General features: G+C 72.8%; 106 protein-coding genes and 2 tRNA genes (2 of these 108 only partly in view). 79 read left to right on the top strand and 29 right to left on the bottom strand.

Going from position 1 to position 114,826, the window contains the following annotated elements:
* The 4 genes from ACERMF_RS09090 to ACERMF_RS09075 all read right to left on the bottom strand — a co-directional run.
* On the bottom strand, positions 1-211 hold the beginning of the coding sequence (locus ACERMF_RS09090; protein WP_373668743.1) for an alpha/beta fold hydrolase. It extends 611 nt beyond the left edge of the window; the window shows 211 of its 822 coding nt (coding positions 1-211); the start codon lies at positions 209-211; its stop codon lies off the left edge, out of view.
* Positions 212-312: 101 nt separating this feature from the next.
* The gene (locus tag ACERMF_RS09085; protein WP_373668742.1) at positions 313-1,716 is read right to left on the bottom strand and encodes a multicopper oxidase domain-containing protein; all 1,404 of its coding nucleotides are present in this window, start codon (positions 1,714-1,716) and stop codon (positions 313-315) included.
* 121 nt (positions 1,717-1,837) lie between these two features.
* A complete protein-coding gene (locus tag ACERMF_RS09080) occupies positions 1,838-2,296 on the bottom strand; it encodes a pyridoxamine 5'-phosphate oxidase family protein (protein ID WP_373668741.1) in 459 nt (152 codons plus the stop codon).
* A 115-nt stretch (positions 2,297-2,411) separates the two neighbouring features.
* Positions 2,412-3,059 (bottom strand): response regulator, encoded by a 648-nt coding sequence (locus tag ACERMF_RS09075; RefSeq protein ID WP_373668740.1) that lies wholly within the window; start codon positions 3,057-3,059, stop codon positions 2,412-2,414.
* Positions 3,060-3,130: 71 nt separating this feature from the next.
* Between ACERMF_RS09075 and ACERMF_RS09070 the strand changes: the two genes are divergently transcribed.
* Positions 3,131-4,735 carry a GAF domain-containing protein gene (locus ACERMF_RS09070; RefSeq protein ID WP_373668739.1) on the top strand — a complete coding sequence of 535 codons (1,605 nt, stop codon included), beginning with the start codon at positions 3,131-3,133 and terminating at the stop codon, positions 4,733-4,735.
* On the opposite strand, the gene ACERMF_RS09065 is transcribed toward ACERMF_RS09070, so the two are convergent.
* Positions 4,732-5,214, bottom strand: a complete 483-nt coding sequence (locus ACERMF_RS09065) for a hypothetical protein (protein WP_373668738.1) — start codon at positions 5,212-5,214, stop codon at positions 4,732-4,734. The two genes, ACERMF_RS09070 and ACERMF_RS09065, sit on opposite strands and share 4 nt — an antisense overlap.
* A gap of 105 nt (positions 5,215-5,319) precedes the next feature.
* Positions 5,320-8,061, bottom strand: a complete 2,742-nt coding sequence (ppc, locus tag ACERMF_RS09060; RefSeq protein WP_373668737.1) for a phosphoenolpyruvate carboxylase — start codon at positions 8,059-8,061, stop codon at positions 5,320-5,322.
* 120 nt (positions 8,062-8,181) lie between these two features.
* Here ppc and ACERMF_RS09055 point away from each other — a divergent pair, with 120 nt between their 5' ends.
* The 4 genes from ACERMF_RS09055 to ACERMF_RS09040 all read left to right on the top strand — a co-directional run bounded on the left by ACERMF_RS09055 (position 8,182) and on the right by ACERMF_RS09040 (position 11,231).
* Entirely contained in the window at positions 8,182-9,027 is an 846-nt protein-coding gene (locus ACERMF_RS09055; RefSeq protein ID WP_373668736.1) for a sulfurtransferase, read from the top strand.
* A 66-nt stretch (positions 9,028-9,093) separates the two neighbouring features.
* Positions 9,094-9,651 (top strand): DsbA family protein, encoded by a 558-nt coding sequence (locus tag ACERMF_RS09050; RefSeq protein ID WP_373668735.1) that lies wholly within the window; start codon positions 9,094-9,096, stop codon positions 9,649-9,651.
* 123 nt (positions 9,652-9,774) lie between these two features.
* The gene (locus ACERMF_RS09045) at positions 9,775-10,773 is read left to right on the top strand and encodes a PD-(D/E)XK nuclease family protein (protein WP_373668734.1); all 999 of its coding nucleotides are present in this window, start codon (positions 9,775-9,777) and stop codon (positions 10,771-10,773) included.
* Positions 10,770-11,231, top strand: coding sequence for an HIRAN domain-containing protein (locus ACERMF_RS09040; RefSeq protein ID WP_373668733.1), 462 nt, complete (start codon positions 10,770-10,772; stop codon positions 11,229-11,231). The genes ACERMF_RS09045 and ACERMF_RS09040 overlap by 4 nt, the downstream gene beginning before the upstream one ends.
* A gap of 4 nt (positions 11,232-11,235) precedes the next feature.
* Here ACERMF_RS09040 and ACERMF_RS09035 read toward each other — a convergent pair whose 3' ends face one another.
* Positions 11,236-13,032, bottom strand: coding sequence for a VanW family protein (locus ACERMF_RS09035; protein WP_373668732.1), 1,797 nt, complete (start codon positions 13,030-13,032; stop codon positions 11,236-11,238).
* Positions 13,033-13,319: 287 nt separating this feature from the next.
* On the opposite strand from ACERMF_RS09035, the gene ACERMF_RS09030 reads away from it, so the two are divergent.
* Together ACERMF_RS09030 and ACERMF_RS09025 are read left to right on the top strand one after the other, a co-directional pair.
* Positions 13,320-14,546, top strand: a complete 1,227-nt coding sequence (locus ACERMF_RS09030; RefSeq protein WP_373668731.1) for a murein hydrolase activator EnvC — start codon at positions 13,320-13,322, stop codon at positions 14,544-14,546.
* Between the two features lie 71 nt (positions 14,547-14,617).
* Entirely contained in the window at positions 14,618-15,340 is a 723-nt protein-coding gene (locus ACERMF_RS09025) for a zf-HC2 domain-containing protein (protein WP_373668730.1), read from the top strand.
* Positions 15,341-15,355: 15 nt separating this feature from the next.
* On the opposite strand, the gene ACERMF_RS09020 is transcribed toward ACERMF_RS09025, so the two are convergent.
* Positions 15,356-16,027, bottom strand: a complete 672-nt coding sequence (locus tag ACERMF_RS09020; protein WP_373668729.1) for a PhoU domain-containing protein — start codon at positions 16,025-16,027, stop codon at positions 15,356-15,358.
* 30 nt (positions 16,028-16,057) lie between these two features.
* Positions 16,058-17,203: a Na/Pi symporter gene (locus ACERMF_RS09015; protein WP_373668728.1), complete on the bottom strand. Its 1,146-nt coding sequence runs from the start codon at positions 17,201-17,203 to the stop codon at positions 16,058-16,060.
* Positions 17,204-17,630: 427 nt separating this feature from the next.
* On the opposite strand from ACERMF_RS09015, the gene ACERMF_RS09010 reads away from it, so the two are divergent.
* The 3 genes from ACERMF_RS09010 to ACERMF_RS09000 all read left to right on the top strand — a co-directional run bounded on the left by ACERMF_RS09010 (position 17,631) and on the right by ACERMF_RS09000 (position 19,546).
* Positions 17,631-18,305, top strand: coding sequence for a response regulator transcription factor (locus tag ACERMF_RS09010; protein WP_373668727.1), 675 nt, complete (start codon positions 17,631-17,633; stop codon positions 18,303-18,305).
* Positions 18,305-19,441 (top strand): sensor histidine kinase, encoded by a 1,137-nt coding sequence (locus tag ACERMF_RS09005; RefSeq protein ID WP_373668726.1) that lies wholly within the window; start codon positions 18,305-18,307, stop codon positions 19,439-19,441. The genes ACERMF_RS09010 and ACERMF_RS09005 overlap by 1 nt, the downstream gene beginning before the upstream one ends.
* A gap of 33 nt (positions 19,442-19,474) precedes the next feature.
* Positions 19,475-19,546 (top strand) — tRNA-Val (locus tag ACERMF_RS09000).
* Between the two features lie 94 nt (positions 19,547-19,640).
* Here the strand turns inward: ACERMF_RS09000 and ACERMF_RS08995 are convergent.
* The gene (locus ACERMF_RS08995; protein ID WP_373668725.1) at positions 19,641-21,893 is read right to left on the bottom strand and encodes a transglycosylase domain-containing protein; all 2,253 of its coding nucleotides are present in this window, start codon (positions 21,891-21,893) and stop codon (positions 19,641-19,643) included.
* Positions 21,894-22,027: 134 nt separating this feature from the next.
* Complete coding sequence (locus tag ACERMF_RS08990; RefSeq protein ID WP_373668724.1) at positions 22,028-22,471, bottom strand: hypothetical protein; 444 nt, start codon at positions 22,469-22,471, stop codon at positions 22,028-22,030.
* 36 nt (positions 22,472-22,507) lie between these two features.
* On the opposite strand from ACERMF_RS08990, the gene thrS reads away from it, so the two are divergent.
* From thrS to ACERMF_RS08945, 9 genes are all read left to right on the top strand, one after another.
* On the top strand, positions 22,508-24,547 hold the full coding sequence (thrS, locus tag ACERMF_RS08985) for a threonine--tRNA ligase (protein WP_373668723.1): 2,040 nt from the start codon (positions 22,508-22,510) through the stop codon (positions 24,545-24,547).
* On the top strand, positions 24,544-25,305 hold the full coding sequence (locus ACERMF_RS08980; protein WP_373668722.1) for a class I SAM-dependent methyltransferase: 762 nt from the start codon (positions 24,544-24,546) through the stop codon (positions 25,303-25,305). The genes thrS and ACERMF_RS08980 overlap by 4 nt, the downstream gene beginning before the upstream one ends.
* Positions 25,306-25,352: 47 nt before the next feature.
* On the top strand, positions 25,353-25,952 hold the full coding sequence (locus ACERMF_RS08975; RefSeq protein WP_373668721.1) for an HIT domain-containing protein: 600 nt from the start codon (positions 25,353-25,355) through the stop codon (positions 25,950-25,952).
* Complete coding sequence (locus ACERMF_RS08970) at positions 25,949-26,323, top strand: hypothetical protein (protein WP_373668720.1); 375 nt, start codon at positions 25,949-25,951, stop codon at positions 26,321-26,323. Before ACERMF_RS08975 ends, ACERMF_RS08970 begins: the two co-directional genes overlap by 4 nt.
* An 84-nt stretch (positions 26,324-26,407) precedes the next feature.
* Positions 26,408-27,439 carry a 6-phosphofructokinase gene (locus ACERMF_RS08965; RefSeq protein ID WP_373668719.1) on the top strand — a complete coding sequence of 344 codons (1,032 nt, stop codon included), beginning with the start codon at positions 26,408-26,410 and terminating at the stop codon, positions 27,437-27,439.
* Positions 27,432-28,340 carry an inositol monophosphatase family protein gene (locus tag ACERMF_RS08960; RefSeq protein WP_373668718.1) on the top strand — a complete coding sequence of 303 codons (909 nt, stop codon included), beginning with the start codon at positions 27,432-27,434 and terminating at the stop codon, positions 28,338-28,340. Before ACERMF_RS08965 ends, ACERMF_RS08960 begins: the two co-directional genes overlap by 8 nt.
* Positions 28,337-29,362, top strand: a complete 1,026-nt coding sequence (locus tag ACERMF_RS08955) for a low specificity L-threonine aldolase (RefSeq protein WP_373668717.1) — start codon at positions 28,337-28,339, stop codon at positions 29,360-29,362. The genes ACERMF_RS08960 and ACERMF_RS08955 overlap by 4 nt, the downstream gene beginning before the upstream one ends.
* A 154-nt stretch (positions 29,363-29,516) precedes the next feature.
* The gene (locus tag ACERMF_RS08950) at positions 29,517-34,199 is read left to right on the top strand and encodes an HAD-IC family P-type ATPase (protein WP_373668821.1); all 4,683 of its coding nucleotides are present in this window, start codon (positions 29,517-29,519) and stop codon (positions 34,197-34,199) included.
* A gap of 56 nt (positions 34,200-34,255) precedes the next feature.
* A complete protein-coding gene (locus ACERMF_RS08945; protein WP_373668716.1) occupies positions 34,256-35,161 on the top strand; it encodes an NAD(P)H-binding protein in 906 nt (301 codons plus the stop codon).
* A 45-nt stretch (positions 35,162-35,206) separates the two neighbouring features.
* Here the strand turns inward: ACERMF_RS08945 and aroF are convergent, their stop codons facing one another.
* On the bottom strand, positions 35,207-36,274 hold the full coding sequence (aroF, locus tag ACERMF_RS08940) for a 3-deoxy-7-phosphoheptulonate synthase (RefSeq protein WP_373668820.1): 1,068 nt from the start codon (positions 36,272-36,274) through the stop codon (positions 35,207-35,209).
* 394 nt (positions 36,275-36,668) lie between these two features.
* On the opposite strand from aroF, the gene ACERMF_RS08935 reads away from it, so the two are divergent.
* Positions 36,669-37,709, top strand: coding sequence for a zinc ribbon domain-containing protein (locus ACERMF_RS08935; protein WP_373668715.1), 1,041 nt, complete (start codon positions 36,669-36,671; stop codon positions 37,707-37,709).
* Positions 37,710-37,725: 16 nt separating this feature from the next.
* Here the strand turns inward: ACERMF_RS08935 and pknB are convergent, their stop codons facing one another.
* A complete protein-coding gene (pknB, locus tag ACERMF_RS08930) occupies positions 37,726-39,684 on the bottom strand; it encodes a Stk1 family PASTA domain-containing Ser/Thr kinase (RefSeq protein WP_373668714.1) in 1,959 nt (652 codons plus the stop codon).
* A 35-nt stretch (positions 39,685-39,719) separates the two neighbouring features.
* A complete protein-coding gene (locus ACERMF_RS08925; RefSeq protein ID WP_373668713.1) occupies positions 39,720-40,184 on the bottom strand; it encodes a hypothetical protein in 465 nt (154 codons plus the stop codon).
* A gap of 74 nt (positions 40,185-40,258) precedes the next feature.
* Between ACERMF_RS08925 and ACERMF_RS08920 the strand changes: the two genes are divergently transcribed.
* From ACERMF_RS08920 to ACERMF_RS08910, 3 genes are all read left to right on the top strand, one after another.
* A complete protein-coding gene (locus tag ACERMF_RS08920) occupies positions 40,259-40,609 on the top strand; it encodes a hypothetical protein (protein ID WP_373668712.1) in 351 nt (116 codons plus the stop codon).
* A gap of 203 nt (positions 40,610-40,812) precedes the next feature.
* Entirely contained in the window at positions 40,813-41,373 is a 561-nt protein-coding gene (locus ACERMF_RS08915) for a type 1 glutamine amidotransferase domain-containing protein (protein WP_373668711.1), read from the top strand.
* A 70-nt stretch (positions 41,374-41,443) separates the two neighbouring features.
* On the top strand, positions 41,444-41,872 hold the full coding sequence (locus tag ACERMF_RS08910) for a hypothetical protein (protein WP_373668710.1): 429 nt from the start codon (positions 41,444-41,446) through the stop codon (positions 41,870-41,872).
* A 14-nt stretch (positions 41,873-41,886) separates the two neighbouring features.
* Here the strand turns inward: ACERMF_RS08910 and ACERMF_RS08905 are convergent, their stop codons facing one another.
* The gene (locus tag ACERMF_RS08905; protein ID WP_373668709.1) at positions 41,887-42,906 is read right to left on the bottom strand and encodes a hypothetical protein; all 1,020 of its coding nucleotides are present in this window, start codon (positions 42,904-42,906) and stop codon (positions 41,887-41,889) included.
* 72 nt (positions 42,907-42,978) lie between these two features.
* Here ACERMF_RS08905 and ACERMF_RS08900 point away from each other — a divergent pair, with 72 nt between their 5' ends.
* From ACERMF_RS08900 to ACERMF_RS08880, 5 genes are all read left to right on the top strand, one after another.
* Complete coding sequence (locus ACERMF_RS08900; RefSeq protein ID WP_373668708.1) at positions 42,979-43,974, top strand: glycine betaine ABC transporter substrate-binding protein; 996 nt, start codon at positions 42,979-42,981, stop codon at positions 43,972-43,974.
* Positions 43,975-44,292: 318 nt separating this feature from the next.
* Positions 44,293-44,583 (top strand): DUF6504 family protein, encoded by a 291-nt coding sequence (locus tag ACERMF_RS08895; RefSeq protein WP_373668707.1) that lies wholly within the window; start codon positions 44,293-44,295, stop codon positions 44,581-44,583.
* Positions 44,583-48,407, top strand: coding sequence for a DNA polymerase III subunit alpha (locus ACERMF_RS08890; protein ID WP_373668706.1), 3,825 nt, complete (start codon positions 44,583-44,585; stop codon positions 48,405-48,407). The genes ACERMF_RS08895 and ACERMF_RS08890 overlap by 1 nt, the downstream gene beginning before the upstream one ends.
* Before the next feature lie 116 nt (positions 48,408-48,523).
* Positions 48,524-49,009, top strand: a complete 486-nt coding sequence (locus tag ACERMF_RS08885; protein ID WP_373668705.1) for a thermonuclease family protein — start codon at positions 48,524-48,526, stop codon at positions 49,007-49,009.
* Between the two features lie 11 nt (positions 49,010-49,020).
* The gene (locus ACERMF_RS08880; protein ID WP_373668704.1) at positions 49,021-49,695 is read left to right on the top strand and encodes an HAD family hydrolase; all 675 of its coding nucleotides are present in this window, start codon (positions 49,021-49,023) and stop codon (positions 49,693-49,695) included.
* 48 nt (positions 49,696-49,743) lie between these two features.
* On the opposite strand, the gene ACERMF_RS08875 is transcribed toward ACERMF_RS08880, so the two are convergent.
* Entirely contained in the window at positions 49,744-50,490 is a 747-nt protein-coding gene (locus tag ACERMF_RS08875; protein ID WP_373668703.1) for a VOC family protein, read from the bottom strand.
* A gap of 176 nt (positions 50,491-50,666) precedes the next feature.
* Between ACERMF_RS08875 and ACERMF_RS08870 the strand changes: the two genes are divergently transcribed.
* From ACERMF_RS08870 to ACERMF_RS08860, 3 genes are all read left to right on the top strand, one after another.
* Positions 50,667-51,935 (top strand): DNA polymerase IV, encoded by a 1,269-nt coding sequence (locus ACERMF_RS08870; protein WP_373668702.1) that lies wholly within the window; start codon positions 50,667-50,669, stop codon positions 51,933-51,935.
* Positions 51,936-52,031: 96 nt separating this feature from the next.
* A complete protein-coding gene (locus ACERMF_RS08865; protein ID WP_373668701.1) occupies positions 52,032-52,796 on the top strand; it encodes an enoyl-CoA hydratase/isomerase family protein in 765 nt (254 codons plus the stop codon).
* 179 nt (positions 52,797-52,975) lie between these two features.
* A complete protein-coding gene (locus ACERMF_RS08860; protein ID WP_373668700.1) occupies positions 52,976-53,284 on the top strand; it encodes a DUF3040 domain-containing protein in 309 nt (102 codons plus the stop codon).
* Between the two features lie 55 nt (positions 53,285-53,339).
* Here the strand turns inward: ACERMF_RS08860 and ACERMF_RS08855 are convergent, their stop codons facing one another.
* From ACERMF_RS08855 to ACERMF_RS08840, 4 genes are all read right to left on the bottom strand, one after another.
* Complete coding sequence (locus tag ACERMF_RS08855; protein WP_373668699.1) at positions 53,340-55,658, bottom strand: transglutaminaseTgpA domain-containing protein; 2,319 nt, start codon at positions 55,656-55,658, stop codon at positions 53,340-53,342.
* A complete protein-coding gene (locus tag ACERMF_RS08850) occupies positions 55,655-56,923 on the bottom strand; it encodes a DUF58 domain-containing protein (protein ID WP_373668698.1) in 1,269 nt (422 codons plus the stop codon). The genes ACERMF_RS08855 and ACERMF_RS08850 overlap by 4 nt, the downstream gene beginning before the upstream one ends.
* Positions 56,924-56,928: 5 nt before the next feature.
* Entirely contained in the window at positions 56,929-57,906 is a 978-nt protein-coding gene (locus ACERMF_RS08845) for an AAA family ATPase (protein ID WP_373668697.1), read from the bottom strand.
* Positions 57,907-58,032: 126 nt separating this feature from the next.
* On the bottom strand, positions 58,033-58,272 hold the full coding sequence (locus tag ACERMF_RS08840) for a hypothetical protein (RefSeq protein ID WP_373668696.1): 240 nt from the start codon (positions 58,270-58,272) through the stop codon (positions 58,033-58,035).
* 130 nt (positions 58,273-58,402) lie between these two features.
* Between ACERMF_RS08840 and ACERMF_RS08835 the strand changes: the two genes are divergently transcribed.
* The 21 genes from ACERMF_RS08835 (at position 58,403) to ACERMF_RS08735 (ending at position 79,224) form a co-directional block, all read left to right on the top strand.
* Positions 58,403-59,011: a TetR/AcrR family transcriptional regulator gene (locus tag ACERMF_RS08835; protein WP_373668695.1), complete on the top strand. Its 609-nt coding sequence runs from the start codon at positions 58,403-58,405 to the stop codon at positions 59,009-59,011.
* Between the two features lie 314 nt (positions 59,012-59,325).
* Positions 59,326-59,751: a division/cell wall cluster transcriptional repressor MraZ gene (gene mraZ / locus ACERMF_RS08830; RefSeq protein WP_373668694.1), complete on the top strand. Its 426-nt coding sequence runs from the start codon at positions 59,326-59,328 to the stop codon at positions 59,749-59,751.
* 11 nt (positions 59,752-59,762) lie between these two features.
* On the top strand, positions 59,763-60,746 hold the full coding sequence (gene rsmH, locus ACERMF_RS08825) for a 16S rRNA (cytosine(1402)-N(4))-methyltransferase RsmH (RefSeq protein ID WP_373668693.1): 984 nt from the start codon (positions 59,763-59,765) through the stop codon (positions 60,744-60,746).
* A gap of 3 nt (positions 60,747-60,749) precedes the next feature.
* Positions 60,750-61,187, top strand: a complete 438-nt coding sequence (locus tag ACERMF_RS08820; RefSeq protein ID WP_373668692.1) for a hypothetical protein — start codon at positions 60,750-60,752, stop codon at positions 61,185-61,187.
* Positions 61,188-63,104, top strand: a complete 1,917-nt coding sequence (locus tag ACERMF_RS08815; RefSeq protein ID WP_373668691.1) for a peptidoglycan D,D-transpeptidase FtsI family protein — start codon at positions 61,188-61,190, stop codon at positions 63,102-63,104.
* 138 nt (positions 63,105-63,242) lie between these two features.
* On the top strand, positions 63,243-64,715 hold the full coding sequence (locus tag ACERMF_RS08810) for a UDP-N-acetylmuramoyl-L-alanyl-D-glutamate--2,6-diaminopimelate ligase (RefSeq protein ID WP_373668690.1): 1,473 nt from the start codon (positions 63,243-63,245) through the stop codon (positions 64,713-64,715).
* Positions 64,712-66,130, top strand: coding sequence for a UDP-N-acetylmuramoyl-tripeptide--D-alanyl-D-alanine ligase (murF, locus tag ACERMF_RS08805; RefSeq protein ID WP_373668689.1), 1,419 nt, complete (start codon positions 64,712-64,714; stop codon positions 66,128-66,130). The genes ACERMF_RS08810 and murF overlap by 4 nt, the downstream gene beginning before the upstream one ends.
* Positions 66,127-67,161 carry a phospho-N-acetylmuramoyl-pentapeptide-transferase gene (gene mraY / locus ACERMF_RS08800; protein WP_373668688.1) on the top strand — a complete coding sequence of 345 codons (1,035 nt, stop codon included), beginning with the start codon at positions 66,127-66,129 and terminating at the stop codon, positions 67,159-67,161. The genes murF and mraY overlap by 4 nt, the downstream gene beginning before the upstream one ends.
* On the top strand, positions 67,158-68,564 hold the full coding sequence (gene murD / locus ACERMF_RS08795; RefSeq protein WP_373668687.1) for a UDP-N-acetylmuramoyl-L-alanine--D-glutamate ligase: 1,407 nt from the start codon (positions 67,158-67,160) through the stop codon (positions 68,562-68,564). The genes mraY and murD overlap by 4 nt, the downstream gene beginning before the upstream one ends.
* The gene (ftsW, locus tag ACERMF_RS08790; protein WP_373668686.1) at positions 68,561-69,829 is read left to right on the top strand and encodes a putative lipid II flippase FtsW; all 1,269 of its coding nucleotides are present in this window, start codon (positions 68,561-68,563) and stop codon (positions 69,827-69,829) included. Before murD ends, ftsW begins: the two co-directional genes overlap by 4 nt.
* Positions 69,826-70,962, top strand: a complete 1,137-nt coding sequence (gene murG / locus ACERMF_RS08785; RefSeq protein ID WP_373668685.1) for an undecaprenyldiphospho-muramoylpentapeptide beta-N-acetylglucosaminyltransferase — start codon at positions 69,826-69,828, stop codon at positions 70,960-70,962. The genes ftsW and murG overlap by 4 nt, the downstream gene beginning before the upstream one ends.
* Entirely contained in the window at positions 70,959-72,323 is a 1,365-nt protein-coding gene (gene murC / locus ACERMF_RS08780; RefSeq protein WP_373668684.1) for a UDP-N-acetylmuramate--L-alanine ligase, read from the top strand. Before murG ends, murC begins: the two co-directional genes overlap by 4 nt.
* Positions 72,323-73,297: a UDP-N-acetylmuramate dehydrogenase gene (murB, locus tag ACERMF_RS08775; RefSeq protein WP_373668683.1), complete on the top strand. Its 975-nt coding sequence runs from the start codon at positions 72,323-72,325 to the stop codon at positions 73,295-73,297. The genes murC and murB overlap by 1 nt, the downstream gene beginning before the upstream one ends.
* On the top strand, positions 73,294-74,043 hold the full coding sequence (locus ACERMF_RS08770) for a cell division protein FtsQ/DivIB (RefSeq protein WP_373668682.1): 750 nt from the start codon (positions 73,294-73,296) through the stop codon (positions 74,041-74,043). Before murB ends, ACERMF_RS08770 begins: the two co-directional genes overlap by 4 nt.
* A 516-nt stretch (positions 74,044-74,559) precedes the next feature.
* Positions 74,560-75,720 (top strand): cell division protein FtsZ, encoded by a 1,161-nt coding sequence (gene ftsZ / locus ACERMF_RS08765; RefSeq protein ID WP_373668681.1) that lies wholly within the window; start codon positions 74,560-74,562, stop codon positions 75,718-75,720.
* A gap of 11 nt (positions 75,721-75,731) precedes the next feature.
* Positions 75,732-76,487 (top strand): polyphenol oxidase family protein, encoded by a 756-nt coding sequence (locus ACERMF_RS08760; RefSeq protein ID WP_373668680.1) that lies wholly within the window; start codon positions 75,732-75,734, stop codon positions 76,485-76,487.
* Positions 76,488-76,492: 5 nt separating this feature from the next.
* Positions 76,493-77,224: a YggS family pyridoxal phosphate-dependent enzyme gene (locus ACERMF_RS08755; RefSeq protein ID WP_373668679.1), complete on the top strand. Its 732-nt coding sequence runs from the start codon at positions 76,493-76,495 to the stop codon at positions 77,222-77,224.
* Positions 77,221-77,796, top strand: a complete 576-nt coding sequence (locus ACERMF_RS08750) for a cell division protein SepF (protein ID WP_373668678.1) — start codon at positions 77,221-77,223, stop codon at positions 77,794-77,796. The genes ACERMF_RS08755 and ACERMF_RS08750 overlap by 4 nt, the downstream gene beginning before the upstream one ends.
* Positions 77,797-77,799: 3 nt before the next feature.
* Positions 77,800-78,054, top strand: coding sequence for a YggT family protein (locus ACERMF_RS08745; RefSeq protein WP_373668677.1), 255 nt, complete (start codon positions 77,800-77,802; stop codon positions 78,052-78,054).
* A gap of 25 nt (positions 78,055-78,079) precedes the next feature.
* Complete coding sequence (locus tag ACERMF_RS08740) at positions 78,080-78,733, top strand: DivIVA domain-containing protein (protein WP_373668676.1); 654 nt, start codon at positions 78,080-78,082, stop codon at positions 78,731-78,733.
* Complete coding sequence (locus ACERMF_RS08735; RefSeq protein WP_373668675.1) at positions 78,730-79,224, top strand: helix-hairpin-helix domain-containing protein; 495 nt, start codon at positions 78,730-78,732, stop codon at positions 79,222-79,224. The genes ACERMF_RS08740 and ACERMF_RS08735 overlap by 4 nt, the downstream gene beginning before the upstream one ends.
* 10 nt (positions 79,225-79,234) lie before the next feature.
* Here ACERMF_RS08735 and ACERMF_RS08730 read toward each other — a convergent pair whose 3' ends face one another.
* Both ACERMF_RS08730 and ileS read right to left on the bottom strand, forming a co-directional pair.
* The gene (locus tag ACERMF_RS08730) at positions 79,235-79,828 is read right to left on the bottom strand and encodes a hypothetical protein (RefSeq protein WP_373668674.1); all 594 of its coding nucleotides are present in this window, start codon (positions 79,826-79,828) and stop codon (positions 79,235-79,237) included.
* The gene (gene ileS, locus ACERMF_RS08725; RefSeq protein ID WP_373668673.1) at positions 79,825-83,022 is read right to left on the bottom strand and encodes an isoleucine--tRNA ligase; all 3,198 of its coding nucleotides are present in this window, start codon (positions 83,020-83,022) and stop codon (positions 79,825-79,827) included. Before ileS ends, ACERMF_RS08730 begins: the two co-directional genes overlap by 4 nt.
* A gap of 415 nt (positions 83,023-83,437) precedes the next feature.
* Here ileS and ACERMF_RS08720 point away from each other — a divergent pair, with 415 nt between their 5' ends.
* From ACERMF_RS08720 to hisF, 13 genes are all read left to right on the top strand, one after another.
* Positions 83,438-83,815, top strand: a complete 378-nt coding sequence (locus tag ACERMF_RS08720) for a TraR/DksA family transcriptional regulator (RefSeq protein WP_373668672.1) — start codon at positions 83,438-83,440, stop codon at positions 83,813-83,815.
* Positions 83,812-84,399: a signal peptidase II gene (locus tag ACERMF_RS08715; protein WP_373668671.1), complete on the top strand. Its 588-nt coding sequence runs from the start codon at positions 83,812-83,814 to the stop codon at positions 84,397-84,399. Before ACERMF_RS08720 ends, ACERMF_RS08715 begins: the two co-directional genes overlap by 4 nt.
* Positions 84,396-85,373, top strand: a complete 978-nt coding sequence (locus tag ACERMF_RS08710) for an RluA family pseudouridine synthase (protein WP_373668670.1) — start codon at positions 84,396-84,398, stop codon at positions 85,371-85,373. The genes ACERMF_RS08715 and ACERMF_RS08710 overlap by 4 nt, the downstream gene beginning before the upstream one ends.
* Positions 85,370-86,137, top strand: a complete 768-nt coding sequence (gene map, locus ACERMF_RS08705; RefSeq protein ID WP_373668669.1) for a type I methionyl aminopeptidase — start codon at positions 85,370-85,372, stop codon at positions 86,135-86,137. Before ACERMF_RS08710 ends, map begins: the two co-directional genes overlap by 4 nt.
* A 185-nt stretch (positions 86,138-86,322) precedes the next feature.
* Positions 86,323-89,919, top strand: coding sequence for a DNA polymerase III subunit alpha (gene dnaE, locus ACERMF_RS08700; RefSeq protein ID WP_373668668.1), 3,597 nt, complete (start codon positions 86,323-86,325; stop codon positions 89,917-89,919).
* Positions 89,920-90,060: 141 nt separating this feature from the next.
* Complete coding sequence (locus ACERMF_RS08695) at positions 90,061-91,587, top strand: L,D-transpeptidase family protein (protein ID WP_373668667.1); 1,527 nt, start codon at positions 90,061-90,063, stop codon at positions 91,585-91,587.
* A 92-nt stretch (positions 91,588-91,679) separates the two neighbouring features.
* Positions 91,680-91,901 carry a hypothetical protein gene (locus tag ACERMF_RS08690; RefSeq protein ID WP_373668666.1) on the top strand — a complete coding sequence of 74 codons (222 nt, stop codon included), beginning with the start codon at positions 91,680-91,682 and terminating at the stop codon, positions 91,899-91,901.
* 164 nt (positions 91,902-92,065) lie between these two features.
* Positions 92,066-93,403 (top strand): histidinol dehydrogenase, encoded by a 1,338-nt coding sequence (gene hisD, locus ACERMF_RS08685; protein ID WP_373668665.1) that lies wholly within the window; start codon positions 92,066-92,068, stop codon positions 93,401-93,403.
* The gene (gene hisC / locus ACERMF_RS08680) at positions 93,400-94,488 is read left to right on the top strand and encodes a histidinol-phosphate transaminase (protein WP_373668664.1); all 1,089 of its coding nucleotides are present in this window, start codon (positions 93,400-93,402) and stop codon (positions 94,486-94,488) included. The genes hisD and hisC overlap by 4 nt, the downstream gene beginning before the upstream one ends.
* A 34-nt stretch (positions 94,489-94,522) precedes the next feature.
* Positions 94,523-95,113 (top strand): imidazoleglycerol-phosphate dehydratase HisB, encoded by a 591-nt coding sequence (gene hisB / locus ACERMF_RS08675; protein WP_373668663.1) that lies wholly within the window; start codon positions 94,523-94,525, stop codon positions 95,111-95,113.
* Positions 95,110-95,748 carry an imidazole glycerol phosphate synthase subunit HisH gene (hisH, locus tag ACERMF_RS08670; RefSeq protein WP_373668662.1) on the top strand — a complete coding sequence of 213 codons (639 nt, stop codon included), beginning with the start codon at positions 95,110-95,112 and terminating at the stop codon, positions 95,746-95,748. The genes hisB and hisH overlap by 4 nt, the downstream gene beginning before the upstream one ends.
* An 18-nt stretch (positions 95,749-95,766) precedes the next feature.
* Positions 95,767-96,501 carry a 1-(5-phosphoribosyl)-5-[(5-phosphoribosylamino)methylideneamino]imidazole-4-carboxamide isomerase gene (gene hisA, locus ACERMF_RS08665; RefSeq protein ID WP_373668661.1) on the top strand — a complete coding sequence of 245 codons (735 nt, stop codon included), beginning with the start codon at positions 95,767-95,769 and terminating at the stop codon, positions 96,499-96,501.
* Positions 96,498-97,316, top strand: coding sequence for an imidazole glycerol phosphate synthase subunit HisF (gene hisF, locus ACERMF_RS08660; RefSeq protein WP_373668660.1), 819 nt, complete (start codon positions 96,498-96,500; stop codon positions 97,314-97,316). Before hisA ends, hisF begins: the two co-directional genes overlap by 4 nt.
* A 33-nt stretch (positions 97,317-97,349) precedes the next feature.
* Here hisF and ACERMF_RS08655 read toward each other — a convergent pair whose 3' ends face one another.
* Positions 97,350-97,712, bottom strand: a complete 363-nt coding sequence (locus ACERMF_RS08655) for a hypothetical protein (RefSeq protein WP_373668659.1) — start codon at positions 97,710-97,712, stop codon at positions 97,350-97,352.
* 71 nt (positions 97,713-97,783) lie between these two features.
* The gene (locus ACERMF_RS08650) at positions 97,784-98,653 is read right to left on the bottom strand and encodes a DUF4190 domain-containing protein (protein WP_373668658.1); all 870 of its coding nucleotides are present in this window, start codon (positions 98,651-98,653) and stop codon (positions 97,784-97,786) included.
* A 178-nt stretch (positions 98,654-98,831) separates the two neighbouring features.
* On the opposite strand from ACERMF_RS08650, the gene hisI reads away from it, so the two are divergent.
* From hisI to trpA, 5 genes are read left to right on the top strand one after another with little or no spacing between them, the layout of a single operon-like run.
* Positions 98,832-99,188: a phosphoribosyl-AMP cyclohydrolase gene (gene hisI / locus ACERMF_RS08645; RefSeq protein ID WP_373668657.1), complete on the top strand. Its 357-nt coding sequence runs from the start codon at positions 98,832-98,834 to the stop codon at positions 99,186-99,188.
* On the top strand, positions 99,185-100,726 hold the full coding sequence (gene trpE, locus ACERMF_RS08640) for an anthranilate synthase component I (protein WP_373668656.1): 1,542 nt from the start codon (positions 99,185-99,187) through the stop codon (positions 100,724-100,726). Before hisI ends, trpE begins: the two co-directional genes overlap by 4 nt.
* Entirely contained in the window at positions 100,723-101,622 is a 900-nt protein-coding gene (trpC, locus tag ACERMF_RS08635; protein WP_373668655.1) for an indole-3-glycerol phosphate synthase TrpC, read from the top strand. The genes trpE and trpC overlap by 4 nt, the downstream gene beginning before the upstream one ends.
* On the top strand, positions 101,619-102,941 hold the full coding sequence (gene trpB / locus ACERMF_RS08630) for a tryptophan synthase subunit beta (RefSeq protein WP_373668654.1): 1,323 nt from the start codon (positions 101,619-101,621) through the stop codon (positions 102,939-102,941). Before trpC ends, trpB begins: the two co-directional genes overlap by 4 nt.
* Positions 102,938-103,765, top strand: coding sequence for a tryptophan synthase subunit alpha (gene trpA, locus ACERMF_RS08625; protein WP_373668653.1), 828 nt, complete (start codon positions 102,938-102,940; stop codon positions 103,763-103,765). Before trpB ends, trpA begins: the two co-directional genes overlap by 4 nt.
* 120 nt (positions 103,766-103,885) lie before the next feature.
* On the opposite strand, the gene ACERMF_RS08620 is transcribed toward trpA, so the two are convergent.
* From ACERMF_RS08620 to ACERMF_RS08600, 5 genes are all read right to left on the bottom strand, one after another.
* Positions 103,886-105,703 carry a phosphotransferase gene (locus tag ACERMF_RS08620; protein ID WP_373668652.1) on the bottom strand — a complete coding sequence of 606 codons (1,818 nt, stop codon included), beginning with the start codon at positions 105,701-105,703 and terminating at the stop codon, positions 103,886-103,888.
* Positions 105,704-105,830: 127 nt separating this feature from the next.
* Positions 105,831-106,835: a glycine betaine ABC transporter substrate-binding protein gene (locus tag ACERMF_RS08615; RefSeq protein ID WP_373668651.1), complete on the bottom strand. Its 1,005-nt coding sequence runs from the start codon at positions 106,833-106,835 to the stop codon at positions 105,831-105,833.
* Between the two features lie 71 nt (positions 106,836-106,906).
* Complete coding sequence (locus tag ACERMF_RS08610; RefSeq protein WP_373668650.1) at positions 106,907-107,725, bottom strand: ABC transporter permease; 819 nt, start codon at positions 107,723-107,725, stop codon at positions 106,907-106,909.
* Positions 107,722-108,903, bottom strand: coding sequence for a betaine/proline/choline family ABC transporter ATP-binding protein (locus tag ACERMF_RS08605; RefSeq protein WP_373668649.1), 1,182 nt, complete (start codon positions 108,901-108,903; stop codon positions 107,722-107,724). Before ACERMF_RS08605 ends, ACERMF_RS08610 begins: the two co-directional genes overlap by 4 nt.
* The gene (locus tag ACERMF_RS08600; RefSeq protein ID WP_373668648.1) at positions 108,896-109,549 is read right to left on the bottom strand and encodes an ABC transporter permease; all 654 of its coding nucleotides are present in this window, start codon (positions 109,547-109,549) and stop codon (positions 108,896-108,898) included. The genes ACERMF_RS08605 and ACERMF_RS08600 overlap by 8 nt, the downstream gene beginning before the upstream one ends.
* A gap of 506 nt (positions 109,550-110,055) precedes the next feature.
* On the opposite strand from ACERMF_RS08600, the gene ACERMF_RS08595 reads away from it, so the two are divergent.
* The 9 genes from ACERMF_RS08595 to nifJ form a co-directional block, all read left to right on the top strand.
* Positions 110,056-110,523, top strand: coding sequence for a hypothetical protein (locus ACERMF_RS08595; protein WP_373668647.1), 468 nt, complete (start codon positions 110,056-110,058; stop codon positions 110,521-110,523).
* A gap of 18 nt (positions 110,524-110,541) precedes the next feature.
* Positions 110,542-110,700, top strand: coding sequence for an HNH endonuclease (locus tag ACERMF_RS08590; RefSeq protein WP_373668819.1), 159 nt, complete (start codon positions 110,542-110,544; stop codon positions 110,698-110,700).
* Between the two features lie 39 nt (positions 110,701-110,739).
* Positions 110,740-110,816 (top strand) — tRNA-Leu (locus ACERMF_RS08585).
* A 159-nt stretch (positions 110,817-110,975) separates the two neighbouring features.
* Positions 110,976-111,329 (top strand): hypothetical protein, encoded by a 354-nt coding sequence (locus tag ACERMF_RS08580; RefSeq protein WP_373668646.1) that lies wholly within the window; start codon positions 110,976-110,978, stop codon positions 111,327-111,329.
* A complete protein-coding gene (locus ACERMF_RS08575) occupies positions 111,326-111,946 on the top strand; it encodes an ANTAR domain-containing response regulator (protein ID WP_373668645.1) in 621 nt (206 codons plus the stop codon). Before ACERMF_RS08580 ends, ACERMF_RS08575 begins: the two co-directional genes overlap by 4 nt.
* A 149-nt stretch (positions 111,947-112,095) precedes the next feature.
* Entirely contained in the window at positions 112,096-112,941 is an 846-nt protein-coding gene (locus ACERMF_RS08570; protein WP_373668644.1) for a basic amino acid ABC transporter substrate-binding protein, read from the top strand.
* A 160-nt stretch (positions 112,942-113,101) separates the two neighbouring features.
* Positions 113,102-113,881 (top strand): amino acid ABC transporter permease, encoded by a 780-nt coding sequence (locus ACERMF_RS08565; RefSeq protein WP_373668643.1) that lies wholly within the window; start codon positions 113,102-113,104, stop codon positions 113,879-113,881.
* A 66-nt stretch (positions 113,882-113,947) separates the two neighbouring features.
* Positions 113,948-114,703, top strand: a complete 756-nt coding sequence (locus ACERMF_RS08560) for an amino acid ABC transporter ATP-binding protein (protein ID WP_373668642.1) — start codon at positions 113,948-113,950, stop codon at positions 114,701-114,703.
* Between the two features lie 115 nt (positions 114,704-114,818).
* A protein-coding gene (gene nifJ / locus ACERMF_RS08555) for a pyruvate:ferredoxin (flavodoxin) oxidoreductase (RefSeq protein WP_373668640.1) crosses the window boundary here: on the top strand, positions 114,819-114,826 show its 5' portion. The gene runs 3,607 nt beyond the window's last position; 8 of the gene's 3,615 nt are visible here — the first part of the coding sequence; its start codon is at positions 114,819-114,821; its stop codon lies beyond the right edge, outside the window.

The following is a 114,826-nucleotide window of genomic DNA, read 5'->3' as shown; positions in this document are numbered from 1 at the left end:
CGGAGCGGCCGTGCCCACCCTGGTCGAGCACGTAGACCTGGGCCTGGGTGCGCACCAGTGCCTCGGCGAGGGCGGCGTAGCGACCGGCGTGCTCGCGCAGACTGTGGCACACCAACACCACGTGATGCAGTTCGGGCCCCGCCCAGCTCGCGACATGTCGCTCACCGTCGGGGCCCTGCAGCGTCTCCGCGCCAGCGACGAGCAACGTCAACCCCCGGATCGGTGTTCTCCGATCGTAGGTCAATTGACCCAGAGGCGGTCCTGCCCGATGGGGCAGGACCGCCTCCGGCCGCCATGCGTCGAGGTCCCGGATCACTCCTCGACGATGAGGGCGGTGACCATGCCGTACATGCCCTCGTCGCTCTCGGCGTGCGTGAGGATGTGGCAGTGGAACGCCCACACGCCCGCGTGCTCGGCGGGGATGAGGACCGAGAAGCGCTCACCCGGTGCCACGTTGACGGTGTCGGACCAGTAGGGCTGGTCGAGCGGGTAGCCGTCCTTGGCGACCACCAGCTGCGGCATGCCGTGCAGGTGCATCGGGTGGATCTGGTAGCCCTCGTTGTAGTAGTGCAGCAGGATGTTGTCGCCCTTCTTCGCCACGATCGGTGCGGTGGCGGGGAACGACTTGCCGTTGAGGCTCATCCCGATCGTGCCGGCGTCGTTGACCACCATCGGCACGACCTGGTCGACGGTCATGTCCTCGGGCAGGGTCTTGCCGCCGATCACGCTGCCAGCCTCCGGCATGGGCAGGTCGCCGACGAGGAACACGCCCCACATGCCGTTCGGGACCTTCATCTGGGCGTGGTGGTGCGGGTGGTACATGTTGACCGCCGCCTCCTCGGTCGTGAACGCATAGGTGTGGCTCTCCCCCGGCTCGATCAGCTCCTGCGTGAGCGGCGAGACCCCGTCCTGGGCGTTGGGCACGATCAGGCCGTGCCAGTGCACGTCCGTGCCCAGGGGCAGCTTGTTGGTGACGACGACCTCGACCTTGTCGCCGGGCTGGGTCTGGATCATCGGGCCCGGGATCTGGCCGTTGTAGGCCCATCCCTCGACGACCTTGCCGGGAGCGACCTCCCAGTCGATGATCTCGGCGGTGAGCTCGAACCGCTTCGTGCCGTCCTCGAGGATGGTCGGCTCGAGGGGCTGGTTGCCCAGGCCCTCGGTCGCGGCGGGGAACTCGAGGATGGTGTCGTGCATGGCGGCGTCGAGCGCGGCCCAGTCGGTGTCGGCGCCGTGGTCGCCGTGTCCGCCGTTGGCGTCGTCGCCGGCGTCTGCGGCCGCCGGCTGCGTGCCGGTGCCGACGACCGTCAGCGTGCCCTTCATGCCTCCGGCCTCGTGGCCGGCGACCGTGCACAGGATGTCGTAGGTGCCGGGCTCCAGCGACGACAGGTCCAGCGTGGCCGACTCACCCGCGTTGAGCATCGGCGTCGCCAGGCCGGTGTCCACGACGGCGAGGTCGTGCTGCGCGACGCCGCCGTTGGTGACCAGCAGGCTGCCGCTCGCAGCGATCTCGATGCTGCTCGGCGTGATGGCGAACTCGGTCAGCTCGACCGAGACCTCGATGGGTGCGTCGCTGCTGGCGGCCGCGACGGCCAGCGCCGGAGCACTTCCGCCCGTGCCGTTCGCAGCGGTGATCAGTGCGCCGGCGCTGAGCACCAGCGCGACCAGCGCCACGACCGCGACGGCGATCGCGCCGACCGTACGTTCCTCGGACATGTCGTCTCTCCTCGACGGTTTCGTCCGGCAGCAGGTGGGCCGCCGGACCCGGCGGCATCTCCACCGGGCCTCATCGAGGAGAAGCGTCGGTCACCGCCTGCGTCGCCGGCAGGGCGGGGCGTCACAGGTCCGAGGGACCTTGGTCCTGCGTCACTAGGGCCTCGGTGCGCTCCCGGAGGCGGCGCCCGGTGATCTCGTCGGGGACGAGGCGGACGATCGTGTGGCGGACGGCCGTGTCGGCGGCCCAGCTGTCGAGCTCGGCCGCGAAACGACGCGCCTCCTCGTCCGAGACGGGCGTCGCCGTGCCGCGTACGAGCACACTCCAGCCGACGCGCCGCGACGGGTCGTGGTCGTCCACCTCGAAGGCGACCGGGCGTCCCATCAGCAACGCGTCGCTCTTGGCGCCGTGCAGGGCCCGGAAGACGACGGTGTGCCCGTCGACGAGGTGGTTGACGGGCACGATGCTCGGTGCCCCCCGGTCGACGTAGGCGAGCCGTCCCAGGGGCCGGCTGCCGAGCAGACGGAGCGACTCGGCGGTGCTGAGCACCTCGAGGGCGTGACGGTCCGTGACGTGTTCCATGGTCGGGCTCCCGTGCCGGCCTCGGCAGGTGGCCGGCCCCGTCCCGAGCATGGGTCACGCGGCCCGCCGCCACCAGGGCACCCCGGCCCCAGCAGCCGGGGGCATCGGTCCCGGCTCAGGCCTCGCCGCGCTCGACCTGGGTGTAGAAGACCGCGGCCTCGGTACGGCGTTGCATGCCGAGCTTCGCGAGCAGGTTGGACACGTAGTTCTTCACCGTCTTCTCGGCGAGGTGCATCCGCTCGGCGATCTGCCGGTTGGTCAGACCCTCCGCGATGAGGGACAGGATCCGCCGCTCCTGTTCGGACAGCGAGCGAAGCCGCGGGTCCTCCTCGTCGCCGCGGCGGAGGCGCTCGAGCACCTTGCCGGTGACCGCGGGGTCGAGCAGCGAGTCGCCCGTCGCCACCCGCCGGATCGCGTCGAGCAGGTCGGGACCGCGTACGTCCTTGAGCAGGTACCCGGCCGCGCCGGCCATGATCGCGTCGAACAGCGCCTCGTCGTCGCCGAACGAGGTCAGCATCAGGCACGCGATCCGTGGATCACGGGCACGCACGTCACGGCAGATCTCGACCCCGTTGCCGTCCGGCAACCGCACGTCGAGCAGGGCGACGTCGGGCGAGGTCTGGGCGATACCGGCCAGCGCCATTCCCGCACTGGCGGCGTCACCGACAACCTCGAGGTCGTCCTCGGCGTCGATGAGGTCCCGGAGTCCCCGCCGGACCACCTCGTGGTCGTCGACGAGGAAGACGCGCACGGTCTCGGCCACCAGCAGACTCCATGGGCAGGGGGAGGGCAACAGTAGGGTGTCGGGCTGCAGCCGGACGCAAAGGTACACCGATGGGCTCCACGAACGGTCTCGGCAGCGACGCGTTGGACCCCCGCGCCGCCCAGGTCCTGGACGCGGTGCTCGCCGTCACGGTGGACCTCGATCTCGAGGCCGTGCTGGGACGGGTCGTGGAGGCCGCCTGCGATCTCGTGGCGGCGAAGTACGGCGCGCTCGGGGTCATCGCCGAGGACGGTGACGGGCTGTCCGCCTTCGTGCACCGGGGCGTCGACGCCGAGACGGCCGCCGCGATCGGCAACCTGCCGGCCGGACGCGGGGTCCTCGGGCTGCTGATCGAGCAACCCGAGCCGGTGCGGCTCGACGACATCACCGCCCACCCGAAGTCGTACGGGTTTCCGCCCAACCATCCGCCCATGCACGGCTTCCTCGGCGCGCCCGTCCGGGTCCGCGGACGCGCCTTCGGCAACCTGTACCTGGCCGAGAAGCGCGGCGGCGGGTCCTTCACCCAGGAGGACGAGGACCTCGTCGTCGGCCTCGCCGCGGTCGCAGGGACCGCCATCGAGCACGCCCGCCTCTACGACGACCTGAGCCAGCGTGAGCGCTGGCGAGACGCCGTGCTGGAGGTCACCACCGCTGCGCTCGCCGGTGCGCCCGTGAGCGAGGTGCGGGGGCGCCTCGCCGACTTCGCTCTGCGCCTCGTCGACGGCGACGCGGCGTGTGTCGTCGGGCCGCACGAGGACGGCCTGTGGATCCTCGCGTCGGCGGGGCAGGAGGGCCCGACCCCGGGCTTCCTGCCCGCCACCGAGGGGCCGGCCTGGGGCAGCCTGCTCGAGGGCGCGGTCGTGCGTGGTGAGCGTGGCCCCGTCTTCGGCGAGGGCGCGATGCTGTGGGTACCGCTGCGGGCCGGCGACGAGGTCGTCGCGGCACTCGGCGTGATGCGGCTCGCCGGTCTCACGCGACGTGACGAGGCCATCATGTCGGGCTTCGCCGCCCAGGCCAGCCTGGTGCTGACGACCGAGCGCGCCCGCGCCGAACTCCAGCGGATGTCGCTGGTCGAGGAGCGCGAGCGCATCGGCCGCGACCTGCACGACACCGTGATCCAGCGCCTGTTCGCCACGGGGTTGTCGCTGCAGGCGACCCTGAAGCGGGCCGAGGGTCGACCGGACGTCATCGAGCGGATCGAGCGCGCGGTGGACGAGATCGATGTCACCGTGAAGGAGATCCGGACCACGATCTTCGCACTACAGTCGGACCCGACCGCGACCGGCGGTATCCGGCACGCGGTGCTCGAACTGGTCGACGAACTGACCCCCGTGCTGCCGCGCTCGCCGCGGGTGCGTTTCGACGGGCCGGTCGAAACGACCGTCCCGCCGCAGGTGGCCGAACAGCTGCTGCCGGTGCTGCGCGAGGCGTTGACCAACGTCGCCAAGCACGCCGACGCCGACGACGTCGAGGTCGAGGTCGTCGTCGACGGGGTCGGTCTGACCCTGGTCGTCGCCGACAACGGACGTGGGCTGCCGCCCAGGCCCGGGAGCGGCTTCGGGCGCCGGAACCTGCAGGAGCGGGCGGCGCTGCTGGGTGGGGAGGTGACCTGGTCGCCGCGCGTCGGCGGAGCCGGCACCCAGGTGTGCTGGCGGGTCCCCCTGGGAGGCGCCTAACCGACGACGGAGGGGACGGCCGTCTCGGCGTCGTGGCGCAACCGCTGCGCGAGGTCCTCGAGGAAGCGCTCGAGGCTGCGGTTGGCCAACCGACCGAGTGCGACCCCGTCCAGTGCCGCTCCGACGCTGCCCCCCGGCGGCACGTACCGGCCGTCGAGGATCAGCGTGACGCGGCCCGTGCCGAGTACGTGCAGTCCGAGTTCGCCGTCGAACGCGGGCAGCAGGCGATCGGGGCGCCCGGCTTCCTCGTTGAGGGGGTCCCAGCGCAGGGAGCGCCAGTGGGTCGAGCCGACCACCCACGGCGCGCCGACCCGGACGAGGACGGAGCGGGCCATGCCGCCGGCGCGCACGGTCGACAGCAGGCCCGCCGGCCCCAGCCGTGCCTCGGGCAGCCAGCGGACGGGCTCGTCGAGGAACGCGCGCAACGACGCCAGCGGCTCGCCGGGGACCGGCAGGAAGATTCTGATCGTGCGCTCCATCGGGACCACCTCCACGTCCCCGAAGTTACGGGTGGGGCCCGGGTGGCGATCAGGGCTCAAGGTCCCCAGAATTGGGACCTCCGACTCCCTCGGGGCCTGGCGTGGTCAGCCGGTGTTGCGCTGCCCGGCCGCGATGCCGTTGGTGGCCACCAACACCGCCTCACGCAGCAGCTCGGCCGTGGCGTCGTCGTGTTCCTCGCGCAGCCGGTGGAGCAGGGCCACCTGGACCCCGTGCAGCGGGTCGAGGTAGGGATCGCGCAACCGCAGCACCTCGGCGAGGTCGGCGTCGTGCCCGACGAGCTGGTCGTGACCGCGGATGCGCAGCAGGGCGGACGCGGTGCGGTCGTACTCGGCGCGCAGTCGCGGGAACACCACGTCGCGGGTCTCGGGTCGGGCGAGCGCGGCATACGAGGCGGCGATGCGCAGGTCCGCCTTCGCGAGCGCCATCTCGACGTTGTCCAGGATGGTCTGGACCAGGGGGCTGCCGGCCACCAGCTCCTGGAGTTGGGTCCACCGGGCCGGGTCGTCGCCGGCCCACTCGTGCAGGGCGGAGCCGAGCCCGTACCAGGCGGGCAGGTGCACGCGGCACTGGGTCCAGGCGAACACCCACGGGATGGCGCGCAGGTCCTCGATGCCACGACCCGCCTGGCGACGTGCCGGTCGGGAGGCGATGTTGAGCTCACCGATCGCGTCGAGCGGGGTCGCCTCGTGGAGGTAGTCCACCAGCTCCGGGGTGTCGTGCACCAGCTCGCGGTAGGCCTTGCGGGCCAGGGCGGCCAACTCGTCGAGCAGCTCGTCGGTCCGCGCGTCGGTCGTGGGCGGCCGGTCGGGAGCCGCGGTCAGCAGCACGGCGTGCAGGATCTGCTCGAGGTGACGGTGGGCCAGCACGGGGTCGCGGTAGCGGGCCGCGATGACCTCGCCCTGCTCGGTGAGCTTCAGGCGCCCGCGGACCGCTTCGGGCGGCTGGGCCCGGATGGCGGCGTTGGCAGGCCCGCCGCCGCGGCCGATGCTGCCGCCGCGTCCGTGGAACACCGTCAGCTTCACCCCGTGCGCGTCCGCGACCCGGACCAGCTCACGCTGGGCGCGGTGCAGCTGCCACGTCGCCGCCAGGTAGCCGGCGTCCTTGTTCGAGTCGCTGTAGCCGATCATCAGCTGCTGGTGGTCGCCGCGGTCGCGGACGTGTTCGCGGTAGGGCGCACAGGTCAGGAGTTCCTCGAGGACACGTGGTGCGTTCACCAGGTCGTCCACGGTCTCGAACAGGGGAACGACGTCGAGTCCGCGGTCGCACCCGGCGTCGCGCGCCATGACCAGGACCGAGAGCACGTCCGACACCTGTTCGGTCATCGAGATGATGTAGGTGTCGATCGCGTCGGCGCCGAGGCGCTCGTGGGCGCGACGGATGACCCGGAACACCTCCAAGGTCTCGTTGGTCTCGTCGTCGAAGGCCAGGACGGCGGGGGTGAGCGGCCGCAGACTGCGCAGTTCCGCGGTGAGGAGCGCGACCCGTTCGGCCTCGGGCAGCTGCTCGTAGTCCTGTTCCTCGCCGTACTGGCGCAGCACCGTGCCCAGCGCTGCGGCATGACGGCGCGCGTGCTGACGCACGTCGAGGGTCACGAGGTGGAAACCGAACACCTCGGCCTGGATCTGCAGCGAGCGGAGACGACCGTCGGCGATGAGCTCGGCGCCGGCCGAACGCAGGCTGGCGCGCAGGAGTTCGAGATCGGCGACGAGTTCCCCCGCGTGGGTGTAGCTGCGCGGGTCGACCTCGGGGTCGAGCCGCCACGGCCGCCGGGCGAGGCGCTCGGTGTGCAGCAGCACCTGGTAGACCAGCGCGAGGAACTGGCGATGGGGCTGCGAGGGATAGCGGCGTTCGACGTCGGCCGATTCCTCGGGCAGGAGGCGCCGCAGCTCGTCCAGGCGGGCGGCGAGCTCGTCGCTGGTCCCGCGCCGGGCACTGACCGACAGGTGCGCGTGCAGGCGGTCGATGCTGCGGCGCAGCAGCTTGAGCGACATCAGCTGGTGTTCGCGCAGGGTCTGTTCCGTGACCTCGGGGGTCACCTTCGGGTTGCCGTCCCGGTCACCGCCGATCCAGGAGCCCAGGCGCAGGAAGTTGTCCACCTCGACGGGCTGGTCGGGGTAGACCGCGTCGAAGGCGTCACGCAGGTCCCGGTGCAGGCGGGGCACGAGGTCGAACAGCACCGCCTCGGTCCAGTACAGCCCGTTGCGCACCTCCTCGATGACCGACGGTGGCCGGATTCGGGTCTCGTCGGTGAGCCACAGCGAGGCCAGCTCCTCGGCCAGGTAGCGCTCGAGGTGCGCCCGCTTCTCTGGCGTGACCGGGTGGGCGTCGAGGTCGCGGAGCGCGCCCGCGATGCGACCCAGCTTGGTCAAGGTCGTGCGCCGCTTCGACTCGGTGGGATGCGCGGTCATCACCGGGCGGACGTGCACCTCGGCGATCGCGGCCGCCGCCTGCTCGGCGGACAGCCCCCACTCGGCGAGGGTGTGGACTGCGGCGAGCAACGTCTCGCTGTGCGGTTCACCGGCCTCGCCGGCGTGGACCCGGTCGGCGGTGAGCTGCCGCACCATCGCCTGGTCCTCGGCGAGGTTGATGAGTCGGAACCAGGCCGCGAAGGCGCTGACCACCACGAACGCGTCGTCCGCGGAGATGTCGGTGAGCAGGCGGGTCAGCTGCGGGCCGGCCGCGTCGTCGCCGCGACGGTGCGCGATCGACAGGGCCCGGACCTGCTCCACGAGATCCAGTCGACCTTCGCCCTCGATGGCGGCGATCGTGCGGCCGAGCAGGTCGCCGAGCAGTCGCACCTGTGCGCTGGTGGCGTCGCGATCCATGACACTCCGAGCAAGAGACGGGGACGGCGTGGCTGCGAGGCTACTGACCGCCGGGCTAGCGTCGTACGCCCTCGCCGATGCCACGCCGAGCCAGGCGCCGCCACCCCTGCAGGAGCCGCCGTGTCCGCATCCGTACCGGCCGTCGTCAGCGCAGACGATCTCCAGCAGCTGCGACGCGACGCCGAGGTGGTACTCGCCGACGTCCGGTGGGCGCTGGACGGCAGCCAGGGGCGGGACGACTACCTCGCCGGCCACCTGCCCGGTGCCGTGTTCGTCGACCTGCCCGGGGTGCTGTGCGGTCCCGGCGAGGCGACGGACGGCCGGAACCCGCTGCCTGCGCCCGACGCGTTCGCCGAGGCGCTCGGCCGGCTCGGTATCGGCGACGACACCGTCGTGGTCGCCTACGACCAGGGCGGGGGCGGCAGCGCCGGCCGGCTGGTGTGGCTGCTCCGCATCGTCGGCCAGCCCGCTGCACTGCTCAGCGGAGGGCTCGCCGCCTGGTCGGGTCCGCTCGAGTCCGGTCCGGTCCAGCGCACCCCCGTTCGCCGCCGTGTGGTGGCGTGGCCGTCGGAACGGTTCGCCGACGCGGACGAGGTCGCCCGGCTCGTGCGCGATCCGGCCGCCGTCGTGGTCGACGCCCGCGCTCCCGAGCGCTACCGCGGCGAACGCGAGCCGGTCGACCCGCGACCCGGTCACATCCCGGGTGCCGTGAACGTGCCGGCGACGGCCAACCTGCGGCCGGACAAGACGTTGCGGGACGACACGGGACTGCGTCAGACCTGGGAGGCCAGCGGCGCGTTGGATGCCGACGAGGTCGTCGCCTACTGCGGGTCTGGCGTCAGCGCGGCGCTCGACCTGCTCGCCCTGGAACGACTCGGCGTCCACGGTCGGCTCTACGTCGGCTCCTGGTCGGGCTGGTCCGCGGATCCGCAGCGACCCGCCGCGACGGGCGACGAGCCCGGCTGAGCGGGTGACGTCGGCATGCGAGCCGCGGAGCGTAGGCTCGAGCCACGCCACCGCCGATGGACCGCGATGCTGACGCTCTACTTCGACTTCACCTCGGCGGCCAGCGTGGTGGCCGTGCTCCGGCTGCAGCGGCTCGCCGACGAGGGTCTGCCGGTCGCATTCGAGGGCTTCGACCCGTTGGGGCTGGACACCGCGCTGCCGTTCACCCTGGACCAGTACGCGGAGTTCGAGCGGTACGCCGACCGTGCCGCCGAGCTGGGCATGCCGCTGCGCCGTCCCGCCCTGCGGCCGGCGACGGTCCTCGCGCATGTCGTCGGGGGCGTCGCCCTCGACCAGGGGCTCGGCGCGTCGTGGCGTCAGGCCTGTCTTCGCGCCTACTGGCGCGACGGGCTCGATCTCGGTGAACCGGCGCAACTGGCGCGCCTGGCCGATGACGCCGGCCTGGACGTCGCCGCCGTCACGGCGGCGCTGGAGGACCGCGGTGCTCGACAGCGCCTGCGGCAGCGCATGGTCGCACTGCGCGGACGGGGGATCGGTGGGGTGCCCGTGCTCGAGGTGGCGGGAGGCACGATGATCTCGCCCGACCTGCCCGACGCCGACCTGCGGGCGCTGGCAGGAACGTGAGCACGCCGAGGCTGGGGACGGCTGCGCCGGCGCGTCGCACCCAGCCCGTAGCCTGAACCCGGAAGCGGATGACGGCCGTCCCGCGAACGCGAGGCCGGCCGGCCGCGGGGGAGGGCGGTCGACGTGCACGACGAACTCGCCCTGGACCGACCGGCCCGGGCGCGTCTCGCCGAGGACCTGCTCGGCTGGAACCAGTCGCGCCCCGCCGACGATCCCGCATTGGTCGCTTCCCTGCGCGAGGCGCTCGAGGACGGGCTGGCACCTCTGGGGGCCGACCTCACCGCGGCGGCCGCAACGGCCAGACGTGGGCGCCTGCTCGTGTCCAAGAGCGCCCTCGACCGGTTGTCCTGCGACGGTTGGCAGCGCGACCCCAAGCCCTACCGCCACTCGTGGGCGAACGCGCGGGGGACGTTGACCCACCTGGCGGTCGAGCAGGACTGGCACGAGGGCCGCGCCGACGCTCCCGCCGCCGTCGTGGGGCGCGTCTGGCGTGCCGAGGCCTCGCGCCGCCCCGGCGACCCGGCCTCGCTCTCGCGCTGGCTCAACGACCTCCCCGCGGACGACGCCGCGGGCCTTCGCGAGGAGGTCGGCGCCCTGCTGACCGGTTTCCGCGAGGTCTGGCCGCCGCTGCCTCCGACCGCCGTCGGGGCGCGCGTGGAACGACCCGTCGAGGTGGCGCTCGCCGAGGGTCGGGTCGTCCTGCGCGGTGTCCCCGACCTGGTGCTGACCAGTCCGCGCCGCGACGACCGGGCCCGGACCCTGGTGGTCGACCTCAAGACCGGCTTTCCACGCCCGGAGCACGACCGGCACGAGTTGCGTTTCTACGCCCTGCTGGTCTCGCTCTCCAGCGGTCGGCTGCCGTTTCGCTGGGCGACCTACTACGTCACCGAGGGCCGGGCCGAGGTCGAATCGCTGCGGGCCGAGACGTTGCAGGTCACGGTTCGGCGGGTGCTCGACGGCGTGGCCCAGTTGGTCCGCGTCGCCACCGGGGAGCCGGACACCCTGCGGCTCCGCGGCGGGTCGTGGTGCCGGTTCTGCCTCCGCGAGGACGAGTGCGAGGTCGCCGCCGACGCCCGTCGCATCCAGGCGGTGTCACAACCCGCGGCCACACTGCCGGGGTGACCAACCTGCGCCACTCCGCTCCGGCGGCACCACCCATCGGTGCCGCGCTCCGCGCGTTTCGCACCCCGGTCCGCGGGCACGCGTTCGCCGCCCGACCGGCACAGGTCCAGGCTCCCCATCCCGGTCAGCAGGTCACGCTGCGGCGGGAGCCGGACAACCCGGCCGATCCGTTCGCGGTCGCCGTCTGGGCCGAACAGTGGCGGATCGGCTACCTCGACCGCCAGGTGGCGGCTCGACTGGCGCCACGCCTGGACGCCGGCCTGAGCGTCGAGGCACGCATCGACGGCTGGGTCGCCGAACCGCAGGGCCGCTGGCGCCGCCCCATGGTGCTGCTGAGTCCTGGCACCGTGGCGGACCCGCTGCCACGACCGCCGCGGCGGCCGGCGGAGCCGTCGGCCGGCAAGGGGCCGGGCCTGTGGGGACGACCGCCCGGCGTGCGCATCCGGCCGGTCGGGTGACGGCTCAGCAGACGCCGCGCTCGATGATCTGGTTCTGCGGCGAGTAGACCGTGCGGATGGTTCGTTGGTCGGTGCCACCGTCGAGTCGCTCGACCGTCCGGACGACCTCGACGGTGAAGCCCTCGGTCTGCCCCTGGACCTCGCGCTCCTCGCCGCACGCGATCTCGTCCGTCGTGCGCGTGATCGTCTCGGGTTCGACCCGGTTGGTGGGTTCGCCGTGCTGGGCCCGGACGGTGCTGGCGATGGGTTGTCCGAACAGCGTCACGGTGACCGACTCGGAGGTGTAGGACGCCCGGACCACGATCGCGCCGGGCGTGTCGTTGGTGAACTTCACGTCGAGCACCGGGTACGACAGTGTCGCTTCGCGGCCCATCGGGTAGCGGGAGATGTACCAGGAGTGCGCCTTCCACTGGTCCAGCGGGACCCCGGCGAAGAAGGCGGCGTTGAAGGTGGTGGTGCCGAACTGCGACACGCCGCCACCGCAGGTGTCGACCAGTTCGCCCTGGACGATGGTGCCGGCCTCGACGTAGCCCTTGTCGCAGCGGCGCTCACCGGACAGCTCGTTGATCGAGAACTGCTCGCCCGGCAGGACGACGGCGCCGTCCACCACGTCGGCCAGGCGCTGGATGTTCTGCACCCGGGGCGGCAGGCCGGCGGCGTAGTAGGTCGTGAACGTCCCGATGGCGTGGGTCGGACGCAGTTCCTCCGCCCGGTCCGCGGGCAGATCCGGCTCGACGACCTCGATCTCGAGGTCCGCCTCGCGGACGTTGTCGGCGAACAGGCGCTCGAGCTGCTCGGCGGCCGACTCGGGGTCGAACCGGCTGCCGTCGGTGCCGCCCTCGATGCTCGTCGACACCTCGACGGGGGAGTAGCTCGTGGAGCCGGGCGCGTCGAACCGTGAGGGTGGCGTCCGGTCGGTGACGAAGCGGGCGTTGGTCGGGTCGACGTCGAAGCGACGGACGGCGTCGCCGAGCACCTCCGTCACGCGGTCAGGGGTCACCTCGATGGCGAGGGTCGAAGGCGTGTCGCCACCCTCGGCCGGGCGGACCGCCACCTCGATCAGGCGGGCGATGGTCGCCGGCTCGAGGGTCAGTTCGGCGCCCGCGGCGCGCAGCGTCAGCGGTTCGGCCACCGCGCCCTCGACCTGGTTCGCGACGCGGTCGACGTCCTCGTCGGAGACCGGCTGCGCGGTGGTGTCGACCGGCAGTTCGAGTTGGTCGGAACCGGCGGAGAGCAGGGCGGCGGTCAACGACTCGGTCAGCTCGTCGCGCCGGACGCCGGCGTAGCCCTGGGGCCGCTCGACCTCGACCTGCAACGTGTCGGGGTCGACGACGACCGCGCCGGTCGACTCCTCGCGGTCGACCTCTGCGGCGATCTCCTCGACCCGCGTGCGCAGGCGCTGCTCGTCGAACCGCTCCTGGAGGGGGTATTCGCGCGTGTCGAACAGGCTGCGAACCCGGACCGCGAGGTCACCGGGGAGCCCTTCACGCCCACGGGCGGCGGCCGTGGCGACGGTCTCGTCGAGTGCCACCTCGAATCCGACGTCGTCCGGCGTGATGACGTGGTCGACCCCGGCGAAGCGGTAGGTCACCGTGTCGGCCTGGCGCTGGTCGGCGGTGTCGCGAAGCGCCGCGGCCGCGTCGTCGGGTCGCATGCCCCCGACGTCCACGCCCGCGACGCGGGTGTTCGGCAGGATCTTGCCCTGCTGCGCCAGCCACAGCCCGGCGATCGCGAGCAGCACGGTGACGAACACGGCGGCGACGATGCCGCCGGCCACGATTGCCGGCCTGCGTTGACCCATGGGCGCTTCGCATCCCCAACGTCGATGGCGGTCCCCGACGCGACCCCCGGGTACCCGGCCGGAGCCTACCGGGACACCAACGACCGCGGTCGCAGGCACCTCGTGCTGGCAGGGGCCACGAGGTGCCGTCCACAGCGGAGGTGGCCGAAGGTGCGCAGATGGGGCGCGTGGGCTAACTTGGGGCGCCGTTCGCCGCTGTGCCGCGCGCCTGGTTCTCGTCCCGGTGCGTCCCACAGCCGGCACATCCCGCACCGCGGACACCGGACGTGCTCGCCCCCGGAGGAACCGTGAGGTCTCGATCCCTGCGCGCGTTGGCCATGGCCGCCGCGTTCGCCCTGATGGCGAGTCTCGTGCCGACGGTCGCGGGTGCCCAGCAGGCCGAGCAGCGCCAACTCGAGGAGGCGCGTGCCCGGCTCGCCGAACTCGGTCGTGAGCTCGAACGTGCCGAGGACCGTGCCCAGGAGGCCGACGCCGAACTCGAGGACGCCGATGCCCGCCTCGCCGAGGTCGAGGCGGTCGTCAACGAGGTCGCAGCCGCGGTCGAGCGGCAACGCGGGGCGGTGCGCGAGGCCGAGCATCGCCTGGCCGAGGTCGAGGAGGAGGCCGCACAGGTCGCCGCCGCCTTCGCCGAACGTGCCGCACGGATGTTCAAGGAGGGGCCGAGCGTCCCGTTCCAGCTCCTGCTGGACTCCGAAGGCGCCGAGGACGCGATGTCGCGGACGTCGTACCTGCGCGTGATCACCCAGGCCGACCGTGTCACCATCGAGAGCCTCGAGGCCGCGGACGTCGCGGTGACCGCCGAGCGTGAGCGGCTGGCGGCCGAACAGCAGCGACTCGAGGCGATGCTGGCCGAGCAGGAGGAACTGCTGGCCGAGGTCGAGCGCCTGCGCGAGAGCCGTGCGCTCGCGGCCGCGGCCGCACGCGACGACCTGCGACGGCTCGAGTCCGAGCACGACGACCTCGAGCAGGAGTCGGTCGAACTCGAAGCCCTGATCCGCGAACAGCAGGAAGCGGCCCGCCGCCAGGCGGCCGCATCGCGTCGCGCAGCCGCCACCGCCTCTGCCCCGGCCGCCTCGGGTGGCGGATCCGCCACCGGTTCGAGCGGCGGCTCGGCGTCCGTCTCGGCACCCTCCTCGTCCGGGTTCGCGTGGCCGCTGTGCGCACCGGTGACCTCCGAGTTCGGGCCGCGGTGGGGTCGGATGCACAATGGCATCGACCAGGGCGCGTCCACCGGGACGGCGATCGGGGCGAGCAAGGCCGGCACCGTGATCTTCGCCGGCTGGCAGGGCGGCTACGGCAACCTGACACTCATCGACCACCACGACGGGGTCGTGACCGCGTACGCACACCAGAGCTCGATCTCGGTCAGTCGCGGTCAGTCGGTGTCGCAGGGACAGCGGATCGGGGCCGTGGGCAGCACCGGCAACTCGACCGGTCCGCACCTGCACTTCGAGACCCGGGTCAACGGCTCCGCGGTCAACCCGCGCCAGTACCTGCCCGGCAGCCCCTGCTGAGCCCGAACGGCGTGCGCGGTCCGGACCATCCGGACGCCGACGCACCCCGCGCAGGGCGTAGGCTCAAAGACATGCGGGGTGAGCACGAGCGGTTCGAGCAACTGGCGGTCGGGCACGTGCTCGGCGGTCTGGACGCCGGCGAGTCCGCCGAGTTCCGCAGCCATCTCCTCGGCTGCCGCGACTGCCGTCTCCGGGTCGCGGAGTTGCGCGATCTCGCCGCCGACCTGGCCGCCGCCGAACGCGACGAGCGCGCGCGGGCGCAGGTGCAGACCGAGGTGGCCCGGCGCGACGACGGCGACGACGAAGCGCCCGCATCCGGTGGGCGGGTCGGCGTGCGCCATGTCACCGCGGCGGCCGTCGTGGTGATCCTGGTCGCCGGCGCGATGGCGTTCTGGAACCTGCACCTGCGCACGGCTGCCGCGGGCTACGCGGATGCGGCTGGCTACCGGGGCGAGACGCTGCGCGAGCTGTCGGCGGGAATTCCCGTCGCGACCGACACGGCCGAGGGGGTGGCCGCACTCGTGGTCGTCGACGACACCGAGGTCGCGTTCACCGTCAGCAACCTGCCGGCCATGGCGGAAGGCGAGCGGATCGAGGTGTGGCTGCTGGGAGCGGCCGCTCCCGCCCGCGCCGGGCCACCGGTGCCCGCACGCGCCATCGTCGACGGGGCGATCGCCGGACACGTCGAGATCGACGGTGCCGACGTCCTGCTGCTCACCCGCGAGCGAGGCCCGTTGCGCGACACGCCGGGTGGTTCCGATCTCCTGCGCGCGGACCTGCGGTCACCGGACTGACCCGGCAGCCCTGGTTCAGGTGCGGTCCTCGGGGTCCTCGTCGAAGTAGTCCAGGCGGTCGATGGGGACCACGACGGCGGACAGCACGTTCATCAGGTGCGCGACGATGCGCTTGAGGTAGCGGTAGGCGAGGGCGCGGGCGACCGCGGTCGGCCCCTGGTCCTCGCCCTTGACCAGCTCCGAGACGCGGTGATCGCAGTCGTCGAGCAGGCGGTCGCCGCGCATCAGCACGTCCCGCGCGCGTTCGGCGTCGCGGGCGGCGAAGACGTCGCCGGCCTCGGAGATCAGCCGGGACACCTCGAACTGCATCTCGGTGAGTGCCTCGGCATCCGACGCGCGGTCGAGCCGGGCGCCGTCCGCGGCCAGATCGAACAGGTTCTTGGCGTAGTCGCCGATGCGCTCGACGTCCTTGACGATCGACATGTAGATCAGGATCGCCGGCGTGTCGATCCCGCCGTGGACGCTGGCATGCACCACGAGTTCGCGACGGATCTCACGCTCCGCCTCGTTGACGTGGTGGTCGGTGGCACGCAGTTCGGCCCCGACGCTGTGCGGGGCGGCGCCGCCGAGCAGCGTCGACATGGCGAGGTCGAAGGCGTGCCGGTCGTCGGCGAACATGCGTTGCAACGTCGCCTCGATCCGGTCGAGGCGGTCGCTGCCGTCGTCGCGAAGGAACCCGAACGGCATGGTGTGGCCCCCTTTGGTCACGGGATGAGGCTACGGGATGAGGAAGACCCCCAAAAGCGGGACGATCAGGAACAGGCCCAGCACGTAGCCGAAGACCACCGATCGGCGTTTGACGGCGAGATCGGCGAGACCCTCGGCCATCCGCACCGGCAGCATGCGCACCTTGCGGACCGGGTACAGCAGGACCAGTGCGCTGAGGTTGAACAGGGTGTGCACCAGGGCGATGGTCAGCCCCTCGGGTCGCAGGACCGCGAGCGATGCGAGCAGGGCCGTGATGGTGGTCCCCACGTTGGCGCCGAGCGTGATGGGATAGGCGTTGGGCAGCGTGAGGATGCCGGCCGCGACCAGCGGGACCAGGATCGAGGTCGTGATCGTCGACGACTGGACCGACACCGTCACGGCGATGCCGACCACGATGCCCATGGCGCCACCGCCGCGTCCCACCAGGCGGTTCATGGCCTGTTCGATGCGGCCGGCCACGAGCTCGCGCATGTTGCGCGTGATCAGGCCGAGCGCGAGGAAGATCAGGCCCAGGCCGAGCGCGAGGAAGATGATCCCGGCGAGACGACCGCCGACGGGGTTGCCGTCGAGGAAGCCCTCGACGAACTCGATCGGAAGCTTGACGGCGGTCCGGATCGGGCTGGTGCCGACCTCGGAGACCTCGGTGCCGCGCAGCCGCTCGGTGATCTCCTCCGCGAACTCGGCCAGGAAGCCCGTGGCGAGTTCGAGGGGCAGCAGGATCGCCACCGCGAGCAGGTTGAAGAAGTCGTGCATGGTCGCCCCGGCGAAACCGCGGCGGAACTCGTCCGAGCGACGGATGTTGCCGAGCGAGGCCAGCGTGTTCGTGACGGTCGTGCCGATGTTGGCGCCCATGATCATCGGGACGGCCAGGGGCACGGACAGCGTTCCCGCACCGACGAGTCCGACGATGGTGGAGGTCGACACCGACGAGGACTGGACCAGGACCGTGAACAGGATGCCGGCGAACAACCCCGAGATCGGGTTCGCGACGTTGGTCAGCAGCCCCTGCTCGAAGCCCTCGCCGAGCGCGGAGATGCCGGACTCGAGCAGTCCGACCCCGACGAGGAAGGCGTAGAGCAGGGCGACGACGAGCAGGGCGCGCAGCGGCGTCGGCAGGTCCCGACGGGCGGCCGCGCGACTGGAGGACTCGACCACGACAGGTGGGCCTCGCGTTCGCGAAGGGAGGGCGGCGGGAGCCTAGCGGTCCGGGTCGTGGTCGCTGCGCCGTCCGGCCCGGGCAACGGCGGAGGGGGCGTGACGACGGGTCACGCCCCCTCCGGTGCTGCTGCTGGTGGAACCTTCTGGCACCGCTCCCGTGGGGGCTTCGCCACCCGTGGGAACGTCAGGCGGGACGAGTTCCCGACCGGCGCGCAGTGGCGGTGCATCGGTTGGATTCCGCCGGGTTGACCAGCGACGACCTAACGGCCGTGCACCTCCAGGGTCCCATGATGACTGCTATCCAAAATGGACCACCTCCTTCCTCTGGTGCCACCAGCGTGCCACACCCGTCAAGTCACCCCAGGTCGACACGGATCCGGCGCGATGACCCGGTCGTCGCGCCGTGGCCCTACGATGCGCCGCCATGGCCGCTTCCCCCCGCATCCTGCTCGTCGAAGACGACACGACCCTGCGCGAATCCATCGCCGTCGCGCTGCGCGGCGAGGGCTACGAGGTCGAGGCCGCCGCCGACGGCACGGACGGCGCGGCGCAGATCGACGCCTTCCGACCCGACCTCGCGATCCTCGACGTGCGTCTGCCCGATGGGCCCGACGGTCTGGACCTGGCCCGGCTCGTGCGTGCCCGCGGGGACATCCCCATCATCTTCGTCACCGCACTCGGCGAACTCGACGATCGGCTCGCCGGCTTCGAGGCGGGCGGCGACGACTACCTCACCAAGCCGTTCTCCACCGCGGAGCTGCTCGTACGCATCCAGGCGCTCCTGCGTCGCGCCGGGCGCTTGGAGTCGCGCGCCTGGCAGGTCGACGACCTGGTGGTCGACGAGGCGGCCAGGACCGCGATCCGCGACGGGAACCCGCTCGAGCTGACCCGAACCGAGTTCGACCTGCTGGTGACGCTGGGACGCAACATCGGCACGGTCGTCTCGAAGAGCCGCCTGCTGGCGCTGGTCTGGGGCTTCGAGAGCTACGACGAGAACCTGGTCGAGGTCCACATCAGTGCGCTGCGGCGCAAGCTCGAGGCCGAGGGGAGCCGTCTCATCCACACCGTTCGCGGCGTCGGCTACGTCCTGCGCGGCTGATGCTGCGCTCCCTGCGCCACCGCCTGGTGATGTTCTTCGTCGCCATCGTGACGGTCGGCGTGCTGGTCGGTGCACTCGCGATGATCCTGACCCTGCGCGAGGAGCTGGACAGCCAGCTCGAGCGGGCGCTCGGGGCCCGGGTCGCGCTGGTGGAGGAGCTCGGTGGGCGCAGCCCGGACCAGCTGCACGCCACCCTGGAGCGACGGGACATCCCAGCGGTGGTCACGGCGCCGGACGGCCGACGGCTCGTCAGCCGCCCGGAGGTGCTCAGCGAGCCGAACTTGCGCCGCACCGTCACGCGCCCCGACGGTACCGAGGTCGAGGTGCTCGTCAGCGGTGCGGGGGTCGAGGCCACCCTGCAGCGGGTGTACGTCGCCATCGGCGCCGGATCGCTGGTGGCCGTTCTCGCCGCGCTCATGGTGCTCGGCGTCTTCGCGAACCGGGTGCTGCGTCCGCTCGACGAGGCGCTGCAGACCGCAAGACAGGCCGAGGCGCGGTCGCGGCGCTTCCTGGCCGACGCCGCCCACCAGCTGCGCACCCCGGTGGCCGGGCTCCGGGCGGCCAGCGAGGCGCTCCTGCGCAGCCCCGCGCCCGCGCATCAGGACCAGTTGCTCGGCCACCTGGCGCGCGAGGCGGCCCGGACCGGACGCCTGCTCGACCATCTCCTCCGCGTCGCCCACCTCGATCGCGGGGAGGAGCCCGCGAGGAACCCGGTCGACCTGGTGGCGCTCCTCGGCGAGGAGATCGAACGACAACAGGCGCTCGCACCGTCGCTGTCGGTGCACCTGACCGCGCCCGATCGCCTGGTGGTGGCGGTCGACGGCGACGGGCTGCGCGAGGCCGTCGCGAACCTGCTCGACAACGCCCGGCGACACGCCCGCAGCGAGGTCACCCTGGCGCTCCATGCCACCGAGGACGGTGGCGCGGCGCTGCGCGTCGGCGACGACGGGCCCGGTCTGGCGCCGGGGACCGAGGAGGCCGTGTTCGACCGCTTCGTCTCCCTCGACGACCGGGGTGGGTCCGGGCTCGGCCTCGCGATCGCCCGCGGGGTCGCACGGGCACACGGCGGCGACGTCACCTGGTCGGACGGCGCCTTCGAACTGACGGTGGCGTCCGCCACGGACCGGTTGGCCTAGCGAGGCCCGCAGCGGTACGGTGCGCGCCGCCCGGGGCACGTAGCTCAGTGGGAGAGCGCTGCCTTCACACGGCAGAGGTCGGAGGTTCGATACCCCCCGTGCCCACCCCGGTCGACGCCCCGCCCGAGCTTCCGCTCGGGCGGGGCTTCTTCGTCGCCCACCATGGCAGCGCGGCCGGCCGACGCCCGGGAGGGACGGTTCAGCCCGATCCCTCGCCGCCTTCGCCGTTTCCACCCCCGTTGCCGTTGCCACGGCCGTTGCCGTTGTTGCCATCTCCTCCACCGTCGCCGTCGCCGTCGCCGCCGTCACCGTCGCCGTCGCCACCGCCGTCGCCGCCGTCGTCATTGCCGCCGCCGTCGCCACCGTTGCCGTCGCCGCCCGCGTCGCCGTCGTCGTCCTCGCCCGCGTCGGGTTCCTCGGTCTCCTCCGGCTCCTCGGGCTCCTCGGGCTCCTCGGGCTCCTCCGGCTCCTCGGTGGGTTCGGGCTCGGGTTCCGGCTCCGGCTCCGGTTCCGGCTCGCGTTCGGGCGTGGGTTCCGGTTCGGGTTCGGGCAGCGTGGACTCGTCGACCGCCCGCCAGGACTCGAGTGCCGAGGTGTCGGGTTCGGGGAACTCCTCGACCTCGAAGGCCTCGGTGAACGCGCCCATGTAGTCGGCCCAGGCCTGCGCCGGGAGGGAACCGCCCGTGACGTCGGGCATCGGCGAGTTGTCCTCGTTGCCCACCCACACGACGGTCGCGTGCTGGGGCGTGTAGCCGGCGAACCACGCGTCCACGTTGTCGTTGGTCGTGCCCGTCTTGCCGGCGACGGGCCGTTCGATGGCTGCTGCCGTGCCGGTACCCGTCGTGACGACGTCGCGCAGGACGTCGGTCACCACGGCCGCGACGTTGGGGTCGAGCACCTCCTCGGTGTCCGGCTGGTGCTCGTACAGCACCTCGCCCTCGTGCGACTCGATGCGCTCGACCACGTACGGCGTCGCCCGCACACCGCCCGAAGCCAGCGTGGCATAGGCGGCCGCGACCCGCAGGGTCGAGACGCCCTCGCTGCCGAGTGTCAGGCTCGGATAGGCGGGCAGGTCCTCGGCCAGCCCGAGGCTCTCGGCCCGGTCGGCGACCGCCTCGTAGCCGAGCTCTTCGGCCATCCGCACGTACGCGGTGTTGATCGACTCGACGGTTGCCTCGCGCATGTCCACCTCGCCGTGGCCATGGCCGCTGTAGTTGCCGATGACGGCCGGTTCCTCGCCCTCCTGCTCGACCTCGAGTTCCTCGGGCGCGTCGATGCGCGTCCGGTCGGGGTCGTAGCCCTGTGCGACGAGTTCGGCCAGGGTGAAGGTCTTGAAGGCCGACCCGATCGAACGTTGCCCCCGCAGGGCGACGTTGAACTGCTGCTGCTCGTAGTTCCGCCCGCCGAGGAGGGTCCGGACCGCGCCGGTGTCGGCTTCGATGGTGACGACGGCGCCGGTGTGCTCGGTGTCCGCGAGGTGCGTGTCGAGCGCCTCGTGGGCAAGGTCTTGGGCGCGCCGGTCGAGGGTCGTGTGCACCACCAGGCCCGCATCGAGTTCGTGGTCGTCGCCCAGGAGCTCAGGGACGGCGGCGCGCACGGCGTCGAGGAAGTAGGCGTCGGGGCCGAATTCGAACAACGGCTCGTCGCGCAGTTCCGGCAGCTCCGAACCGACGAGTCGTTCCGCCTCGACTGCATCGATCGCGCCGATCTCGACCATGCCGTCGACGACGAAGTCGCGTCGCTGGGCGGCGCCCTCGGGGTTGTCGGCCGGGTCGTAGGCGGTCGGTGCCGCGATCATGCCGGCGAGCACCGCCGCCTGCTCGACGTCGAGTTCGGTGGCCGGCACCGCGAAGTAGGTCTGTGCCGCCGCCTCGATCCCGTAGGCGGTGCGGCCGAACGGGACCGCGTTGAGGTACATCTCGAGGATGTCGTCCTTTTCGAGTTCGCGTTCCAGACGCGTCGCGACCGCCACCTCGCGGAACTTGCCGGCGTAGCTGTCGTCGATGTCGTCGACCGCCATGGCGACGTACTGCTGCGTGATCGTCGAGGCTCCCTGCCGCCGTTCAGCCGAGCGCAGGTTGGTCCACAGCGCCCGGACGATGCCGCGGCTGGAGAAGCCTGCGTGGTCGTAGAAGCCTCGGTCCTCGGCGGCCAGCACCGCCTGCGGCACGTGTGCGGGCAGGTCGTCGAGGTCGACGTTGGCCCGGACCGCCGCCGGCTCGAGGGTCTGGATCGTTTCGCCGTCCTGGTCGATGACCACGGTCGGGTCGGGAATCGCCAACTCGTCGGCGTCGGGGATCACGGCCGCGGCGTGGACCCGCCAGAAGGCGATGGCAACGACGGTTGCCGCGAGCAGCACGAGGGCGGCGAGCACCGCGCCGACGCGCAGGATCCGCCGACCCCATCCACCCGACCCGACTTCGGACGACGCTCTGTGGTCTTCGGCGGACACGCTTCGCTCCGGCTGCAACGGTCGGGGGAGCGCACAGCATCAGTCGCCCGGGTACGCCTGCCCCGCCCCGACCCCGGCCGAAGGTCCTCGCCCGGTCGAATTCCCCGACGTGCCCAGGCACATGACGCGTGGCGTCAGCCCAGGCGTCGGCGCAGCCAACCACCGAACGTTGCACCCGATGCCGCCATGGCGACGACCAGCGCACGGCGCCGATCGGGGCGTCCGACCAACAGGGTGGCGGCGCCGTCCGCCAGGTCGGCCACGATGCCGGCCTCGATCCACCGGCGCAGGTCGCGCCGGTCCGGGTCACGGCCCGTCGCGGCGAGCATCCCGACACCCAGGGCCACGTCGCGCGCGCCGAGTCCGCGAACGGCGGCGGACGTGCCGGCCCCGTCGGCCTCCCTCCCGATCCAACCGCGGGCGACCTGCCGCGGTGCGACGAACAGCGCCAGCCCGAGGCCGATCCGGGTCGCGGCGAGGCAGCGGGTGGCGAGGTGGACGTCCATCGGTGCGCTCCCGTCGGCGGCGCCGCCACGGTAGCGGCGGCCCCATCGCCGCCGTCGGGTCCCGTCGGACATGGCGAGTACGCTCGCCTGCGAACAGGAGAGTTCGTAGTGCGTGCCACCATCACCGTGCATTCCGGAGACGCGAGCGCCGACCTCGAGGCCGGCGCGACCGCCATCCAGGCCCTCAAGGCCCTCGACGCCATCCGCGGCCAGATCGTCGCCGCGCGCGTGGACGGCCAGCAGTGGGACCTCGACCGCGAGGTTCCCGACGGGGCCGAGCTCGACACGATCGCCGCCGACAGCGACGAGGGCCGCGCCATCCTGCGTCACTCCGCCGCGCACGTCATGGCGCAGGCCGTCACGGACCTGTTCCCGGGTGCGAAGTGGGCCATCGGGCCGCCGATCGAGGACGGGTTCTACTACGACTTCGACGTCGAGCGTCCCTTCACCCCCGAGGACCTCGACAAGATCGAGGCCCGTATGGCCGAGCTGCTGAAGGAGAAGCAGCGGTTCGTGCGCGAGGAGGTGGCACGCGCCGATGCCCTGCAGGAGTTCGCCGACCAGCCGTACAAGACCCAGATCATCGAGCTCGTCGGCGACGGCACCATCGTCAGCTCGGTGGACGCGCCCGAGTCGACCGAGGGCGACGCGGACCCGACCTTCACCGTCTACCGCAACGTGCGTCCCGACGACACGGTGGCGTGGTCGGACCTGTGCCGCGGCCCGCACGTGCCGTCGACCGACCGGATCCCGGCCTTCAAGCTGCTGCGCTCGGCTGGTGCCTACTGGCGTGGCCAGGAGGACCAGCCGATGCTGCAGCGCATCTACGGCACCGCGTGGGAGTCGCGCAAGGCCCTGGCGAAGCACCTCGAGATGATCGAGGAGGCCAAGAAGCGCGACCACCGCAAGCTCGGGCGCGAGCTCGAACTGGTGCACTTCCCCGACGAGCTCGGTCCGGGGCTGTCCATCTTCCTGCCCAACGGCGCGATCGTGCGCAAGCAGATGGAGGACTGGATCCGCGACGAGACGCTGCGACGGGGCTACCAGCCGGTCTACACGCCCCACATCGCCAAGGAGGACCTGTGGCAGATCTCGGGTCACCTCGAGAACTACGGCGAACTGATGTATCCGGGGATGGAGCTCGAGGACGGTTCCTCTGCGTCCCGAGCACGGGGCGACGGGGGCGCGGCCTACCGGCTCAAGCCGATGAACTGCCCCTTCCACATCCTGGCGTTCACCTCCCGGACCCGCTCCTACCGTGAGCTGCCCGTTCGGATCTCCGAGCTCGGCACGGTGTACCGGTACGAGCGCTCGGGCGTGGTCAACGGGATGCTGCGGGCCCGCGGATTCACCCAGGACGACAGCCACATCTTCTGCCGACCCGACCAGGTCGTCGACGAGGTGGCCGCATGCGTGGAGTTCGCGCGCGACCTCTACCGCGCCTTCGGGCTCGGCGACCCGTCGCGGGTGGCCATCTCCACCCGTCCCGCCAAGTCCATCGCCGGACACGACGACAAGTGGGAGGCCGCCGAGCAGGCGTTGATCGAGGCCGTGCAGCAGACCGGCCTGGCCTACGAGATCGACCCGGGCGAGGGCGCCTTCTACGGCCCCAAGATCGACATCCACGCCCGCGACGCCATCGGTCGCGAGTGGCAGCTGACCACGGTGCAGGTCGACTTCAACCTGCCCGAGCGCTTCGACATCTCCTACGTCGGTGACGACGGCGCCAAGCACCGGCCCTACATGGTGCACCGCGCGCTGTTCGGCTCGATCGAGCGCTTCTTCAGCGTGATGGTCGAGTCGTTCAACGGCGCATTCCCGACCTGGCTGGCGCCGGTGCAGGCGCAGGTCCTGCCCGTCGCCGCGGAGTTCGACGGCTACGCCGACGAGGTGGCGGCCGCCCTGCGCGCCGAGGGACTGCGCGTCGAGGTGGACCACTCCGACGACACGCTCGGCGCCAAGATCCGCCGCGCCCAGACCTCCAAGGTCCCCTACGCGCTCGTGGTCGGCAGCGCGGAGCGTGACGACCGCACCGTCGCGGTGCGGCCCTACCGCGGCGACCAACGCAAGGAGGTCCCGCTGGACGCCTTCGTGGCCGAGGTCGCCGACGAGGTCCGCGAGCGGCGCACCGAGGAGTCGGCGCCATGAGTCCGGGGCGGGTGCGGTCCCTCGACGGCGCGGTCGGCTACCACGACCTCGCCGCCTGGTACGACGCGCTGTACGACGCCCGCGGCAAGGACTACCGGGCCGAGGCCGAGGCCCTGCTCACCGTCGCCCGCGAGGACGGTCGCCCGTCGGGCTCGCTGCTCGACGTGGCCTGCGGGACGGGCCGCCACCTCGAGGTGTTCGCGACCGAGGTGGGCGAGGTGGCCGGCCTCGACGGTTCGCCCGAGATGCTGTCGGTGGCGGCCAGCCGGCTCGACGCCGGGATCCCGCTGACCGAGGGCGACCTGCGCGACTTCGACCTCGGACGCACGTTCGACGTGGTGACGTGCCTGTTCTCCTCCATCGGGCACGTCGCCGACGGCGACGAACTGGACGCGGCCGTGGTCGCCATGGCGGCGCACGTGGCGCCGGGGGGCACCCTGCTCGTCGAGCCGTGGTTGACGCCGGACCGCGTCCGCGAGGGCGGCCACCGCGACCTCGTGACCGCCAGCAACGACGACGGTGTCGTCGCGCGCGCCGCGAGCTCGCGCCGCGAAGGGGAGGTGCTCGTCATCGAGTTCGCCTGGGCGGTGGCCACGCCGGGCGGGGTCGCCACGGCCGAGGAGTGCCACCGCATGCCGTTGTTCACCGCCGAGCGTTACGCGGCGGCCGTCGAGCAGGCGGGCCTGCGGGCGGAATGGCGCGACGACGTCCCCGGACTCGGGATGGGACGGGGGCTGCTGATCGGCCGCCGGGGCTGAGGACCCGGCGGCGGGGCATACGCTCGCGCGCGACTCAGGAGCAGCCCGTGGAGGAGTTCAGCGAGACGGTCGGCCAGGTCGGCCGCGACGCCCGGCACGACCAGCCCGGCCTCGGCGCCGACGACCTGCAGCGGCTGTGGGCACCGTGGCGGTTCGGCTACGTCGCCGGCGCCGAACCGCTCGAGGGGTGCCCGTTCTGTGTCCTGCCGCAACGGGACCCGGGACGCGACCGCGAGAGCCTCATCCTGCACCGCGGTGACCACTGCTTCGTGATCTTCAACGCTTACCCGTACAACCCCGGCCACCTGATGGTCGTGCCGTACGAGCACTGCGCCGACCTCGAGGCACTGCCCGAGGACGCCGCCGAGGAGTTGTGGTCGCTCGGCCGGCGCGCGGTGCGGGTGCTCAAGCAGCAGGTACGCGCACAGGGCGTCAACCTCGGCATGAACCTCGGTGCGGCCGGTGGCGCCGGCATCGCGCAGCACCTGCACCTGCACGCCGTGCCGCGGTGGGTGGGGGACACCAACTTCATCTCGGTCATCGGTGCGGCCCGCGTGCTGCCGCGGGCGCTCGAGGAGATGTGGGACGAGCTCGCGCCCGGGTTCGACCAGGATCCGGCGACCGGTCCCGACGGACGGACGCCGTGACCAGCCTCGACGGCGACGGAATCGACCTCGGCGGCTGCGGAGGGTGCTCGTTCGGCTGTGCCGTCGCCTGCGCGGACGGTCGCCGGGATCGGGCGGAGCAGGCCCGCCGGACCCTGGTCGCCTCGGGGGTGGCGCTGTTCTTCCTGGCCGTCGTCCCCGGGCTGGTCGCCGGCGCCGTCGTGGTGCAGGCAGCGGCGATCGCAGCGGCATCATGCGGCGCGGCCGTCGCGGGGTCGGCCGCGGTCGCGGTACGTCGTGGCCGCCCGAGGGGGGACCGGCCGGCGCGGTTCGCCTACCGCGTCCTGCCGGTCGCGGTGGCCCTGATGGTGCTCACCTGGGCCGCGGCCGTCGTGGCGCACCTGACCGACTGAGTCGCGTACGACAGCCACCCGCCCGGCTGTCTACCCTGCCGGCTCCCGCGCCTTCGTCTCGCTCCGCCCCAGGACTCCTCTCTGATGGTCTCCCGTATCGGCATCCTCACGGGCGGCGGTGACTGTCCCGGCCTCAACGCCGCCATCCGTGCCGTCGTCCGCCGCGCCGACCAGGCCAACGTGCTGGCCTTCGGCTTCCGTGCCGGCTGGAAGGGCGTGCTGGACCTCGAGGTCGACCAGCTCACGCTTGCCACCACGCGCGGCCTGCTCCACCGCGGCGGCACCATCCTCGGTACCTCCCGGGTCGACCCCTACCGCGAGCACGACGGCGTCGCCCGGATCGCCGAAGCCCTCGAGGTGCACCGTCTCGACGGCCTCGTCGTCATCGGCGGCGAGGGCACGCTGTCCGCGGCCGCCCGGCTCGCGAAGGAGGGCATCCCGATCCTCGGGATCCCGAAGACGATCGACAACGACGTCGCGGCGACCGAGCTGACGATCGGGTTCCTGACCGCCGTGCGCACCGCCACCGAGGCGGTGGACCGGCTCCACTCGACCGCGGAGTCGCACAACCGCGTCATGGTGCTCGAGGTCATGGGTCGCCACGCCGGTTGGATCGCGACCTACGCCGGCATGGCCGGCGGTGCCGACGCCATCCTCGTCCCCGAGGTGCCCTTCGACATCGCCGCCGTCGGACGCCACCTCAAGCACCGGGCAGGGTCGGGGCGCGACTTCTCCATCGTCGTCGTCGCCGAGGGCGCGCTGCCCCGCGAGGGGTCGATGGAGATCGAGGAGCCGCCGAAGGACGAGTTCGGCCGGCCGCGACTGGGCGGCATCGGTCACGCGATCGCCCACGAGATCGAGGCGCGGACCGGGTTCCCCGCGCGGGTCACGATCCTCGGTCACGTCCAACGGGGCGGCTCACCGACGCCGATGGACCGGGTGCTCGCGACGCAGATGGGCGTGAAGGCGGCGGAGCTCGCCATCGACGGGCAGTGGGGCGCGATGACCGCGTTCCAGAACCACGAGATCGTGCCGGTGCCGCTGACCGAGGCGACGGCCCACCTCAAGACGGTGCCGGCATCGCTGTACCGCGTCGCGGAGACGTTCTTTGGCTGACCACCCCGACCTCGCGGCGCTCCTCGACCTCGCGGTCGACACCGCACGGGCGGCGGGCGACGCCCTGACGGCCTTCGCCCGCGGCCACGCCGCCGGTGACGACCTCGGATTCTCGACCAAGAGCACCGTCACCGATCCCGTGTCCGAGGCGGACCGCGCCAGTGAGCGGCTGATCGCCGACCGGCTCGCCGCCGTCCGTCCCGACGACGGCCTGCTGGGGGAGGAGGGCCAGGCCGAGCGCCGCGGCACGACCGGCCTGCGCTGGGTCGTCGACCCCCTCGACGGCACCGTCAACTTTCTCTACGGGATCCCCGCATGGTGCGTCTCGATCGCCTGCGAGGACGGGCGAGGTTCGCTCGTCGGCGTGGTGCACGACCCCAGCCGGGACGAGACCTTCGCCGCCGTCCGGGGCGGCGGCGCGCACGTGAACGGCGCCAGCCTGCACGTGTCGGACGCGCCGGCGCTCGACCGGACGCTGGTCGCGACGGGCTTCGCGTACGCACGAAACACCCGCCGGGACTGGGCTGTCGACGTGGCCGACCTGCTGACGCACGTCCGCGACCTGCGGCGTGGCGGCGCGGCCGCGCTCGATCTCGCCTGGACCGCCGCCGGACGGTTCGACGCCTACCTCGAATTCGGGCTCTCGTCCTGGGACTGGGCCGCCGGACGGCTGCTGGTCACCGAAGCGGGAGGCCACGTGTCCACGCCGACCCGGCGGCTGGGCGGCGAGACCCGACCGGGGGTCCTGGCGGGCGGCCGCGCCGCCCACGACGCCGTCGCGGCCTGGCTCGACGCCCGGCCCAACGACCACGCCGCCGACCACCAGGACGCCGCCCGGACCGCCGACGCGACGGCCACCCGGACCGCCGACCCGACCGCCGACCACCAGGACGTCCCGTGATCGACCTGCGTTCCGACACCGTCACGCGCCCGACCGAGGGCGTTCGCCGGGCGATGGCCGCCGCCGACGTGGGCGACGACGTCTACCGCGAGGATCCCGAGGTCGAGGCGCTGCAGGAGGAGGTCGCCGACCAGTTCGGCCGGGACGCCGCCCTGTTCGTGCCGACGGGCGTGATGGGCACGCTCGTCCTGCTGCGGGCCCTGGTCCCGCCCGGCACCGAGGTCGTGTGCGAGTCCGACGCCCACCTCGTTGCCTACGAGGCCGGCGCCGGCGCGCTCAACGCCGGCGTGCAGTTCCGCACCATCGACGGCGAACGCGGACGGCTCGATGTCGACCTGGTCCGGCCCCGGCTGCGCCCACCGACCTTCCCGTACACCTCGGTCGGTGCCATCAGCGTCGAGGAGACCACCAACCGGGGCGGCGGCGCGATCCACGGACTCGACCGCCTACGGGCCTTGCGCGCCCTCGCCGACGAGCGGGGCGTACCGCTCCACGGTGACGGCGCGCGCCTGTTCAACGCCATCGTCGCGACCGGTGTCGATCCGCGCGTGTACGGCGAGGTCTTCACCGGGTTCAGCTTCTGCCTGTCGAAGGGGCTCGGCGCCCCGATCGGCTCGATGGTGGTCGGTGACGCCGACGTCATCGCGAGCGCGCGCGAGTGGCGGCGTCGCTTCGGCGGCGCGATGCGCCAGGTCGGGGTGCTCGCCGCCGCGGGCCGCTACGTGCTGGCGCACCACGTCGAACGACTCGCCGAGGACCAGGCCAACGCCCGCGCCATCGCCGAACGGGTGGCCGACGCCGTTCCCGGCAGCTGCGACCCGGCCGAGGTCGAGACCAACATCGTCTACGTCGACACGGGCGCCACCCCCGCCAGCGCGGTGCTGGACCGGCTGCGCGAGCACGACGTGCTCGCGGGCGCGATGGGCGAGCACCTCGTCCGGCTCGTGACCCACCTCGACGTCGACACCGAGGGATGCACCCGCGCCGCCGACGTGATCGCCCGGGCGCTCACCGACGGGTGACCGGTCGACCCCGGTGGGCGCTTGCCCGACCGGGGGTCCGCCTCGGACACTCCCGGTTCGGCTGTGGCACCCGGTCCGCGGCCCCGTTCGGAGTCGTTCCATGGTCCTCGGGCCGCTGAGGCAGGCCGCCGCGCTGACGTGGTCGGTGACGACCATGCCCGCCCGTATCGCCGGCGCCGCACTGGCCCCTGCCACCGGGGACGGGAGCGTGGCCGACGCGGCCACCGCCGCACCCGGTCCCGCGGACAGCGGCGCGGCGAACGGCCGCCCCACGGGCAACGGGAACGGCAACGGCAACGGGCACCGGGCGACCGACCTGGCCGCCCTGTTCGACCTGGACTTCGACCTCGACTTCGCCGCGCTGGTCGAGTCGTCACCGCTGGGCGACCTGCACCTCGACGAGGTACGCGAGGAGTTCCGCACCCGGATCGAGGGCGGCGCCGAACGGTTCGGCGACGTCGTGGAGGAGGGGGCCGAGCTCGTCGGCGACGCCTTCGGCACCCACCGGCGGGTCTGGGAGGACGACGACCACGGGCACGCCCAGATCGAGGTGCACGGCCTCGAGGATCCGGCGGCGGTCGGGTTCCGGCGTCGGCTCGCCCAGGCGATCGGGCGCCTCGAGACGGTCCGCTGGGCCGAGGTCAACGCGATCACCGGGCGTGTGGCGGTCGCCTTCGACGGGGGCGAGTCGACCCTCGGTGCGCTGCTCGACCTCATCGAGTCGCTCGAGGACGCCCACGGCATGCGTCGCGGCGAGCAGGTCCGGCCCGGCTGGGACTGCAGCGACCGGGCCGAGCACCCCGCCGACGACGAACCCGTCCACCGGGTCCTGGCGATCATGGCCGGGGACGCGCTGGCGATCGCGTGGTCGGTGGGCGCCCGGATGGCACGACTTCCGCGGCTGCCGATCGAGGTCGGCGGGCTGGTCACGGTGGTGGACAACAACCCGTGGCTGCGTGCCCAGGCCGAACGGATCCTCGGGCGGCGCGTCGCCGCGCTGGTGCTCCCGCTGGGCAGCGCCGCAGCCGGCGGGCTGGCGCAGGGTCCCCTGGGGGCGATGCTCGACCTGGCGCACCAGGCGACGGTGCTCGGGGAGGTCCGTGCCCGCCGGCACGTGTGGTGCCAGCGCGAGCCCGAGTTCTACGCCCTGCACAGCGACGAGCCGATCGAGCCTCCCGACCTCGAGCCGCGCCCGCGTCCGCTGCCCGACGGACCCGTCGAGTCGGTGGCGAAGCGCCTTGGGCAGCTGTCGTTCGCCGGCTTCGGTGCGACCCTGCTCGCCAGCCGTGACCCGCGCCGGGCCACCGACGCGTTCCTGGTCGGTACGCCGAAGGCCGCCCGGCTCGGCCGCGAGGGGTTCGCCGCCCACCTCGGACGCACGCTCGCCTACCGGGGCGTCGTGCCGCTGGACGCGTCGGCGCTCCGGCGCCTCGACCGGGTCGACACGGTCGTCCTCGACGCCGACGTCGTACGCACGGGCCGCTGGGAGATCCGCGGCGTGGTGACACCCCGCGGTGAGGCCCCCGCGGCGGACCTCACCGAGCGGGCCGAGTGGCTCCTCGACCGCGACGACATCGAGGGCGACCACACGCGCGGGCGGTGGCGGTTGGCGCCCATGGCCGTCGTGGCCGACGACGGCGGCGCCACGCTGCCGCGAGGGACGGCCAGCCGTGCCCGCGAGATCGCCGCAGACGGCGGGCGTCCCCTCGCGCTCGTCGAGGGCGGCGAGGTGGTCGCGATCGTCGACGTCGTCGAGCAACTCGACCCGGGTCTGGACACGGTCGTCGCCGCCATTCGCGCGGCCGGCCATCGGCTGCTGGTCGCGGGCCGCACCGGTCGCGTCGCCGAACGCATCGGCGCGGACGACGCGCTGCCCGCGGGGCGCGCCCTGGGGACGGCCGTCCGCGCACTGCAGGCCGACGGGGCGGTGGTCATGGTGGTCGGCCGTCAGGGTCACCGCGGACTGGCGGCCGCGGACGTCGGGCTCGGGGTCGTGGCCCCGACCGGTCGCCCGTCGTGGGGCGCGGACCTGATCCTCGGCCGCGAGCTGGCCGACGCCGCCACGATCATCGAGGCCACCACGGCCGCCCGGGAGGTCTCCGCCCAAGCGGCGCGTTTCGCCGTGGCCGGTTCCGCGCTGGGTGCGCTGGTCGCGGGCACGGGTCCGCGTGCCGCCGCCGGCAGCCGTGGCCTGGCGATGGTCAACGGTGCCGCCGGCGCGGCGCTGGCGTCGGGCACCTGGGCGGCCGTACGGCTCGCCCACCGGCCGCGACCCTACGTCCCGGACCCGGTTCGCTGGCACGCCATCACCGCCGATCGGGCCACCGAACTGCTCGGGACCGACGCCGACCAGGGGCTCAGCGAGCAGGAGGCCCGACAGCGCCGGACCGTGACGGGCGCCGCCGGGAGCGAGGTGTCACCCGGCGAGCCGTTCCTCGCCGAACTGGCCAACCCGCTCAACCCCATCCTGGGGGTCGGTGCCGGGCTGTCGGCCGCGATCGGTTCCATGACCGACGCCGGCCTGGTGCTGGGGCTGATCGGCGTGAACAGCCTCGTCGGTGGGGTGCAGCGGCTCCGGGCCGACCGCACCGTCCGCGGCCTGCTGGACCGCGACGTCGAGGAGGTCACCGTCGTCCGGGACGGCCGTGAACGTCGCGTGCGCGAGGACCGGTTGGTCCGCGGCGACGTCATCGTGCTCGCGGCGGGCGACGCCGTTCCCGCCGATGCGCGTGTGCTGGCCACCGACGGCTGCGAGGTGGACGAGTCGAGTCTGACGGGTGAGTCGCTGCCGGTCGCCAAGACCGCCGACCCCTCGACCGAGCAGGCGCTCGGCGACCGCACCTGCATGCTGTACGAGGACACCGTCGTCTCCAACGGCTCGGTGCGCGCCGTCGTGGTGGCCACCGGCGAGCACACCGAGGTGGCCCGCAGCCTGGCGCTGGCCGGACCACCGCCGCCGACCGGTGTCGAGCTGCGGCTCGAGGAGGTCACCAGGCGCCTGCTGCCGGCCGCACTCGCGACCGCCGCCGGTACGGCGGGTGTCGGGCTGCTGCGCCGCTGGCCGATGCGCGACGTCGCCAGCACCGCGGTCGGGCTGGCCATCGCGTCGGTCCCCGAGGGTCTGCCGTTCGTCGCGACGGCCGGGCAGTTGGCCGGCGCCCGCCGACTGGCCGCCAGCAACGCCGTCGTCCGCAACCCGCGCACCGTCGAGGCGCTCGGCCGGGTCGACGTGCTCTGCGTCGACAAGACCGGGACCCTCACCGAGGGCCGGGTGCGGTTCACCGGTGTGTCCGACGGGCGACGCAGCGTGCACCGCCGCGACACCGACGACGCGCTGCTCCGCGACCTGCTCGCCGTCAGCCTGCGCGCCAGCGGCCCCGCCGACGGCGACGGCAACGGCAACGGACTCGACGAGACCGACGAAGCGCTGCACGCCGCGGCCGACGACCTCGAGGTCGCCGCCGGGGACGGGCTGCCGGGGTGGGAGGTCGTGGCCGACCTGCCGTTCGACTCCAGCCGCGGCATCCACGCCGTCCTCGGTCGGAGCGCGCAGCGCCACCACCTCGTCGTCAAGGGCGCCCCCGAGGTCGTCCTCGACGTCTGCACCTCCTGGCGCCGCGACGACGAGGAGGTCGCGCTCGACGCCGAGGCCCGCGCGGAGGTGCTGGCGCAGGTCGACGAGCTCGCCGGACGCGGACACCGGCTGCTCGCCGTGGCCCAGCGCGCGGCGTCGTCGCGCCCCGAACTCGAGGAGGACCGCCTCGAGCGGCTGTGCCTGGTCGGCCTGATCGCGTTGGCGGACCCGGTCCGCGCCACGGCGGCCGCGGCGGTGCGCGGCATCGCCGCGGCGGGCGTGCGGACCATCATGGTGACGGGGGACCACCCCGAGACCGCGTTGCACATCGCCGCCGAGCTCGGACTGCCCGGCAGCGAGGCGCTGACCGGCGCGGACCTCGACACGCTCGACGACGACGCCCTCGCCGACGCCCTCGAGGCCACCGCGGTCGTCGCGCGGGTCACGCCGGCGCACAAGCTGCGGGTGGTCACGGCCCTGCAGGAGCGTGGTCACGTCGTGGCGATGACCGGCGACGGCGCCAACGACGCCGCCGCGATCCGTACCGCCGAAGTCGGCGTCGCACTGGGCGAGCGTTCCTCACCTGCGGCCCGCGACGCGGCCGACATCGTCGTCACCGACGACCGGATCGAGACCCTCATCGATGCGATCGCCGAGGGCCGGGCGATGTGGGGCTCGGTCCGCGAGGCGCTCGCGGTCCTCGTCGGCGGCAACCTCGGCGAGATCGGATTCACCTCCATCGCATCCCTGTTCAGCCGGTCGGCCCCGCTGGATCCGCGGCAGTTCCTGCTGGTGAACCTGTTCACCGACCTGGCCCCGGCCGTCGCCATCGCCGTCCGTCCGCCCGAGGACGTCTCCACCGAGACCCTTCTGCGCGAAGGTCCCGAGGCGTCGCTCGGCTCGGCGCTGGCGCGCGACGTCGCCATCCGCGGCACCGCCACGGCGCTCGGGGCCAGTGCCGCCTGGACCGCCGCCCGTCTGACGGGCACGCGCCGTCGTGCCAGCACGGTGGGGCTGGTGGCCCTGGTCGGGACCCAGCTGGGGCAGACCGTCGCCGCCGGCGGCTGGAAGCGCCCGACGACGTTGTTGACGGGCATCGGTTCCGCGGCCGGACTGGCCGCCGTCGTGCAGACGCCGGGCGTGAGCCAGTTCTTCGGATGTCGTCCGCTCGGGCCGCTCGGCTGGGCGCAGGCCGCGACGGCCGCGACGGTCGCCACCGCCGGTTCCCAACTGGCCTCGCGCATCGTGGAGCGGGCGGCGTGACGACGTCGGGGCGTCCGGCCTCCCCGCCCGCCGCCCCGGCCCGACGAGGACACGACATGGAACTGCTCGTGACAGGTGCGACCGGCTTCGTCGGTGCGGCGCTGGTCCCGGCTCTGCTCGCCGACGGGCACCGCGTCCGCTGTCTCGTCCGCGACCCGGCGCGGCTCACCGCGCCGTGGCGCGACCGGGTCGAGGTGGTGCAGGGACGCGCCGAGGACCGCCAGGCGGTGTGGCGCGCCGGCGACGGCTGTGATGCCGCCTTCTTCCTCGTGCACGGCATGGCCGGGCGTCTGCGCGGCCTCGTCGAGCGCGAGCGGGCGACGGCGGCCGCCTTCGCCACCGGCGCCGAGGCCGCCGGCATGCGGCGCATCGTCTATCTCGGCGGCCTGGTGGACGAGGACCGCCTCGCGTTCGTCTCCGACCATCTCTATGCCCGCCACCAGGTCGGTGAGGAGTTGCGCGCCGGCCCGGTCCCGGCCACCGAACTGCGTGCCGGCATCGTCGTCGGCGCGGGCAGCGCGTCGTTCGACCTGCTGGTCGCCGCGGCCACGGCACCCTTCGCTCTCGACGCGGCCTGGAACCGTTCGCTGGTGCAACCGGTCGCCCTCGACGACCTCCTGGCCGTCCTGGCCGCGTCGCTGCACGACCCGCGGACGGAGGGAGAGGTGCTCGAGATCGGCGGCCCGGACGTGCTCACCTACGCCGACCTCGTCGAGGTGGTGCGCGACGAACTCGGCCGGCAGGCCGTGCGGCGGGTGCGGGCGCCCTACCTGCCACCCGAGGCGACGGCCCTGGCGGCCGCCGCCCGTGCCGGCGTCGACCCGATGCTCACGCTCGGTCTGCTCCAGTCGGTGCAGGAGGACACGATCGTGCGGGACGGACTGGCGCAGGACTGGTACGGCCACCTGTTGACCACGCCGCTCCGTGCCGCCGTGCGGGCGGCGTTGTCCTCGCCCTCCTGACGGCGTCGCGCCCCGACCGCGACGGTCGGGACGCGGCAAGCCGGATCAGGCGGAGGCCGAACGACCCCACGCACCGGCGCGGTGGTCGACGGTCGGGGCGGCGACCTCGCGGCCCATGGCGCCCGCGAAGCGCGCCACCGACTCGCGCAGGGGCAGCAGGTCGTCGCGGACCAGGGCCTGGGGGCCGTCGCACAGCGCGGTCTCGGGGCGTGGGTGGACGTCGACGATGACGCCGTCGGCGCCCGCGGCGATGGCGGCGCGGGTCAGCGGGAGGACCAGGTCGCGCTTGCCGCCCGAGTGCGACGGGTCGACGATGACCGGCAGGTGCGTCAGCGACTGCGCCACCGGCACGGCGGAGACGTCGAGCGTGTTGCGGGTCATGGGCTCGTAGGTGCGGATGCCGCGCTCGCACAGCACCACCTGCAGGTTGCCGGTGTGCGCGATGTACTCCGCCGCCATGATCCATTCGTCGATGGTGGCGGTCAGTCCGCGTTTGAGCAGGACCGGCTTGCCGGCCATCCCCACTTCCTTGAGCAGCTGGAAGTTCTGCATGTTGCGGGCACCGACCTGCAGCATGTCCGCCTTCGCGGCGACGGTCTCGACGTCGGCGGGGGTGACCACCTCGGTGACGAAGGGCAGACCGAGGTCGCGTGCGACGCCGTGCAGGATGTCGAGCCCGGCTTCCCCGAGCCCCTGGAACGCGTAGGGCGAGGTGCGTGGCTTGTAGGCGCCACCGCGCAGGATCGAGGCGCCGGCCTCCTTGGCCATCTTGCAGCCCGCTTCGGTCTGCTCCTCGCTCTCGACGGCACACGGGCCCGCGATGAGCGTGACCGTGTCGCGGCCGATCGGCGTGTCACCGACCCAGACGGTCGACGGCCGTGGATGGGTCTCGACGCTGACGAGCTTGTAGGGCTTGCTGACCCGGATGACGTCCTCGACGCCGGGGAAGGCGTGCAGGGGCAGCTCGGTGAACTGCGTCAGGTCGCCGACGAGCCCGATGATCGTCTGGTGCTTGCCGCGCGACACGAAGGCGTCGCCGCCGACTTCGCCGATCGCCTTGACGACCTTGTCGACATCCGTATCGGTGGCGCCTGAGCGCATGACCACGACCATCGTCGTGTCCTCTCTGGTCATTGACCCGCTCCCCGCGTCGTCCGCCCCCGAAAACGTCTGAGCCCCGGAGGCTGGACCCCGGGGCTTCGCGTCGTCGGTGCGGTGGTGGTGCTAGATCGTGTCCGCAGCGCGCTCGGTCCCGGGCCCGGTAAAGAACCGGCCCGAAAACCAGGCGACATACGTGACGGTGAACATGGCGGGCAGCGTAGCAGTGCGCCGGCAGGGGCCATGACGCGTCCCGCCGTGGCCGCGGCAGCGCGCGCCGTGACCGGCCGACGAACGCCTGTCGCGCACCGACGTGTCCCGAAGGTCTCGGGCGGACGCCTACGCTGCGCCCGCGGCCCGCAGGAGTCGGACCGACGTCAGCCACCCCGACCTCTTCGCGGGAGCACGTGTGACCAGCGCCGGCGACAGCAGCACGGGCACCTCGACGTGCCCCGACTGCGGAACTCCCTCGACGCCGGGTGCGCGGTTCTGCCGTGCCTGCGGCATCGCGCTGGTCGCCCCCGTCCGCGCGCAGTTGCGTGGCGCGCATCCGGAGGACAGCGAGACGACCGGCGAGCTCGACCGGGTCACCCGGATCGGCGCGGACGTGTCGCCGCCGTCCGGACCGCTGGCGCTGCGGAACTGTCCAAACTGCGGCGGTCCCAACAGCCCGCACCGCGAACTGTGCGGTCGCTGCGGCGCCGACCTCGACACCGGCAGCGTGCCCCCACGGGCGAACGGGCGCGCCGGCGGGGACCTCCACGGTCCCCGCCACGACGATGAACCCCGTTCGCGCCTGTGGGCCGCCTTCGGTGTGCTGGTCGTGCTCGGCCTGACGATCGCCGGCCTCGCCTTCGCCGGCATCGGACCGTTCGGGAGCGGGGAACTCGCGCTGCCCGGCGCCGACTTCGACGTGGCCGCCTACGACGACGCGCCGACCCGCTTGCCCGTCGCGGAGATCGCCACCCGCACGACGCTGCCGTCCCAGGGCGGGCAGTCCTACGAGGCGTCGCAGATGGTCGACGACGACGCCGCGACGGCCTGGAACTCCGACGGGTCGGTCGACGAGGTCGAGCACGGCGTCGGCGAGCGCATCGAACTGCTGCTGGAGCAACCGGCCTGGGTCGACCGTCTCGTGCTCCGCAACGGCGACCACCGCGACGCGGACACCTATGCCGCGAATGCACGGATCCAGCGGGCGCAGGTCACGATGGACGGCGGCATCGTCCTGCTGATCAACCTGCTCGACGAGGGGCTGACCCCCCAGGCCATCGAGTTGACCGAACCGGTACTGACCACCGGTGTCAGCATCGAGATCCTCGACACCTTCAACGGTGACACCCATCCCGACCTCGCCGTCTCCGACCTGGAACTGCAGGGGTGGGTCGCCGAGGGGGACGACGTCGAGCTCGCCCGGCAGCGGGCCCAGGCGCGGCCCGCCACCAACTGACGTCACGCCTGTCGCGTCACTCCTCGTAGGCGTACACCGTGACGGTCTGTCCGGGCAGCAGCGTGGCGCCCGGGCCCGGGTCCTGTTCGAACACGCGGTTGGGGCGCAGGAACGCGCCGAAGCCGCCGCGCCGCTCGACGGCGACCTCCAACCCGAGTTCCTGCAGCGTCGCGACCGCCTCCTCGACGAGCATGTTGCGTACCTGCGGGACCTCGACCGGTTGGGGGCCGCGCGACACGGCCACGTCGATGGTCTCGCCGGGCAGCACGGGACCGCTCTGCGCATTGGGGTTCTGGCGGATGACGGTCCCCGCCGCCGCGCCGTCGTAGGGCCGGTCGACCACGCGCATGCGCAGTCCGGCCCCCACCAGCGTGGCTTCGGCGTCGGCCTCGGTACGTCCGACGACGTCGGGGATGTCGATCGGTTGCGGCCCAAGGCTGACGACCACGTCGACCGGGCTGGACTCGTCGACCACCTCGGCGGCACCGGGTTCGGTGCTGATCACCAGGCCCTCGGCGACGTCGTCGTCATGGCGTTCGATGACGGTCGGCGTCAGTCCGGCGTCCCGCAGCCGTTGTGCGGCGACGTCGCCGGCGTCGCCGACCACGTCGGGCACGGTCACCTGTCGCGGGCCGGCGGACAGCGTCAGCAGGACGCGCGCGCCGCGCCGCGCGGTGCCCAGCGGTTCCTGGGCGAGGACGTGCCCGGCCGGAACGTCGAGGTCGTGCGGGCGCTCGTCGGCGAGGGCCACCACGAACCCGGCCGTCTCGAGCTCGGCCACCGCGTCGTCCTGCGGTGCCTCGACCACGCTGGGAATGCTCGTCACCGGCGCCAGTACCCGGTCCCACACCAGGTAGCCGGCGGCCGCGGACGCCGCCAGGAGCCCGAGGACGAGCAGTGCCACCAGCCAGCCCCGTCCCCGGCGGCGCTCGACCACGTCGTCGTCGAGCGTTTCCCCGGCGAGGTCCTCCTCGACGGCGGTGGCGCCGGGCGGAGGCGGAGGTCCACCCCGGCCCACCAGCGTGGTGTGATCGGCAGGTTCGAAGGTCATCGTGCCGCCGGACGGCTGGGGGCGTGCGGTCAGCACCGTGTCGCCGGCCAGGTCGTGCAGGTCCAGCGGGGCGATTCCCGCCGGCACCGCCAGCGACAGCTCGCGCGCGAACACCGAGCCGTCCTCGGGCCGCTCGTCGGGGTCGTGCGAGGTGGCGGCCAGCACCAGTTCGTCGAGCTCCGCCGGGATGTCGTCGACGAGCGACGACGGGGGCGGGACGCGACGTGAGGTGTGGGCGACCGCCGTCGCGAACGGGGACTCGCCCTCGTGCGGCGGACGGCCGGTCAGGCACTCGAACAACGTGACGCCCAACGCGTACACGTCCGCGCGGGGATCCAGCGGCTGGCCGCGGACCGCCTCGGGGGAGAGGTAGTGGGGCGAGCCGACCAGCACGTCCGCGCCGAACGTCGAGGTGGCGCTCGCCGCGGCACGGGCGAGCCCGAAGTCGGTCACGTGGACCTGCCCGTCGGCGCCCAGCAACAGGTTCTCGGGCTTGACGTCGCGGTGGACGAGGCCCGCCCGGTGCGCCGATCCGAGCCCCGCCGCCGCCGGCGCGAGCACCCCGAGTGCCTGCGGTGGCGTCAGCCGGCCGTGCCGGCGCAGCACCGCGCGCAGCGACGGGCCCTCGATGAGCTGCAGGACCAGGTACGCGCCCTCGTCGGTCTCGCCCCAGTCGTGCACGGCCACCACGTTGGGGTGTGCCAGCGCCGCCGCGGCGCGGGCCTCGCGGCGGAAGCGGTCGAGGAAGGCCGGATCGGTGGCCAGGTGCGCATGCAGCAGCTTGACGGCGACCTCGCGCTCCAGCACCTCGTCGACCGCCCGGTGGACCGTCGCCATGCCCCCGCGACCGATCTCACCGCGCAGCGCGTAGCGCCCACCGACGCGGGTGGGCGTCGCGTCACGCGAGGCGGGGGAGTTCGGCACGGCTCGATGGTAGGGCAGCGTGACCGCTCGACCCGTCAGCCCTGCTGCATGCGGTCGACCCGTTCGCGCAGGGTCTGGTACAGCGTGCGCAGCTCGTCGGTCTCGCCCTGCAGCTGGTCGATGCGCCCGCGCATGTCGGCGAGGCTGTTGCGCAGGTCGGCAGCCGCGTTCGCCGCCTCCTCGCCGACGCTGACGCGTTCCTGGGCTTCGGTGTCCACCCGCTCGCCCAGGCTGGTGATGCTCTCGCTCAGTGCCGTGAGCTGCTCGTCCACCTCGCCGAGTCGTTGGCTGGTGGACCGGTCGCTGCTCAGTCGCTCGAGCTGGGCCTCGAGTTCCTCGACGCGTTGCGCCAGCGCGCCCTCGGCGTCCGCCCGGGCCGCCAGTTCGGCACGCAGTTCCTCGACGACCGCGTCCTGCTGCTCGTCGTCGTCCGGGCTCGAGCACGCGGCGGCTCCCAGCACGAGGGCCAGGGCGAGGACGGAGGATCGCAGGGCGTACATGGCGCGACAGCGTACGGAGTCGGGCCGGCGGATCCGAGTAGCGTGTGCCGCGCAGGCGACCAGGGAGCTGGCCGGTGAACGGCGACGGGGCGACGGCCGAGACCTTCGACGACGAACTCGAGGCGCTGGGCTTCCGGGCGCAGGGCGTGTCGCGTCGGGGCGGCCGGATGTGGACCCTGCCGTTCAACCGCTACCTGACCTTCATGCTGCACGACTACGAGGACCACGTCGTGCTGACGTGGGCGTTCCAGCTCGGGGACTATCTGCTCGCCCGCGGCTGGCAGGTCAGCACCACCGACACCTCCGCCACCGAGCTGTACCCGCAGCACGACGTGCGCCTGCCGCTGGACGTCGCCGCGCTGCACGGCGAGATCACGCGGGTGCTGGCCACCCTGCGGCTCGACCTGGGCGACCCGGCGTTGTGACGTCGCCGGCGCGGGGATCTCACCGGTGCGGCACGCACCGCTGCGGGACCGCCGCCGGTGGTGACCCGGGCGTGGTCGACCCCTGCCGGTCGCGGGGTGGCCCGCCTGTCGGGACCGTTCGTGCAGCCGTTGGAGTACGCGCCGCTGCGGCGGCCCCGACCATGGGGATCCCGCTCTGACCCGTCCCACGCAAGGAGTCCCACATGGCCAGCATCGACGGCGCACGCGTCGCGTTCCTCGTCGCCACCGAAGGCGTCGAACAGATCGAACTCACCCAGCCCTGGGCCGACATCAAGCAGGCCGGTGGCGTGCCGATCCTGCTCGCGACCGAGCCGGGGGAGGTGCAGGGCTTCGACCACCTCGACAAGGCAGACACCTTCGAGGTGGACGAAGCGGTCGACAACGTCTCGGTCGACGACTTCGACGCATTGGTGCTGCCCGGCGGCGTGGCCAACCCCGACCAGCTGCGGATGCACGAGGGCGCGGTCGCGTTCGTGCGCGACTTCGTCGCCTCCGGCAAGCCCGTCGCCGCGATCTGCCACGCGCCATGGTCGCTGGTCGAGGCGGGCTGCGTCGAGGGCCGCACCCTCACGTCGTGGCCGAGCCTGCAGACCGACATTCGCAACGCCGGCGGAACCTGGGTCGACCAGGAGGTCGTGGTCGACGACAACGGCGCCGGACCGCTGATCACCAGCCGCAAGCCCGACGACCTCGAGGCGTTCGACCGCGAGACCATCGCCCTGATCGAGAAGCAGCTCGCCTGAGGCCCACTGACCGTTACGACGATGCGGCGGCCGATACCCTCGGCCGCCGCATCCCGTGCCCGAGGCCCTCGTGACCGCACCCGATCCCGCACCGCCGTCGACCGACGTGCCCGCGGCTGCATCCCAGATCGCCACCGGCGTGCCGGGCGTGGCGGCCGCACCCGAGGCGGCGGCCGCACCCGAGGCGGCGGCGGCACCCGAGGTGGCGGCTCCCATCGTGGACTGGGGGCGGACGGCCCGCCGGCTGCGGCGGCAGCTCGTGGTCATCGGCGCGCTCGTCGTGCTCGCCTGGTTGGTCATCGGTCTCGCGACCGACCGACTCGGGGTCCGCCTGCTCGCAGAACTCAGCGGACTCGGTGTGCTCCTGGCGTTCGTCGCCGAGGTCGTGGTCGTCGGGGGATCGGCCGTCCGTGGCCTGCTCGCCGCCGGCGAACGTGGTGACCGGCTCGCGGGCAGCGACGTGGCGCTGCTACCGCCACAGCTGCGCCGGCGCCGCTGAACGGGCGCCGGCGATCAGTCCTCGGAGAGCTCCTCGGCCGGACTGCCCTCGGCCCGCGGGGGGATGGCCGGAAGTGCTTCGAGCTCGGCCTCGAGTTCGGCGACGTCGAGGACGTTGTCCCACCGCGCGGCGATCCGGCCGTCCTCGCCCACCAGGAACACCCACGGTTCGTTCCCGCCGGTCTCGGTCTGGATCCATTCCGCGGCCGCGGCGTTGAGCTGCTGGTCCTCGAAGTCCTCCCACACCTCCACCATCACGAAGTCGGCGCGGTTGTCGTACCGGGTCGCGAGCTCCTCGATGGTCTCGGCGAGCGGGCCACAGAACCGACTGACGCAGAAGACCGGGGTGGCGAACACTGCCACGACCGGTCGTCCCTGTTCGATGGCGTCGGCGATGGTGGTCTGGTGCAGGCGGTGGGCGGGCACCTCGCCACCGTCGAGCGCCCGGGAGTCGAGTGACGCCGGTGCGGCCGTGCCGGCCTCGACGTCGGCGAGCGTCAGGTTGCGGGTCACGGGCGCCTCGTCGCCGACGGCCGGAACGAGCGGTTCGGGCAACACCTCGAAGGTGGTCTGGCCCTGGCGGACCGTGCCGTCGTCGAGCTCGGCCGTCACCCGCAGACCCCAGAAACCGGCTTCGTCGAGCGGGACCTGCGCGGCGTAGACCCCGGCCCCTTCCTGCCCCATCAGCACGGTCGGTTGGGTGCCCCCACCCCCGGGTTCGGCGCCCGGAACGGGCAGGAAGCCGGCCTGCACCCGCTCGGTCAGCTCGGCCTCGCCACCCGGCTCCTCGCCCAGGAAGCCCAGGTCGAAGGTGACCTCGCCGAAGCCCAGCAGCTGGCGTTCGGAGGTGTAGATCCCGGCCAGCAGGCGCTGATCTTCGCCGACCGCGAGGTCGAAGCTGGCCACGGCGATCGCCAGTTCACGTTCGGTCTCGTCCGCGGTGGGCGTCGGAGCGGCATCGGGGGAGCCGGAACAGGCGGCCGCCAGCAGGAGCACGGCCAGGAGCGCGGCGAGGGGAGCGGGGCGTCTACGCATGCCGCGAGTGTACGACCGCCACGCGGTGCCACCGCACGCCCACCGATGGCAACGCGGGCGGCAACGAGGGAGGTGTGGCAGCCTGGGAGGGTGCGTCGCTGGCTGTGTCTCCTGGTGCTTCTCGTCGCCTGCACCTCGCAGGCCGGCCCCGGCGTGCCCGCCGCCACCGAGGATCCCGACCAGCCGCCTCCCACGCCCCTCCGGATCGCCAGCGGGGCCGAGCCCGAGACGGAGGTGCTCGCCCACACCATGCTGGCGCTGCTGGAGCTGTCGGGACTGGCGGGGGAGCTCGTGACCTTCAGCGACGCGCGCGACGCCCGTCAGGCCCTCGAGCTCGGCGATGTCGACGTGCGGACGGGCTACACCGGCGAGGCATGGCTCGAGACCCTGGGACGAGCCGACCCGCCGGGCGATCCGCGGGCGAGCTTCATGGCCGTGCGCGACCACGACGAGGACGAGGGCCTGATCTGGCTCCGGCCGCAGTTCCGGGACGGCAGCCTGGACGCGCCACCCGCCAACGCCACGTTCGCGTTCGTGGTGCTCGGCCCCCCGGCCGCGGGCGCCGACCTGCGCACGTTGTCCGACCTCGCCCGGCGGTTGTCCGAGCAGCCCGACGCCCGGGTGTGCGTCGACCAGGAGTTCGGCACCCGCGTGGACGGGCTGCGGGCGGTCCTCGAGGCCTACAGCGTGCGCAGCGACCGCGAGTTCCTCGCCGCCGACCCCGAGGAGGCGGTGCGCGGGGTCGCCGCCGGGGACTGCCTCGCCGGGCTCACCACGGCGACCGACGGCGCCGCGTGGCGGGCGGGTCTGCGCCCGTTGATCGACGACCTGCGGGTCTTCCCCGCGTTCGTGCCGCTGCCGCAGGTGCGGGCCGAGGTGATCGAGGACCAGCCGGCGGTGCGGGTCGCGCTCGGGCCGATGGCGGCGCAGCTGACGACGGCGCTGCTCGGGAGCTGGAACGCCAGGGTCCTGGCCGGCGAGCCGGTCGAGGAGGTCGCCGAGGAGGCGGCTCGGGAACTGTTCGTCCGCGCCCGCCGCACCCTCCCCGAGGACCCCCCACCCGCCTGACCGTCGGCCGGGCGGTTCCAACGTTCGGCTGGGGGCACGAAACCGGGCGGCCTGCAGGTGTCCGGGCCTGGCCGGGCGGTTCCACGTTCGGCTGGGGACACGAATGTCGAGGTGGTGTTGGGGGCCGGGCCGGCCGGGGAGCCCAACTTTCGGCTGGGGACACGAAAGTCGAGGTGGTGCGCGGGGTTGCGCGCCGCGCGGGCGGCGGGGGTCGTTCGCTGGCGGGTGTCCCAGCCGCGTCGTACGGTGCCGGCTTCACTCGAACACACGTTCGATGACACGCCCATGACGGGCGGCGGAAACCGGATGGCGGACACCATGAGCAAGCGATACCGCGAGACCATCGAGGAGGTCGAACTTCCCACGACCGGCACCGACGGCACGGCACCGAGCGCCTTCACCTGGCGGGGCAACCGCTACCAGGTGCTGCAGGTGCTCGGCCACTGGCGCGAGGACCCGGGCTGGTGGCGACGCCCGGACGGCGAGCCGGTCCAGATCGAGCAGACCGACCTGTGGCGGGTGGAAGCCGCCAACGGCAAACCGGCACGTGGGGTGTACGAGCTGGTCCGGCGCGGCGAGACCTGGCGTCTCGACCGCGTCTGGGACTGATGGCGGCCACCCGTCGCTGGTCGCCCCAGGAGCACGAGGCGTCGGTCGAGGACCACGAGGTCGACGTGCACCGGGCGGCCGAAGCCGCCGAGGCGCTGTACCGGGCCGGCAGGGCCAGGCCCGCGCCACCCGGAACGCCACCGTTCGCGCACCTGAGCGCCCGCACCTCGTACTCGATGCGTGACGGGGCGATCCGTCCGCGCGAGTTGGCGGCCGCCGCGGCCGCCGCCGGCATGACCCACGTGGCGATCACCGACCGCGACGGGCTCTACGGCGCGGTCCGGTTCGCCCAGGCTTGCGCCGCCGAAGGGGTGACCCCCGTGTTCGGCACGGACCTTGCCCTCGCCCCCGATGCGCGCGCCGGCTGGGAGCGCACCCGTGGCGGCCGCGTCCGCGATCCCGGTGAGGCGCGTCCGGGCAGGGGTGGTGGCTGGCTCGAGGACGACGCCGCGCGGGTGACGTTGCTGGCGCGCGACGGGGAGGGGTACGGCGGGGTGTGCCGGGCGGTCAGCGCGGCGCATGCCGACGCGCGCAGCGACCCGCACCTGCCCGCCGACGCGCTCGGTGACGTGGCGGCCTCGGGTGGGGTGGTGGCGGTGCTCGGGGTCGACTCGCCGTTCGGGCGCCTGGTCGCGCGCGGCCACCTCGACGCGGCCGAGGTCGAACTGCGCCACTGGCTCGAGGTGTTCGGCCGTGACGACGTGGTGCTGGGCGTGCGCAACCACCGGGTCGCGCCGGGCGGGCGGCGGTCGCTGGCCAGCGGTGCCGGCGGCCACGACCTGGCCGAACCCGGCGACGACACCCGTATCCGGCGGACGCTCGAGATCGCCGGCCGCCTCGGGGTGCGGGCGGCCGCGGTCAACGACGTGCGCTACCTCACCCCCGACGACGCCGCGGTCGCCGACGTGCTGCGTTGTGTGCGCCAGCAGGTGCCGTTGGGTCGTCACCATCTCGGTCGTGCCACCGCCGAGGCGTGGTTCACCAGCGCCGCCGACCAGCACGAACGGTTCCGGGAACGCCCCGACCTGCTGGTGGCCGCCCACGAGCTCGCGACAGGCTGCGACGTCGACCTCGGGCTCGGCGGCCTGCACGTACCGCGGCTGTCGGGACTGTCGGCCGAGGTGGCGGCGGGGGAGTTGCACCAGCGCTGCTGGTCCGGCGCGGCACAGCGCTACACCCGGATCACCCCGGCGGTGCGCGAACGCCTCGAGCACGAACTGGCGATGATCGACCAGCTCGGCCTGCACGACCTGTTCCTGGCGGTGTCGGACATCGTCGCCGACGTGCGCGAACTCGGCGTGCTGATCGCCTGTCGCGGCTCGGCCGCCGGCAGCCTGGTCTGTTACGCGCTGCGCATCAGCGACGTCGACCCGATCGCGAACGACCTCGCGTTCGAACGGTTCATGAACCCCTACCGCGACGAGTTGCCCGACATCGACCTCGACGTCGAGTCACACCGGCGCGAGGACGTCTACGACCTGGTGATGGCCCGGTACGGCGAAGAGCGCACCGCGTGCGTCGCCATGGTCGAGACCTTCCAGGCCCGCATGGCCGTGCGCGAGGTCGGCAAGGTGCTCGGCCTGCCGCCCGAGGAGATCGACCTGGTCGCCAAGGGCTTCCACCACACCCGTGCCCGCGACGCGCGTACCGCCGTCGACCGGCTGCCCGAGCTGAAGAACAGCCGTCTCGACGCCGGGCAGCTGACCCGGCTGTTCGACCTGGTCGAGCGCATCGACGGGTTCCCACGCCACCTCGCGATGCACCCGTGCGGGATCCTGCTCGGCGATCGCGACCTGACCTCGCGCACGCCGTTGGAGCGCTCGGCCCACGGCTACTCGATGAGCCAGTTCGACAAGGACGACGTGGCTGCGCTCGGCCTGCTCAAGCTCGACGTCCTGGGGGTACGGATGCTGTCGGCCATGTCCCACGCCCTCGGCCTGGTCAACGGGGACGGGACCGCGGGGCTGCCCGCCACCCGCGACGCGGACCCGGCGCTGCCGGGACGGGACGGCCGGGGCCGGCTGTCGATGGACGCGATCCCGGGCGGTGACGCGGACACCTACGCGCTGATCCGCTCGACCCACTCGGTCGGGATGTTCCAGATCGAGTCACCCGGCCAGCGCGAGCTGCTCGGCCGCCTGCAGCCCGACCGGTTCGGCGACCTCGTCACCGAGATCTCGCTGTTCCGTCCCGGCCCGGTCAAGGCCGACATGGTCACCCCCTACGTCGCCCGCCGGCACGGCGAGGAGGAAACCACCTACCTGCACCCGTGCCTGGAGCCGGTCCTCGGCGAGACCCACGGCGTGATCGTCTACCACGAGCAGGTCATGGGGGTGCTGGCGGCGATCACCGGCTGCGACCTCGCCTACGCCGACCTGCTGCGGCGGCAGTTGTCCGACCCGAGGAAGCTGGCCGCGATCCGTGGCTGGGTGGTGGCCCGTGCGCTGGACCGGGGGCTGACCCGCGAGGACGCCGAGCGGATCTGGAACCAGGTCGCGTCGTTCGCCTCGTTCGGGTTCTGCAAGGCACATGCGGCCGCGTTCGCGGTGCCGACCTACCGCTCGGCGTTCCTCAAGGCGCACGTGTTCCCCGAGTTCGCCGCGGGCCTGCTCACCCACGATCCCGGCATGTACCCGCGCCGGATGATCCTCGACGAGTGCCGCCTGTTCGGGGTGGCGGTGCTGCCCGCCGACGTCAACCGCTCGATCGGGCCGTACACCGTCGAGGTGGTCGACCGCGGCCTGGCCGACCACCTGCTCGGGTTGACCGCCGCCGTCCGCGCGGTCCAGCGCGGCGAAGACCCGGCGCCGCACCTGCCACCGGGCTGGACCTGGCCGGAGGAGGTGACCGCCGGCAAGGTGCCACGCCCCAAGTCCGGCAAGGCACCGAAGGCCGTCCGGGTGCCGCGCCCGGTGCCGCCGACCGGGTTCGACAGCGGCGAGGCCGGCAACGGCTACCGCTACGCCGTGCGCATCGGCCTGCAGGACATCCGAGGCATCACCGACGCCGAGGTCGAGGCGCTGCTGGGCGGCCGCCCCTTCACCTCGCTGGCCGACCTGCGCGAGCGGGGCGGCCTGTCCCGCCCGACCACCGAGGCCCTGGCCGAGGTCGGCGCGCTCGACCAGGTCGCCGGGGTCGGGCGTCGGGGTGGTCCGAACGGCCGCCGGGCCCTGCGACTGGCCGTCGAGGAACTGTGGGCGGGAGCGGGGCGACGCCGCCGGGCCGCGGCGACCGTCGGCGCCCACCGGGTCGAGCAGACCGCGATGGACCTCGACGCCGATCACACCCCGCAGTTGCCCGAGGACCGGGCGGCCGACCGGGTCCGGGCCGAGCTCGCGGTCTCGGGCATGGACGTCAGCCGGCACGTGATCAGCTTCTACGAGCCGCTGCTCGAGGCGTTGGGGGTGGTGCGCGCGTGCGACCTGCAGGGGCTGCCGACCCAGTCCACGGTCCGGGTCGCCGGGGTCAAGGTCGCGGTGCAGTCGCCGGCGCAGCGCTCCGGACAGCGGGTGCTGTTCCTGTCGTTGGACGACCGCACCGGCACGACCCAGACCACCTATTTCGAGCGTCACCTCGACGACTGTGCCTGGACCGTCCTGCACGCCTGGCTGCTGGTCGCCGAGGGACGGGTGTCACGCCGCGGACGCATGGGTGCGACCGTGACGGGCACCCGCGCCTGGGACCTGTCGCGGTTGTGGCGGGCCTGGCAGGAGGGCTGGTTGGAGGCGGCGCTGGCCGAACGTGGCACGCCCGCCCCGCACGAACGCCCGGTCAGCCGTCCCGCCGGCCTGTACGCCTCCGAGTTCGGTCGCGGCAGCCGCTGACCGCGTAGGGCGCTGTCCGCCGACGTCCCCGCGGCCGGAGCGGCGCCCGTCCGGGTCACGGGTGGCGGGCACACTGCGGCGGGCCGGACGGGGATCGACGAGGACGAGGACGCCGGATGCGCGACACGCTGAGCGCCGTGCTGGCGTTCCTGGCCGTGATGGGCGTGCTGCTGAGCGCCTGCCTGCCCCCGGCCGGTCGGGACGCCACGGTGACCGAACCTGGCTGGACGGTGGTGCACGTGGTCGACGGCGACACGGTCGACGTGCGGGCCGCGGACGGCACCGAGGAGCGCATCCGGGTGATCGGGATCGACACGCCCGAACGAGGCGAGTGCGGCTACGTCGAGGCTGCCGCCGCCATGGCCGACCTCGTCGACGGACGGCAGGTGGACCTGGTCGCGGGAGCCCGCGACGACCGCGACCGCTACGACCGTCTGCTGCGCTACCTCGACGTGGACGGCACGGACGCCGGTCTCCGGCTGATCGAGCGCGGGCTCGCCATCGCCCGCTACGACTCGCGGGACGGGCACGGCCGCCATGACCGCGAGGACGCCTACGTCGCCGCCGACCGCGTCGACGGGCCCGTGCCCTGCAACCAGTAGCCTGCCCCGTCATGACCGACATCCGACATCTGGTCTGGGACTGGAACGGCACGCTGCTCGACGACCAGTTGCTGGTCGTCGAGGCGCTCAACGCCGTCCTCGCCGACCGCGGTCTGCCACCGACGGACCTGGCGACCTACCAGCGGCTGTACACCCGCCCGGTCAAGACCTTCTACGAGCGGCTGTTCGAGCGGGCGATCTCCGACGACGAGTGGGACCGCCTCGACGACGTCTACCACCACGGCTACGCGACGGCACTCGAGCGGGCGCGCCTGGCCGTGGACGCCGAGGTGGCGCTCGACCGGGTGGCGCGGCTGGGTCGGTCGCAGTCCCTGCTGTCGATGTATCGCCACCGTGAGCTCGTGCCGCTCGTGGAGCGGCTGGGCATCGACGACCGCTTCCTGCGCATCGACGGCCTGCGGGGCCCCGGCGGTGGACCGAAGGCGCCGCACCTCGAAGCCCACCTGCGTCATGTCCTGCCCGTGACCGGCGCCGCCCCCCACCAGATCCTGGTCGTCGGCGATGCCATCGACGATGCGCTGGCCGCCGACCACGTGGGGGCGCGCTGCATCCTCTACGACGGCGGCTCGCATCCCCGGGCCGAACTCGAGGCGGTGGGAGTCCCGGTGGTCGACACCCTCACGGAGGCCCTCGAGGTCGCGGGGCTCGACAGCTCGGCCGCCTGACCACCTCGAGCGACGTGGACGGACGGCGGGCGGGCGGCGACGGGGCGGTCAGCCGCGACCGGCCGGGACGAGGACCGGGGGACCGGCGACGGCGTCCTCGCCCGGCGGGTGGTCGCCCGCCGCGTCCGCCGACATCGGCACGCTCTGGAATCTCAGGCCCACCGGGCCGGCGGTCGCACCCGGCACGATCTCGACGTCCAGCGGCGCGTCTGGCCAGCGCACGCGCACCCCGTCGTCGTCGCCGTCGACCTCGGCACCCAGTCGCCGCCAGACGTCGGCGGCCGTGGTCGGTGAGGGATGCATGAGCGTGGGACCCAGCAGCCGGGCGGCACCCTGGGCCGGCGGCTCGGGTTCGAGCCCGGCCAGTTGGGCCCATTCGGTGTCGCTGCGGCCGCTCCACGCGACCTGCACGATCAGCCCGCCGACCTGCGAGGGGCGCAGGAAGCCCTCGTGCCAGACGTCGCCCTCCGCGAAGACGTCCACGACGTCGAGCCCCTCGGCCCGCAGACGCTCGACCGCCGGCAGCAGCGCCGCGACCTTCAGGGTGACGTGGTGGATCCGGGCCCCGAAGCGGGCGAGGAAGTGGGCCGCGAAGCCGTCCGGGGTCGTCGGTTCGAGCAGTTCGAGCTTCGCTCCACCGGCGTACCGCAACTGACGGGTCGCAAAGCCGGCGTGGGCCACCGGGAAGCGGGGACCGACCCAGCCCCCGCCGAGCTGGTCGTGCCAGCGCTCCGCGGCAGCCTCGATGTCGGGGACGGCGACCGCGACGTGGTCGGGGACGGTGGCGATGGGCACGGCGGGCACGACCTCGGAGACGACGACGACGGCATGTTAGTGATCGTTCACGATGGCAGGTCACGCCACCGATCCCGTTGCGGGTCGCCTCGGGCACGGGTCGCCGGGAGGCTACGCTGCGGCAGCGAACGTCCGTTCGATCGTGTGGTCACGGGCCGCTGGGCCGGAGGTGTGAGGTGTCGGTCGTCACCGAACCGATCCTGCACGTCGACATGGACGCCTTCTTCGCCTCGGTGGAGCAGCGGGACGACCCGTCGTTGCGCGGTCGCCCGGTCGTGGTCGGTGGAGCGGGCAACCGCGGCGTCGTCGCCGCCGCCTCCTACGAGGCACGCCGGTTCGGCGTCCGCAGCGCCATGCCCATGGTCCGCGCCCGGCGGCTGTGCCCGGACCTGGTCGTCGCCCGACATCGGTTCGAGGTCTACCGCCAGGTCTCGCGACAGGTGATGTCGATCCTGCGGGACTACACCCCGCTGGTGGAGCCGCTCTCGCTGGACGAGGCCTTCCTCGACGTCGCCGGCGCGGTCCGCCTGTTCGGCTCGCCGACCGAGATCGGACAGCGGATCCGCGCCGACGTCCGCGAACAGTTGGCGCTGCCGTGCTCCGTCGGGATCGGCCCGACGAAGTCGGTCGCGAAGCTGCTCTCGGCCAGGGCGAAACCGGACGGGCTGTTGCACTGGCCCGCCGCCGAGGTCGGTGACCGCCTGCGGCCCCTGCCCGTCGCGGAGCTGTGGGGGGCCGGACCGAAGACCGTCGAGCGGCTGGCCGACTACGGGTTCACGACGGTGGGCCAGGTCGCCGACGCCGACCTGCGGACGCTGCAGCGGGTCGTGGGCGACGTGACGGGAACCCACCTGCACCGCCTGGCGAGGGGTGAGGACCCGCGGTCGGTCACCCCCGTCAACCCGACCCGCTCGGTGTCCGCCGAACAGACCTACGACGAGGACATCGACGACCCCGACGTCCTGCGCCGGCAGCTGCTGCGGCTGTGCGAGAAGGTGGGCCGGCGCCTGCGCAAGGCCGGACTCTCGGGACGCACGATCACGCTGAAGGTGAGGTTCGGTTCCTTCGAGACCGTGACGCGCTCGTCCACGCTGCGGGCGCCGACCGATCGGACCCACGACCTGGTCACCGTGGCCGGCGGCCTCCTCGACGGCCTGCGCCTCGAGCGCGCACGGGTCCGGTTGCTCGGGGTCGGCGTCTCCAACCTCGGGGACGGCGACGCGGCCCGCCAACTCGCGCTCGACGCCCCGACGGAGTTGTTCCCCCTGGACGCCGGCGAGGAGTCGGCGGCGTGGGGCGACCGCCGCTGGGAGGACGTCGAACGTGTGGCCGACAGCGTCGCCGAACGCTTCCGTGGCATCGGCGTGTCCTACGCCGCACTGCTCGACGAGGAGGAACCCGAGGCCGCACCGACCGCGGAGGACCGCCGCCTCGACGACGCGTGAGCGTGGCGGGGCGCCGCAGCAGCCGGCTCCTACGCTGACGGCCCCGCGACGTGCGGGCGGGTAGGCGAGAACGGGAGGCGTCTTGTGGGCGAGGTCGTGACGTACGAGGTGCACGAGGCGGTGGCGCACGTGACCATCCGGCGCCCCGACAAGCGCAACGCCATGAGCGTGGCCGTGTTCGACCAGCTGCACGAGCACGCCGAGCAGGCCGCGGCGGACCCGGCTGTCGGCGCGGTGCTGGTCGCGGGGGACGGCGGGGTCTTCTCGGCCGGCATCGACGTCGGCGTGTTCGGCGACCAGATCGGCGACGGCGTCGAGTCGGCGTTCATCGCCCGGCTGCAGGCCGCGTTCACCGCCTACGAGGACCTCGACAAGCCGACGGTGGCCGCCATCGAGGGGTACTGCTACGGCGCCGGGATCCAGCTCGCCATCGCGTGCCACCTGCGTGCGGTGGCGCCCTCGGCGCAGCTGGCGGTCAAGGAGGCCGACTGGGGCCTGGTGCCCGACCTCGGCGGAACCTGGCGTCTGCCGCGATTGCTCGGCCTCGGGCGCGCCACGGAGCTGACGCTCACCGCCCGCACGGTGGCGGCCGAGGAGGCGCTGGCCATCGGGCTGGCCGAGGTCGCCCTCGGTAACGACGACCCGCGCGGGCAGGCGCACGAGTTCGCGGCCCGGCTCGCCGCTGGTCCCGGCGCGCTGCGGCGTGCGCCACGCCTGCTGCGGGAGAACCTCGGACGGGGGCGCGACGAGGCGCTCGCCGCCGAGGCACAGGCGCAGGTCGCCTGCATCACGGGACCCGACTTCACCGAGGCCGTGACCGCTCGGCTCCAGAGGCGGCCGGCCGTGTTCGTCGGCGCCTGACGCCGCTGCGGGTGCGGCGCCTGGGGGGCGCCGACCGCCGGAGTCGAGCGGCGGCCGGATGGTCCGCGCGCGATGGCGGAGACCGGCACGGGGGATGGGCGCGCATCGGCCACTCGTCGGGGTGCACCGCCTGCGGGCCGTCGGTACATTCTCCCCACTGTCGGTCACGTGGAACCCACATGCCGTTGTCGGAGCACGAGGAGCGGATCCTCGCGGAGATCGAGCGCCAGCTCGCCGCCGAGGATCCTCGTTTCGTTGCCCGGGCGCGACGTCGTCGCACCGGGCCGTCGCGGACCCTCCGGCTGCGACTCGCCGTCGCGATGGCTGTCGTCGGCGTGCTCTCCCTGATCGGGCTGACGTTCAACATCGCTTTCGGCGCAGTCGGCATGGCCCTGTTGCTCGGTGCGATTCTTCTCGGCGCGACGGCCATTCGCGAGCGACCCGAGACGCCGACGCCGGCACCGGTTCCGCCGGACGAGGCCGGCTGACCACGCCGCACCCGCGCGGCCCGCGCCGTGGTCACCAGCCGTCGAGGCGGCTCGCTCAGCCGCCCAAGCGGTCCCGGGCGGCGCCCACCAGCTCGCGGGTCCGGCTCATGCCCTCCACGAACGGCACCCGAAGCGGCGCCAGTACGCGCCCCCGGGTGTCGACCGACGTACGGAGGTCCTCGGAGAGTCGCGCCGCGAGCGTTTCGGCATCCTCGGCGTCCTCGGGAGCGATCTCGCCACCGAACGCCGCCCGCTGGGCGAGTGCGGCGAAGCGGGTGCCCTCGTTCCCGATGCGGACCTCGGCCTGCCAGCGCCGGATCAGCTCCGGGGTCGTCTCGGACGGGCGACGGACCAGCCCGAACGACGCCGCGGTGGCCAGGACCTGCCGTTGGGCGGCCAGTACCCGCTGCTCGGGCGCGGCGTCGTGCGCCGGTGCCCGTGCCCGCTGGGACCGCACCGTCACGCCCGCGACCGCCACCAGTCCCAGCGCCAGCAGCGCCAGTGGCCAGAGCGGTGCGCGGTCCGGCTGGGTCCCGCCCGAGGGCGCCTGCGCCTGCGGGTTGGTGTCCGCTTCCGGAAGCGGCAGCCCGTCGGGTTGTACGGGGTTGCGGTCGGGGTTGTCCTGCCCGGCTTCGGCGCGCTCGCGGGCCGCGCGCTCGCGCTCGTTCTCGAGGGGGAGCAGGTCCTCCTCGCGCGGCACCATCTGCGTGCGGTCGTCCCGCGGGGTCGGTTCGAAGGTGATCCAGCCGTAACCGGGGAAGAGCACCTCGACCCAGGCGTGCGCGTCGCGGGTGGAGACCGTGTACTCGTCCACCTCGCGGCCGCGCTCCGGGTCGGCCGGTTGGGACAGGCGTCCCGGCAGGAAACCGACGGCGACCCGCGCCGGGATGCCGGTCTCGCGCAGCATGACCGCCATCGCCGTCGCGAAGTACTCGCAGTAGCCGACCTTGTCCTCGAGCACGAACCGCTCCAGGGCCTGGTCGCCGCGCAACGCGGGCACGTCGAGGTCGTAGGTGAACCCGCCGTCCTCGCCGATGAACCACTCCTGCAGCGCGAGGGCGCGGTCGACCATCGTCTCGGCGCCCGCCGCCTCGTACACCTGCTCGGCCTGGCTCCGCAGTCGCTCGTACTCCCGGGGCAGTTGCGTCAGGCGCTGGCGTTGCGCGTCGTCGACGGTGACCTGCGACAGCTCCTCGTAGCTCGGCGACGGGCGGGAGGCCTGGACGCGGTAGCTGACCCCCTCGCGGACCCCGACGCGCGGTTCGCCCGCCAATTCGCCGTCGACGGTGTCCCACGTGGCGAGGAACCCGCCCTCGGTGGACCACACCATCTCGTTTCGCTGGGGTCCGAGCACCTGCACGGGCTGGTAGGGGACCGGCACGTAGATGTTCTCGAGCTCGAGGACCTCGACGTCGACGAACAGCGGCTCGGAGCGGGCCGCCTCGGCCTCGGGCGGGAGCACGTCGCGCGCGGAGAACAACGCGCTCGGGTCGGGCTGGTAGGACCCCTCGCCGGCCGGTCCCAGCCGCCAGGTGAAGCCGTCGAAGCTGTCGAGTCCGGCCAGCCGCAGGTAGGTGCGCCGCTCGCTGCGCACCCGTAGCACGTCGCGGTCGTCGGGCAGCTTCAGCCGTTCGGCCACGTCGACGATGGGCTGGTATCCGCGGGGATCGGAGCCGCCGGCGATGTCGACCCAGGCTTCGGCGCCGTATCCCGGCAGGATGCCGGGGAGCACGAGCGCGGCGGCCACGGCCGTCGCACCCACCGCCACCCCGCTGCTGGAGGCACGCGGCAGCCGGTCGGCGGCGGCCGGGAGGGCATCGGGTGCCGACAGCAGCAGCAGCAAGGCGGCGGCGGCCAGGAAGGGCGCCGCTACGGCCCACGTGCGTCCCGCTCCCGACGTGATCGCCAGTGGCACGGCCCACAGCGTGAGCACGGGGACGATGCCCAGGCCGGTGCGCCGCCAACGGACGACGACCTCGTGGGCGACGTGCGTCACGACCCAGAAGCCCGACGTGAGCAGCAGCAGCAGGCCCGGAAGGACCGGTGCCGGGCTCGGCGTGTCGCGCAACTCGACCACGGCCGACGCGAACAGGGCCTGCGCCTGGTCGAGTTGCTCGCTGCCGGGCACCAGGGGGCCGGGCGGCAGGTGCAACACGTAGGTCAGCATCGTCAGCCCGGCGGCCGACACCAGCAGCGCACCCCACCACGGCACGCGCAGCGCCCGCAGTGCCACGGCGGACGCCAGGGCCAGCAGGCTCGCGAACACCACGGGGCCCCGCCACGCGCCGTCTTCGAAGACCCGGGCGTAGGCGGGCAGCGTGCTCAGGACCAGCAGCAGAACGGCCGTCGCGAGGACGGTGCCGCGCCCGCTCACGGCTGGGCCCCCGCGCTCAGTCGGGGCCGCCGCATCAGGTCCTGCCACTTGGTGTCGAACCGGTCACCGGCGCCGACGACGGTCACGCGCCAGCCGGCCGCCTGCATCGCGGCAGCCGTCGACCCCGTCCGTGCGGCCTCCTCGTCGTCGGGGCGGCCGGCATGGCTCGACGCGTCCACCACGACGGCGACGCGGGTGGAAAACCCGCGCCCCGCGCGCACCAGGGCACGCAGCTCGGCCGCGTCGGGGACGGTGGTCACCACGATCAGGGTCCCGTCACCGGCGGTGCCCTGTCCCACCTGGTGCACCAACGTGGCGAGGTCGACGTCCTCGGGTTCGGCGTCGGCGAGCCGCTCCAGCCACTCCTGCCACGACAGGGCGAGGGGCGCCGCGCGCAGCGGACGGTCGACCAGCGCGACCTGCCGACCCTTGGCCGAGACGTGGTAGGTGATGCTGGCCGCGGCCGAGACGGCCGTCTCGAAGCTGGAGGACGGACCGCGTCCGAGGTGGCGGCTCGCACGGACGTCGAGGAGGAGCACGACGCGCGGGTCCTGGGGCGCCTCGGACTGGCGGACCATCAGCTTGCCGCGGTGCGCGGTGCTGGCCCAGTGGACGGTGCGCAGGTCGTCACCGCGCACGTACTCGCGGACGTTGGACAGGTCCTCGCCGCTCGGCTGGGGACGGGGGCGGCCCTCCCCGCCCATCGTGGTGGTTCCACCGAGCGGGACGCCGTCCGGCAGCCGCCAGATCGGGGGGTACACGACGAGCGGCGCGGTGTCGCCCATGGTCCTCGCGCGGACGACGACGCCGAACGGGTCGCGCATCGACACCACCAGGGGGCCGACGTCGAAGCGGCCGCGCTGCAGGCCACGGATCGGGTAGCGCGCCGTCGCCCGTGCCCCGGGTCGCAACGGTGCCATGACGGCCGTCCCGCGCGCGGTGAGGATGGCCGGGACGTCGTCGCGAAGTTCCAGAGTCGCCGTCGGCAGTCGACCGACGTTGCGCAGTGTCAGCACGACCTCGCCCTGACCGTCGTGGAACAGCCGGCCCGGCCGCACGAGTCGCTCGACGCGCAGACGTGCCGAGCTCACGAGCACGAACACGACGGCCAGCACCAGGAGGGCGAGCACCCCGACGGCCGCCATCTGCAGTTCGGGGATGCCGAAGCTGCGGGCGGCGGCCCACAGCAGCACGATCGCCACGAGCAGTCCCTGGCCGCGTTCGGTCAGGAGCCCGAGCGGCCCGCGTCTCGAACGGTCGGGCACCGGCGTCACTCCGTGGGTGCGGGCACACCGTCGACCACGTCGGCGACGACGTCGTGCGGTGCGTGTCCGGCGAGCTGCGCCTCGGGTCGCAGGATCAGGCGGTGGGGCAGCACGTGCGGCGCGAGCGCCTTTGCGTCGTCGGGAGTGACGAAGTCGCGCCCGTCCACGGCGGCGGCGGCCCGGCAGGCGCGCATCAGTGCGAGCGAGGCGCGAGGGGACGCGCCGAGCTCGACCTCGCCGTGCGCACGGGTCGCCCGGCACAGGGCGACGAGGTAGCGCGCGACCGCGTCGCTGACGTGGACGTCGCGGATGGCGACGATGGCCTCGGCGACGGCCGCGGCGTCGGCGACCGGTTGCATGGTGCGGACCAGATCCTCGCGACCGTGCGTGCGCAGGATCGCCAGTTCGTCGTCCTGGTGGGGGTAGCCGATCGAGATCCGCATCAGGAAGCGGTCGCGTTGCGCCTCGGGCAGGGGATAGGTGCCCTCGAGTTCGATCGGGTTCTGGGTCGCGATCACCATGAACGGCCGGGCCAGTTCGTGGGTCGTGCCGTCGATCGTGACGGTGCGCTCCTCCATGGACTCGAGCAGCGCCGACTGGGTCTTCGGGCCGGCACGGTTGATCTCGTCGCCGAGGACCAGGTTCGCGAACACCGGTCCGGGTCGGAACTCGAACTCGCCGGTGTCCGGCGAGTACACCGTGACGCCGGTGATGTCCGAGGGCAGCAGGTCCGGGGTGAACTGCACGCGTGAGACCGAGCAGTCGATCGAACGGGCCAGTGCCTTGGCCAGCAGGGTCTTGCCGACCCCCGGGACGTCCTCGACGAGCAGGTGGCCCTCGGCGAGCAGGGTGATCAGGGCGAGGCGGACCTCCTGCGGCTTCCCACGCACGACCTCGGTGACGTTGCGCTCGATGGCGTGCAACGTCTCGGCGACGGCCGAGAGGTCCGGACGCCGGCGCGTCGCGCCGTCGGTGGTGGTCACACGGTCCTCCCCGTCCGACTCGCTCCGTCCGAGGCTCCGGCCGGACGCCCCACGGCGGGATCCGCGACCCGGGAACGCCCCGAGGCCCCTCCCGAACGGGACCGCGGCCGATGGTACCGATGCCCGTCAGGAGCCGGGCGCCGTGTCGGCGAACGCCTCGTCGGGAAAGGTCAGCGTCCGCCCGTCAGCGGCGTCCCAGGGGGAGGGCAGCCCGATGCGCTCGAACACGTCGTCGGCGCAGGCGGGGCAGGTCACCCAGCGCTTCGTCACCTCGACGTCGACGCCGTGGGCATCGGTGGCGTCGGTGCTGAACACCACGCGGCGGCCCTCGTACTGCTGCCGGCACCCGTCACAGACGAAGGACACGACCCACCTCCTGGCTCGGTCCGGTCACCGTGCCCGACGTCGACGTCGGTGTCAAAGATCGTGCCCTCGTCTCGCGGGTCGGCGTCCGCGGCCACTACGGTGCGGCCACGGATGACCAACAGGAGCGGACGTGACCGGCGACTCCGTCGCACCCCGGACCACGCGGGGCGAACGCACCGCGGCGCGCCTGCGTGAGGCCGCCCGGGCGGTGTTCGCCGAGCGCGGGTACGCCGCCGCGCGGGTCGAGGACATCGTCGCCATGGCCGGGGTCAGCCACGGCACCTTCTACACCTACTTCGAGAACAAGGGCTCGGCGCTCGACGCGCTCATCGACGAGACGGCCCGACAGTTGCAGGCCGTGGTGGACGAACCGTGGGAGGGCTCCGACGTCCTCGCCACGATCGCGGCCGTCATCGACCGCTTCGTCGACGTGTTCTCGCAGCACGCCGACGTCGTTCGCGCCTGGTTCGAGGCCGCGGCCCACGACAAGCACTTCCGCGACCGCCTGCGTGACGTGCGTCGCGGCTACGTCGAACGGGTCGCCGAGAACCTCGAGCCGGCACTGGCGGCGACCCCGCACGACGCCGGCGTCGCCGCGGCCGCCCTCGTCGCGATGGTCGAGGGCTACGCGACCCAGGGCATGGCCACCGACGACGAGCAACAGCGCGCGTCGGTGGTCCGCACGCTGTCCTCGATCTGGTTCGGGGGACTGCTGCGCCTGATGGACCCGACGACCTAGGGCCCCGGGCTTCACGGCGTCGCGCGCCGCACCTCGCCGCACGCGGTCGCGCCGCCGCACCACTTCGCCCCACCGGTTCCACCACTTCGCGCCACCGCGCTGCCATGGCGCGGCGTTCTGCCCGCTTTGCCGGGTACCGCCGCGTTCGGGGTCGGAGATCCCCGGCGCGGGCCGCTGACGACCGAAGTCGGCGTTGACCTGCGCTTTCGTGTCCGGGGTCGTTGCCGACAGGTGCTCGAGTGCCGTAGAGTGGTGCGAAGTGGAGGGCTTTCCCGAACGGGGGAGAGCGCGCGGCGACAGATGGCGGGACCGGGTTGTTCCTCGGAGAGCACCAGCACACGCTGGACGCGAAGGGTCGGGTGATCCTGCCTGCCCGCTTCCGGGAGCGGCTCTCCAGCGGACTGGTGTTCGCCCCGTCCCAGGACCGCTGCATCGACGTCTACCCGCTGACCGCCTTCGAACGCCGCGTCGAGGAACTGCGGGCGGTGCCGCGCGAGGACCAGCGCGCTCGCGCCTACCTGCGGGTGTTCCTCGCCGGCGCGCACCAGGAGACCCCCGACGCCCAGGGCCGCGTCACGGTGCCGCCACGGCTGCGCGCCTACGCCGGCCTCGACAAGGACCTCACCGTCAACGGTGCGGACGAGAAGGTCGAGATCTGGGACCGCGCCACGTGGGAGCAGTACCGCGACACCGCCGAGGAGGCCTTCGCCACCCTCGACGGCCCCTTCGCCTTCGGATGATCGTGACCCTGATGACCCAGCCGCCCGAACGCGTCGCCCCCGGCAACGGGGGAGCGGCGCACGTGCCGGTGATGCTCGGGCGGGTGGTGGACCTCCTCGGCGACGCACCGGACGGCGTCTACGTCGACGGCACCCTCGGAGCCGCCGGTCACGCCGCCGCGGTGCTCGCCGCCCGCGCCTCGCGCTACGGGTCGGCGACGCTGGTCGGTCTCGACCGCGACCCGCACGCGCTCGAACTGGCGCAGGCGCGACTGGGGGGCATCGACGCGCCGGTCTCGACCCACCTGGTGCGCACCCGGTTCGACGCCATGGGCGCCGTGCTCGACGACCTCGGCCTCGACCGGGTGGCGGCGATCTTCCTCGACCTCGGCATCTCGTCGATGCACGTCGACCAGGCGGAGCGGGGCTTCAGCTACCGCCAGGACGGCCCGCTGGACATGCGGATGGATCCGGACCTGCCGACGTCGGCCGCCGACCTCGTCAACGATCTGGACGCGCGCGAGCTGTCCCGCATCCTGCGCCGCTACGGCGACGAGAAGTTCGCGGACCGCATCGCGCGGGCCGTCGTGGCCGCCCGACCGTTCTCCCGCACCACCGAACTCGCCGAGGTGGTCCGCGACGCCATTCCCGCGGCGGCGCGCCGCACCGGCGGGCACCCGGCGACGCGGACGTTCCAGGCCCTGCGGATCGCGGTGAACGCCGAGATCGAGGCGCTCGAGTCCGTCCTGCCGGTCGCGGTCGAGCGCCTGGCCGTCGGCGGGATCTTCGCCGTCCTCAGCTACCACTCGCTCGAGGACCGCGCGGTCAAGCGTGCGTTCGCCGAGGCCGCCACCGGGTGCGTCTGCCCTCCCAACTTCCCTGTCTGTGCCTGCGGGCGCTCGCCGAAGGTGGAGCACGTCATCCGCCGTCCGGAACGCCCCGGCACCGACGAGGCCGCCGCCAATCCCCGCGCCACCGCGGCCCGCCTGCGCGCGGTCCGCCGCCTGGAGTCGTAGACGTTGAGCGCCATCACCGCCCCCCGCAAGCGTTTCGTCACCGACGAGCAGCAGCAACGCCACCTCGAGGTGGTCGGCGAGCCGCAGAAGCGTCACACGCTGCTGTTCGCCCTGCTGGTCATCGCCGTCCTTGGCGGCGCGGTGTTCGGAACGGTGACCCTCAACGCGTTGGCCGCCGCCGACGCGGTGCAGGCACGGGCGCTCGACGCCCAGGTCGCGGAGTCCGAGCGCGTGTACGCGCAACTGGTGGCCGACGTCGCCGCGCTGGAGGACCCCGCCCGGATCCGGCAGGCGGCCCTCGAGCTCGGCCTGGTGCCCGGCGAACCCGGCCGTCACGTCCAGCTCACGCGCAACCTGCCGGCCGACGGCGCCGTGACCGAACTGGACAACGGCCGCCGCGCCGCCGACCCCCTCAAGCCCGTCCTGTCCGTGGAGCGCTAGATGACCCAGCAGCCGCGCCGCCTCCGCGAGCTCGTCGCGCCCCGCGTCCGACGCTCGGGCCGCGAGACCGGTACCCGACGGATCCGGTGGCTGCTGCTGGCGTACGGGCTGGTGTTCATGATGGTCTTCGGCCAGCTCGTCCACATCCAGATCGTGCGCGGACCCGACTACGCGGACCGCAGCGTCCGTCAGCGCGCACGCACCGTGGACCTCGCGGCCACGCGTGGACGCATCTACGACCGCGAGGGCGACGTCCTGGCCACCTCGATCCAGGCGGCCACGATCTACGCCGACCCGCGCGCGTACCGGCCCTCCCAGACGCCGGACGGTCAGCCCGTGCCCGCCGCCGGCGACAGCCGCGCCGCCGCCGCTGCGCTGGCCCCGCTCCTGGGACGCTCCGTCGACGACGTCCGTGACCGCCTCGAGCGCGACGCCCACTTCGTCTACCTGGCCCGCCAACTGGACTGGGAGGTCGGTCAGCGCATCCGTGAACTCGGCCTGCCGGGCATCGGACTGATCAGCGAACCCCGTCGGGTCTACCCGGCGGGAGGACTCGCCGGCCAGGTGGTCGGCTTCACGGGCATCGACGGCGAGGGCCTGCAGGGACTCGAGGCGCAGTTCGACGGCATCCTGCAGGGCAGCCCCGGCATGCTCGCCTTCGAGCAGGCGCCCGGTGGCCTCGGCATCGCCTCCGGCACGCGCGAGCTGCAGCCCTCCGAGCCCGGCACCGACCTCGTCCTCACCCTCGACCGCGACATCCAGTACGCCGCGCAGCAGGCGGCCGCGGACGCCGTCGAGGCCAACAGCGCCAAGTCGGCCACCGTGCTGGTCCTCGACGTCAAGAGCTTCGAGGTGCTCGGCATGGCCAGCGCGCCGACCTTCGACCCCAACGAACGCGGCAACAGCGAGCCCGAGACGTGGCGCAACCGTGCCGTCACCGACGTCTTCGAGCCGGGCTCGACGCAGAAGGCCCTCACGGTCGCCGCGGCCATCGAGGAGGGGCTGATCACGGCCGACACCTCGCTACCGAGCAACAACGCCGTGGAGTCCGGCGGCAAGGTCTTCCGCGACCAGCACCCGTTCCCGGGCGAGCGGTGGACCCTCGGCGACATCGTCGAACGTTCCAGCAACGTGGGGACGATCGAGATCGCCAAGGAGCTGGGCGCCGACCGTCTGTACGACTACCTGCGCGAGTTCGGGTACGGGCAACCCACCGGCGTCGGCTTCCCCGGCGAGTCCGGCGGCCTGCTCATGCCGACCGACAAGTGGTGGGGGACCTCGCTGCCCACGATCTCGATCGGTCAGGGGGTCGCCGTCACCCTGATGCAGTTGGCGACCTCCTACGCGACGCTCGCCAACGACGGGGTGTCGATGACCCCGAGGATCGTGCGCGGCACGGTCGGCGAGGACGGTCGTCTGACGCCCACCGCCACCGGCAACGAACGGCGCGTCGTCTCGACCGAGACGGCGGCGCAGGTACGCGAGATGCTGGAGCGGGTCGTGACCGGCGAATCCGGCACGGGCGCACGCGCAGCGGTGCCCGGCTACAGCGCGGCCGGCAAGACCGGGACGGCGCGCAAGCCCAGCGCGGACGCACGTGGCTACTCCGGGGAGTACATCGCGACCTTCGTCGGGTTCGCCCCCGTCGAGTCACCCGAGATCGTGGTCGCGGTCATGGTCGACGAGCCCACGCCGGCGTTCTACGGCGGCGTGGTCGCCGCCCCGGTGTTCAGCGAGGTGATGCGCGCCGCGCTGTCCGCCCGGCGGGTCGTACCCGACGGCGGCTCGCGCAGCCTCGACGACGCGATGGACGCCGCGCGACTCGCCGCGGCCGAGGCCGCTGCCGCCGCCGAGCACCCAGCCCTGCCCGCGGACGACCCGGGTTCTCCGCCCGTCGGCGACCCGGTCGACGAGTAAGCCTGCAGGCGGTGACCGCACGGTCGACCGGACGCCCCGGGGTGCGCGGATGCGCCCGGCGGCGGCGTTAGGCTCCCGCGACGCGTGGCCAGCCGCTGCAGGCGTCACCAACCCCGTACCCGACGCCCGAGGAAGAACGTGACGGCGAGCCTTTCCGACGTCGCTGCCGCGCTCCCGTCGGCCGAACGTCGAGGCGACGACGTCGCGCTCGCCGACGCGACCCACGACAGCCGGCAGGTCGGCCCGGGCTGGCTGTTCTGCGCCGTTCGCGGCCGGAGCGTCGACGGACACGACCTCGCCCCAGCGGCGGTCGAGCAGGGCGCCGCGGCACTGCTCGTCGACCGGTGGCTCGACCTGCCCGTCCCGCAGGTCCGCGTGCCCTCGGTGCGCGAGGCAGCCGGGCCCGCGGCGGCCGTCGTGCATGGCAACCCGAGCGAGCAGTTGCGGGTCGTCGGCGTCACCGGCACCAACGGCAAGACCACGACCGTCTACCTGCTCGAGGCGGCATTCGCGGCGGCGGCGATGGGGACCGGGGTCATCGGCACGGTCGAGACCCGCATCCACGGCGAGACCCAGCCGGGCGTGCGCACCACCCCCGAAGGTCCCGACCTGCAGCGCCTGCTGCGACGCATGTACGACCGTGGCGCCGACGCGGTGGCCATGGAGGTCTCCTCGCACGGGCTCGACCTGCACCGCGTGGACGGGACCCGGTTCGCCGTCGGGGTGTGGACCAACCTGAGCCAGGACCACCTCGACTGGCACGAGACGATGGAGGCCTACTTCGCCGCCAAGGCACGGTTGTTCACCCCCGGTCTCACCGACCGCGGTGTCGTACACCTCGACAGCCCCTGGGCCCGCCGTCTCCTCGAGGTCGCCGAGGTCCCCCTCACCACCCTGGGGCGCGACGACGACGCCGACATCCGGATCGTCGACGAGCACGCCGACGTCACCGGTTCGCGCGCACGCCTCGTCGGCGACGGGATCGACCTGGCGATCGGAACCGCGTTCCCCGGCCGGTTCAACCTCAGCAACGCCGCGACGGCCGTGGTCGCCGCGGTCGCCGCTGGCGTGCCTGCCGAGGTCGCCGCCCGCGGGGTCGCGGCCTGTCCGGGGGCGCCAGGACGCCTCGAACGCGTCGACGTCGGCCAACCCTTCACCGTCCTGGTCGACTACGCGCACACGCCCGACGCGGTGGAACAGGTGCTGGCGACGGTGCGCGACCTCCTCGAACCCGATCGGCGCGTGCTGGTGGTGCTCGGTGCGGGGGGCGACCGCGACCGTGCCAAGCGCGGCCCGATGGGGGCGGCCGCCGCAGGTGCGGACGTCGCCGTCCTAACCTCCGACAACCCCCGCACCGAGGACCCACGCGCCATCCTCGACGCGGTCGCCGCAGGCGCCAACGGGGCGGTCACCGCCGGCGCCCCCGCTGAGGTCCACGTCGAGGTGGACCGCCGCGATGCGATCGCGTGGGCCCTCGCGAACGCCCGTGACGGCGACGTGGTCGTCATCGCCGGCAAGGGCCACGAGACCGGCCAGGAGTTCGCCGACCGGACCCTGCCCTTCGACGACCGGCAGGTCGCGCGCGAGTTGCTGCAGGAGACGCGCCCATGATCGTGATGACGCTCGACGAGATCGCCGACGCGGTCGGCGGCACCTTGCACGGCGACCCCCTGACCCCGGTCGAGGCGGTCGGCACCGACTCGCGCACGCTGCCGCAGGGGGCCCTCTTCGTGGCGCTTCCGGGCGAGCGGGCCGACGGTCACGACCACGCGCCGGACGCGGTGACCAACGGGGCCGGCGCCCTGCTGGTCTCGCGCCGGCTCGACGTGCCGTCTGCGGTGGCACAGGTCGTGGTCGACGACACCTGGCGGGCACTGCGCGACCTCGCGGCCGAGGTCCGTCGGCGTGTCGATCCGGTCGCCGTGGCCATCACCGGATCCGTCGGCAAGACCACGGTCAAGGACTTCACGGCCGCGGCGGTCGGCGCCGGGCAGCGCACGGTCGCGGCGCGTGGCTCGTTCAACAACGAGCTCGGGGTGCCGCTCACGCTGCTCGAGTTGACCGCGGACACCCAGGCGCTGGTGACCGAGATCGGTGCCCGTCACGTCGGCGACATCGCCGCGCTGGCTCCGATCGTGGCGCCCGACCTCGCGGTCGTGACCGCGGTCGCCGGGGTCCACCTCGAGATCTTCGGCACCATCGACGACATCGCCGTCGCCAAGCGTGAGCTCGTCGAGTCGCTGGGGCCGGACGGCACCGCGGTGCTCAACGTCGCGGACCCGCGCGTGGCCGCCATGGCCGACCACGCGCCGGCCGTCATCCGGGTGGCCCTCGAGGATCCCGACGCCGACGTGTACGCCACCGACATCGTGCTCGACCGCCACGCACGCCCCAGCGCCACCGTCGTCACGCCCTGGGGCCGGACACACGTCTCCCTGCCGATCGCCGGTCGCCACCACGTCGGCAACGCGCTGCTCGCCCTGGCCGTCGCCGGGCACCTCGGTGTCGACCTCGACGACGCCGCGGCCGCGCTGGGCCACGCGCCGGTCAGCCGCTGGCGTGGCGAGGTGGTCGAGGCCGGTGGCGTGGTCGTGGTCAACGACGCCTACAACGCCAACCCCACCTCGGTCGCGGCGGCCCTGCAGACCCTGGTCGCCGTCGAGCGCACCGGCCGCACCCACGCCGTGCTCGGGGTGATGGCCGAGATCGGCGCCGACCACGACGCCGAGCATCTCGCGGTCGGACGCCGATGCGAGGAACTGGACGTCGACGAGGTCCTGGTCGTCGGCGCCGAAGCCGCAGCGATCGCCCGCGGCGCCCGTGACGCCGGCCTGCCAGCGGACCGGGTCGTCGAGGTCGCCGACGCGGAGGCGGCGCTGGCCCACCTGCTCGAGCGCACGGCCGACGGCGACGTGGTGCTCGTCAAGGCGTCGCGCGTCGGCGGCCTCGAACGCGTGGCGGACGGTCTCGTCGCAGCACGAACCGAACCGGGGGACGGACCGGACACGGAGGCAACGCTGACGTGATCGCCATCCTCATCTCGGGCACGATCGCGCTGATCGCCGCCCTGGCCGGCACGCCGCTGGTCATCACCTACTTCCGTGAGCGCGGGTTCGGCCAGTTCATCCGCGAGGAGGGTCCCGAGGCCCACCACGCAAAGGCCGGGACGCCCACGATGGGGGGCGCGGCGATCGTGCTGGCGGCCCTCGCGGGCTTCCTGGTGGCCCACCTGACCTCGGCGTCGTTCACGCGGGCCGGCTGGCTGGTGATGTTCGTGTTCGTCGGCATGGCGGTCGTCGGCTTCGCCGACGACTTCATCAAGCTGCGCATGCGGCGCAACCTGGGCCTGAGCAAGACCGCGAAGTTCCTGGGCCAGGCCATCATCGCGGCGGTGTTCGCCTTCGCCGGACCGGCATTCACCAACCTGCCGCAGAACGTGTCCGTGGTCGGTGGCATCGAGCTGCAGCTGCCCGGCTGGGCGTTCTTCCTCTGGATCTTCCTCCTGCTCGCCGGGGCGTCGAACGCGGTGAACCTGACCGACGGGCTCGACGGACTGGCGGCCGGATCCGGCGCCCTGGTGTTCGGCGCGTACACCCTGATCGCCTTCTGGCAGTTCCGCAACCCGTTCGCCTACCCGATGCTCCCGGGCGAGGCGCTCGACGTCGCGATCATCGTCGCGGCCGTGATGGCGGCCTGCGCCGGCTTCCTGTGGCACAACGCGCCGCCGGCCAGCATCTTCATGGGGGACACGGGATCCCTCGCGCTGGGTGGCCTCCTGGCGGCCGTGGCGGTGTTCACCAACACGCAGGTCCTGCTGGTCCTGCTCGGCGGCCTGTACGTCCTCGAGACCCTGTCCGTGATCATCCAGGTGGCGGTGTTCCGGACCGCCGGCAAGCGCGTGTTCCGGATGGCGCCGATCCACCACCACTTCGAGCTGCTCGGCTGGCAGGAGACCACGATCATCGTGCGCTTCTGGATCATCGCCGGCATCGGGGTCGCGCTGGGCCTCGGGTCGTTCTACGCCGAGTACCTGTCCCGCTTCGGTCCGCTGGGATGAGCCGTACCGCCGACGGGCCCGCGCCGCTGGAGGGCATCGACCGCGCCCTGGTCGTCGGGCTCGGCGCATCCGGCATGGCTGCGGCCAGCGCGTTGCGGGCCGCCGGGATCTCGGTGCTCGTGGTCGACGACCGGGACGACCATCCGGGCGCCGCCGTCCTCGCCGATCTCGGTGCCGAGGTGGCCCTGGGCGCCGTCGCGGTGGACCGCCTCGACGACGTCGACCTGGTGGTGCCCTCGCCAGGCGTGCCCGAGCACGCCCCGGTGCTGCGCGCCGCGGCCGAGCGCGACCTGCCCGTCTGGTCCGAACCCGAACTCGGCGGCCGCCTGCATCCTCGACGGCTGCTGGCCGTGACCGGCACCAACGGCAAGACCTCGGTCACCGAACTGCTCGGCGCCATGCTGCGGACCGCCGGGTTGGACGCCCGCACCTGCGGCAACATCGGCACGCCGTTCACCGAGGCGGCCGCCGAGGCGCCCCACGACGCCGTGCTGGTCGCCGAGCTGTCGTCGTTCCAGCTGCGCTTCGTGCACCGGCTGCGGCCCGAGGTCGGCGTCCTGCTCAACCTTGCCGACGACCACCTGGACTGGCACGCCGACGCGGCCGCCTACGGGGCCGCGAAAGCCCGGATCTGGATCGCACAGCAACCGGGGGACTGGGCCGTCGCCAACGCGTCGGACGCGACCACCCTCGCGCTCGCGGACCGGTTCGCCCCGGCCGGACGCGCGACCTTCGACGGCACGGGTGCGGTGTCCGGCATCGGCGTCGGCGTGGTCGGCGGTGCGCTGGTGGCCGCGACGCCGGGGTTCGGAGGTCGGCTGCTGCGGGTCGACGAACTCACCTCGGACGCGCCGCACCACGTCGCAAACGTCGCGGCGGCCGCGGCCGCAGCCCTGCTGGCCGGTGTCGACGCCGGAGCGGTCGCCGACGCCGCGCGCGCGTTCCACCCCGGTGCCCACCGCCTCGAGCTGGTCGCCGAACGCGACGGCGTGCGGTTCGTCGACGACTCCAAGGCGACCAACGTGCATGCCGCCGCCGCCGCCCTGCGCTCGGCGCCGTCCATCGTCTGGATCGCCGGCGGCCTCGCGAAGGGCGTCGACCTCTCGGCCCTGGCCAGCGAGCTCACGGCGGTGCGCCATGCCGTGCTGATCGGCACCGCCGCGTCCGAACTGGCCGAGGTGTGCGCCGGTGTCGGGGTGCCGGCGGAGGGCGCGGACTCGATGGAGGAGGCGGTCGCTGCCGCCGTCGCGGTCGCCCGGCCCGGGGACACCGTGCTCCTCGCGCCGGCGTGCGCTTCGTTCGACCAGTTCTCCGGCTATGCGCAACGTGGCGAGAGATTCGCCGCCGCCGTGCGAGCCTTGGACACCGACCCGACGTCGAGCGGCCGAGGAGAACCACGATGAGCGCACCGACGAACAGCGGTCGTGCCCCGACCACGGCACGCGACCGGCAGCCGCCGACCGGAGGGCGGCTCGTCAGGCTCCGCGAACGCTGGCGTCCCGGCGCGTGGAACGGTGACGCGACCGCGCTGACGGTGGTGACGGTGGTGCTGCTGCTGACGGGGCTCGTGATGAGCTATTCGGCCAGCATCGTCGACGCCGCGGAGGCCGGTGACCCGTTCGGGGTGTTCCGGCGGCAGCTGGTGTGGGCGGCGCTCGGCGTGCCGGCCTTCGTGGTGACCGCCAACCTCGACCACCGCATCTGGCGGCGCCTGGCCTGGCCGCTCATGGCTGCCTCGCTGATCGGGCTGCTGCTGGTGCTGGTGCCCGGCGTCGGTGTGACGCGGTTCGGCTCGACCCGCTGGCTCGGCTTCGGCCCGATGGTCGTGCAGCCCTCCGAGGTGGCCAAGCTCGCCGCCCTGCTGTGGATCGCCGATGTCCTCGAGCGCAAGCGACCGCGCGACGGCTCGCTGCACACCACCGCCCACCTCAACGTGCCGGCCATCCCGATGCTGGTCCTGCTGGCCGTCCTCGTGCTCCTCCAACCCGACCTCGGGACCACGATCCTGCTCGGCCTCATCGTCGGCGCCGTCCTGTGGGTCGAGGGCCTGCCGGGCAAGTACGTCGCGGTCGGCGCCTTCCTGGGGCTCGTCTCCATCGCCGTGCTCGCGGTCGTCGCGCCCTACCGCCTCCGCCGAATCACGGGCTGGCTCGATCCCGAGGCGGACCCCCTGGGGACCGGCTACCAGTTGATGCAGTCGCTGTTCGCCCTCGGCGAGGGTGGCTGGTTCGGCGTGGGGCTCGGCTCGTCACGCTCCAAGTGGAACTTCGTCCCCAACCCCGAGACCGACTTCATCTTCGCCATCATCGGCGAGGAGCTGGGTCTGCTCGGCGCGACGCTCGTGCTGGGCCTGTTCGCGGCGTTGCTGTACTTCGGCCTGCGGGCCGCCTACGGCGCCGAGGAAGGCTTCGCGCGCACCGTCGCGTTCGGCATCACCGCATGGATCGTCGGGCAGGCGCTGATCAACATCGGCACCGTGACCGGGCTGCTGCCCATCACCGGCGTCACCCTGCCGCTGGTGTCGGTCGGTGGCTCGTCGCTGGTGTCCACGCTGGTGGCGCTCGGGATCCTGGTCAGCATCGCGCGCTCGACGCCGCCCGTCGTCACGCGTCTGCGGCCGCACACCACCACGCCGCGCCTGATCCACCGCTCCGGAGACGCCTCGTGACCACCAAGCTGCTCGTCGCCGGAGGTGGCACGGCCGGCCACGTGTTCCCCGCCATCGCCGTGGCCCACGAGCTGGTGCGTCAGGCCGACGTCGAGCCGGTCTTCGTCGGTGTGCCCGACCGCCTCGAGGCGCGGCTGGTACCGGCCGCGGGCTTCCGGTTGCACCTGATCGACGCCGTGGCCGTGCCGCGCCGGCCGTCTCCGACGCTGCTGAAGGTGCCGTTCGCCGTGCGTCGTGCCGTTGCGGCGTGCGAGCGCATCGCCCGCGAGGAGCAGGCCGCCGCGGTCGTCACCTTCGGCGGCTACGTCTCGTTCCCGCTCGACCGGGCGGCGAAGCGCCTGGGTCTGCCGCTCGTCATCCACGAGCAGAACGCCGTGCCCGGGCTCACGAACCGGATCGCGTCGCGCTGGGCGGACCGGGTGGCCGTGACCTTCCCCGGATCGGCGGACCGCTTCCCCCATCCGGAACGGTGTGCCGTGACCGGAGACCCGGTCCGCGAGGAGCTGCTGCGTCTCGACCGCGACGCCGAGCGCGCCGCGGCACGAACGGCGTTCGGGCTCGAGCCCGACGTGCCCACGCTGCTGGTCTTCGGCGGCAGCCAGGGCGCCCGCTCGCTCAACGACGCCGTCCTCGATGCCCACCCCCGCTGGGACGTCGACGGCCTGCAGATCCTGCACGCGGTCGGGCGCACGCTTCACGACGACGCCGTTGCCGCCTGGGAACCCGTCCGTGCCGCCCGGCCCGGTATCCGCGTGCGGGTGCTCGACTTCATCGACGACATGGCGCGCGCCTACGCCGCCGCCGACGTCGTGGTGTGTCGGGCGGGCGCCACCTCGATCGCCGAGCTGACCGTGCTCGGTCTGCCGGCCGTCCTGGTTCCCTATCCTTCTGCCACGGGCGACCACCAGACCCTCAACGCGCAGGCGCTCGAGCAGACCGGCGGCGCCGTTGCGGTGGCCGACCAGGACCTCGACGGGGCCGCCCTGGTGGCTGCCGCGCAGCCGCTGCTGACCGACCCCGATCGCCACCGCACGATGTCGACCGCCTCACGGGCGTTCGGGCGGCCGGATGCCGCGGCCAACGTCGCGCGGTTGGTCCTCGAGCAACTCGAGCCGAAGGAGAAGCACCGATGACGTTGCTGGACACGGCCAGGCGGGTCCATCTCATCGGCATCGGCGGGGCGGGGATGTCCGGCATCGCCAGGATCCTGCTGCAGCGCGGGCACACGGTGTCCGGTTCGGACCTGCAGGAGGGCCGCTCGGTGGCCGAGCTGCGCGTGCTCGGGGCCCGGGTCGAGATCGGGCACGCCGCCAGCCACCTCGGGGACGCCGAGATCGTGGTCATCTCGACCGCGGTCCCGGCCGACAACCCCGAGCTGGTCGCCGCACGAGACGGTGGCCTGCACGTGCTCCGTCGCGCCGAGATGCTCGCGGCACTCATGGCCGGCGAGCGGGCCGTGCTCATCGCCGGCACGCACGGCAAGACCACCACGACCTCGATGACGGTCGTGGCGCTGCAGGCCGCCGGCCAGGACCCGAGCTTCGCCATCGGCGGCTCGCTCAACGAGAGCGGCACGAACGCCCACGGCGGCAGCGACGGGGTGTTCGTCGCCGAGGCCGACGAGTCGGACCGCTCGTTCCTGTTCTACCGCCCCGACCTGGCCGTGGTGACCAACCTCGAGCACGACCACCCCGACGAGTTCACCGACGAGGCCGACGTCGTCGCCGCCTTCGAGGATTTCCTGGCACGCCGCACCGAGGGCGCGCCGGCCATCCTGTGCGCCGACGACCCCGGCAGCTTCGCGCTCGCCGACACCATCGGTGGACCCGTCCTCACCTACGGGACCAGCCCACGCGCCGACCTCCGCCTGTTGCTCGGCGACGACGGCGTGCACGAGTTGCGTCGCGAAGGTGAACTGGCCTGCACCCTGCAGCTGGGGGTGCCGGGGCGTCACAACGCGCTGAACGCGGCGGCCGCGCTTGCCGTCTGTGCGAGCCTCGGCGTCGACCTGCAGCGGGCGGCCGACGGGCTGACCCGGTTCACCGGGGCGGCACGGCGGTTCCAGCGCCTGGGAACGGCCGGTGACGTGGAGGTCGTCGACGACTACGCCCACCACCCGACCGAACTGCGGGCGACCCTCGCGGCGGCGCGCTCCACCGGGGCGGACCGCATCGTCGTGGTCGTGCAGCCGCACCGCTACTCACGGACGCAGGTGCTCGGGGCCGAACTGGGACGCGCGGCCGCGGCCGCGGACCTCGTGGTCGTGACCGACGTCTACGCCTCCAGCGAGGCGCCCGTCCCGGGCGTGACCGGGCGGTTGGTCGCCGATGCGGCCGAGTCCGCCGGTGCGAAGGTCGTCTACCAGCCGCACCTCGGCGACGTGGTCGAGGCACTGGTCGAGCACGTCCGCGCGGGCGACCTGGTGCTGACCACGGGCGCGGGGGACGTGACCCAGGTCGGCCCGGCGCTGCTGGCACGGCTCGGACGTCACTGATGATGGGCACCGGAACGGCGGCCGGCCCCGAAGCGACGGCGAGCGACGACGCGCTCGTGTCGGCGCTGCGAGCCGGCGTGGTCGGCGAGGTGCGCCCGGGGGCGTCGCTCGCGGAGCTGACCACCCTGCGGGTCGGTGGGCCGGCGCGGGTGCTGGTCGTTGCCGAACGCGACGACGACCTGGCGGCCGTCGGCACCGCCTGCCGGCACCACGGCGTGCCGTGGACGGTCGTCGGCCGAGGGTCGAACATGTTGGTGGCCGACGCCGGCTGGCCCGGGGTCGCGGTCCAGCTCGGTCGCGGGTTCCGCGGCCTGGAGGACGGCGGCGACGGGCGGGTGCGTGCCGGCGCCGCCGAGCCGTTGCCCGCCCTGGCCGTCCGCGTCGCCGAGGCCGGCTACGGGGGATTCGCCTGGGCGTGTGCGGTGCCGGGCACCCTCGGGGGAGCGGTACGCATGAACGCCGGCGCCCACGGCGGGCAGATGGCCGATCACCTCGTCGAGGTCGACGTCGTCCGCTTCTCCAGCGGCACCCGCGAGACGTGGCCGTCGGCGGCACTGGGGCTGACCTACCGGCACTCCGCGCTCCCCGACGACGCGGTCGTCGTCGACGCGACGTTGCGGCTCGAGCCCGGCTCGCCCGACGACCTCAAGCGGGAGATCCGCGAGATCCGCGGCTGGCGGCGCGAGCACCAGCCACTCAACGAGCCCAACTGCGGCTCGGTCTTCACCAACCCGCCCGACGACAGCGCCGGTCGCCTCGTCGAGGCGGTCGGGGGCAAGGCCCTGGCGGTCGGTGGCGCACGGATCAGCGATCGCCACGCCAACTTCATCGTGACCTCGCCCGGCGCGACCGCGACCGACGTCCGGGCGCTCATCCGCGAGGTCCGCGGCCGGGTCGAGGAACGGTTCGGCATCCGCCTGCGGCCGGAGGTCGCCATGCTGGGCGACTTCCGTGACGGGGGACTGGACCCGTGATCGACGAGCGGATCGCCGAACGGCGGCGGCAGGTCCGCGAACAGCGTCGTCAGCACCGACTGCGCCGCACCATCGTGCTGTGCCTGCTCGTACTGTTGGCCGTCGCCCTCTTCGTCGTCGAGCGCAGCGACCTGGTCGCGCTCGAGGAGGTGCAGGTGCGTGGCACGTCGCGGCTGGACCCGCAGGCGGTGATCGAGGCGGCGGACCTGCCGATCGGGACCTCGACGCTGCGCCTGCGGCTCGGCGACGCCGAAGAACGCGTGGAGGAACTCCCGCTCGTCCGGGAGGCCACCGCACGCCGGATCGATCCGCTGTCGATCGAGATCGAGGTCGTCGAGCGCGTCCCGGCGCTCAACGCCCGGCACGGTGATCGCCGTGTGCTGCTCGACCGCGACGGCGTCGTGCTCGCCGAGGGACGGGTCGACGGTCTGCCCGAGATCGTGACGGCGCACGCACTGCCCGAGCCGGGCGAGCACGTCGACGAGGAACCGGCCCTGGCCAACGCCCACCAGGCCTGGCGGCGGTTGTCCGGGCCCCTGCGCGCCGAGGTGGTCCGCTACGACGCCGACGGCCCCGACGAACTCGACCTGCACCTCGCCGACGGCCTCCTGGTCCACTTCGGCCGCGCCGAGCGGGTCGACGAGAAGGTCCGTGCGCTGGGCGCGGTGCTCGAGGACCTCGACGGCACCGAGGTGGCCTCCATCGACGTCCGCGCCCCGAGCACACCGGTCTTCACCCCGCCCTGACCGCCCGCGGTGCGGGGACGGTGGCGCGGCCGTGGCGCCGCGGTAGTGCGGTGGCGCGGCGGTGATGGCGGCCAGAGGTCAGCCCCGTCGCGACGTCACGACCGCGCCGAGGCATCACCGGGCGGCGCTCGGACCGCGGAATCCGCACGAGGGAAGCGCAGCCACCGCGCGCGGGATGGCCGCCCGCGAAGTTCCCGTGGCGCTTCCGGCGTGCGTTTTCGGCACCAGTTGCGGCGAGCGAGCCGGGTCGGGCGCCTCGGACGTCGTAGTTGCTTGCCCGGCGTCGCGGCGGACGTTACGGTCACCCGCCACCAGAGGTTGACATAAGTGTTCACCTCTACTTGAGGTCGAGGCTTGGTCCGTCGTCACGTCGCTTCCGCCACCGTGCTGTCCGCACCGTTGGTGGGCGACGCGGCCCGGGATCTCGCCCCGCCCCGACGCTGGACCGCCGGTCCGGTGTGCCCGCAGGCGTGAGCGGCAGGTCCGCCCGCCCGGTCGAGAACGCAGGAGGAGCCCATGGGGGCGAACCCGTCGAACTACCTCGCGGTGATCAAGGTCGTCGGTATCGGCGGCGGCGGCGTCAATGCCGTCAACCGGATGATCGACGCTGGTCTACGCGGTGTGGAGTTCATCGCGATCAACACCGACGCCCAGGCGCTGCTGATGTCGGACGCCGACGTCAAGCTCGACATCGGGCGTGAGCTCACCCGCGGCCTCGGTGCCGGCGCCGACCCCTCGGTGGGGCGCCAGGCGGCCGAGGACCACAAGGACGAGATCACCGAGGTGCTCAAGGGCGCCGACATGGTGTTCGTCACCGCCGGCGAGGGCGGCGGGACCGGTACCGGCGCCGCACCGATGGTGGCCCAGCTGGCGAAGGAGATCGGGGCGCTCACGATCGGCGTCGTGACCCGGCCCTTCGCCTTCGAGGGGCGCAAGCGCTCGACCCAGGCCGAGGAGGGGATCGCCAGCCTCAAGGAGGAGGTCGACACCCTCATCGTGATCCCCAACGACCGGCTCCTGCAGATCTCCGACGGTCAGACCTCGGTCGTGCAGGCGTTCGGGCTCGCGGACGAGGTGCTGCTGCAGGGGGTGCAGGGCATCACCGATTTGATCACCACGCCGGGGCTGATCAACCTCGACTTCGCCGACGTGCGCACCGTGATGAAGGACGCCGGCAGCGCGTTGATGGGCATCGGCAAGGCCCGTGGTGACTCGCGTTCGCTGGAGGCGGCGCAGCTCGCCATCAGCTCGCCGCTGCTCGAGGCCTCCATCGACGGCGCCCGCGGGGTGCTGCTGATGCTGGCCGGCGGCAGCGACCTCGGACTGTTCGAGGTCAACGAGGCTGCCGACGTCATCACCAAGGCCGCCCACCCGGACGCCAACATCATCTTCGGCGCCGTCATCGACGACTCGCTGGGTGACGAGGTCAAGGTCACCGTCATCGCCGCCGGCTTCGACAAGTTCGACGCCGTCAAGGAGCCCGACACGGCTGGCGCCACCGGCGCGGTCGCCGGCACGCCCGAGCCCGTCGCCGCCCCGGCAGCCACCCCCGCCGAGGACGATGACGAGCAGGACGAGGTGTTCCGGCCCAGCCGGCCCGAGCCCGCACCCGTGCTCGTCATCGACGACACCGACGACAGCGACGACGACCTCGACGTCCCGTCCTTCCTGCGCTGACGGGTCCCCAGGTGTCCGTGCTGCTCCTCGACGTCGATCTCGGCGAGCGCGTGGGCGCGTGGTTCACCGGACGCGACCCCGATCGTCCGCGGCCGCCGGTCGGGGTGGCCGGCAACCTGTCCCACCGTCGCCCGCACCAGCCGGCCGTGCTCGCCGACACGCGCGCCGAGGTGGGACGGCGGATCGGGTTCGCGCCCGCCACGTGGGTCACCATGCACCAGGTGCACGGTGCCGAGGTCGCGGTCGTCGACGGCGACACCCCGGCCGGTGCCGAACTCCGGGGTGTCGACGCGCTCGTGACCGCCCAGCCGGGGCGTCCGCTCGCCGTCGCGGTCGCCGACTGCGTCCCCGTCCTGCTCGCCGGGGCGGGCGCCGTCGCGGCCGTCCACGCCGGGCGACGCGGCGTCCAGGACGGCGTGGTCGCGGCGGCGCTGGACACGCTGGCCGGACTGGGCGCGGGACCGGAGACCGTCCGCGCCGCCGTCGGTCCGGCGATCGGCGGCTGCTGCTACGAGGTGCCCGAGCCGATGCACGCCGAGGTGGTGGCGAACGAACCGGCCGCGGACGCCACGACCACCTGGGGCACGCCGGCCCTGGACCTGCCGGCGGCCGTCGACGCGCAGTTGCGCGCCGCCGGCGTGCCCACGGTTCGCCGCACGGACGGCTGCACCCGCTGCGACCCGCAGCAGCGCTGGTTCAGTCACCGGTCCGACCCCGGGACCGGCCGGCAGTTCGGCCTGGTCGTGTGTGCCGGGGCCACCTCGTGACCGGCATGCCGAAGGGACCGGACCTCGCCACCCGGGTGCGGCAGGTGCGCGAGCGCCTGGCCCGCGCTGCCGAGGCCGCGGGACGCCAGCCCGCCGACGTCCGCCTGATCGGCGTCACCAAGACCCATTCGCCGGCCACCGCGCGTGCGGCGGTCGCGGCCGGCGTCGAGGAACTCGGCGAGAACCGCGTCCAGGAACTGGCGGCGAAGATGCCGCTGGTGGACGGGGCGAGGTGGCACCTGGTCGGCAACCTGCAGCGCAACAAGGTCAAACAGGTCGTCGGGCACGCCGTGCTGGTGCACAGCCTCGACCGCCGGTCGCTGGCCGACACGCTGTCGCGCCAGGCCTCCGAGCTCGGTGTGGTCCAGCGCGTCCTGGTGCAGGTCAACGTGGGTGGGGACCCGGCCAAGCACGGGTGTGGAATGGACGAGGCCCTGGACCTGGTCGCCTACGCTCGCGACCTCCCGCATCTCACGGTCGAAGGCCTGATGACGATCCCGCCCCTGCCGGGGCCGGGAGCGCCACCGGCCGAGGCCGCCCGTCCGCACTTCGCGGCGTTGCGCCACCTGCGCGACGACGCAAAAGCACGTTTTCCGGAGGTCGTCCACCTCTCCATGGGCATGTCCGCAGATCTCGAGGCGGCCGTGGCCGAGGGCGCGACGATGGTCCGGATCGGTACGGCGTTGTTCGGTCCCCGCGCCGCGGGGCCGTGGCGCCCACAGGAGGTTGGTACGTGAGCAGCGGCATGTGGAACCGCACGCTGATCTACCTCGGGCTGAAGGAAGAGCCGGACGAGGACTACGACGGCGGCGCGGAGCAGTTCGTGCCCGAGGACGACCCCCACGCCGAGCACGCGACGCCGCGCCCGTCGCGCGCGCGCACCGAGCCGGGGGCCGCGGGATCTTCCGCGCAGCCCCACCCGGCGCGGGTGCGTGAGCCCGACGAGGGCACGGTGCGTCCCCTGCGTGGTCCGATCTCCACCGGTGACGTCCACGTCCGCGCGGTGCCGAGCGTGCAGTCCGCCCGGGCGGCGGTCGTCGAGCTGTCTGGTTTCGACGACGTGCCGGCCGTCGGGGCGCGCTACCGCACCGGCCAGGCGGTGCTGTTCGACCTCTCCCGCGCCAGTGCGGCCGATGCGCGCCGCATCGTCGACTTCGTGTCCGGGCTGACCTACGCCCTGCGCGGGCGGCTCACCAAGGTTGGCGCCCGCGCCTTCCTGCTGGTCCCCGAGGGGGTCCACCTGCCCGCGGAGGAGCGGCGACGGCTGAGCGACCTCGGCTACCGCATCAACGCCAGCGCCGAAGGCTGAGTCGTGATCACCCTGCTCCTGCAGATCTTCCTGATCGTGCTGCTCGCCCACGTCATCTTCTCGTGGGTGCCGCGCCCGCCCGAGCCGCTGATGCCGTTCGTGCTCGGGGTGCGCCGCGTGGTGGAGCCGGTGGCCGCGCCCTTGCGCCGGGCCATCCCGCCGCTGCGGCTCGGCGGCGTCGCGCTGGACCTGTCGATCATCGTGCTGTTCATCGCCGTTCGCATCCTGATGGGTGTCACGTCCCGGCTCGGCCTGTAGCCGTCCGCGACCCGAGGAGGAGCCGATGGCCCTGCGCCCCGAGGACCTGGCCAACTACCAGCTGAGACGCGCGACGCGCGGTTACGCACGGGACCAGGTCGACGAACTGCTCGACCAGATCGCGGACCAGATCGAGCGCACCGACCGCGAGCTCGACGAACTGCGGCGACGCGTGCGCGACGCCGAGGCCCGCCTCGCGCAGGCACTCGAGCGCGAGAGCGCGGTGCGTCGCAACGCCGCCGTCGCCGAGGGGGCCGCCTCGCGCGCGCTCGAGGACGCGCGCGAGCAGGCGGACGAACTGCGCGAGGCCTGCGAGCGCGAGGTCCGTGGCCAGCTCGACGCAGCTGCCGAGCGGGCGGCACAGATCATCGAGGCTGCCGAGGCTGCCGCCCGCGCCGAACTCGACGCGGCCCGGGAGCAGCGCGCCGCCATCGAGGACCGCATCGACGGATTGCGTGCCCTGGCCGATCGCAACCGCGCGGTCTACGAGCAGCACCTGCTGGGACAACTGGACCAGTTGCGGGTGCTCGACGGCACGCCGGGCGTCGCCCTGGACTTCGTGCCGCCGGTGGACCCACCGCTGGTGCTGGAGGCAGGCGGCACGTCGCCGACGAGCCTGCCACCGGGACACGAGCACGTGTCGCTTCCCGACGGTGACGGAGCCGGAGGTGACCGGTGATCCTGCTCAGCCTCGTGCTGGTCGTGGCCGCGGCGGTGCTCCTGGTGCTCGGGTGGTTCCAGGACGGCCTGACGCTGATCTACCTCTCGATCGCCGCCTGCCTGCTGTCGATGCTGCTGCTCGGCGCCAGCGTCCTGCTGCGCCGACGCGGTGATGCGACGGGGACCCCGGCGCCTCTCGTCGGCGGCACCGCGCCGGCGTCTGCCGCCACGACCGGGCCCGTGACCGACAACGACGCGGACGCGCCCGAAGCGGTCCGTCCCGATCGACGAGCCGCCGTCGTCCGGCGGTCGGCACCGGCCACCAGTCCGGTCGCCGACACCCCGGATCCGCTCGCCGGGGTCCGCGGGCTCGGTCCGAGCCGGCGCGCAGCCCTGCTCGAGCGATTCGGCACCGTCGAGGCGATCCGTGCGGCGTCCGTCGAGGAACTGAGCGAGGTCGCGGGGATGACCCCGGCGCTGGCGCAGTCGGTCCAGGAGCAGCTGCGCTGAGGTCACGCGGTCAGACGGGGCGACGCCCCGTCGGACCGGCCGCCTCGACCGCACGTCGCGCGCCGAGCCGCGCTGCCTGCTCGATCGGATGGTGGCGGTAGCCGTACCGGGCGGACAACCACAGGTAGAGCGGGAACAGCAGCGGGCCGAGCCGTTCGGCCTGCCGCACGTGCACCGCTTCGTGGGCGAGCAGGGCCGCGGCGTTGGTCCCGTGGCGCGACAACACCACGTGCCCGATCGCGTTCGCCTCGGCCCCGACGAGCCGGAGGGCGAGCGCCGAGGGACCGCGGACACCCTCGGTGACGAAGCAGCCGTACTCGGGGTGCCACCGGGGACGGCCACCGGAGACGAACGCCACGAGCAGTCCGACGGCCGTGAGGGGCGAGGCCCAGACCAGCGCCGCGGCCCTGCCGGTGGCCGTTCTCGGCGGCGGAGGAACCCACCCGGCGAGCGCGCGACCCACCGGTCCCGGCGTCGGCGGCGGCGTCGCGGGCGGTCGGGTCGCGCCGCCCGGGTGGACGATCTCGCGCCGCTGGCGGGCGGCGCCGACGACGCCGGCCCCCAGCGTGGCGAACAACAGCGCCCACGACAGCCGCCGAATCATGTCGCGACCTCGATCGCCACCCGTGCCGAGCCCGGACCCAGGTCGACCTCCCGGGGCTGTTCGGGCTCGTCGCGGACCACCCGGGTCGCCAACACCTCGCGCCCGAGGAGGTCGTACAGGCCGGCGGCGGCCAACTCGGCGTCGAGGTCTGGCGGGGAGACCGCGACCGTCAGTGCGATCCGGTCGTCGAGGGCGAGCCCTTCGCCCTTGCGGAGGTCGTTGACCGCGCGTACCAGTTCCCGCGCCGCACCCTCGACCTCGAGTTCGCGGGTGAGTGCCGTGTCCAACGCGAACGAGGTGCTGCCCTGGGACGCGACGGCCCAGCCGGTCCGTGGAGACTCGACCACCTCGACCATGTCCGTGGTGACCGTGACCGTCCCGTCCCCGACGGCCAGCTGCGCCTGTCCCTCGCGTGCCAGGCTCGCCGCGACGTCGGCGGCCTCGTCGGGACCGGCGTCGCGCAGGGCGTTGCCGACGAGGGGGGACTGCTTGCCGAAGGCCGGACCGAGGGCGCGGAAGTTGGGTTTGAGCGACCGCTCGACCAGGTCGCCGGTGCCGTCGCCGAGTTCGACCTGTCTGACGTTGAGTTCCTCGGCGACGTCGGCGACGAGGCTGGCGAGTCCCGCCCGTTCCGACTCGGGCACGGTGACCAACGCCCGCGCCAGCGGCTGGCGGACCTTCACCGCCGAGGTCGTGCGTGCCTGGCGTCCGAGCTCGACCACGCGCCGTGCCGTGACCATCGCCGCCCGCAGGTCGTCGTCGACCCAGTCGGGGTCCGCGACCGGGAAGTCGGTCAGGTGCACCGACACCGGCGCCTCGGGGTCCTGGGACACCACGAGGTCGAGCCAGAGCCGCTCGGCGAAGAAGGGCGTGAACGGTGCCAAGAGCTGCGACAGCGTCGTCAGACACGTGTGGAGGGTGTGGTAGGCGGCCGCCTTGTCCGCGGGATCGTCGGCGGCGGCCTTCCAGAACCGGCGCCGGTTGCGGCGCACGTACCAGTTGGACAGGTCGTCGACGAAGCGCTCGAGCCGGCGGGTCGCGGTGGACACGTCGTAGTGCTGCAGGGCCCGGTCCACCGTCGAGGTCAGGTCGGCCAGCTCGGCCAGGACCCATCGGTCGGACGCGGGGCGGTCGCCGACCGCCGGCGCCGGCGCATGCACGTCGAAGCCGTCGATGGTGGCGTAGGTGGTGAAGAAGACGTGCGTGTTCCAGATCGTCAGCAGGAACCGCCGTACGACGTCCTCGAGCAGCTGTGGCCCGACCCGCCGGGACACCCACGGATTGCCCTCGGCCAGCATCAGCCAGCGCATCGCGTCGGCGCCGTGGCTGCCGATCAGCTCCCACGGGTCGAGGATGTTGCCCAGGGACTTGGACATCTTGCGGCCGTCCTCGTCCACGATGTGACCGAGGCAGACGCAGGTGCGGTACGAGCTCTCGCCGAACAGCAGCGTCGACTCCGCCAGCAGGGTGTAGAACCAGCCGCGGGTCTGGTCGATCGCCTCGCAGATGTAGTCGGCGGGGAAGTGGCGCGCGAACTCCTCCTGGCCCTGGTGCGGGTAGCCCCACTGCGCGTAGGGCATCGCCCCCGAGTCGAACCAGGCGTCGGCGACGTCGGGCACCCGCTGCGCCGGCTCCCCGCACTCGCCACAGTCGAGCACCACCTCGTCGACGTAGGGCCGGTGCGGGTCGAGCTCGCTGTGGTCCTCGCCGGTCAGGCGCGACAGCTCCGCACGGGAGCCGACGACGGTCACGTGGCCCGTGTCGCAGCGCCAGAACGGCAGCGGCGTGCCCCAGTACCGGTCGCGCGAGAGGGCCCAGTCGACGTTGTTCTCGAGCCAGTTGCCGAACCGGCCGTCGCGGATGTGCTCGGGATGCCAGTCGATACCGGCGTTGTTCGCGAGCAGCTGGTCGCGCACCGCGGTGGTGCGGATGTACCACGACGGCTTCGCGTAGTAGATCAGCGGGCGCTTGCACCGCCAGCAGTGCGGATAGGCGTGGGTGTAGCGGGCCGCGCGCAGCAGCCGGCCCGATGCCGTCAACGCCTCGATGATGGCCGGATCCGCGTCCTTGACGAACGTGCCGGCCCACGGCCCGACGGTGAACCTGCCTTCACGGTCGACCGGGTTGAGTACCGGCAGGCCGTTGGCGCGGCCGATCTCCATGTCGTCGGCGCCGAAGGCGGGGGCGAGGTGGACGATGCCGGACCCGTCGGTGGTCGTCACGAAGTCGGCGGCGACGACGACCCGCCAGTCCTGCCCCTCGTCGGGCGCGACGATGGTGAAGGGCGCCTCGTAGTGCAGGCCGACCAGGTCGTCGGCCGTCAGCTCGCGCACCACCTCGTGGCCGGGTCCCTGCTCCCCGTCGGCCGACGCGTCGGCGCCGAGTACGGCGTCGACCAGATCCGCCGCGAGCACCAGCAGCTCACCGTTGCTGCGAACGAGCTGGTAGCGCACGTCGGGGCCGACCGCGCACGCCGTGTTGGACGGCAGGGTCCACGGCGTCGTGGTCCACACCACCAGCGCGGCGCCCTCGTCGGCGAGCGGTCCGTCGAGGACGGGGAAGCGGACGTAGACGCTGGGGTCGTCGATCTGCTGGTAGCCCTGGGCGACCTCGGCGTCCGACAGTGCCGTGCCGCAGCGCCCGCAGTAGGGCGCGACCCGGAAGTCCTCGAAGATGAGTTCTCGGTCCCACAACTCCTTCAGACCCCACCACAGCGAGTCGACGTAGGTGGCGTCCATCGTGCGGTACGGGTCGTCGGTGTCGATCCAGAAGCCGATGCGCTCGGTCAACCGCTCCCACACGTCGACGTAGCGCAGGACCGAGTCGCGGCAGTGGGCGTTGAACTTCTCGATGCCGTAGGCCTCGATGTCGGCCTTCGAGTTGAGTCCGAGTTCCTTCTCGACCTCGAGCTCCACCGGCAGGCCGTGACAGTCCCACCCGCCCTTGCGGCGCACGAAGTCGCCCTTCATGGTGCGGTAGCGCGGGAAGATGTCCTTGAACGTGCGGGCTTCGACGTGGTGGGTGCCGGGCCGCCCGTTGGCGGTCGGCGGGCCCTCGTAGAAGGTCCACACCGGTCCGTCCGCGCGCTGACGCAGGCTCCGGGCGAACACGTCCAGCTCGCGCCAGCGTTCGAGGACCGCTTCCTCGAGCCGAGGCAGATCGGGCTGGGCGGCGACGGTGGGCCAGGTGCTCATGGGGACCTCGGGGCGGGGCGGATGCCGGCTCGCTTCCCGAGGGACGACGTCGTGACGCCGCGGTACCACCCTCGTTGACCTGCCGGACCGGGGGGTCGGCGGGCCCGCTTCGTTGGCTTCCGCCCACAGGATCCGGGTCGGCCCGCGTGTCGTGCGGGGACCGTCCGCCACTACGCACCCGGGCGGCCCGGGCTTCGTGACGGCCGCTCGACGGTGATGACGCCGGGCACGCGCCACCGGCTTTCACCGTCCCGGTTCGCTCGTCGCGCGTGTGGTCCCGCCGCCGTGTCCGTGTCACAGCGTCGTGGTGCTCGTGCCAGCATACGGCGCGTGGTCACGTGGCGGAAGCACGGCACGGCCACCCGGTGGTCGGTGGCGGCATCGGCGCCGGATCGGTCTGGTACGGTCCGCCGCCATGGCACGCAAGAACACCCTCTCCAAGAAGCAGCTCGACGGTCTCCGTCAGGAGTTGCTCGACGAGCGTGCCACGCTGACCAACCAGGTCGCGGACCTCGACGCCGAGGCGGACGTCAACAACTGGCGCGAGGGCGGGTTCGACGACGACCCGGCGGACGCGGGCTCGGCCAGCTTCGAGCGTGAGACCGCCCAGTCGCTGTCCAACCACGCGCGACGGCTGCTGTCGCAGATCGACGACGCGCTCCGACGGATGGACGCCGGCGCCTACGGCACCTGCGAACGGTGCGGGAACGCGATCGAGACCGCCCGGCTCGAAGCGCTGCCCTATGCGACGCTGTGCATGGACTGCAAGCGCCGGGACGAGACCGGCCGGTGACCAGCTCCCGACCCGACGCGGACCCTGCGCCGCGGCCGGCGTCGCGGCTTCCGGTCCAGTTGGCGGTCCTGATCGCGGCCGCCGTCGTCGTGCTCGACCAGGCGACGAAGGAACTGGCCGAGACGCGGCTCGACCCGGGCGAGTACGCCCCGCTGTTCGGTGACGCCGTCGGTTGGCAGCTGGTCTACAACCCCGGCGCGGCCTTCGGCATCCCTGCGCCGACGTGGCTGTTCCTGATCGTGACGGTGCTCGTCGCGGTGATCGTCGCACGGGCACTGCCGCAGACGACCTCGCTGTTGCAGGCGAGCGCCTACGGGCTGCTGCTCGCCGGGGCACTCGGTAACGCCATCGACCGGCTCGTGCGGCCCAACATGGTGGGCGAGACCAGCGGCTTCTTCCAGGGCGACGTCGTCGACTTCGTCGCCTGGGGCACCTTTCCGCGCTTCAACGTCGCCGATTCGGCCATCACCGTGGGCTTCGTGTTGTTGACCGCCGCGCTGTGGCGCGAGGAGCGGGTCGCCCGGGCCGAACTCGAGGCCGCGGCGTCCGACGAGGCGAGCGTCGACCGCCCCGGCCCACCGTGAGCCGCTTCGTCGTCCCCGAGGACCAGGACGGCCAACGCCTGGACGTGGCGCTGGCGGCCCTGCTCGACGTCTCCCGCTCGCGGGCGGCCGCCCGCGTCGCCGCGGGGGAGGTGCGCACCGACGGGCGCACGCTCAGCAAGCAGCAGCGGGTGCGGGCCGGTCAGGAGCTGGTCCTGACCGACGAGGCGGCGGCGGTCGTGCCGTCCCCGCCACCGCCGGTGCCGCCCATCCGCTACGAGGACGACCACCTGCTCGTCCTGGCCAAGCCGGCCGGCCTGGTCGTGCATCCCGGCCACGGCCAGCCCGACGGCACGCTCGTCGACGCGCTGCTCGACGCCGGCGTGCCCCTGGCGGCGGCGGCCGGCCAGGAGCGGCCCGGGATCGTCCACCGCCTCGACCGGGACACCTCGGGACTGCTGGTGGTGGCCAAGACCGATGCCGCACACGCACAGCTGGTCCGGGCGCTGCAGCGGCGCGAGATCTCGCGCCGCTACCTCGCCGTCGTCCAGGGTACGCCGCGGGCCCGCCGCGGCCGCATCGAGGCGCCGTTGGGACGCGACCCCTCCGACCGGACCCGCTTCGCCGTGCGTGACGACGGCAAGCCCTCGGTCACGAGGTACGTGGTGCTCGACCAGGCCGTCGGAAACGCCTCGGGGCAGGCCGTCTCGTTGCTCGCCTGCGCACTCGAGACCGGCCGGACCCACCAGATCCGTGTGCACCTGTCCGCACTCGGGCACCCGATCGTCGCCGACGGCACCTATCGCGGGTCGGCCGGACTGGCCGAGCGGCTCGGGGCCGAGCGGGTCGCCCTCCATGCCGGCCGACTCGCGTTCGCCCACCCGGTGACCGGTGCCGACGTCGCCGTCGTCGAACCGTTGCCCGACGACCTGGTGGGGACCCTCACTGCCGCAGGGCTGACGCTGCCAGCGGCCTGGTGGCAGCCACTGGACGGGCCGGAGGAGACGACACCGTGATCATCCGCAAGTCGCGCAAGGACATCGGCGCGCTGCGCGAGGCCGGGCGCGTCGTCGCCCGGGCGCACCGGGCGATGCGTGCCGCCGCCGACGTCGGCGTGACGCTGCGCGACCTCGACGAGGTCGCCCGCGACGTGCTGCGCGAGCACGGCGCGACCTCGGCGTTCCTCGACTACCACCCCCACTTCGCGCCGCGCCCGTTCCCCGGCGTCATCTGCGCTTCCAAGAATGACGTCGTCGTCCACGGCATCCCCACCGACGAACCGCTGGAGGACGGCGACCTGCTCAGCATCGACTTCGGGGCGATCCTCGACGGGTGGGTCGGCGATGCCGCCGTCACCTTCAGCATCGGTACCCCCCGCGACGGCGACGAGCGGTTGCGGCAGGGCGCCGAGGACGCACTCGCGGCCGGTATCGCGGCCGCGGTGCCCGGCGCGCGACTCGGTGACGTCGGGGCGGCGATCGGCGCCATCGGCCGCGGCCTGGGCTTCGGCATCCCGCAGGGCTGGGGTGGTCACGGCGTGGGCCGCCAGATGCACGAGGACCCCTCCGTGCCCAACGAGGGTGAGCCCGGTCGGGGCCTGCGACTGCGGCCCGGCCTGGTGATCGCGATCGAGCCGATGTTCATGGCCGGCGGCAACGACGACGTGCGCCTCGACGAGGACGGGTGGACGATCCGCACCGTCGACGGCTCACGGGCCTCGCACGCCGAGCACACCATCGCCGTCACCGACGACGGCCCGCTGGTCCTGACCGAGCCCTGATCCCCGCGACGAACACCGCCGGGCGCTCCCTGCGCGTGACCCGTGGGGAACGCGGCGCCTGGGGGGTGCGGCGAGGGCCGACTGGTAGCGTCGCGAACCACAGGCGTGTGGTTCTGGCGTCGGCGTCGTGCCGGCCCTTCCCCGAGAACCCCCGCCGTGATCGACGCTGCACGGCGCAGGTTGCCGTGTGGGTCGCGTCCGACGTGCTCGACGAGACCGGGGAGCGTGCACCCGTGGGTAGTGGCAGCCGCGACAGCTTCGTCCACCTGCACGTGCACACCGAGTACTCGATGCTGGACGGTGCCTCGCGGCTCGGCCAGCTGTTCGACAAGGTCGCCGGCGACGAGCAACCGGGGGTCGCGATCACCGACCACGGCGTGCTGTTCGGGCTGGCCGACTTCTACCGGCAGGGCACGGCCAGGGGCGTCAACCCGATCCTCGGCTCGGAGCTGTACCAGGCCATCGGTTCGCGTCGCGACCAGCGCCTGGGCGGGTCCGACGGCCGCCAGCGGTACTTCCACCTCACGACGCTGGCCCAGAACGACGCCGGCTACCGCAGCCTGGTCAAGCTGTCCACGCAGGCCTACCTCGACGGCTACTGGTACAAGCCGCGCGTCGACAAGGAACTGCTCGCCCGGCACAGCGACGGCATCATCGCGCTGTCGGGATGCCTCGGATCCGAGGTCAACCAGGCCCTGCTGAAGGGCGACGAGGCCGAGGCGAGGCAGGTCCTGAGCGATTTCAGGGACATCTACACCGCCGAGCGCTTCTTCGTCGAACTGCAGGACCACGGCATCGAGGAGCAGAAGCGGACCTGGCCGGTGCTCGAGAAGCTGGCCAAGGAGCTCGGGCTCCGCACCGTCATCACCAACGACTCGCACTACACCAACGCCGAGGATGCCGAGGCACACGACGTCCTGCTGTGCATCCAGACCGGCTCGAAGATCTCCGACGTCGACCGGTTCCGGTTCTCCGGCGACCAGTTCTACGTCAAGACCGCCCGCGAGATGCGCGAGCAGTACCACCAGTACCGCGACGCGCTCGACGCCACGCTCGACATCAACGAGATGTGCGACGCCAGGATCGAGTTCGACCTCGACCTGCTGCCGAAGTTCCCCTGCCCACCGGGGATGGACGAGGCGGCGTTCCTCGCCCACAAGGTGTGGGAGGGCGCCAAGGCCCGCTACGGCGACCCGGTGCCCGACGCCGTCGCCCAGCGCATCGAGTACGAGCTCGGCGTCATCAACGACATGGGCTTTCCGGCCTACTTCCTCATCGTCGCCGACCTGTGCGAGTACGCCCGCAGCGCGGGCATCCGCGTCGGCCCGGGCCGCGGCTCCGCCGGCGGGTCCGTGGTCGCCTACTGCACCGACATCACGCGGGTCGACCCGATCAAGTACGGCCTGATCTTCGAGCGGTTCCTCAACCCCGCCCGCATCTCGATGCCCGACATCGACATCGACTTCGACGACCGCCGTCGCGGCGAGATGATCCGCTACGCCGCGTCGCGCTACGGCGACGACCACGTCGCACAGGTGGTCACCTTCGGCACGATCAAGGCCAAGTCGGCCATCCGCGATGCCGCCCGGGTGCTCGACGAGCCCTTCAGCGTCGGCGACACGCTCTGCAAGATGATGCCGCCACCGGTGCAGGGCAAGGAGGCGCCGCTCGCCGAGGCGTACGAGAAGTCCTCCGAGCTGCGTGAGGCACGCAACGACCCGACCTACCGCAAGGTGCTCGAGACCGCCGAGAAGCTCGAGGGCCTCAAGCGCCAGCACGGCATCCACGCCGCCGCGGTCATCATCGGGGCGTCACCGCTCGACGAGATCGTGCCGCTGCTCAAGACCGACAACGGCGAAATCGTCACCCAGTACGAGATGGGCGCGGCCGAAGCCATCGGTCTGCTGAAGATGGACTTCCTCGGCATCCGCAACCTCACGGTCATCTCCGACGCCGAGCGGCACATCAAGGCCAACCGCGGCATCGAGGTCGACCTCGACGACGCCGAACTGCTCGGCGACATGGACGACCCCACGACCTACGAGATGCTCTCCACCGGGTTCACGCTCGGGGTGTTCCAGCTCGACTCGACCGGCATGCAGGCCCTGGTGCGGAAGCTGCGACCGACGCGGTTCGACGACATCTCGGCCCTGCTCGCGCTGTACCGGCCGGGTCCGCTGTCGATGGACATGCACATCGCCTACGCCAACCGCAAGAACGGTCAGGAAGCGGTCACCTTCGACCACCCCGACCTCGAACCGGTCCTCGGCGACACCTACGCGATCGTGGTCTACCAGGAACAGGTCATGAAGATCGCCACCGACCTGGCGGGCTTCACGATGTCGGACGCCGACGGTCTGCGCAAGGCGGTCGGCAAGAAGAAGCGCGACCTGATGGAGTCCTTCAAGGACCAGTTCATCACCGGTGGCGTCGCCAACGGCTACGACCGCGCGCTGATGTCCAACCTGTGGGGGCTGATCGAGAAGTTCGCCGAGTACGGGTTCAACAAGTCGCACACGGTCGCCTACGGCGTCATCAGCTACCAGACCGCCTGGCTCAAGGCCCACTACCCGGTCGAGTACATGGCGGCGCTGCTGACCAGCGTGAAGAACCACAAGGACAACAAGCCGCTGTACCTCAACGAGTGTCGGCGCATGGGCATCGACGTGCTCCCGCCCGACATCAACACCTCGGGCAGCGACTTCACCCCCCGTGGGGACGAGATCCTGTTCGGCCTGTCCGCCGTCCGCGGCGTCGGCGAGGGCATCGTCGAGCAGATCGTGCGCGCCCGCGCCGAGAAGGGGGTCTTCGCCGACTTCGCCGACTTCTGTGCCAAGGTCGACGGCAGCGTGCTGAACAAGCGCACGATCGAGAACCTGATCCTCGCGGGGGCCTTCTCGTCGCTCGGACACACGCGCAAGGGGTTGCTCGCGGTCTACGAGCTGATGGTCGACACGGCCCAGAAGGCGAAGAAGGACGAGGCCGCCGGGTTCCTGTCGCTGTTCGGTGACGACGGCGGCGGTGACGCGGTCGACCTCGACGACGCGCCCGAGATCCCCGGCGACGAGTTCGACAAGTCGCAGTTGCTCAAGTTCGAGCGCGAGATGCTGGGCCTGTACGTCTCGGACCATCCGCTGTTCGGCACCGAGCGGGTGATCGAACGCCACGTGGACACCAGCTGCGCCGGCCTGCGCGAGAAGAACGACTCCGACAACGTCACCGTCGGCGGCGTGCTCACCGGCCTGACCAAGAAGTTCACGAAGAAGGGCGACACCTACCTGGTCGCGACCCTCGAGGACCTCACCGGTAACGTCGAGGTCGTCTTCTGGCCGAACACCTACCGCGCCGCCCACGAGGTGCTGGTCGAGGACGCGGTGCTGGTCGTGACGGGGCGCCTCGAGATCCGCGACGAGGCCATCAAGCTGCAGGCCAACCGCGTGTCGGCCCCCGACCTGTCCGAGGCGCTCGGGTCGCCGGTCGTCGTGCGCTTCGCCGCCGAACAGTGCACCGCCGATGCCGTCCGCCGCCTCAAGGACGTCCTGGTGCACCACCAGGGCGCCGTCCCGGTGCACCTGCAGGTGCGCACGCCCGACGGCGCCAGCCGGACCTACCGACTCGGGGACGATCTCCGCGTCGAACGGCGCCCCGGGCTCTTCGGCGAGATCAAGGCCGCCTTCGGCCCCGACTCGGTCGACGACGACGCCGGCGACAAGACCTTCGGCGCCGAGGACGACGAGCCACGGTGGCGACGTTCACGGGAGCGGGAACCGGCCCTGACCTGACGCTCGACGACCTCCATCGGTTGCATCGGATCCTGGCCTTCCCGGCAGGCGCACGCCGTCGGCAGGGACGGGTGTCCTGGTTATCCTCGACCTGCGCGCCGCGTCGCGGGCGCAGGGCAATCTGATACGGGGACGCAACAGATGCAGACGAGGCGTACGGCCGCCCGGGCGCGGCCGAGTCGGGGCACGATCATCGTCGGGGCCTTCCTGGTGGTCCTGCTGGCGCTCGGAACGGCCATGAGTGCCGCGACCGTCGCCTGGGGGGACCAGCTCCGCGACGAGGGCCGCCTGCTGCCGGGGACGACGATCGCCTCGGTGCCCGTGGGCGGTCAGACCGCCGACGAGGCGACCGAGGCCGTCCGCGACCACCTCGCGGCCCGCCTGGACCGCGAGCTGACGCTGACCGACGGGTCGAAGACCTGGACCACGACGGCCCGCGGGCTCGGTGGCGTCGCCGACGTCGAGGCCGCCGTCGCCGAGGCACGAGCGCACACCGACGCCGCAGGATTCGGCGACCTCGCGCGCATGCGGTGGGCCAACGGCACCGCCAGCTTCGCCGCCGAGGTCGGGATCGACGTCCCGGAGTCCGGCATCGAGTCCTTCGTCGCCGGGGTGGCCGACGACATCGACCGGCCGGCCACCGACGCCTATGCGGCCTGGGACGCCGACGGGGCCCACGTCGACGCCGCGGTCACCGGTCGTCAGCTCGACCGTGCAGGCGCCGAGGAAGCACTCCGGGGCCTGCTGGCCGGCGAGGACGACCACGCCGAGCTGACCGTCGCCGAGCTTCCCCCGCAGCTCGACACCGACCTCGTGCGCGAGGTCGCCGACGCGGTCGAGGCCGCGGTGCGCAGCGCCTACGACCACGCCGTCACCGTCCACCTCGCCGACGACGAACGGACGGTGACGCCGCGCGAGCTCGGTGCCGGCAGCAACGCCGCGGCCGTGCTCGACGGCGCCCTCGCCCGTGCGGCCTCGACCGGGCAGATCGAGCTCGGCCCGATCGAACTCGACATCGACGACGCCGAGGTCGCCGCAGTCGTCGACGAGCTGGCCGCGGACCACGTGGTGGCGCGCCGCGACGCCGAGATCACGTTCGTCGACGGCGCGTTCACCGTGCGGCCCGAGCGCACCGGCGTCTCCCTCGACCGCGCGGAAGCCCGGGCCGAGCTGGCGCGTGCCCTGGCGGGCGAGACCGCCGAGGTGCAGCTCGAGCTCGTGACGACGCGTCCTTCGGTCACGGCCGACAGCTTCGGGACGGTGCTCCTGCTCGACCAGTCCGCCCGCGAGCTGCACCTGTACCGGGGCGCCGACCGGCAACGGACCTGGCCCGTCGCGGTCGGCACGAACAACAGTCCCACGCCGACCGGCACGTTCGTCATCGGCGCCAAGCGCTTCGAGCCGACCTGGGTGAACCCGGCCCCCGACCGTTGGGGGGCCGACATGCCCGAGCGCATCGGACCCGGCCCGGACAACCCGCTCGGTCCCCGCGCCCTCAACTGGAACACCACGTCGGGGCGCGACACCCTGATCCGGTTCCACGGCACGCCCAACGAGGCGTCGGTCGGCAGCGCGTCGTCCAACGGCTGCGTGCGGATGTACAACGCCGACGTCATCGAGCTCTTCGACCTGGTGCCGTCGGGCACGACCGTGGTCTCGGTGTCCTGAGGGCCGAACCTGGCCCAACGGCGGACCGTGGCGCCGTGCGTCGGCGCCGCCGTGCGGTTCGCTGGGGGATCAGCAACCACGAAAGGTCCGGCATGAGCACCCACCCGCACCAGGACGAGCCCGGCGACGCCAACCGCGAGGCGGCGCGCAACCGTCCCGAGAACCGAAACGACGCGGGCCGCCGCCCGGGCATGCACCCCGAGGCGCAGAAGTCCGGTACGGGCTCGAAGGGCACGATGATGGTCATCGTCGGCGCCCTCGTGCTCGGCCTGCTCGTCTATGCCCTGGTGGGCGCCGGCATCATCGGCAACTAGATCGCACTGCCGCCGGTTCCTGATGGCTCCGCACCGGGCACATCGGTACGCGCTTCCAAACGGTCACCGGCGGCGGGGCCGTCGGCGCCACGCAGCCGCGCGGGAACCGGGCGGGGGGCGCGCGTGGGTACGCTCCCGAACGTCCCCTCCCCGAGGTCTCCCGCATGGCCCGCCTGACCGTCGTCGACCTGCGCGGCGACCGGTCCGACCCGCGCGACCGGCTGCCGCGGCCCCGTACCGACCTCGCCACGGCCCGTCAGGGCGTCGAAGCGACGCTGCAGGCGGTCCGCGACCGCGGTGATGCCGCCCTCCGCGAGCTCACCGCCAGGTTCGACGGCCAGGACCTCGACGACCTCGTCGTCCCGTCGGACGTCCTGCATGAGTCGCTCGACCGGCTCGACCCCGCTCTGCGGTCCGCGCTCGAACGCTCGATCGAGCAGGTGCGCTGGTTCCACGAGAGGAGCCGCCCCGCCGACTGGGAGGACCACCTCGACGGCGTGCGGATGGGCGTGTGGCACCGACCGGTCGCGCGCGCCGGCGTGTACGTGCCCGGCGGCAAGGCCGCCTATCCCTCGACCGTGATCATGACGGTCGTGCCCGCGCAGGTCGCCGGTGTCGACGAGATCGTGCTGTGCACCCCGCCGTCCGGCACCGGGTTCGCGCCGCCCGAGTCGGGGGAGCGCGACGGTTGGCCCAACCGCACCGTGCTGGCCGCGGCGGCGCTGCTGGGCGTCGACCGCGTCGTACGGGTCGGCGGGGCCCAGGCCATCGCCGCCATGGCGTATGGCACCGATGCCGTCCCGCACTGCGACATGGTCGTCGGACCGGGCAACCTCCACGTCGCGCTGGCGAAGCAGCAGCTGGCGGCCGAGGGTGTCATCGGCATCGAGGGCTATGCCGGCCCCACCGAGGTGGCCATCGTCGCCGATGCCACGGCCGACGCCCGCAACGTCGCGGCCGACCTCGTCGGACAGGCCGAGCACGACGAACTGGTCGTGTCCCTGCTGATCACGACCGAGCCCGGCCTCGTCGACCCGGTCGAGGCGGCGCTCGAGGAGGAGGTTCCGCGCGCCCGGCACGCCCAGCGCATCGAGACCGCCCTGCGCAACCAGGGCACCGTCGTGCTCGTCGACGACCTCGACCACGCCATCGAGGTCGCCGAGGTGTTCGCGGCCGAACACCTCGAGGTCCACACGGCCGACGCGGCCAAGGTGGCCGAACGCATCCGTTACGCCGGCACCACCTTCATCGGGCCGTGGACCCCGGTCTCGGTCGGCGACTACGGCGCGGGGCCCAACCACACCCTGCCCACCTCGGGCACCGCCCGGTTTTCGGGCGGGCTGTCGACGACCTCGTTCCTGGTGCCCGTCAACTACGTCGAGTACACCGAGCAGCAGTTGCGCGACTTCGCCGCAGACGTCGACGCGCTGGCCCACAGCGAGGACCTGCCGGCCCACGCCCGTGCCGTGGACGTGCGCTTCGAGCCGCGGGGCGACGCGTGAGCGCCGGGGTCCCGCCGCGCGCCGCGGCGCAGCGGCTGCCCGTACGCGCGGACCTCGCGGACGTCGAGCCGTACGGGGCGCCACAGCTCGACGTGCCGGTCCGGCTCAACACCAACGAGACCGCCGACCTCCCACCCGCCGGCTACCTCGACGAGGTGGCCCGGCGGATCACCGCGCTGCAGCTCAACCGTTACCCGGACCGGCCCCACCGACGACTGCGCGAGGCGCTGGCCCGTCGGCTCCGGCTGCGCGCCGACCAGGTCTGGGCGGCCAACGGCTCCAACGAGGTCCTCCAGCAACTGCTGCAGGCCTACGGCGGTCCCGGCCGACGCGCCGTGTATGTCCGGCCCGGCTACTCGATGTACCCCGAGCTGTGCCGGACCAGCCTCACCTCCGCCGTCGAGGTCGACCTCGACGACGATTTCCAGCTCACACCCGACGTGGCGCAGGCGATCGCCGCCGAGGACCCCGACCTCGTCCTGGTCCCGAGCCCGAACAACCCGGTCGGCACGCCGGTCGGGCACGACGCGATCCGGACGGTCCACGACACGACCCGGGCCCTGGTCGTCGTCGACGAGGCCTACGTCGAGTTCGGCGGCCCGGATGCGTCGGTGGTCGACCTCGTCGGGCAACTGCCGCGCCTGGCGGTCGTCCGCACCTTCTCCAAGGCCTTCCGGCTCGCCGGCCTGCGGTTGGGGTACCTCGCGGCGGCGGACTGGGTCGTCGACGACGTCCAAAAGGTCCGCCTGCCCTACCACCTCGATGCCATGAAACAGGTCGCCGGCCTGGTCGCGCTCGAGCAGGAGGCCGACTTCCTCGGCCACCGCCAACAGGTCGCCGACGAGCGTGACCGGGTGTCGGCCGTGCTGGCAGGCATGGACGGCGTCCGGGTGTGGCCGTCGGCGGCGAACTTCCTGCTGTTCCGCACCGACGTCGACGACCTCTTCACGCGCCTGCTCGACCAGGGCGTGCTGGTGCGCGACTTCACGTCGAAGCCGCGCCTGACCGGCTGCCTCCGTGTCACGATCGGCACACCGGCCGAGAACGACGCCTTCCTCGCCGCGCTCCACAACGCGCTGGCCTGACCCGCCCGTCCACCTTCCCGTACCAGGAGCACCCGTGAGCAGCCGTGTCGGTCGCGTCAGCCGCGACACCAAGGAGACCCGCATCGAGGTCGAGGTCGACCTCGACGGTCGTGGCACCGTCGACGTCGCCACCGGGGTTCCGTTCTTCGACCACATGCTCGACCAGCTCGGGCGGCACGGCCGTCTCGACCTCACGGTCAAGGCCGAGGGCGACCTCGAGATCGACGAGCACCACACCATCGAGGACGTCGGCATCGCGCTCGGCCAGGCGCTGACGGAGGCCTGGGGCGACCGTGCTGGCGTCGAGCGGTTCGGCGACTCCCAGGTGCCCATCGACGAGGCACTCACGCGCGTGGCCGTCGACCTCTCCGGTCGCCCCTTCCTGGTCTGGGACGTGACCCCCCCGGTGCCCACCATCGGAACGCTGGAGGTCCACCTGCTGAAGCACTTCTTCGAGGCGCTGGTCGCCAACGCCCGCATCACCGTGCACGTCCACAACGTGTCCGGTGAGAACACCCATCACGTCTTCGAGTCGGTCTTCAAGGCGTTCGCCGTCGCGCTGCGACGCGCGGTCGCCGTCACCGGCGAGGGCACCGTGCCCTCCACCAAGGGCGTCCTGCAGTGACCGACGCCCGGTCGCGCCCTCGACTCGCGGTGCTGGACTACGACGCAGGCAACGTGCGCTCGGCCAAGCGCGGGTTCGACGCTGCCGGTGCCGACGCGTTCGTCACCGCCGACCCGGACGCGGCGGCCGAGGCGGACGGCCTGGTCGTCCCGGGAGTCGGTCACTTCGGATCCTGCGTCGCGTCCCTCCGCCGTTCCGGGTTGCATGCCCTGCTGCAGGATTGGATCGCCGCCCGGCGTCCGGTCTTCGGCATCTGCGTCGGGATGCAGTTGCTCTACGACGGCTCGTCCGAGGGTGACGAACCGGGACTTGGGCTCCTGGCCGGGCGGGTCGAGCGGTTCCCCGCCGGTGCGATCGTCCCGCACATGGGCTGGGACGTGCTCCACGCCGCCGACGGCCACGAGGAAGACGAACTGCTGAACGGGGTGGCGGGGGAGCGGGTGTACTACGTGCACTCCTACTACGCGGTGCCGACCGACCAGGAACCGGTCGTGGGGCGCACCGCCTACGGTGGCGTCGACTTCCCGAGCCTCGTCCGCCAGTCGAGCGTGGTCGGCACCCAGTTCCACCCCGAGAAGTCCGGCGAGATCGGGCGACGCCTGCTCGCCAACTGGGTCGCCACGCTCGCGGCCTGACCACGAGGAGCACCGAACGTGTTGACCCTGTACCCGGCCGTGGACATCAAGGACGGCCGCGCCGTCCGCCTGACCCAGGGCCGCGCCGATGCGGAGACCGTCTACGACGCCGATCCCGTGGCAGCCGCCCAGCGTTTCGCCGACGTCGGGACGGAGTGGTTGCACGTCGTCGACCTCGATGCGGCGTTCACCGGCGAGCCGAGGAACCGGCACCTGATCGAGGCGATCGTCGAGGCGACCGGTTGCCGGGTCCAGGCGTCGGGTGGCGTACGGACCCTGGCCGACGTCGAGGCGTCGTTGTCCTACGGCGCCGAGCGCGTGGTCATCGGCACGATGGCGCTGTCTCGGCCGGCGTTCGTCGCCGAGGTGCTCGATGCCGTTGGGCCGCGCATCGCCGTCGGGCTCGACGCCCGGGGCACCACGCTGCAGGCGCGGGGGTGGACCGAGGAGGCCGGCGACCTCTTCGACGCGCTCGAGACGTTCACGACGATGGGCGTTCCGCGCTTCGTCTACACCGACGTGGCCAAGGACGGAATGCTGCAGGGACCGAATGTCGGGATGTTGACCCGCGTCGCGGACGCCACGGACGCCCACGTGACCGCGTCCGGGGGCGTGAGCACCATCGCCGATCTGCGGATCCTGGCCGACTGCCACCCGCGGGTCGATGCCGCCATCGTCGGCAAGGCGCTCTACAGCGGGGCGTTCACCCTCGGCGAGGCGTTGGCCGTCGTCGGCGGTTCGGAACCGGCATGAACGTGCCCGTCACCACGGGGGCGCAAACCCTCGCCGCACGGGTCATCCCGTGCCTCGACGTCACCGCCGGACGGGTCGTCAAGGGCGTCAACTTCGTCGACCTGCGCGACGCCGGCGACCCCGTGGAACTCGCCCGCCTGTACGACCTCGAGGGCGCCGACGAACTGGTCTTCCTCGACATCACCGCTTCCAGCGACGCACGCGACATCATGGTCGACGTCGTCCATCGGGTCGCCGAACAGGTCTCGATCCCGTTCGCCGTCGGCGGGGGCATGCGCAGCGTCGCCGATGCCCGCCGGATGCTGCACGCGGGTGCGGACAAGATCGCGTTCAACACCGCCGCCGTCCGGCGACCGGAACTGCTCACCGAGTGTGCCGACGCCGTCGGTGCCCAGTCCGTCGTCGCCGCGGTCGACGCCCGCCGCCGTGTCGGCGACGACCCGTCCGCCGGCTGGGAACTGTTCGTCAACGGCGGACGCACCCCCACGGGAACCGATGCCGTGGCATGGTGCCGAGAGGTCGCCCGCCGGGGGGCGGGTGAGATCCTGCTGACGTCGATGGACCGGGACGGAACCAAGGCCGGGTTCGACCTCGACCTGCTGCGGGCGGTCACCGACCTCGTCGACGTGCCCGTGATCGCCTCGGGCGGCGCGGGCACGCCCGACCATCTCGCGGACGGCATCCTGCAGGGCCACGCGTCGGCGGTGCTCGCGGCCTCGGTGTTCCACTTCGGCGAGTTGCGCATCCGCGACGTGAAGGCGCACATGGCCGACCGCGGTGTCACCGTCCGCCGTACGCCGCCGCAGACGCCCTGACGTCGGCACGGCGGGCGGCCTGCCCCGTCCGGCTCACTCCTCGCGGAGCAGGCGGTCGAGGACCGCGAACAGGTCGTCCACCGACCGGGTCGGCACCTGGTTGCACCCGCAGTCCGGGCACCGCGTCGCCGGGACGTCGTAGGTGAGCGTGACGGCCGCCCGGCGCTCGTCGTCGGTCAGGGTGGCGGCCCACACCGTGCGTCGCACGGGCATGACGAGGTCGGCGTCACAGACGCGGCAGCGGTCACCGCGGCGCAGACGACGCGCCCGCGCGATCGTGATGGCCGCGGCCACCTCGGTCCGCGCGCGTTCCGGGGTGATCACCGGGCCCGCGTCGTGCCCGTTGTCGCATCGCCAGCGGGGACGTTGCTCGAGCACGCCCGCGACGCTCCCCACCGTCGCCTCGCCGCCCGGCGCCGGTACGGGGGCCAGCCCCGCTCCGCACGCCGGGCAGACCGGCGACGACATCAGTTGCTGAAGCGTTCGAGGATGCCCTGCTCGAGCTGCTCGTTGCAGAACTCCTCCGAGTTCTCCTGCAGGCACTGCTCGTACTCGGCCGCGGCGTCACCGAAGAAGCCGACCGCGAAGATCACGACCAGGATCGCGACGACAATGGACAGCACGCCGGTCACGATGCCCGTGATCGCCATGCCGCGCCCGCCGGAACGGTTGCGCTTGATGCGCCCGAGGGCCACGAAGCCCAGGATCAGGGCGATGACGCCACCGAGGCCACCGAGCACGAACCACGACGTCAGCAGTGACAGGATGCCGATCACCAGCGCGGCGATGGCGACACCGTCGGTGCCGGACTGGGCCCGCTGGCTGTAGGCCTGACCGCCCTGGTCCCAGGCGGGTTGCTGCCCATACGCGTCGTCGTGCTGATACGCACCGGAACCCTGCTGGTACGAACCCGGGCCCTGCTGCCACGCCGGCTGCCGCGCCGTGTCGTGCGGGTCGCCCGCGCCCGGCTGCTGCCACCGCTGCCCCTGGTCGGGATCGGCGGTTCCCTCCCAGGCACCGGGCCGGCCGCCGGCTCCACCTTCGGCACCCGCGTCGGCGCCGGCGCCGGTGCCGGACGCCGCGCCACCGGCGAGACCACCGTGGCCGGCCGCGTCCGCGGCGCCATAGGCGCTGGAGCCGCCGGTGGTGATGTCGGGATCGGGCTCCGCCGTCGGCGGGACACCGCCGGTCGGAGCCGGGGGTGCATCACCGGGGGCGAGGTGGTCGATCTTCGACTCGCCCGCGTCGGCGACGTGCTCGGTCCACTTGGTGCCGTCCCACCACCGGTGGTCGTGCTTGCGGGTCGGGTCCGGGTGCCAGGCCGCGGGGCTGCTCATGCGCGTCATCCTCACCGAGTCGTTCGCATCGATCGGTCACGCTAGACGAACGGCACGCCTGCATGCACTGACGTTGGTGCCCCCTTGCCCGGGGGTAGTCTCGACGGTCCAGGTCTGCCGAACCGGCCCGTCGCGCGCGCCACGGTCGGTCCCGCCCGGGGCGACGGAGGAAGTGTCCATGCACGAAGCGGTCGGGGTCGACGACCTGCGCTTCGACGAGCGTGGCCTGATCCCGGCGGTCGTGCAGCAGCACGACACCGGCGAGGTGCTGATGGTGGCGTGGATGAACGCCGAGGCGCTGGCGCGCACCCACGAGCTGGGCGAGACGGTGTTCTACAGCCGGTCCCGTGCGGCGCTGTGGCACAAGGGCGCGACGTCGGGGAACACGCAGCGCGTCGTGGAACTGCGGGTCGACTGTGACGCGGACACCCTGCTCGTCCTCGTGGACCAGGGGGACACCGGCGTGGCGTGTCACACCGGCGAGCGCACGTGCTTCCACCGCCAGCCGACCTTCTCGAGGAGCGACCCGACGTGACCGTCAGCCCCGACCGTGCCGAGTTCGTCCGCCTCGCCGCAACGCACGGGGTGGTGCCGGTGTGGCGCGAGGTGCTCTCGGACCTGCACACGCCGCTGTCGGTGTACGCGAGGCTCGCCGGCGACGGCCCGAGCTTCCTGCTCGAGTCCGCCGAACACGGGGAACGCTGGGGCCGCTACTCGTTCGTCGGCACCGACCCGTTCCTGGTCCTGCACGGCCGCGACGGCGACGTGAGCTGGGAGGGCACGCCGCCCGCTGCCGCCGCCGACGCCAGCGGCCCGCTCGACGCGCTCGCGAAGGTCACGGACGCCTTCCGGGCGCCGGCGGTGCTCGACCTGCCTCTGCACGGCGGCGCGGTGGGCTACATCGGCTACGACGCCGTCCGTGAGGTCGAGCGCATTCCGGACACGGGCCGTGACGACCTCGGCCTGCCCGACCTCGCCATGATGTTCCCGCGGCACGTGGTCGCGCTCGACCACCTGCGGCAGGTGCTGACCGTGGTCACCAACGTCGTCGTCGACGCGGTGGCCCCCGATGATCTCGAGGCTGCCTACGACGCGGCGGTCGCGGCCACCGACGCCGTGGTCGCACAACTGTCGTCGTCGACGACGTCGCTGCCCGCCGCCACGCCACCCCTGCCCGACGTCGCGCCGGCCGATGCGCCGAGCAACCTCGAACCGGGCCGGTACCAGGCGATGGTCGAGGCCGTCAAGGACTACGTCGCGGCCGGCGACACCTTCCAGACCGTGGTCAGCCAGCGTTTCAGCGTGCCGACCGGCGCCAGCGCCTTCGACATCTACCGCGTCCTCCGGGTCATCAACCCCTCGCCCTACCTGTACCTGCTCGACCTCGGTGCGATCGGCGGTGTCGACGGCGGTCTGCCGACCCAGATCGTCGGCTCCTCGCCCGAGGCGCTGGTCCAGGTCCAGGACCGCCACGTCGAGACCTGGCCGATCGCCGGCACGCGCCCCCGGGGTGCCTCACCGGCCGAGGACCGTCAGCACGAGCAGGAACTGTTGGCCGACGCCAAGGAGCGCGCCGAGCACGTCATGCTCGTCGACCTCGCCCGCAACGATCTCGGGCGCGTCTGCGACATCGGCAGCGTCCGCGTCGGCGACCTGATGCACGTCGAGCGCTACAGCCACGTCATGCACCTGGTGAGTTCGGTCACCGGAACGCTCAAGGACGGGCTCGGCCCGGTCGACGTCGTGCGCGCCGTGTTCCCGGCGGGCACCGTCAGCGGTGCGCCGAAGGTCCGCGCGATGCAGATCATCGACGAGCTCGAGCCGACCCGCCGCGGCCCCTACGCCGGCGCCGTCGGTTACGTCGACTTCGCCGGAAACGTCGACACCTGCATCACGATCCGCACGGTCGTGCTGCAGGACGGCACCGCCCACGTGCAGGCGGGTGCCGGCATCGTCGCCGACTCGAGGCCGGACGCCGAGGAACGCGAGACGCGTAGCAAGGCCGGTGCCGTGCTCGCCGCCGTCCGGGCCGCCGAAGGGCTCACGGCCGACACGGCGGAGGGTCGACGATGACGACCTACCTCGATGGGTTGCTCGCCGGCGCGCGCCGTCGCGTCGACGAGGCGCGTGCGCGGGAACCACTCGAGGCGTTGCGCGAGCGGGCGCGCGAGGCGCCGCGCGGACCGGCCTTCCGCGAAGCCCTGGCCGGATCAGGTGTGTCGGTCATCGCCGAGGTGAAGCGTGCGTCGCCGTCGAAGGGGACCATCGCCGCCGACCTGAATGCGCCGACCCAGGCGGCCGCGTACGTCGCCGGTGGAGCGGCCGCGGTGTCGGTGCTGACCGAACCGGACCAGTTCGCCGGCAACCTGCTCGACCTCGCCGATGTCGCCGCCCTCGGCGTCCCCGCGCTGCGCAAGGACTTCCTGGTCGATCCCTACCAGGTGTGGGAGGCCAGGGCGGCTGGTGCGGCGGCCGTGCTGCTCATCGTGGCGGCGTTGGACGAGCCAACCCTCGCGTTGCTGCACGACGAGGCACGTGCCGCCGGCCTCGACGTGCTCGTCGAGGTGCACGACGCCAGCGAGGTCGCGGCCGCGACCCGTATCGACGCGGACGTCGTTGGCGTGAATGCACGGGACCTGCGGACCTTCGAACTCGACCGCGACGGGTTCGCGCGCCTGCGGTCGCAACTGGCCGACGGCGTCCTGGCGGTCGCCGAGTCCGGCGTCCGCGACGCCGCCGACGTCCGTCGCGCGGCCGAGGAGGGCGCCGACGCGGTCCTGGTCGGCGAGACCCTGGTCCGCGCGCGTGACCCGCGTGCCGCCGTCGTCGAGCTGGTCGCGGCCGGCGCCGGGCGCCCGACCTCCGGGGGCAGTTCCGACGCCACCTCCGACGCCGGGGCCGAACGGCTTGCCGACGGCGCCGCCAGGACCGACGTCGCCGGCCGTACCGACCCATCGGAGCAGGAATGACCGCATCCCAGCCCAGCACCGATCCGGCCGCGGCCGTCCGCGAGGGCTACTTCGGCGCCTTCGGCGGCCAGTTCGTGCCGGAGTCCCTCTCCGACGCCCTCACCCGGCTCGTCGACGCCTGGGCCGACGCCCAGGCCGACCCGTCGTTCGGCGAGGAACTGGACGCGCTCCGCCGGGACTACGGCGGCCGGCCGACCCCGCTGTACCGCGCCGGCCGCCTGTCCGAGGCCGCCGGTGTCGAGGTGTGGCTCAAGCGCGAGGACCTCGCCCACACGGGCTCGCACAAGCTCAACAACGTGGTCGGCCAGGCGCTGCTGGCCAGGCGCATGGGCAAGCCGCGCGTCATCGCCGAGACGGGGGCCGGCCAGCACGGCGTCGCGACCGCGACCGCCGCCGCCCTGTTCGGCCTGCGGTGCACGGTCTACATGGGCGCCGAGGACTGCCGCCGTCAGCGGCTGAACGTGGTCCGCATGCAGTTGCTCGGCGCGGAGGTGGTACCGGTCGAGTCCGGCACCCGCACGCTCAAGGACGCGATCAACGAGGCCATGCGCGACTGGGTCACCAACGTCGACGACACCCACTACCTCATCGGTTCGGCGATGGGGCCCCACCCCTTCCCGACGATCGTGCGCGAACTGCAGAAGGTGATCTCGGTCGAGGACAAGGAGCAGTTCGCCGCCCAGGCCGGTGGCGTCCCCGACGCCGTGATCGCCTGTGTCGGCGGCGGTTCCAACGCCATCGGGTCCTTCGCCGAGTGGATCGAGGTGGAGGGCGTGCGCCTGATCGGCGTCGAAGCCGCCGGCGAGGGGGTCGGCAGCGGCCGTTCGGCGGCCACCATCAGCGAGGGACGCGAGGCCGTCCTCCACGGCTCGCGATCCATCGTGCTGGTCGACGACGACGGGCAGGTCAGGCCGGCGCACTCGGTGTCCGCCGGCCTGGACTATCCCGGGGTCGGTCCCGAGCACGCCTGGCTCGCCTCCACCGGGCGGGGCCAGTACGTCGCCGCCACCGACGAGGACGCGCTCGAGGGCTTCCGGCGGACCTGCGAACTCGAGGGCATCATCCCGGCGCTCGAGCCGGCCCACGCGGTCGGCTGGTTGCTGCGTCACGGCCGGACCGAACTGGGGCACGGGGCCCGGGTGATCCTGACGATGTCGGGACGCGGTGACAAGGACGTCGACGAGGTCGTCGAGGTGGCCGGCTGGGACCTCGGGGTCGCGAAAGCGTTCGGCGCGTCGGGCGGCGACCGTGCGCCCGGTGGCGTCGCGGGCAGCGACGTCCCACCGGTGTCCGATGCGACCCCGGAGGTGTCGTCATGACCGGGACCACCGCCGCACCCGTCGCCGGGGCGCAGCGGATCCAAGCCGCGTTCGACCGCGCCCGGGAGCAGGACCGCGCCGCGCTGATCGTGTACCTGACCTCGTGCTTCCCCGACCCTGCGACCTCGAGGGCCTGCTTCGAGGCCGCCGTCGAGGCCGGTGCGGACATCCTCGAGATCGGGGTGCCGTTCAGCGACCCGATGATGGACGGGCCGATCATCCAGGCCGCCAACCAGCAGGTCCTCGACGCCGGGACCCGGGTCGCCGACCACCTCGAGTTGATCCGTTCGCTGGACCACCTCGACGTCCCGAAGCTGGTCATGACCTACGTGACCATCGCCGACACGCGCGGCTACGCGGCCTTCGCGGACGAGTGCGCCGCGGCCGGCCTGTCCGGGGTGATCCTGCCCGACCTGCCGGTGCCCGAGGCAGACGCCTGGCGGCGCGAGGCCGACCGCGCCGGCCTGGCTACGGTCTTCCTCGCCTCGTCGGTGTCGACCGACGAGCGCCTCGACGCCATCGGCGCCGCGTCACGCGGGTGGGTGTACGCGGTCGGCCTGCTCGGCGTCACCGGCGTGAAGGGCGTGTCGCAGGACGTCACGCGCGACCTCGTCGCCCGGTTGCGGCCCCGGACGTCGCTGCCGATCGCCGTCGGCATCGGCGTGAAGGACCGCGACTCGGCGGCCCAGGTCGCCGCCTACGCCGACGGCGTCATCGTGGGGTCCTCGGTCGTCGAGGCGGCGGCAGGCGGCGATCCCGCCGGCGCCCCGGAGCGGGTCGCCACCCTCGTCCGCGAGCTGCGCGCCGGCGTCGAACGCGGCTGACTTCTGCGGTGCCCTGCGGTGATGCTTCGGTGCGGCCGTGATGGCAGGCAGAGGTGCACCTCTGGCTGACCGCACGACCGCGCCGTCCCATCACCGCGTTGTCCCGGGTGCGGCGATCCGTCACGGCGGGCAGGCGACCGTGGTGTCGACTGCGGCCGTGATGGCGCGTCGCGCCATCCGCACCATGCCGGCGTGGGTGTCGAGGTAGTACGGCAACGCCAACAGTCCCTGCGACAGCACCCACCCACGGGCACGCAGTTGCGTCGCCGCGTCGGCGCCGACGACGGTGAGGAAGCGAGCGCGATGCTGCGGGGGCAGCACGTGCCAGGCGGCCATGGCGTTGCCTGCGGGGTCGCCGACCACCAAGCCACCGAAATCCACGACGCCACGCAGACGACCGCGCTCGGCGAGCAGGTTCGCGAGGTGCAGATCACGGTGCAGCCACACCCCGGCACCGGTCCAGGCCGGTGCCCCGACCGCCGCCTGCCAGAGCTCCAGCGCCTGCGCCGGGTCGAACAGGTCCGGTTCGAGGCGGCCGGATGCGATCAGGGCGACGACCTGAGCGAGCGCCTCACGGGTGACGCCGTCGGACGCGCGCAGGGAGCCCCCTCGCTGGGTCCGCTCGTCGGCCACGGGAGCGCCGGTGGTGTCGATGCGCTGGAGGTCGCGCACGAACCGTCCCAGCCGGGTTGCCGTGTCGGCCGGGTCGAGGTCAGCGTGTTCGGCCGGTGTCGTGCCGTCGATCCAGCGGCAGACCGCCCACGGGAAGGGGTAGTCGGCCGACGGTGCGCCGGCCGCGACGGGCACGGGGACCGGGAGGGGCAGTTCGGGCGCCAACCTCGGGAGCCACTCGAGTTCGGCCAGCAGTCCCGGGACGGCGGCTTCCTTGCGTGGGAGACGGACGGACCACCGCTCGCCGAGGCGGAAGACGACGTTGTCGGTGCCCTGGGTGGCGAGCGGCAGGAGTGGCTCGCCTGCGAATCCGGGATGCTGTGCCGCCACCAGCCGCTGCGCCAGCGCCGTGTCGATCGCGACCTCGTCGGAGTGCAGCCGTTGCGACCGTCCGGTGCCTCCGACGGCGGAAGGCGGACGCATCGAGGGGCGGTGTCCGCAGCGGTCCGCGAGCCAGTCGACCACCCGGCGGTGACCGGCGAGCCTGGCTGGTTCGGCATCCGGTTCGAGGACGTCGCGGGCGATCCGGAACCGAGCGGCGCGCACCAGCAGGTCGAGGTGGCCACGGTCGGCGAGATGCTCCAGCGGTGCGGTGCCGGCCTCCGTCCACGCCGCGGCGTCCACGGCGACGACGGCTGCCGCGTAGCCGGCGGGACGCCAGTAGAACGTCGGGTCGATCACGGCGGGTGCGGCCCCGTCGGCGAACAGGACGTTGCCGAGCAGGTCGAGGTGCACGACCTGCGCCGGCGACCGTTCGGGCGCCGGCGGGCGGAGGTCGTCGACCCGGTTCAGCAGGGCCTGCAATGGATGCGTGCGCGGGGACGGGTGGCTCGTCAGCGGCGCCTCGCCCCAGGCGTGGCGGTCCGCCCGGCGCCACGGGTCGTCCTTCGTCTCGAGCCAACCCGGCCGTTCCAGGTGGGCGAGCGCGCCGTACAGGCGGTCGGCGACGGCCAGCACGTCCTGCCAACGCTCGGGGGCGGGTTCGCCCGTGAGGCGCTCCCAGCCGCACCACCCGGCGACGACCGCCTCGCCGGCCGGGGTGCGCAGCGGCCGGGGGAGTCGTACGTCCTCGACCTCGATCGCCTCGAGGACGTCGGCACACCAGGCCGCCTCGGGCCCGTGGTCCACGGGCTTGAGCACCGCGCCGTCGTAGAGCCACACGGAGCCGAGGTGCCGGCGGGGGGCGTCGGCGTCGAGGCCGAAGGCCGCGAGCACGCGGCGGGGGAGAGCGGCTGGCACGACGGCGGAGTGCGGGTGAACGGGCATACGGCATCGTGCCAGAAGCAGGCGAGTCGTCCGGACGCGCTCGGAACTCGCTCCGGAGCAGGCGGTCACACGGGCGACGCCCCGCCGGCGAACCGGCGGGGCGTCGTTGCCTGCGGCTGCTGTTGCGTCAGCCGATGAAGCCGTTCTCGGTCAGCCAGCTCTCGGCGACCGCTTCGGGCCGCTCGTTCTCCGCGGACACCCGGGCGTTGAGCGACGCCATGGTCTCGTCGTCGAGCGCGGCCGTCACCGGGGCGTACAGCTCGGCCAGCGTCTGCCCGTACTGCTCGTAGACGGACTCGACGAACACCGGCGAGACGTTGTAGAGCGGGAAGAACGCCTCGTCGTCCTCGAGGACCACCAGGTCGAGGGCGGCGACACGCCCGTCGGTGGTGAACACCTCGCCGAAGTTGCACGGGTCACGGTCGGCGGTGGCCGAGTACACGATGCCGGTGTCGAGCACGGTCACGTTGTCGTCGGGCACGTCGAACCCGTAGTGGGCCTCCATGCCGGGCAGACCGTCGTCACGGGCGTTGAACTCGGTCTCTACGCACAGCGACACGAGGTCGGGGTCCGACTCGATCAGGTCACCGAGCTGCGAGATGGAGGTGATGTTGCCGAGGTCGTCGGCGGCGTCGGCCTGGTAGGCGATGCCGTAGGTGTTGTTGAACGGTGAGGGGTCGAGCCAGTACAGCCCGCGCTCCTCGGCGTCGCGCTCGCGCACCGCCTCGTACTGCTCCTCGCGGTCCGGGATCGGGTCGGTCTCGCCGAAGAACGAGATCCAGGCCGTGCCGGTGTACTCCCAGTAGTGGTCGATCTCGCCGGACTCGAGCGCCCCGCGGGACGCGTCGGTGCCGCCGAGGTTGATCTGGTCGGTGACGCTGGCACCGGCGTCCTCGAGCAGCAGCCGGGAGATGTGGCCCAGCACGAGTTGCTCGTCGAAGTCCTTGGAGCCCACGGTGATCTCGGCGCCGTCGAGCGACTCGGTGCCCGCCTCGACCGTGGTGGCCGCGCCGTCGCCGTCGCTGGTCGCGGCGCTGTCGTCGCCCTCGAGTTGGTCGCCACCACAGGCGGCGGCCAGCAGCGCGGCGGCGGCGAGCCCGCCGGTCAGTCGGAGATGTCGTGCATGCAGCAAGGGGTGTCCTTCATGGTTGATCGGGTTCTTCGGAGGGTGTGACGTGTTCGCCGCGCGCGAGCGCCCGCGGGCTACAGCCCGCGCGGCGTGAGCTTCTCCTCGACCAGGCCCGCGAGGTAGTCCACGAGCAGGGCGAGGACCGCCACCAGCACCGAACCGGTCACGAGGATCGCGGTCCGACGCAGCTGGAAGCCCTGGAAGATGGTCTCGCCGAGCCCACCGCCGCCGATCAGGAACGCGAGCGTGGCGGTGCCGACGTTGAGGATGAGTGCCGTACGCACCCCGGCGAGGATCACCGGAACGGCCAGGGGCAGCTCGATCCGGCGCAGGATGCCGAGGTCCGACATGCCCATGCCGCGGCCTGCTTCGAGCACGCTGCCGTCGACCTGCTCCAGCCCCACCATGGTGTTGCGCAGGATCGGCAGGAACGAGTAGCCGACCAGGGCCGCGACGACCGGCACCATGCCCGTCGTCGGCAGGAACGGCAGGTAACGGAAGGCGACGAACAGCAGCGCGAGCAGGCCGAGCGACGGGATGGCCTGTCCGGCGTTGCCGAGGCCGATGATGGCCGGCGCCAACCGCCGCGTCGACGGGCGGGTCGCGACGATGCCCAGGGGCACGGCCAGCAGAAGCACGAGTGCGGTGGACAGCACGGTCAGCTGCAGGTGCCGGACCAGCTGGGTGGTCAGGATGTCCTGGGTGAGTCGTCGTGCGGTGATCGAGTCGAGTTCCTGGCCCTGCACCCACACGTACAGCCCGACGAGCAGCACCGCGCACAGCAGCGGGATCCCGAACCAGTGCAGGAACGCGCCGACGCGGGTCCGCGCTGTGGGGTCCCGAACGACCGCATCCCGGGTCGGCTCCGGTGCGGTGTCGAGGGTGGTACTCATGGCGTCACCGCGGCCGCGGGATCGATCAGCTTGGCCGCCCGGTAGAACTCGGCGTTTGCGTCACGCATGGCCTGCATGGTCGCGATCAGTGCGTCGACGTCGACGATGCCCTGGAAGGCGCCGCGCCCGTCGACGACGATGGCGACGCCGGCCGAGCCGAGCAACATCTCCTCGAGCGCGTCCGAGAGCGTCGCGTGCGGCTCGACCATGGCGCGGGCCGGCAGGCCGAGCTCGCGCACCGGTCGTTCGTGGCGGAAGTCGGGGGCGCGCAGCCACCGCAGCGGCCGACCCCGCTCGTCGAGGACGAGCAGCGCGGTCCAGTCGGAGGCGTCGAGGCGCTGGCGCAGGACCTCGCGCGTTTCGTCGACGGTCCCGGTCGGGCAGTCGGTCAACCACTCGACGTCGCGGACCCGCGACAGCTTGAGCCGCTTGAGGGTCGCGCCGGAGCCGACGAAGTCCTCGACGAAGTCGTCGGCGGGGTTGGTCAGGATCTCCTCGGGCGTGGCGAACTGGGCGATGTGGGACTGTTCACGCAGGATGGCGATCCGGTCACCCATCTTGATCGCCTCGTCGATGTCGTGGGTGACGAAGACGATCGTCTTCTGCAGTTCGTCCTGCAGTCGGAGGAACTCGTTCTGCAGCCGGGTGCGGGTGATCGGGTCGATGGCGCCGAAGGGCTCGTCCATCAGCAACACCGGTGGGTCGGCGGCCAGGGCGCGTGCCACGCCGACCCGTTGGCGCTGCCCGCCGGAAAGCTCCTTCGGGTAGCGGTCCCGGTACTCGTCGGGGTCGAGTCCGACCACGTCGAGCAGTTCGTCGACCCGCGCGCGGATGCGGTCGCGGTCCCAGCCGAGCAGACCGGGGACGGTGGCGACGTTGTCGGCGATGGTCTGGTGCGGAAACAACCCGACCTGCTGGATCACGTAACCGATCCGGCGGCGGAGCCGGTTGGGGTCGCCGTCGGTGACGTCCTCGCCGTCGAGCAGGATGTGCCCCGAGGTCGGCTCGATGATGCGGTTGATCATCTTGAGACTGGTGGTCTTGCCGCAGCCGGACGGCCCGACGAAGACGACGATCTCGCCCTTGGGGATGTCGAGCGTCAGGCGATCGACGGCCGCGTCGGCGGATCCGGGGTAGCGCTTGGTCAGCTCGCGGAGCTGGATCATGGCGTCAGTCACGTAGGCCTCGGGAGATGGTCAGGCGGCCGATGGCGAGGTAGAGCAGGTCGAACAACAGGGCCAGCACCACGATGGCGACGGTCCCGCCCGCGATGGACTCGACGGCCCCGACCGAGCCGATGCGGCGGATCCCACGGAAGATCTCGTTGCCAAGGCCCGGTCCGCCGACCAGCGCCGCGACGGCGGCGATCCCGATCACGAGCAGGGTGGAGACCCGCAGTCCGGCGAGAATGACCGGCCACGCGGTGGGCAGCTCGATGCGCAGGAGGCGTTTCATGCCGCCCATGCCCATGCCCTTCGCGGCTTCGACCGTCGCGGCGTCGACGCCCTGCAGCCCGGAAACGGTGTTGCGGACGATCGGGAGCAACGAGTACAGGGTCAGGGCCACGACGGCGGGCTGGAAGCCGATGCCGACCAGGGGGATGAGGATGGCGAACAGTGCCAGCGAGGGGATGGTCAGCAGCAGGGCCGTGAGGTTGACGATCGCGACGCGCAGCACGGCAACCCGTTGCGCGATCACGCCGAGCAGCAGGCCGATGATGCCGCCGGCGACGACCGCTGAGGCCGTCAGGGCGACGTGCTCGAGCGACAGGTCGACCAGCACCCGTTGGGTGCCGGCATCGGTGATGTAGTCCAGGAAGGACAACGGATTCCTCGTGGCGCGCGGATCGTGCGGAATGCGTGCCCGGAAATCGCTTGGCCGGCTGCCCTACCGGAAAAAGGGACGGACGCCGAAGACGTCGTCGACGCGAACTGAGGCACGCTCGCACAGCGGAGATGTGGTCGCGACCGTAGGAGGGGACGTACGAGCGGCCAAGGCCGGACCCTGTCCGATCGTACATGCGCGGCGGAACGTTCAGCCAACCCACAGGCCGCGGATCCCGCGCCACGGCGTGTCTCACCCCACGGCAGAATGTCTGGCTCCTGATCCGGGGGCGGTGATTGGAGCCCGCCCATGCCTGCACGTCGTCGGACCGACGATCAACTCCGCGACGCCATCGCCGCCTGCACGACCTGGGCGGCGGTGCACCGCCACCTGGGCCTGCGCGGCCGCAGTGACGCCGTTCGCCGGCGTTGCGACGAACTGGGGCTCGACCACGCCCCCACATCGGTACGCCCGAGAGCCGTCGTCGCTGGACCGACGACCAGCTGGTGGACGCGGTCGCGGCATCGACCAACATGCGCCAGGTGTTCCTCGCCCTCGGCCTCGCCGTCGGCGGCGGCACCTGGATGTCGATGCAGGATCACATCCGTCGGTTGGCCCTCGACACGGCCCACTGGGACCGTCCCGTCTCCCCGAACGGTGCTCGACGACGGCGCCGGTTCGACTGGTCGGACGACGAGATCCGACACGCCGCCGACGGCGCCCGGTCGGTGAACGAGGTCATGCGGCGCCTCGGACTCGACTCGACGAAGCACCTCGGGCGGCGCGCAACCGAACGGCGACTCTGGGAGGTGGGCATCGACCCAGGCTCCCTGCCCGGCCAGGCCTGGTCCTCCGGGACCCGTCAACCGCGCCGGCGCCGCAAGCCGTTGGCGGACATTCTCGTCTTCGGTCGAGCGCTCGGCGACACGCACCGCCTCAAATTGCGCTTGGTCGAGGAGGGCATCCTGTCGTAGGCCTGCGCGGTCTGTGGGATCTGCGCATGGCGAGGGCGGCCCCTGAGCCTGCACCTCGACCACATCAGCGGCGACCCGCGCGACAATCGACTCGAGAACCTCCGGCTCCTGTGCCCCAACTGCCATGCCCAGACGCCGACCCATTGCGGTAAGAACGTGCAGCGCGACCCCGATTGACCGCTTCTCAGTCGAGCCCGTTACCCTGTCGCCGCACAGGCCCCGGTAGCCCAACCGGCAGAGGCAAACGACTCAAACTCGTTCCAGTGCGGGTTCGAATCCCGCCCGGGGTACCACGCTCATCGAACCGTCTTCCCGCACGGGTGTTTGGCCGGTTTCGAGCGGGGCGACTACCGTTCGATGGCCCAGCGGCGGCTCGGGGGCCGCACGTCCACGCGTACGTGGCTTCCCCGGGTGGCCTCCTGGCCGTCGCGCCGCCGGGACCGCACCACTCGGTGACGAAGACGACGGGAGCCGCCACGGGTACCGACCGCGAAACCACTCGGGTGCGTGAGCGCCTCGCCCGGATCCAGGACGATCTGAAGCGGGTCCGCGCGACCGAACGGGTCCTGGCCGAGCAGGTGGCCTACCTCCGGGAGGTCGCCGAGGACGCCGAGACCCGCAAGCTGGTGGCGCAGACACCGCTGGCCGACCGCGAGTGGCGGGAAGCCCGTACCGATCTGGACCGACACGCAGGACTGCTCGAGGAAGCACGCAACGAGGCCCAGGCGCTGATCGACCGGCGCGACGGCCTCCTCGACCGCCTCTTCGAGCTCGAGGCCGCGCGGCCTGGAAGGGACCACACGTGAGCGAGACGACGCCCGGCCACGAGCCCATGACCGACTCCGAGCGCCGCCCGACCCGCGTGCTGATCGCCGAGGACGAGGCATTGATCCGCCTCGATCTCAAGGAGATGCTGCAGGAGGAGGGCTTCGAGGTGGTGGCCGAGGTCGCCGACGGTGCGTCGGCGGTGCGGCTCACCCGCGAACTCGAGCCCGACCTGGTCATCCTCGACGTCAAGATGCCGGTCATGGACGGCATCCAGGCGGCCGAGGAGATCGCCAAGGAGCGGCTCGCCGCCATCCTGATCCTCACGGCCTTCAGCCAGCGCGATCTCGTCGAGAAGGCCCGCCGCGCCGGTGCCATGGCCTACCTGGTCAAGCCGTTCCAGAAGCACGACCTGTTGCCGGCGGTCGAGATCGCGGCGGGTCGCTTCCGCGAGATGTCGGGACTCGAACGCGAGGTCGACGACCTGCAGGGCCGGCTCGAGGCCCGCAAACTGGTCGAGAAGGCCAAGGGGCTCCTGCAACAGCACGAGGGCATGTCCGAGGCCGAGGCGTTCCGGTTCGTGCAGCGCCAGGCGATGGAGCGGCGCGTCACGATGCGCCAGGTCGCCGAACAGGTCATCGAACGCTTCGAGGCCTGAGCGCACGATGCGCGCAGGCTCCGTGACGTGGCGCGCGTCTTGGCTTAGGTTGCGGACCCTCCGACCACGGTCGTAGACCGGGGGAGACGGCCGGAGTCGTCGACTTCGTCGCGCGCCCCGCGGCGACCACCGAGTTGCAAGGACAACCCATGCGTGCCACCACCCGCCGGGCTGCCGCTGCCGCCGCGGCGCTCACCCTGGTCCTGACCGCCTGCGGCGACGACGGGGACGCCGGTGATGCCGGTGACACCGGCGACACCGGCACCGCCGAGGGCGACGCCGAAGATCGCGATCTGCAGCTGGTCGCCGACGGGACGCTCACCGTCTGCAGCGAGATCCCCTACGAGCCGTTCGAGTTCGAAGACCCCGAGCACCCGACCGGTTACAGCGGCTTCGACATCGAGCTGATGTACGAGATCGCCCAGATCGCGGGCCTGGAGATGACGGTCGTCGACACCGGCTTCGAGGGCCTGACCTCCGGCGCCACGATGGCCGCCGGCACCTGCGACGTCGCCGCCTCGGCCATGACCATCACCGAGGAGCGCGAGGAGCAGATCGACTTCTCCGAGCCGTACTACGAGTCCCTGCAGTCGCTGCTGGTCCCGGCCGGTTCCGACATCAGCAGCATCGACGACCTGACCGAGGGCGTCACCCTGGGCGTGCAGTCGGGAACCACCGGCGCGGAGTACGCCGAGGCGAACGTCCCGGGCGCGACCATCACCGAGTTCGAGGGCGGCGGTGACCTGTTCACCGCGCTGGCGGCGGGCTCGATCGACGCGATCCTGCAGGACGAGCCCGTCAACCGGGCCCGTGCGGCGCAGGACGGCGACCTCGAGGTCGTCGAGGAGTACGAGACCGACGAGACCTACGGGTTCGCGTTCGAGCAGGGCCGTGAGGACGACCTGATCGACGTCGTCAACGAGGCCCTGGCCGAGTTGCGTGACAACGGCACCTACGACGAGCTGTTCGAGTCGTACTTCGCCGTCGTCGAGTAGCCGTCCGGCGGTTCCGGTGGGTGGTGAGGGGGTCGGCGACGGCCCCCTCACGACCGCTGCGGGCACCTGCGGAAGACCGCCGTCGCACCGGCGACCATGTCGGCCGGCGGTCGCCTAGGTTTCGCCCGGCCCGGCCGGCACGACCAGGACAGGAACCGCGGTGACGAAACGCCAGCGTCAGCGGCTGATCCGCCTCGTCATGTACGCGCTGTTCTTCGGCGTGATCGCGCTCCTGGTCGCGGTCGCCGACTGGCCCGTGATCCGGCGAAACTTCTTCAACGTCGAGATCGCCCGCGAGATGTTCCCGCGGGTGCTGACGGTCGCGGCCCGCAACACCGTCTTCTACACCTTCCTCGCGTTCGTGTTCGGGCTCGGCCTCGGGCTCCTGCTCGCCCTGATGCGGCTGTCCACGATCGGCCCCTACCGCTGGTTCGCCCGGATCTACATCGAGATCTTCCGAGGCCTGCCCGCGCTGGTCACGATCTTCCTCGTCGGTCTCGGCATCCCGATCGCGTTCCGGGTGCGCTGGAACATCCTCATCTACATCACGCTGGGTCTGGGCCTGGTTGCTGCCGCGTACATGGCCGAGACCATCCGTGCCGGCATCGAGGGCGTGCCGAAGGGCCAGATGGAGGCGGCGCGTTCGCTGGGCATGTCCTACAGCCGGGCCATGCTCTCCATCGTGATCCCGCAGGGGTTCCGGATCATCATCCCGCCCTTGACCAATGAGCTGGTCCTGCTGATCAAGGACACCTCGCTGCTGTTCGTGCTCGGCACGACGCCCGCGACGGTGGAGCTGCTGAAGTTCGGACGCCAGATCCTGGACCGCCGTGCCAACGCCACGCCGCTGATCGTGATCGCGCTGGTCTACCTGGCGATCACCGTGCCGCTGACCCAACTGGTCGCCATGCTCGAGCGGCGCAACCGGCGAGCCCGGTGACTCCTCTTCCGAGCAGATCCGCCCAGTAGGCTCGCCCGAGCCCTCCGACACCCGGAGCACCACGACATGGCGACGGCTTCCGCCCCGACGGCCACGCACGCGATCGAGATCCGCGACCTGCACAAGTCGTTCGGTGACCTCGAGGTGCTGACGGGCATCGACTTCACGGTCGGCCACGGGGAGGTGGTGTGCGTCATCGGGCCCTCCGGCTCGGGCAAGTCCACCCTCCTGCGCTGCGTGAACCGGCTCGAGGAACCGACGGCGGGCCAGATCCTCATCGAGGGCGAGGACATCACCGATCCCGACGCCGACGTGGACCGGTTGCGCAGTCGGATCGGCATGGTGTTCCAGTCGTTCAACCTGTTCCCGCACCTGTCGGTGCTGCGCAACCTGACCATCGCCCAGCAGCGGGTCCGCAAGCGTTCCAAGACCGAGGCCGCCGAGATCGCGCACCGCAACCTCGACCGCGTCGGGCTCTCCGACAAGGTCCACGCCTACCCCGCCCACCTCTCGGGCGGTCAGCAGCAGCGCGTGGCGATCGCCCGAGCGCTTTCGATGGACCCCGACATGATGCTGTTCGACGAGCCGACCTCCGCCCTCGATCCGGAGCTGGTCGGCGAGGTGCTCGAGGTCATGCGCCGGCTCGCCGACGAGGGCATGACCATGATGGTCGTCACCCACGAGATGGGATTCGCGCGCGAGGTCGCCGATCGGGTCGTGTTCATGGACGGCGGCGTCGTGGTCGAGGAAGGCCCGCCGGCGCAGATCCTGACCGACCCGCAGCACGAGCGCACCCGACAGTTCCTGCAGATGGTCCTCTGACGACGGGGACCTCCGTCCTTTCCGCGAAGACCTTCGGCTCTGCCCGCCCTTCTCACCGCGCGGTCAACTACGCGCAGCCGCCGGCATCGACAGGCCGGCCGAGAAGGACGCGCGCATGGGATC

Origin of the sequence: Egicoccus sp. AB-alg6-2, from assembly GCF_041821025.1 — a bacterium.
GTDB lineage: Bacteria > Actinomycetota > Nitriliruptoria > Nitriliruptorales > Nitriliruptoraceae > Egicoccus.
Note: the sequence above shows the minus strand (reverse complement) of the source record. Positions and strands in the feature narration are given on the sequence as shown.

Bases quoted from the DNA above. Each gene is read 5' to 3' on its own strand.
- ACERMF_RS09085 (WP_373668742.1), bottom strand. From the start codon at position 1,716: ATGTCCGAGGAACGTACGGTCGGCGCGATCGCCGTCGCGGTCGTGGCG.
- ACERMF_RS09080 (WP_373668741.1), bottom strand. From the start codon at position 2,296: ATGGAACACGTCACGGACCGTCACGCCCTCGAGGTGCTCAGCACCGCC.
- ACERMF_RS09070 (WP_373668739.1), top strand. From the start codon at position 3,131: ATGGGCTCCACGAACGGTCTCGGCAGCGACGCGTTGGACCCCCGCGCC.
- ACERMF_RS09065 (WP_373668738.1), bottom strand. From the start codon at position 5,214: ATGGAGCGCACGATCAGAATCTTCCTGCCGGTCCCCGGCGAGCCGCTG.
- ppc (WP_373668737.1), bottom strand. From the start codon at position 8,061: ATGGATCGCGACGCCACCAGCGCACAGGTGCGACTGCTCGGCGACCTG.
- ACERMF_RS09050 (WP_373668735.1), top strand. From the start codon at position 9,094: ATGCTGACGCTCTACTTCGACTTCACCTCGGCGGCCAGCGTGGTGGCC.
- ACERMF_RS09035 (WP_373668732.1), bottom strand. From the start codon at position 13,032: ATGGGTCAACGCAGGCCGGCAATCGTGGCCGGCGGCATCGTCGCCGCC.
- ACERMF_RS09025 (WP_373668730.1), top strand. From the start codon at position 14,618: ATGCGGGGTGAGCACGAGCGGTTCGAGCAACTGGCGGTCGGGCACGTG.
- ACERMF_RS09020 (WP_373668729.1), bottom strand. From the start codon at position 16,027: ATGCCGTTCGGGTTCCTTCGCGACGACGGCAGCGACCGCCTCGACCGG.
- ACERMF_RS09010 (WP_373668727.1), top strand. From the start codon at position 17,631: ATGGCCGCTTCCCCCCGCATCCTGCTCGTCGAAGACGACACGACCCTG.
- ACERMF_RS09005 (WP_373668726.1), top strand. From the start codon at position 18,305: ATGCTGCGCTCCCTGCGCCACCGCCTGGTGATGTTCTTCGTCGCCATC.
- ACERMF_RS08990 (WP_373668724.1), bottom strand. From the start codon at position 22,471: ATGTCCGACGGGACCCGACGGCGGCGATGGGGCCGCCGCTACCGTGGC.
- ACERMF_RS08980 (WP_373668722.1), top strand. From the start codon at position 24,544: ATGAGTCCGGGGCGGGTGCGGTCCCTCGACGGCGCGGTCGGCTACCAC.
- ACERMF_RS08965 (WP_373668719.1), top strand. From the start codon at position 26,408: ATGGTCTCCCGTATCGGCATCCTCACGGGCGGCGGTGACTGTCCCGGC.
- ACERMF_RS08950 (WP_373668821.1), top strand. From the start codon at position 29,517: ATGCCCGCCCGTATCGCCGGCGCCGCACTGGCCCCTGCCACCGGGGAC.
- ACERMF_RS08945 (WP_373668716.1), top strand. From the start codon at position 34,256: ATGGAACTGCTCGTGACAGGTGCGACCGGCTTCGTCGGTGCGGCGCTG.
- aroF (WP_373668820.1), bottom strand. From the start codon at position 36,274: ATGGTCGTGGTCATGCGCTCAGGCGCCACCGATACGGATGTCGACAAG.
- ACERMF_RS08925 (WP_373668713.1), bottom strand. From the start codon at position 40,184: ATGTACGCCCTGCGATCCTCCGTCCTCGCCCTGGCCCTCGTGCTGGGA.
- ACERMF_RS08915 (WP_373668711.1), top strand. From the start codon at position 40,813: ATGGCCAGCATCGACGGCGCACGCGTCGCGTTCCTCGTCGCCACCGAA.
- ACERMF_RS08905 (WP_373668709.1), bottom strand. From the start codon at position 42,906: ATGCGTAGACGCCCCGCTCCCCTCGCCGCGCTCCTGGCCGTGCTCCTG.
- ACERMF_RS08895 (WP_373668707.1), top strand. From the start codon at position 44,293: ATGAGCAAGCGATACCGCGAGACCATCGAGGAGGTCGAACTTCCCACG.
- ACERMF_RS08890 (WP_373668706.1), top strand. From the start codon at position 44,583: ATGGCGGCCACCCGTCGCTGGTCGCCCCAGGAGCACGAGGCGTCGGTC.
- ACERMF_RS08885 (WP_373668705.1), top strand. From the start codon at position 48,524: ATGCGCGACACGCTGAGCGCCGTGCTGGCGTTCCTGGCCGTGATGGGC.
- ACERMF_RS08880 (WP_373668704.1), top strand. From the start codon at position 49,021: ATGACCGACATCCGACATCTGGTCTGGGACTGGAACGGCACGCTGCTC.
- ACERMF_RS08860 (WP_373668700.1), top strand. From the start codon at position 52,976: ATGCCGTTGTCGGAGCACGAGGAGCGGATCCTCGCGGAGATCGAGCGC.
- rsmH (WP_373668693.1), top strand. From the start codon at position 59,763: ATGACCCAGCCGCCCGAACGCGTCGCCCCCGGCAACGGGGGAGCGGCG.
- ACERMF_RS08815 (WP_373668691.1), top strand. From the start codon at position 61,188: ATGACCCAGCAGCCGCGCCGCCTCCGCGAGCTCGTCGCGCCCCGCGTC.
- murF (WP_373668689.1), top strand. From the start codon at position 64,712: ATGATCGTGATGACGCTCGACGAGATCGCCGACGCGGTCGGCGGCACC.
- murD (WP_373668687.1), top strand. From the start codon at position 67,158: ATGAGCCGTACCGCCGACGGGCCCGCGCCGCTGGAGGGCATCGACCGC.
- ftsW (WP_373668686.1), top strand. From the start codon at position 68,561: ATGAGCGCACCGACGAACAGCGGTCGTGCCCCGACCACGGCACGCGAC.
- murC (WP_373668684.1), top strand. From the start codon at position 70,959: ATGACGTTGCTGGACACGGCCAGGCGGGTCCATCTCATCGGCATCGGC.
- murB (WP_373668683.1), top strand. From the start codon at position 72,323: ATGATGGGCACCGGAACGGCGGCCGGCCCCGAAGCGACGGCGAGCGAC.
- ftsZ (WP_373668681.1), top strand. From the start codon at position 74,560: ATGGGGGCGAACCCGTCGAACTACCTCGCGGTGATCAAGGTCGTCGGT.
- ACERMF_RS08755 (WP_373668679.1), top strand. From the start codon at position 76,493: ATGCCGAAGGGACCGGACCTCGCCACCCGGGTGCGGCAGGTGCGCGAG.
- ACERMF_RS08740 (WP_373668676.1), top strand. From the start codon at position 78,080: ATGGCCCTGCGCCCCGAGGACCTGGCCAACTACCAGCTGAGACGCGCG.
- ACERMF_RS08730 (WP_373668674.1), bottom strand. From the start codon at position 79,828: ATGATTCGGCGGCTGTCGTGGGCGCTGTTGTTCGCCACGCTGGGGGCC.
- ileS (WP_373668673.1), bottom strand. From the start codon at position 83,022: ATGAGCACCTGGCCCACCGTCGCCGCCCAGCCCGATCTGCCTCGGCTC.
- ACERMF_RS08720 (WP_373668672.1), top strand. From the start codon at position 83,438: ATGGCACGCAAGAACACCCTCTCCAAGAAGCAGCTCGACGGTCTCCGT.
- ACERMF_RS08695 (WP_373668667.1), top strand. From the start codon at position 90,061: ATGCAGACGAGGCGTACGGCCGCCCGGGCGCGGCCGAGTCGGGGCACG.
- ACERMF_RS08690 (WP_373668666.1), top strand. From the start codon at position 91,680: ATGAGCACCCACCCGCACCAGGACGAGCCCGGCGACGCCAACCGCGAG.
- hisD (WP_373668665.1), top strand. From the start codon at position 92,066: ATGGCCCGCCTGACCGTCGTCGACCTGCGCGGCGACCGGTCCGACCCG.
- hisF (WP_373668660.1), top strand. From the start codon at position 96,498: ATGAACGTGCCCGTCACCACGGGGGCGCAAACCCTCGCCGCACGGGTC.
- ACERMF_RS08650 (WP_373668658.1), bottom strand. From the start codon at position 98,653: ATGAGCAGCCCCGCGGCCTGGCACCCGGACCCGACCCGCAAGCACGAC.
- hisI (WP_373668657.1), top strand. From the start codon at position 98,832: ATGCACGAAGCGGTCGGGGTCGACGACCTGCGCTTCGACGAGCGTGGC.
- trpC (WP_373668655.1), top strand. From the start codon at position 100,723: ATGACGACCTACCTCGATGGGTTGCTCGCCGGCGCGCGCCGTCGCGTC.
- trpB (WP_373668654.1), top strand. From the start codon at position 101,619: ATGACCGCATCCCAGCCCAGCACCGATCCGGCCGCGGCCGTCCGCGAG.
- trpA (WP_373668653.1), top strand. From the start codon at position 102,938: ATGACCGGGACCACCGCCGCACCCGTCGCCGGGGCGCAGCGGATCCAA.
- ACERMF_RS08620 (WP_373668652.1), bottom strand. From the start codon at position 105,703: ATGCCCGTTCACCCGCACTCCGCCGTCGTGCCAGCCGCTCTCCCCCGC.
- ACERMF_RS08610 (WP_373668650.1), bottom strand. From the start codon at position 107,725: ATGAGTACCACCCTCGACACCGCACCGGAGCCGACCCGGGATGCGGTC.
- ACERMF_RS08570 (WP_373668644.1), top strand. From the start codon at position 112,096: ATGCGTGCCACCACCCGCCGGGCTGCCGCTGCCGCCGCGGCGCTCACC.
- ACERMF_RS08560 (WP_373668642.1), top strand. From the start codon at position 113,948: ATGGCGACGGCTTCCGCCCCGACGGCCACGCACGCGATCGAGATCCGC.